Origin of the sequence: Cronobacter malonaticus LMG 23826 (genome assembly GCF_001277215.2) — a bacterium.
Taxonomy (GTDB): domain Bacteria; phylum Pseudomonadota; class Gammaproteobacteria; order Enterobacterales; family Enterobacteriaceae; genus Cronobacter; species Cronobacter malonaticus.
The window spans coordinates 2,618,541-2,733,883 of sequence record NZ_CP013940.1; the positions used below are offsets into that span (position 1 = coordinate 2,618,541).

99 protein-coding genes and 4 pseudogenes (2 of these 103 cut by a window edge) are annotated in these 115,343 nt (G+C 57.5%); 54 read left to right on the top strand and 49 right to left on the bottom strand.

Annotated elements, in window-relative coordinates; all coding sequences use genetic code 11:
* From serS to lrp, 5 genes are all read right to left on the bottom strand, one after another.
* Positions 1 to 1,116, bottom strand: the 5' portion of a protein-coding gene (gene serS, locus AFK66_RS12370; RefSeq protein ID WP_007782500.1) for a serine--tRNA ligase. Its footprint begins 177 nt before the window's first position; 1,116 of the gene's 1,293 nt are visible here — the first part of the coding sequence; the start codon lies at positions 1,114 to 1,116; its stop codon lies off the left edge, out of view.
* Between the two features lie 95 nt (positions 1,117 to 1,211).
* A complete protein-coding gene (gene rarA / locus AFK66_RS12375; RefSeq protein ID WP_023899058.1) occupies positions 1,212 to 2,555 on the bottom strand; it encodes a replication-associated recombination protein RarA in 1,344 nt (447 codons plus the stop codon).
* A 12-nt stretch (positions 2,556 to 2,567) separates the two neighbouring features.
* The gene (lolA, locus tag AFK66_RS12380; protein WP_004387365.1) at positions 2,568 to 3,182 is read right to left on the bottom strand and encodes an outer membrane lipoprotein periplasmic chaperone LolA; all 615 of its coding nucleotides are present in this window, start codon (positions 3,180 to 3,182) and stop codon (positions 2,568 to 2,570) included.
* 189 nt (positions 3,183 to 3,371) lie between these two features.
* On the bottom strand, positions 3,372 to 7,529 hold the full coding sequence (gene ftsK / locus AFK66_RS12385; protein ID WP_038882539.1) for a DNA translocase FtsK: 4,158 nt from the start codon (positions 7,527 to 7,529) through the stop codon (positions 3,372 to 3,374).
* A gap of 119 nt (positions 7,530 to 7,648) precedes the next feature.
* Positions 7,649 to 8,143 (bottom strand): leucine-responsive transcriptional regulator Lrp, encoded by a 495-nt coding sequence (gene lrp, locus AFK66_RS12390; protein ID WP_000228469.1) that lies wholly within the window; start codon positions 8,141 to 8,143, stop codon positions 7,649 to 7,651.
* A gap of 469 nt (positions 8,144 to 8,612) precedes the next feature.
* Between lrp and trxB the strand changes: the two genes are divergently transcribed.
* The 5 genes from trxB (at position 8,613) to infA (ending at position 14,433) form a co-directional block, all read left to right on the top strand.
* Positions 8,613 to 9,581 carry a thioredoxin-disulfide reductase gene (gene trxB, locus AFK66_RS12395; RefSeq protein WP_007782488.1) on the top strand — a complete coding sequence of 323 codons (969 nt, stop codon included), beginning with the start codon at positions 8,613 to 8,615 and terminating at the stop codon, positions 9,579 to 9,581.
* A 115-nt stretch (positions 9,582 to 9,696) separates the two neighbouring features.
* A complete protein-coding gene (gene cydD, locus AFK66_RS12400) occupies positions 9,697 to 11,463 on the top strand; it encodes a heme ABC transporter permease/ATP-binding protein CydD (protein ID WP_032982959.1) in 1,767 nt (588 codons plus the stop codon).
* The gene (gene cydC, locus AFK66_RS12405) at positions 11,464 to 13,197 is read left to right on the top strand and encodes a heme ABC transporter ATP-binding protein/permease CydC (RefSeq protein WP_007782483.1); all 1,734 of its coding nucleotides are present in this window, start codon (positions 11,464 to 11,466) and stop codon (positions 13,195 to 13,197) included. It begins immediately after the preceding gene.
* A gap of 37 nt (positions 13,198 to 13,234) precedes the next feature.
* Positions 13,235 to 13,939, top strand: coding sequence for a leucyl/phenylalanyl-tRNA--protein transferase (gene aat / locus AFK66_RS12410; protein WP_007782480.1), 705 nt, complete (start codon positions 13,235 to 13,237; stop codon positions 13,937 to 13,939).
* Between the two features lie 275 nt (positions 13,940 to 14,214).
* The gene (infA, locus tag AFK66_RS12415) at positions 14,215 to 14,433 is read left to right on the top strand and encodes a translation initiation factor IF-1 (protein ID WP_001040187.1); all 219 of its coding nucleotides are present in this window, start codon (positions 14,215 to 14,217) and stop codon (positions 14,431 to 14,433) included.
* 166 nt (positions 14,434 to 14,599) lie between these two features.
* Here the strand turns inward: infA and clpA are convergent, their stop codons facing one another.
* Both clpA and clpS read right to left on the bottom strand, forming a co-directional pair.
* Complete coding sequence (gene clpA / locus AFK66_RS12420) at positions 14,600 to 16,873, bottom strand: ATP-dependent Clp protease ATP-binding subunit ClpA (RefSeq protein WP_004387935.1); 2,274 nt, start codon at positions 16,871 to 16,873, stop codon at positions 14,600 to 14,602.
* A 28-nt stretch (positions 16,874 to 16,901) separates the two neighbouring features.
* Positions 16,902 to 17,222: an ATP-dependent Clp protease adapter ClpS gene (gene clpS / locus AFK66_RS12425; RefSeq protein WP_004387936.1), complete on the bottom strand. Its 321-nt coding sequence runs from the start codon at positions 17,220 to 17,222 to the stop codon at positions 16,902 to 16,904.
* 325 nt (positions 17,223 to 17,547) lie between these two features.
* Here clpS and cspD point away from each other — a divergent pair, with 325 nt between their 5' ends.
* Complete coding sequence (gene cspD / locus AFK66_RS12430; RefSeq protein WP_007782474.1) at positions 17,548 to 17,778, top strand: cold shock-like protein CspD; 231 nt, start codon at positions 17,548 to 17,550, stop codon at positions 17,776 to 17,778.
* Between the two features lie 64 nt (positions 17,779 to 17,842).
* On the opposite strand, the gene macB is transcribed toward cspD, so the two are convergent.
* A complete protein-coding gene (gene macB, locus AFK66_RS12435; protein WP_023899061.1) occupies positions 17,843 to 19,786 on the bottom strand; it encodes a macrolide ABC transporter ATP-binding protein/permease MacB in 1,944 nt (647 codons plus the stop codon).
* Positions 19,783 to 20,898, bottom strand: a complete 1,116-nt coding sequence (gene macA, locus AFK66_RS12440; RefSeq protein WP_007782468.1) for a macrolide transporter subunit MacA — start codon at positions 20,896 to 20,898, stop codon at positions 19,783 to 19,785. Before macA ends, macB begins: the two co-directional genes overlap by 4 nt.
* A gap of 160 nt (positions 20,899 to 21,058) precedes the next feature.
* On the opposite strand from macA, the gene AFK66_RS12445 reads away from it, so the two are divergent.
* Positions 21,059 to 22,012 carry a VirK/YbjX family protein gene (locus AFK66_RS12445; RefSeq protein ID WP_023899062.1) on the top strand — a complete coding sequence of 318 codons (954 nt, stop codon included), beginning with the start codon at positions 21,059 to 21,061 and terminating at the stop codon, positions 22,010 to 22,012.
* A gap of 102 nt (positions 22,013 to 22,114) precedes the next feature.
* Here the strand turns inward: AFK66_RS12445 and AFK66_RS12450 are convergent, their stop codons facing one another.
* On the bottom strand, positions 22,115 to 23,773 hold the full coding sequence (locus AFK66_RS12450) for an ATP-dependent nuclease (RefSeq protein ID WP_023899063.1): 1,659 nt from the start codon (positions 23,771 to 23,773) through the stop codon (positions 22,115 to 22,117).
* A 273-nt stretch (positions 23,774 to 24,046) separates the two neighbouring features.
* Here AFK66_RS12450 and AFK66_RS12455 point away from each other — a divergent pair, with 273 nt between their 5' ends.
* From AFK66_RS12455 to AFK66_RS12480, 6 genes are all read left to right on the top strand, one after another.
* Positions 24,047 to 24,946: a LysO family transporter gene (locus tag AFK66_RS12455; RefSeq protein ID WP_007782462.1), complete on the top strand. Its 900-nt coding sequence runs from the start codon at positions 24,047 to 24,049 to the stop codon at positions 24,944 to 24,946.
* Between the two features lie 140 nt (positions 24,947 to 25,086).
* Positions 25,087 to 26,739 (top strand): hydroxylamine reductase, encoded by a 1,653-nt coding sequence (hcp, locus tag AFK66_RS12460; protein ID WP_007782458.1) that lies wholly within the window; start codon positions 25,087 to 25,089, stop codon positions 26,737 to 26,739.
* 10 nt (positions 26,740 to 26,749) lie between these two features.
* Positions 26,750 to 27,718, top strand: a complete 969-nt coding sequence (gene hcr / locus AFK66_RS12465) for an NADH oxidoreductase (protein ID WP_007782457.1) — start codon at positions 26,750 to 26,752, stop codon at positions 27,716 to 27,718.
* A 296-nt stretch (positions 27,719 to 28,014) separates the two neighbouring features.
* Positions 28,015 to 29,733, top strand: coding sequence for a ubiquinone-dependent pyruvate dehydrogenase (gene poxB, locus AFK66_RS12470; RefSeq protein ID WP_007782455.1), 1,719 nt, complete (start codon positions 28,015 to 28,017; stop codon positions 29,731 to 29,733).
* A gap of 34 nt (positions 29,734 to 29,767) precedes the next feature.
* Positions 29,768 to 30,775 (top strand): low-specificity L-threonine aldolase, encoded by a 1,008-nt coding sequence (gene ltaE, locus AFK66_RS12475; protein ID WP_007782452.1) that lies wholly within the window; start codon positions 29,768 to 29,770, stop codon positions 30,773 to 30,775.
* Between the two features lie 129 nt (positions 30,776 to 30,904).
* Positions 30,905 to 31,921 carry an NAD-dependent epimerase/dehydratase family protein gene (locus tag AFK66_RS12480; RefSeq protein ID WP_007782450.1) on the top strand — a complete coding sequence of 339 codons (1,017 nt, stop codon included), beginning with the start codon at positions 30,905 to 30,907 and terminating at the stop codon, positions 31,919 to 31,921.
* A 63-nt stretch (positions 31,922 to 31,984) separates the two neighbouring features.
* Here AFK66_RS12480 and AFK66_RS12485 read toward each other — a convergent pair whose 3' ends face one another.
* Both AFK66_RS12485 and AFK66_RS12490 read right to left on the bottom strand, forming a co-directional pair.
* Positions 31,985 to 32,815 (bottom strand): N-acetylmuramoyl-L-alanine amidase, encoded by an 831-nt coding sequence (locus tag AFK66_RS12485; protein ID WP_023899068.1) that lies wholly within the window; start codon positions 32,813 to 32,815, stop codon positions 31,985 to 31,987.
* Complete coding sequence (locus tag AFK66_RS12490; protein WP_004386731.1) at positions 32,812 to 33,135, bottom strand: heavy metal-binding domain-containing protein; 324 nt, start codon at positions 33,133 to 33,135, stop codon at positions 32,812 to 32,814. The genes AFK66_RS12485 and AFK66_RS12490 overlap by 4 nt, the downstream gene beginning before the upstream one ends.
* 128 nt (positions 33,136 to 33,263) lie before the next feature.
* On the opposite strand from AFK66_RS12490, the gene AFK66_RS12495 reads away from it, so the two are divergent.
* The 6 genes from AFK66_RS12495 to artJ all read left to right on the top strand — a co-directional run bounded on the left by AFK66_RS12495 (position 33,264) and on the right by artJ (position 37,854).
* Complete coding sequence (locus AFK66_RS12495; protein ID WP_007792235.1) at positions 33,264 to 33,791, top strand: lipoprotein; 528 nt, start codon at positions 33,264 to 33,266, stop codon at positions 33,789 to 33,791.
* 201 nt (positions 33,792 to 33,992) lie between these two features.
* A complete protein-coding gene (artP, locus tag AFK66_RS12500) occupies positions 33,993 to 34,721 on the top strand; it encodes an arginine ABC transporter ATP-binding protein ArtP (RefSeq protein WP_004388042.1) in 729 nt (242 codons plus the stop codon).
* A gap of 20 nt (positions 34,722 to 34,741) precedes the next feature.
* On the top strand, positions 34,742 to 35,473 hold the full coding sequence (artI, locus tag AFK66_RS12505) for an arginine ABC transporter substrate-binding protein ArtI (protein ID WP_004388043.1): 732 nt from the start codon (positions 34,742 to 34,744) through the stop codon (positions 35,471 to 35,473).
* An 8-nt stretch (positions 35,474 to 35,481) separates the two neighbouring features.
* Positions 35,482 to 36,198 (top strand): arginine ABC transporter permease ArtQ, encoded by a 717-nt coding sequence (artQ, locus tag AFK66_RS12510; protein ID WP_007866396.1) that lies wholly within the window; start codon positions 35,482 to 35,484, stop codon positions 36,196 to 36,198.
* Positions 36,198 to 36,866 carry an arginine ABC transporter permease ArtM gene (gene artM, locus AFK66_RS12515; protein WP_007782434.1) on the top strand — a complete coding sequence of 223 codons (669 nt, stop codon included), beginning with the start codon at positions 36,198 to 36,200 and terminating at the stop codon, positions 36,864 to 36,866. Before artQ ends, artM begins: the two co-directional genes overlap by 1 nt.
* A gap of 256 nt (positions 36,867 to 37,122) precedes the next feature.
* Complete coding sequence (gene artJ / locus AFK66_RS12520) at positions 37,123 to 37,854, top strand: arginine ABC transporter substrate-binding protein ArtJ (protein ID WP_007707348.1); 732 nt, start codon at positions 37,123 to 37,125, stop codon at positions 37,852 to 37,854.
* A gap of 299 nt (positions 37,855 to 38,153) precedes the next feature.
* Here artJ and rlmC read toward each other — a convergent pair whose 3' ends face one another.
* The 10 genes from rlmC to ybjM all read right to left on the bottom strand — a co-directional run bounded on the left by rlmC (position 38,154) and on the right by ybjM (position 47,211).
* Positions 38,154 to 39,281 carry a 23S rRNA (uracil(747)-C(5))-methyltransferase RlmC gene (rlmC, locus tag AFK66_RS12525; protein WP_007782431.1) on the bottom strand — a complete coding sequence of 376 codons (1,128 nt, stop codon included), beginning with the start codon at positions 39,279 to 39,281 and terminating at the stop codon, positions 38,154 to 38,156.
* Positions 39,282 to 39,333: 52 nt separating this feature from the next.
* Complete coding sequence (locus tag AFK66_RS12530) at positions 39,334 to 39,768, bottom strand: YbjO family protein (RefSeq protein ID WP_023899071.1); 435 nt, start codon at positions 39,766 to 39,768, stop codon at positions 39,334 to 39,336.
* 113 nt (positions 39,769 to 39,881) lie between these two features.
* The gene (potI, locus tag AFK66_RS12535; protein ID WP_007782428.1) at positions 39,882 to 40,727 is read right to left on the bottom strand and encodes a putrescine ABC transporter permease PotI; all 846 of its coding nucleotides are present in this window, start codon (positions 40,725 to 40,727) and stop codon (positions 39,882 to 39,884) included.
* Positions 40,724 to 41,683 carry a putrescine ABC transporter permease PotH gene (gene potH, locus AFK66_RS12540; protein WP_007782426.1) on the bottom strand — a complete coding sequence of 320 codons (960 nt, stop codon included), beginning with the start codon at positions 41,681 to 41,683 and terminating at the stop codon, positions 40,724 to 40,726. Before potH ends, potI begins: the two co-directional genes overlap by 4 nt.
* A gap of 10 nt (positions 41,684 to 41,693) precedes the next feature.
* Positions 41,694 to 42,827 (bottom strand): putrescine ABC transporter ATP-binding subunit PotG, encoded by a 1,134-nt coding sequence (potG, locus tag AFK66_RS12545; RefSeq protein WP_007707338.1) that lies wholly within the window; start codon positions 42,825 to 42,827, stop codon positions 41,694 to 41,696.
* Between the two features lie 139 nt (positions 42,828 to 42,966).
* On the bottom strand, positions 42,967 to 44,079 hold the full coding sequence (gene potF / locus AFK66_RS12550) for a spermidine/putrescine ABC transporter substrate-binding protein PotF (protein ID WP_007782413.1): 1,113 nt from the start codon (positions 44,077 to 44,079) through the stop codon (positions 42,967 to 42,969).
* A gap of 358 nt (positions 44,080 to 44,437) precedes the next feature.
* Positions 44,438 to 44,917: a type III secretion system chaperone family protein gene (locus AFK66_RS12555; RefSeq protein WP_007782411.1), complete on the bottom strand. Its 480-nt coding sequence runs from the start codon at positions 44,915 to 44,917 to the stop codon at positions 44,438 to 44,440.
* Between the two features lie 82 nt (positions 44,918 to 44,999).
* Positions 45,000 to 45,902, bottom strand: coding sequence for a 30S ribosomal protein S6--L-glutamate ligase (gene rimK, locus AFK66_RS12560; protein WP_007901351.1), 903 nt, complete (start codon positions 45,900 to 45,902; stop codon positions 45,000 to 45,002).
* Between the two features lie 79 nt (positions 45,903 to 45,981).
* Positions 45,982 to 46,704, bottom strand: a complete 723-nt coding sequence (gene nfsA / locus AFK66_RS12565; protein ID WP_007782406.1) for an oxygen-insensitive NADPH nitroreductase — start codon at positions 46,702 to 46,704, stop codon at positions 45,982 to 45,984.
* Positions 46,705 to 46,833: 129 nt separating this feature from the next.
* Positions 46,834 to 47,211, bottom strand: coding sequence for an inner membrane protein YbjM (gene ybjM, locus AFK66_RS12570; RefSeq protein WP_007782404.1), 378 nt, complete (start codon positions 47,209 to 47,211; stop codon positions 46,834 to 46,836).
* A gap of 292 nt (positions 47,212 to 47,503) precedes the next feature.
* On the opposite strand from ybjM, the gene AFK66_RS12575 reads away from it, so the two are divergent.
* Together AFK66_RS12575 and AFK66_RS12580 are read left to right on the top strand one after the other, a co-directional pair.
* Positions 47,504 to 49,186, top strand: a complete 1,683-nt coding sequence (locus AFK66_RS12575; protein ID WP_007782403.1) for an aspartate:alanine antiporter — start codon at positions 47,504 to 47,506, stop codon at positions 49,184 to 49,186.
* Between the two features lie 214 nt (positions 49,187 to 49,400).
* Positions 49,401 to 49,971, top strand: a pseudogene (locus tag AFK66_RS12580) (phage portal protein); the annotation flags it as partial.
* A gap of 22 nt (positions 49,972 to 49,993) precedes the next feature.
* Here the strand turns inward: AFK66_RS12580 and AFK66_RS12585 are convergent.
* From AFK66_RS12585 to AFK66_RS21515, 4 genes and pseudogenes are all read right to left on the bottom strand, one after another.
* A complete protein-coding gene (locus tag AFK66_RS12585; RefSeq protein WP_032983090.1) occupies positions 49,994 to 50,860 on the bottom strand; it encodes an LPO_1073/Vpar_1526 family protein in 867 nt (288 codons plus the stop codon).
* A 1-nt stretch (position 50,861) separates the two neighbouring features.
* Positions 50,862 to 51,101, bottom strand: a complete 240-nt coding sequence (locus AFK66_RS12590; RefSeq protein WP_032968063.1) for a hypothetical protein — start codon at positions 51,099 to 51,101, stop codon at positions 50,862 to 50,864.
* The gene (locus AFK66_RS12595) at positions 51,098 to 51,304 is read right to left on the bottom strand and encodes a hypothetical protein (protein ID WP_032968060.1); all 207 of its coding nucleotides are present in this window, start codon (positions 51,302 to 51,304) and stop codon (positions 51,098 to 51,100) included. Before AFK66_RS12595 ends, AFK66_RS12590 begins: the two co-directional genes overlap by 4 nt.
* A 100-nt stretch (positions 51,305 to 51,404) precedes the next feature.
* A pseudogene (locus tag AFK66_RS21515) lies at positions 51,405 to 51,592 on the bottom strand (hypothetical protein).
* A 55-nt stretch (positions 51,593 to 51,647) separates the two neighbouring features.
* Here AFK66_RS21515 and AFK66_RS12600 point away from each other — a divergent pair.
* Entirely contained in the window at positions 51,648 to 51,956 is a 309-nt protein-coding gene (locus AFK66_RS12600) for a hypothetical protein (RefSeq protein ID WP_144083710.1), read from the top strand.
* Between the two features lie 18 nt (positions 51,957 to 51,974).
* Here the strand turns inward: AFK66_RS12600 and AFK66_RS12605 are convergent.
* The 3 genes and pseudogenes from AFK66_RS12605 to AFK66_RS12615 all read right to left on the bottom strand — a co-directional run.
* Positions 51,975 to 52,295 (bottom strand): annotated as a pseudogene (locus AFK66_RS12605) (replication endonuclease); the annotation flags it as partial.
* The gene (locus tag AFK66_RS12610; RefSeq protein ID WP_007782392.1) at positions 52,291 to 52,611 is read right to left on the bottom strand and encodes a DUF1493 family protein; all 321 of its coding nucleotides are present in this window, start codon (positions 52,609 to 52,611) and stop codon (positions 52,291 to 52,293) included. The gene AFK66_RS12610 and the pseudogene AFK66_RS12605, both read right to left, overlap by 5 nt.
* Before the next feature lie 114 nt (positions 52,612 to 52,725).
* Positions 52,726 to 53,280 carry a TetR/AcrR family transcriptional regulator gene (locus AFK66_RS12615; RefSeq protein WP_007782389.1) on the bottom strand — a complete coding sequence of 185 codons (555 nt, stop codon included), beginning with the start codon at positions 53,278 to 53,280 and terminating at the stop codon, positions 52,726 to 52,728.
* Positions 53,281 to 53,385: 105 nt separating this feature from the next.
* Between AFK66_RS12615 and AFK66_RS12620 the strand changes: the two genes are divergently transcribed.
* Positions 53,386 to 54,612, top strand: coding sequence for an MFS transporter (locus AFK66_RS12620; RefSeq protein WP_007782387.1), 1,227 nt, complete (start codon positions 53,386 to 53,388; stop codon positions 54,610 to 54,612).
* On the opposite strand, the gene AFK66_RS12625 is transcribed toward AFK66_RS12620, so the two are convergent.
* Positions 54,605 to 56,056 (bottom strand): flagellin N-terminal helical domain-containing protein, encoded by a 1,452-nt coding sequence (locus AFK66_RS12625; protein ID WP_023899078.1) that lies wholly within the window; start codon positions 56,054 to 56,056, stop codon positions 54,605 to 54,607. The two genes, AFK66_RS12620 and AFK66_RS12625, sit on opposite strands and share 8 nt — an antisense overlap.
* Before the next feature lie 180 nt (positions 56,057 to 56,236).
* On the opposite strand from AFK66_RS12625, the gene AFK66_RS12630 reads away from it, so the two are divergent.
* Entirely contained in the window at positions 56,237 to 57,049 is an 813-nt protein-coding gene (locus AFK66_RS12630) for a Cof-type HAD-IIB family hydrolase (protein WP_007782378.1), read from the top strand.
* Positions 57,050 to 57,082: 33 nt separating this feature from the next.
* Here AFK66_RS12630 and AFK66_RS12635 read toward each other — a convergent pair whose 3' ends face one another.
* Positions 57,083 to 58,315 carry an MFS transporter gene (locus AFK66_RS12635; protein WP_007782376.1) on the bottom strand — a complete coding sequence of 411 codons (1,233 nt, stop codon included), beginning with the start codon at positions 58,313 to 58,315 and terminating at the stop codon, positions 57,083 to 57,085.
* 167 nt (positions 58,316 to 58,482) lie between these two features.
* Here AFK66_RS12635 and AFK66_RS12640 point away from each other — a divergent pair, with 167 nt between their 5' ends.
* From AFK66_RS12640 to deoR, 3 genes are all read left to right on the top strand, one after another.
* The gene (locus AFK66_RS12640; protein WP_032968745.1) at positions 58,483 to 59,223 is read left to right on the top strand and encodes a phosphatase PAP2 family protein; all 741 of its coding nucleotides are present in this window, start codon (positions 58,483 to 58,485) and stop codon (positions 59,221 to 59,223) included.
* A complete protein-coding gene (gene ybjG, locus AFK66_RS12645; RefSeq protein WP_007792187.1) occupies positions 59,220 to 59,813 on the top strand; it encodes an undecaprenyl-diphosphate phosphatase in 594 nt (197 codons plus the stop codon). Before AFK66_RS12640 ends, ybjG begins: the two co-directional genes overlap by 4 nt.
* A 79-nt stretch (positions 59,814 to 59,892) precedes the next feature.
* A complete protein-coding gene (deoR, locus tag AFK66_RS12650; RefSeq protein ID WP_007782369.1) occupies positions 59,893 to 60,657 on the top strand; it encodes a DNA-binding transcriptional repressor DeoR in 765 nt (254 codons plus the stop codon).
* 27 nt (positions 60,658 to 60,684) lie between these two features.
* Here deoR and dacC read toward each other — a convergent pair whose 3' ends face one another.
* Positions 60,685 to 61,896, bottom strand: coding sequence for a serine-type D-Ala-D-Ala carboxypeptidase (gene dacC, locus AFK66_RS12655; protein ID WP_032983093.1), 1,212 nt, complete (start codon positions 61,894 to 61,896; stop codon positions 60,685 to 60,687).
* Between the two features lie 246 nt (positions 61,897 to 62,142).
* On the opposite strand from dacC, the gene AFK66_RS12660 reads away from it, so the two are divergent.
* Positions 62,143 to 62,769: a glutathione S-transferase family protein gene (locus tag AFK66_RS12660; RefSeq protein ID WP_004388117.1), complete on the top strand. Its 627-nt coding sequence runs from the start codon at positions 62,143 to 62,145 to the stop codon at positions 62,767 to 62,769.
* Here AFK66_RS12660 and AFK66_RS12665 read toward each other — a convergent pair whose 3' ends face one another.
* Entirely contained in the window at positions 62,770 to 63,882 is a 1,113-nt protein-coding gene (locus tag AFK66_RS12665) for a PQQ-dependent sugar dehydrogenase (RefSeq protein ID WP_007782363.1), read from the bottom strand.
* Positions 63,883 to 64,052: 170 nt separating this feature from the next.
* On the opposite strand from AFK66_RS12665, the gene rimO reads away from it, so the two are divergent.
* Entirely contained in the window at positions 64,053 to 65,378 is a 1,326-nt protein-coding gene (gene rimO / locus AFK66_RS12670) for a 30S ribosomal protein S12 methylthiotransferase RimO (protein ID WP_007782361.1), read from the top strand.
* Between the two features lie 409 nt (positions 65,379 to 65,787).
* On the opposite strand, the gene gsiD is transcribed toward rimO, so the two are convergent.
* The 4 genes from gsiD to gsiA form a co-directional block, all read right to left on the bottom strand.
* On the bottom strand, positions 65,788 to 66,699 hold the full coding sequence (gsiD, locus tag AFK66_RS12675; RefSeq protein ID WP_004388437.1) for a glutathione ABC transporter permease GsiD: 912 nt from the start codon (positions 66,697 to 66,699) through the stop codon (positions 65,788 to 65,790).
* 2 nt (positions 66,700 to 66,701) lie between these two features.
* Entirely contained in the window at positions 66,702 to 67,622 is a 921-nt protein-coding gene (gene gsiC, locus AFK66_RS12680) for a glutathione ABC transporter permease GsiC (protein ID WP_007782358.1), read from the bottom strand.
* A 227-nt stretch (positions 67,623 to 67,849) separates the two neighbouring features.
* Positions 67,850 to 69,388, bottom strand: coding sequence for a glutathione ABC transporter substrate-binding protein GsiB (gene gsiB / locus AFK66_RS12685; protein ID WP_023899084.1), 1,539 nt, complete (start codon positions 69,386 to 69,388; stop codon positions 67,850 to 67,852).
* 29 nt (positions 69,389 to 69,417) lie between these two features.
* A complete protein-coding gene (gene gsiA, locus AFK66_RS12690) occupies positions 69,418 to 71,292 on the bottom strand; it encodes a glutathione ABC transporter ATP-binding protein GsiA (RefSeq protein WP_007782351.1) in 1,875 nt (624 codons plus the stop codon).
* Between the two features lie 235 nt (positions 71,293 to 71,527).
* Between gsiA and moeA the strand changes: the two genes are divergently transcribed.
* Both moeA and moeB read left to right on the top strand, forming a co-directional pair.
* On the top strand, positions 71,528 to 72,757 hold the full coding sequence (gene moeA, locus AFK66_RS12695) for a molybdopterin molybdotransferase MoeA (RefSeq protein ID WP_023899086.1): 1,230 nt from the start codon (positions 71,528 to 71,530) through the stop codon (positions 72,755 to 72,757).
* A 1-nt stretch (position 72,758) separates the two neighbouring features.
* Positions 72,759 to 73,517: a molybdopterin-synthase adenylyltransferase MoeB gene (gene moeB, locus AFK66_RS12700; RefSeq protein ID WP_023899088.1), complete on the top strand. Its 759-nt coding sequence runs from the start codon at positions 72,759 to 72,761 to the stop codon at positions 73,515 to 73,517.
* Here the strand turns inward: moeB and AFK66_RS12705 are convergent.
* Entirely contained in the window at positions 73,514 to 74,584 is a 1,071-nt protein-coding gene (locus AFK66_RS12705; protein ID WP_032983439.1) for a LacI family DNA-binding transcriptional regulator, read from the bottom strand. The two genes, moeB and AFK66_RS12705, sit on opposite strands and share 4 nt — an antisense overlap.
* A gap of 305 nt (positions 74,585 to 74,889) precedes the next feature.
* Between AFK66_RS12705 and AFK66_RS12710 the strand changes: the two genes are divergently transcribed.
* The 3 genes from AFK66_RS12710 (at position 74,890) to AFK66_RS12720 (ending at position 81,446) form a co-directional block, all read left to right on the top strand.
* Positions 74,890 to 76,200: an MFS transporter gene (locus AFK66_RS12710; RefSeq protein WP_023899090.1), complete on the top strand. Its 1,311-nt coding sequence runs from the start codon at positions 74,890 to 74,892 to the stop codon at positions 76,198 to 76,200.
* Between the two features lie 10 nt (positions 76,201 to 76,210).
* Positions 76,211 to 78,574, top strand: coding sequence for a glycoside hydrolase family 31 protein (locus tag AFK66_RS12715; RefSeq protein WP_007782319.1), 2,364 nt, complete (start codon positions 76,211 to 76,213; stop codon positions 78,572 to 78,574).
* A 727-nt stretch (positions 78,575 to 79,301) separates the two neighbouring features.
* Positions 79,302 to 81,446 carry a filamentous hemagglutinin N-terminal domain-containing protein gene (locus tag AFK66_RS12720; protein WP_023899093.1) on the top strand — a complete coding sequence of 715 codons (2,145 nt, stop codon included), beginning with the start codon at positions 79,302 to 79,304 and terminating at the stop codon, positions 81,444 to 81,446.
* Between the two features lie 83 nt (positions 81,447 to 81,529).
* Here the strand turns inward: AFK66_RS12720 and AFK66_RS12725 are convergent, their stop codons facing one another.
* Entirely contained in the window at positions 81,530 to 83,122 is a 1,593-nt protein-coding gene (locus tag AFK66_RS12725; RefSeq protein WP_007782305.1) for an ABC-F family ATPase, read from the bottom strand.
* A gap of 219 nt (positions 83,123 to 83,341) precedes the next feature.
* Between AFK66_RS12725 and ldtB the strand changes: the two genes are divergently transcribed.
* Entirely contained in the window at positions 83,342 to 84,262 is a 921-nt protein-coding gene (gene ldtB / locus AFK66_RS12730; RefSeq protein ID WP_007782302.1) for a L,D-transpeptidase, read from the top strand.
* A gap of 71 nt (positions 84,263 to 84,333) precedes the next feature.
* Here the strand turns inward: ldtB and AFK66_RS12735 are convergent, their stop codons facing one another.
* The 5 genes from AFK66_RS12735 to mntR all read right to left on the bottom strand — a co-directional run bounded on the left by AFK66_RS12735 (position 84,334) and on the right by mntR (position 90,291).
* Positions 84,334 to 85,875, bottom strand: coding sequence for an efflux transporter outer membrane subunit (locus AFK66_RS12735; protein WP_007782300.1), 1,542 nt, complete (start codon positions 85,873 to 85,875; stop codon positions 84,334 to 84,336).
* Position 85,876: 1 nt separating this feature from the next.
* Positions 85,877 to 87,448 carry a DHA2 family efflux MFS transporter permease subunit gene (locus AFK66_RS12740; RefSeq protein WP_007792070.1) on the bottom strand — a complete coding sequence of 524 codons (1,572 nt, stop codon included), beginning with the start codon at positions 87,446 to 87,448 and terminating at the stop codon, positions 85,877 to 85,879.
* A complete protein-coding gene (locus tag AFK66_RS12745) occupies positions 87,445 to 88,602 on the bottom strand; it encodes an HlyD family secretion protein (protein ID WP_007782294.1) in 1,158 nt (385 codons plus the stop codon). The genes AFK66_RS12740 and AFK66_RS12745 overlap by 4 nt, the downstream gene beginning before the upstream one ends.
* Positions 88,603 to 88,702: 100 nt before the next feature.
* Entirely contained in the window at positions 88,703 to 89,821 is a 1,119-nt protein-coding gene (locus AFK66_RS12750; RefSeq protein WP_007782291.1) for an anion transporter, read from the bottom strand.
* A gap of 2 nt (positions 89,822 to 89,823) precedes the next feature.
* Positions 89,824 to 90,291, bottom strand: coding sequence for a manganese-binding transcriptional regulator MntR (gene mntR / locus AFK66_RS12755; protein ID WP_007707103.1), 468 nt, complete (start codon positions 90,289 to 90,291; stop codon positions 89,824 to 89,826).
* A gap of 183 nt (positions 90,292 to 90,474) precedes the next feature.
* Between mntR and mntS the strand changes: the two genes are divergently transcribed.
* Together mntS and AFK66_RS12760 are read left to right on the top strand one after the other, a co-directional pair.
* On the top strand, positions 90,475 to 90,609 hold the full coding sequence (gene mntS, locus AFK66_RS22405; RefSeq protein ID WP_007782285.1) for a manganase accumulation protein MntS: 135 nt from the start codon (positions 90,475 to 90,477) through the stop codon (positions 90,607 to 90,609).
* Positions 90,610 to 90,901: 292 nt separating this feature from the next.
* Positions 90,902 to 92,485 carry a phosphoethanolamine transferase gene (locus AFK66_RS12760; RefSeq protein ID WP_032983483.1) on the top strand — a complete coding sequence of 528 codons (1,584 nt, stop codon included), beginning with the start codon at positions 90,902 to 90,904 and terminating at the stop codon, positions 92,483 to 92,485.
* A gap of 79 nt (positions 92,486 to 92,564) precedes the next feature.
* Here AFK66_RS12760 and ompX read toward each other — a convergent pair whose 3' ends face one another.
* On the bottom strand, positions 92,565 to 93,077 hold the full coding sequence (gene ompX / locus AFK66_RS12765; protein ID WP_007782277.1) for an outer membrane protein OmpX: 513 nt from the start codon (positions 93,075 to 93,077) through the stop codon (positions 92,565 to 92,567).
* A 349-nt stretch (positions 93,078 to 93,426) separates the two neighbouring features.
* Between ompX and rhtA the strand changes: the two genes are divergently transcribed.
* On the top strand, positions 93,427 to 94,314 hold the full coding sequence (gene rhtA / locus AFK66_RS12770) for a threonine/homoserine exporter RhtA (protein WP_032983482.1): 888 nt from the start codon (positions 93,427 to 93,429) through the stop codon (positions 94,312 to 94,314).
* 315 nt (positions 94,315 to 94,629) lie between these two features.
* Positions 94,630 to 95,133, top strand: coding sequence for a DNA starvation/stationary phase protection protein Dps (dps, locus tag AFK66_RS12775; RefSeq protein WP_007782271.1), 504 nt, complete (start codon positions 94,630 to 94,632; stop codon positions 95,131 to 95,133).
* 135 nt (positions 95,134 to 95,268) lie between these two features.
* Here dps and AFK66_RS22630 read toward each other — a convergent pair whose 3' ends face one another.
* Positions 95,269 to 95,445, bottom strand: coding sequence for a hypothetical protein (locus AFK66_RS22630; RefSeq protein WP_155242694.1), 177 nt, complete (start codon positions 95,443 to 95,445; stop codon positions 95,269 to 95,271).
* Between the two features lie 64 nt (positions 95,446 to 95,509).
* On the opposite strand from AFK66_RS22630, the gene glnH reads away from it, so the two are divergent.
* The 4 genes from glnH to ybiO all read left to right on the top strand — a co-directional run bounded on the left by glnH (position 95,510) and on the right by ybiO (position 100,596).
* Positions 95,510 to 96,253: a glutamine ABC transporter substrate-binding protein GlnH gene (gene glnH, locus AFK66_RS12780; protein WP_007782268.1), complete on the top strand. Its 744-nt coding sequence runs from the start codon at positions 95,510 to 95,512 to the stop codon at positions 96,251 to 96,253.
* Positions 96,254 to 96,336: 83 nt separating this feature from the next.
* Positions 96,337 to 96,996 (top strand): glutamine ABC transporter permease GlnP, encoded by a 660-nt coding sequence (gene glnP / locus AFK66_RS12785; protein WP_004388457.1) that lies wholly within the window; start codon positions 96,337 to 96,339, stop codon positions 96,994 to 96,996.
* Complete coding sequence (gene glnQ, locus AFK66_RS12790) at positions 96,993 to 97,715, top strand: glutamine ABC transporter ATP-binding protein GlnQ (RefSeq protein WP_004388458.1); 723 nt, start codon at positions 96,993 to 96,995, stop codon at positions 97,713 to 97,715. The genes glnP and glnQ overlap by 4 nt, the downstream gene beginning before the upstream one ends.
* 622 nt (positions 97,716 to 98,337) lie before the next feature.
* Positions 98,338 to 100,596 carry a mechanosensitive channel protein gene (gene ybiO / locus AFK66_RS12795; RefSeq protein WP_032983481.1) on the top strand — a complete coding sequence of 753 codons (2,259 nt, stop codon included), beginning with the start codon at positions 98,338 to 98,340 and terminating at the stop codon, positions 100,594 to 100,596.
* Here ybiO and rlmF read toward each other — a convergent pair whose 3' ends face one another.
* The gene (gene rlmF / locus AFK66_RS12800) at positions 100,597 to 101,526 is read right to left on the bottom strand and encodes a 23S rRNA (adenine(1618)-N(6))-methyltransferase RlmF (RefSeq protein ID WP_023899100.1); all 930 of its coding nucleotides are present in this window, start codon (positions 101,524 to 101,526) and stop codon (positions 100,597 to 100,599) included.
* Positions 101,527 to 101,637: 111 nt separating this feature from the next.
* Between rlmF and AFK66_RS12805 the strand changes: the two genes are divergently transcribed.
* The 3 genes from AFK66_RS12805 to ybiJ all read left to right on the top strand — a co-directional run bounded on the left by AFK66_RS12805 (position 101,638) and on the right by ybiJ (position 103,134).
* Entirely contained in the window at positions 101,638 to 102,255 is a 618-nt protein-coding gene (locus tag AFK66_RS12805) for a flavin reductase family protein (RefSeq protein ID WP_007782261.1), read from the top strand.
* A gap of 91 nt (positions 102,256 to 102,346) precedes the next feature.
* Positions 102,347 to 102,613 carry a DksA/TraR family C4-type zinc finger protein gene (locus tag AFK66_RS12810; protein WP_004385894.1) on the top strand — a complete coding sequence of 89 codons (267 nt, stop codon included), beginning with the start codon at positions 102,347 to 102,349 and terminating at the stop codon, positions 102,611 to 102,613.
* A gap of 260 nt (positions 102,614 to 102,873) precedes the next feature.
* Entirely contained in the window at positions 102,874 to 103,134 is a 261-nt protein-coding gene (gene ybiJ / locus AFK66_RS12815) for a DUF1471 family protein YbiJ (RefSeq protein ID WP_007792040.1), read from the top strand.
* 89 nt (positions 103,135 to 103,223) lie between these two features.
* On the opposite strand, the gene ybiB is transcribed toward ybiJ, so the two are convergent.
* The gene (gene ybiB / locus AFK66_RS12820) at positions 103,224 to 104,192 is read right to left on the bottom strand and encodes a DNA-binding protein YbiB (protein ID WP_007782256.1); all 969 of its coding nucleotides are present in this window, start codon (positions 104,190 to 104,192) and stop codon (positions 103,224 to 103,226) included.
* A 328-nt stretch (positions 104,193 to 104,520) separates the two neighbouring features.
* Between ybiB and AFK66_RS12825 the strand changes: the two are divergent.
* The 5 genes and pseudogenes from AFK66_RS12825 (at position 104,521) to AFK66_RS22840 (ending at position 109,915) form a co-directional block, all read left to right on the top strand.
* Positions 104,521 to 105,056 (top strand): annotated as a pseudogene (locus tag AFK66_RS12825) (fimbrial protein).
* Positions 105,057 to 105,122: 66 nt separating this feature from the next.
* On the top strand, positions 105,123 to 105,794 hold the full coding sequence (locus AFK66_RS12830; RefSeq protein WP_007782250.1) for a fimbrial biogenesis chaperone: 672 nt from the start codon (positions 105,123 to 105,125) through the stop codon (positions 105,792 to 105,794).
* A gap of 41 nt (positions 105,795 to 105,835) precedes the next feature.
* On the top strand, positions 105,836 to 108,388 hold the full coding sequence (locus AFK66_RS12835; RefSeq protein WP_007782248.1) for a fimbria/pilus outer membrane usher protein: 2,553 nt from the start codon (positions 105,836 to 105,838) through the stop codon (positions 108,386 to 108,388).
* Positions 108,389 to 108,411: 23 nt separating this feature from the next.
* Positions 108,412 to 109,392 carry a fimbrial protein gene (locus AFK66_RS12840; RefSeq protein WP_032983196.1) on the top strand — a complete coding sequence of 327 codons (981 nt, stop codon included), beginning with the start codon at positions 108,412 to 108,414 and terminating at the stop codon, positions 109,390 to 109,392.
* Between the two features lie 13 nt (positions 109,393 to 109,405).
* Positions 109,406 to 109,915, top strand: coding sequence for a fimbrial protein (locus tag AFK66_RS22840; RefSeq protein WP_023899105.1), 510 nt, complete (start codon positions 109,406 to 109,408; stop codon positions 109,913 to 109,915).
* Here the strand turns inward: AFK66_RS22840 and dinG are convergent.
* Positions 109,906 to 112,086 carry an ATP-dependent DNA helicase DinG gene (dinG, locus tag AFK66_RS12850; protein WP_023899106.1) on the bottom strand — a complete coding sequence of 727 codons (2,181 nt, stop codon included), beginning with the start codon at positions 112,084 to 112,086 and terminating at the stop codon, positions 109,906 to 109,908. The two genes, AFK66_RS22840 and dinG, sit on opposite strands and share 10 nt — an antisense overlap.
* A 292-nt stretch (positions 112,087 to 112,378) precedes the next feature.
* Here dinG and licT point away from each other — a divergent pair, with 292 nt between their 5' ends.
* The 3 genes from licT to AFK66_RS12865 all read left to right on the top strand — a co-directional run.
* Positions 112,379 to 113,224, top strand: coding sequence for a BglG family transcription antiterminator LicT (gene licT / locus AFK66_RS12855; protein ID WP_032969685.1), 846 nt, complete (start codon positions 112,379 to 112,381; stop codon positions 113,222 to 113,224).
* Between the two features lie 107 nt (positions 113,225 to 113,331).
* The gene (locus AFK66_RS12860; protein WP_023899108.1) at positions 113,332 to 115,188 is read left to right on the top strand and encodes a beta-glucoside-specific PTS transporter subunit IIABC; all 1,857 of its coding nucleotides are present in this window, start codon (positions 113,332 to 113,334) and stop codon (positions 115,186 to 115,188) included.
* A gap of 11 nt (positions 115,189 to 115,199) precedes the next feature.
* Positions 115,200 to 115,343, top strand: partial view of a glycoside hydrolase family 1 protein gene (locus AFK66_RS12865; RefSeq protein WP_007782238.1) — the start only. Its footprint extends 1,329 nt past the window's final position; only the first 144 of its 1,473 coding nucleotides appear in the window; its start codon is at positions 115,200 to 115,202; its stop codon lies beyond the right edge, outside the window.

Sequence of the window (115,343 nt, forward strand, 5' to 3'; positions counted from 1 at the left end):
TGCCTGCATACGACGAGCCTGAAAATCCCACATGTTGGAGCAGGAAGAGATTTCGCGGTACGTATCCTGCGCCGGAAGCCAGACTTCCAGGTCATAGGTTTTACGCGCGCCGAAGCCCATATCGCCAGAGCACAGCAGCACTTTACGGTACGGAAGACCGAGCAATTGCAGCACTTTCTCCGCGTGGCCGGTCATTTCTTCCAGCGCCTGCATGGAATCTTCCGGGCGCACGACCTGCACCATTTCTACTTTATCGAACTGGTGCATACGAATAAGACCACGGGTGTCGCGGCCGTAAGAACCTGCTTCAGAACGGAAGCACGGCGTATGCGCGGTCATTTTGATCGGCAGCGACTCTTCGTCGATGATCTCATCGCGCACGAGGTTCGTCAGCGGCACTTCCGCAGTCGGGATCAGCGCATAATTGCTGCTGTCGGCTTCTTCTTCCAGCGGACGCGTGTGGAACAGATCGCCTGCGAATTTCGGCAGCTGACCCGTACCGTAGAGCGTGTCGTGGTTCACCAGATACGGCACATAGTTTTCGCTATAGCCATGCTCTTCGGTATGCAGATCCAGCATAAACTGGGCCAGCGCGCGGTGCAGGCGGGCAATCTGCCCTTTCATAACCACAAAACGCGAGCCGGTCAGCTTCACGGCGCTCGCAAAATCCAGCCCGCCCAGCGTTTCACCCAGCGTCACGTGGTCGCGGATTTCGAAATCGAATTTACGCGGCGTACCCCAACGGCTGACTTCCACGTTCTCGCTGTCATCTTTACCCAGCGGCACTTCATCATCCGGCAGGTTAGGCAGGGCCAGCGCGATATCACGGATTTCAGCGAGCAGCGCATCCAGCTCATTTTTCGCCGCATCAAGCTCTTCGCCGAGTTTATTCACTTCCAGACGAAGCGGCTCAATATCCTCCCCACGCGCTTTCGCCTGGCCGATGGATTTCGATCGCGAGTTACGTTCAGCCTGCAGATTTTCAGTTTTTACCTGCAGAACTTTACGACGCTCTTCAAGAGCGACCAGCTTATCTACATCCAGCTTAAAGCCCCGGCGTGCCAGTTTTTCTGCGACTGCGTCTGGCTCGGTACGCAGCAGATTGGGATCGAGCATGCTTATCCTGTGCTTATCGAAAAAGAAAAGGGAAAGGCGACCGCAGCCTGCGGACGCACTGATATTCAAAGATTAACCTTACCGCAACGATCGCGTTAGCGGTAGCGTTTTGTGGGGCTTTTCTGATCCTGCTCAGCAAGCCAGGCTAGCTTTTCGCCAATCTTGCCTTCAAGACCTCTGTTGGTGGGGTGATAGTAGCGCGTTTGTGCCATTTCCGCGGGGAAATAGTCTTCGCCAGCTGCGTAGGCGTTAGGTTCGTCATGCGCGTAGCGGTACTCCTGTCCGTAGCCCATTTCCTTCATGAGCTTCGTCGGGGCATTGCGCAGATGTTCCGGTACGTCGTAATCCGGGCGTTCACGGGCGTCTTTCATCGCCGCCTTGAAAGCGGTATAGACCGCGTTGCTCTTCGGCGCGCAAGCGAGATAGACAATCGCCTGCGCAATCGCCCTTTCGCCTTCCGCCGGGCCGACGCGCGTAAAGCAGTCCCACGCGGAAATGGCCACCTGCATAGCGCGCGGATCGGCGTTGCCGATATCTTCAGAGGCAATGGCCAGACAGCGCCGCGCAACATACAGCGGATCGCCGCCTGCGCTGATAATACGCGCATACCAGTAAAGCGCCGCATCCGGCGCTGAACCACGCACCGACTTATGCAGCGCAGAGATCAAATCGTAAAAACGGTCGCCTTTATTATCGAAGCGGGCGCTGCGCTCACCGGCGATTTCCGTCAGCAGTTCGGGTTTCAGTACTCGCTTACCGCTGTCGTCGGCTGGGGCCATATCGGCCATCATTTCCAGCGTATTGAGCGCGCGGCGCGCATCGCCATTGACCAACTGCGCAATGGCGAGCCGGGTTTCATCCGGTAAGACGATATCCTGGCCGCCGTAGCCGCGCTCACGGTCAGTCATCGCCTGCGTCAGCACCTGTTCGATATCTTCCACCGTCAGGGATTTCAGCAGGTAGACGCGCGCGCGTGAAAGCAGCGCCGAGTTCAGCTCAAACGACGGGTTTTCCGTTGTCGCGCCAATAAACGTAATGGTGCCGTCTTCGATATGCGGCAGGAAGGCGTCCTGCTGGCTTTTGTTAAAGCGATGCACTTCGTCGACGAATAAAATCGTGCGGCGGCCCGCGTTGCGGTTCTGGCGGGCGCGCTCGATGGCTTCACGAATCTCTTTCACGCCGGATGTTACTGCCGAAATGCGCTCCACATCAGCGTTCGCGTAGCGGCCAATCACTTCCGCGAGCGTGGTTTTCCCGGTGCCAGGCGGCCCCCAGAGGATCATGGAGTGAAGATGTCCGGCCTCAATGGCGCGGGGCAGCGGCTTACCAGGCGCCAGCAGATGCTGCTGCCCGATATACTGCGCCAGATTTTCTGGCCGCATACGCGCGGCCAGTGGCTGAAAGGTGTTATCGGAAAAATCGAGCGAAAGATTGCCCACCCGTACCTCTGCTTACTTATTACGCTGGTCGTCCACCGTTACGCCCTGCGGCGGCGTAAAGGTAAATTTGCTCATATCTACAGCGCCATTCTGCTGGGATTTCAGCTGATAGCTGCTGCGCTGGTCGTCCTGCTCGACGGCGCTGAACTGATTAATGGTGCCGTCGCGGCTTACATTAATGGTGAACTGCTTCAGGTTGCCGCTTGCTGATTTTGGCGTCAACACAAAATCGTCGCCGTTCTGTTTAATGTTGTACTGCTGCCAGTCACTGCTCTGGTTACGCGCAATCAGCATAAACGGCGTATTGCTGGTAGCGTCTTTCAGCCAGGTCGCGCTCGCCTGTTCAACAAACGGGTTATAGAACCACAGCGTTTTGCCATCGGAGATCAGCACGCTTTCATCCGGCTGCGTCATATGCCAGTTGAAAAGATTCGGACGTTTGACCCACAGATCGCCCTGGCCTTCCTGAACGGCGGCACCGCTGCCATCGGTCACTTTCTGGGTAAAGCTGGCGTGGAAGCTGCTGACTTTATCAAGGCGGCTCTTCAAATCGCCTGCGGCATCCGCCCAGACGGACGATACGGCAAACGCGGAAAGCAAAGCACAGGTAACGGCGATTTTTTTCATTGTTATCCCTCAGAATACGACCGACCCCGGTACGGGATCGCTTACTGTCCCTAACTGTAGCCATAAGGCTGACATTTTCGACAGAAGAAAAACCTGATTTTTTGGTAATTTACCCATCTTTTCAGAATCATGATGAGCGTGACGCCCTGCGCACGCTGCCAGATGACGCGCGCGCAGGGAAAAGAACGGTTACTCAAACGGTGGCGGCGCCAGCACTTCGCGGTTGCCGTTATGGCCCTGCTCACTGACGATACCCTGCATTTCCATCTGTTCGATAATGCGTGCCGCGCGGTTGTAGCCGATGCGGAACTGACGCTGTACGCCGGAAATCGACGCCTTACGTTTTTCCACCACGAACGAAACGGCCTGATCGAACAGCGGATCCAGCTCCTCACCACCGTCGAAGCCACCGCCGCCGCCCTCGCTTTCGCTGTCGGAAGTGATGCCGTCGACATACTGCGGACGACCGCGCGCTTTCCAGTCCTGCACGACGGCATGAACTTCTTCATCACGCACGAAGGCACCGTGAACGCGAACCGGCATGGAGGAGTTCGGGCCGGAGTAGAGCATATCCCCCATCCCCAGCAGCGATTCCGCGCCGCCCTGATCGAGAATGGTGCGGGAGTCGATTTTGCTGGACACGGTAAATGCGATACGCGTCGGAATGTTGGCTTTAATCAGACCGGTGATGACATCCACAGAAGGACGCTGCGTCGCCAGTACCAGGTGAATACCCGCCGCACGCGCCTTCTGCGCGAGACGCGCGATCAGCTCTTCGACTTTTTTACCGACCGTCATCATCAGATCGGCAAACTCATCGACCAGTACCACGATATACGGCAGTTTTTCCAGCAACGGATGGGTGGCGTCCATACTGTCGCCCGGTTTCCAGTACGGATCCGGGATCGGGCGGCCCATGCGCATCGCTTCGGCAATCTTCTCGTTGTAACCCGCAAGGTTACGCACGCCGAGCGCCGACATCAGCTTATAGCGACGCTCCATCTCATTCACGCTCCAGCGCAGCGCGTTAGCGGCGTCTTTCATGTCGGTAACCACTTCGGTCAGAAGATGCGGAATGCCTTCATACACCGACAGTTCCAGCATTTTCGGGTCGATCATGATAAAGCGTACATCTTCCGGCGTCGCTTTGTAGAGCATGCTCAGGATCATGGCGTTCACGCCCACCGATTTACCGGAACCGGTGGTACCGGCTACCAGCAGGTGCGGCATTTTCGCCAGATCCGCCACGACCGGATCGCCGGCGATATCTTTACCCAGCACCACGCTAAGCGGCGACGGGTTCTCACGGAATTTCGCGCAGTCGAGGACTTCACGCAGGTAGACGGTCTGGCGTTTTTTGTTCGGCAGCTCAAGGCCGACATACGGCTTGCCGGGGATGACTTCCACGACGCGCACCGCGACGGTCGAGAGCGAACGCGCCAGGTCCCGCGACAGGTTAGAGATACGCGCAGCCTTAACGCCCGGTGCCAGGTTCAGCTCGAAGCGGGTGATAACCGGGCCTGGCGAGTAGTTCACCACGTCGGCTTTAATACGGAAATCCGCGAGACGCGCTTCCACCAGACGCGCCATCTGCTCCAGGGCGAAGGTATCTACCGGCTCCACTTCCGCGGGCGGCGACGTAAGGAGATCCAGCGACGGCAACGGCGTGGACGGCTTATGCTTCGGCAACTCTTCACCGTTACGCATCAGCAGAGGATGGATCAGGCTGTCACGCGGCGGCGTTATCGGTGCCGCAGGCTGATGAGGCTGTCCATGCGCGGCGGAAGGCTCCGCCTGGTGCTGAACGGGTGCTGCAGGCGGCTGGTAGGCCGCCTCTGGCGCAGCGTACTGCGGCGGCTGCACCTGAGGCTGATGCGTGGCAGCAGGTTGTGCATAACCCTGCGGTGCATGCGGCTGCGGCGCATAGCCTTGCGGTTGCACATAGCTTTGCGCAGGCGCGGCGGGCTGCGGGGCAACAGGCGTATGCGGCTGTTGCGGCTGCTGATAGTGATTCTGCGGCGGTTGTGCCGCGCGATACGGCTCAGGCTCGACAGGCTCTGGCATAAACAGCGGCTCGCTCGGGCCGTCATTGACCAGCGCTTTCATCGGCGAAAGCGCAATATCATCCGGCATAAACGGTGTAGCACCAGACGGTTGCGACGCGGAGTAGCGCTGCTGCTGAGATGCGGCAAACTGACGCGCCAGCTCTGCCTGTTCAGCCGCCTCTTCCTCTTCCTGACTCATCTCAGTCTGATACGTCTCACCGTAACGCTGCTGTTGAGACGCGGCAAACTGGCGCGCCAGCTCGTCCTGATACATCGCATCCGCTTCTTCGTCAGAAACGCCCTGCTGCTGTTGCGACATACGACGCTCCGCTTCCTCACGGGCGCGCTCTTCCGCCATTCGCTGAGAAGGCAGCTTGATGCCATAGGAAGCAAGCTCACGACGCGTCGGCACGCGGACGCGGTTCGGGCGCGGCAGTTGCGGGCCAATGCCCTCTTTCACCTGCGGGCGCGGTGCTTCGCTTGCCGCTGGCGTAAAGGCGAGGCCCGCGGTTTGCGCCGCCGCAGATGACGCCTGCGATACAGCCTGAGCAGAAGCCGCCGCGGCGGTTGCCTGCGCGGCTACGTTCAGGCCTGCGGCCGCTGCGCCTGCAATACCGGAAGCCGAAGCAGCAGGCGCGGCAGGCGCAGGCTCTGGCGCCCGGACTGGCTCAGGCTTACGGGTAAGCTCTTCCGGCTCAGGAATCGGCTGATACCAGGCGGCCAGCTGTTCGCGCTCGCGGGCGCGCTGGGCTTCCACTTCTTCAAAATGATACAGCGGCGGACGCGCGGGTTTGACCTCTTCCGGCGGTACAACGGGTTCCGGCTCGTGCACCGGAGCTGCTTCCTGTGCCGGGACATACGGCTCTGGCGCAGCGTAAGGCGTCTGCGGTGCAGGATTATAAGGTTCAGAGACCGGCGCATAAGGTTCTGGCGCAGATGCATGCGGCTCGGGCGCATACTGTGCAGCGTGCGGCTGCGCATACGGATCGTGCGGTGGTTGCTGATACGCCCCGGGGTGCGGTTGCTGCGGCTGATGAGACTGTTGCGCAGGCTGATGATAAGCGGGCTCTACCGGCGCGCTGCGCTGCGCGGGCTGCCAGTACTCTTCTTCCTGCAGCGGCGCTTGCGCGACAGGCGGCTGCGCGTAGTAGTCCGGCTCCGGCGCGATACCCGGGTGCGACTGCGGGGCGGAAGGCGCGGAATGCCATTCTATTTCAGGCGCGACGTCCGGTGCCTGAACGCTTACCGCTTCAGACGGCATTGCCGTTTGCGCAGAGGCCCAGACCGGCGCAACCGGTGTAGCAGCCGCGGCAACGGCGGCCGGGTCGGCAATAGAATGGCCGTTCAGCAGCGGATCGTTCTCATCATAAAACGCATCCGGCTCAGTGACTTTATGGCCGGAGAACAGTACGTCATCGGCATCGGCCGGCGTGCCGCGCACGCTATATTGCACCTCGTCAGCGTCATCCATACGCTTGCCCGAAAAAAGCGCGGCGTCGGTTTTACGGGCAACGGGGTTGCTGAATTTGTCCGCCAGCCGCTGGCGACGGGCTAAAGCACCGCGAAGAATACGCGCACGACGGGATTCCCCTTTGGCCTTCTGCGGTTCCCGTTCATCTTCTTCATCATCGTCGTGCTCTTCATCGTCCTCGTAGTCGTCTTCATCCTGCCAGGTGTCGTCACGACGAGTCCGGTTGCTGGCAAACGTCAGAACGGTAAGCACGACGCTGCCGATTTTCTCTGCAATGCTGACCCACGACCAGCCGGTAAAGAGCGTCAGCCCTGCCGCCCAGACGCAGAGCAGCGCGATGGTACCGCCGCTGCTGTTAAGCATCGGCTGGAGCGCGGTGCTAAGCAAGCTGCCAATCACACCGCCGGACGCGAAATACCAGATATCGTCGGCGTTGATCGCCGCCAGCCCGCAGGAAGTCAGAATAAGCGCCAGCACGCCGATTAAGCGCAGTGCCACCGCGAAGTAGTCGATGTAGTCGTCGTTGCCGCGCTGACGCCAGGCAAACCAGCAGCCGCCCACCATAATCACGGGAATGGTGTAGGCCATCACGCCGAAAATAAAGAACAGCGTGTCCGCAAGCCAGGCCCCCGGCGCGCCGCCCAGATTATGGATAGGCTCATGCCAGGCCGTTTGCGACCAGCTCGGATCGGAAGGATTAAAGCTTAACAGGGCGGCCATCAGCCAGACGGCAAACAGCACCACGAGGATCAGCAGCGCTTCGAGCAGTCGTCGCCCGCTGCTTAATTTAGTGAGTGTGACTTCTTTGTCTTCGGTGTATTCCTGGCTCAAGACAGGCTCTCCAGGTCCATGAGGTAAAACGGACAGCAGTGGCGAGAAACCCCGCCACTGCTGCTGTATGGATTAACAGGAGTGTAATCAAACTACGCCCGGTTTGCACCTGTTCTGTGTTAGCGGGTTTTAATGACCAGACGATTACTCTGCTTCACTTCTTCCATGACGACGTAAGTACGGGTGTCATTCACGCCCGGCAGACGCAGCAGGGTTTCGCCCAACAGCTTACGGTACGCGGACATATCCGGTACGCGGGTTTTCAACAGGTAGTCGAAATCGCCCGAAACCAGATGACACTCCTGAATTTCTTCCAGTTTTTGTACTGCCGCGTTGAACTGCTCAAACACATCCGGCGCGCCACGATTCAGAGTAATCTCAACAAATACCAGAAGTGAGGCATCCAGATAGTGCGGGTTCAGCAGAGCCGTGTAGCCCTGAATGAAACCCTGTCGTTCCAGGCGACGAACGCGCTCAAGGCACGGCGTCGGTGAAAGACCCACTCGTTTTGAAAGCTCGACGTTAGAAATGCGCCCATCCTTTTGCAGCTCATTAAGAATGTTACGATCGATACGGTCGAGATCTTTGCCAGGGCGCTTTTTGCTATCTACCATTATTATTGTCTCTCTGTATTCCTTCCCTACACCTGCCATTACCCGTTGCACTTCACTGTTCAGGGCGTCAGTTAGAAGACCGTTGCCCGCTGGCAGCTATCGACATTACGTATGGCGTCTGTCCACGCCATGCGTGAATTTCAATAGCCCGGAAATTGGCACAAGCTTGCGCCAGAATGCGCGGCAACCAAAGCCAACCCTTTTTTCTTCCTCGAATGTTTTCGCAAAAGCGCAGGGGATTGTCAAAGTAAAACATCGATTTTTAGTAGAACGTGCCAGAGAGTGGTTGCGAGCGGCGATTATTCCTCATTTTACTGCCTTATATGCCGCGCTTTTTAATCAGTAAAAATAATGACGCTATCGGCCGCAGCTATTGCATGAATCGTTAACAAAATTGCCACACTCTTTTTTTAGCCCCGTAAATTCCCTACAATCCAGCCCATTGTCTGCCAACAACAATGAGGATCTCATGGGCACGGCTAAACACAGTAAGCTGTTAATTCTTGGCTCCGGCCCGGCGGGATACACCGCTGCGGTCTATGCCGCGCGCGCCAACCTGAAGCCGGTTCTGATTACCGGAATGGAAAAAGGCGGTCAGTTGACCACCACGACTGAAGTGGAAAACTGGCCGGGCGACCCGCACGATCTGACCGGTCCGCTGTTGATGGAACGCATGCACGAGCATGCCGCGAAGTTTGAAACAGAAATCCTGTTCGACCATATCAACAAGGTCGATCTGCAAAACCGTCCGTTCCGTCTTATCGGCGACAGCGGCGAATACACCTGCGATGCGCTGATCATCGCCACCGGCGCCTCCGCGCGTTATCTGGGTCTGCCGTCTGAAGAAGCCTATAAAGGCCGCGGCGTCTCCGCCTGCGCCACCTGTGACGGGTTCTTCTACCGTAACCAGAAAGTCGCGGTCATCGGCGGCGGTAACACGGCCGTCGAAGAAGCGCTGTATCTGGCGAATATCGCCTCTGAAGTGCACCTGATCCACCGCCGCGACACCTTCCGCGCCGAGAAGATCCTGGTGAAACGCCTGATGGATAAAGTGGAAAGCGGCAACATCGTGCTGCACACCCACCGCACGCTGGAAGAAGTGACCGGCGACCAGATGGGTGTGAGCGGCCTGCGTCTGCGCGACACCGTGAACCCGGAAAACGTCGAGACGCTGGACGTTGCAGGCCTGTTCGTCGCGATTGGCCACAGCCCGAACACCGCGATTTTTGACGGTCAGCTGGAGCTTGAGAACGGCTACATCAAAGTGCAGTCCGGTATTCATGGCAACGCGACCCAGACCAGCATTCCGGGCGTGTTCGCTGCGGGCGACGTCATGGACCACATCTACCGTCAGGCTATTACTTCTGCCGGTACCGGCTGTATGGCCGCGCTGGATGCTGAACGCTATCTTGACGGTCTTGCTGAAAAGCAGAGCTAATTCCGCACGTTAAACAAGGCGACGAATCAGTCGCCTTTCTTTTATCCCCGTTGTAACATTGCCTGCTCTCTCGCCTTGCGGCGAGCACTCTGGATTTTACTGCTCAGTGCATGCAATGAATAAAACCCGTCAACAAGAACTGACCCGCTGGCTTAAACAGCAAAGCGTTATCTCCCGCCGCTGGCTCAGCCTGTCGCGCCTTCTGGGCGTGGTGAGCGGTTTGCTTATCGTCGCGCAGGCGTGGCTGCTGGCCGATCTCCTTAACGATTTGATAATCAAAGGCATCCCGCGTGAGGCGCTGCTGCTGCCGTTTGTATTGTTGATTCTGGTCTTCGTGTTGCGGGCTTGGGTGGTGTGGCTGCGCGAAAAAGTCGGGTTTCACGCCGGGCAACATATCCGCGCCCGTATTCGTCAGCAGGTGATGAACCGCCTGCAGGAGGCCGGGCCGGCCTGGATTCAAGGGAAACCCGCCGGTAGCTGGGCGACGCTTATCCTTGAGCAGATTGACGATATGCACGATTTCTACGCCCGCTACCTGCCGCAAATGGCGCTGGCGGCGAGCGTGCCGCTGCTGATTGTGCTCGCTATTTTCCCTTATAACTGGGTGGCAGCGCTGATCCTGCTTGGCACCGCGCCGCTAATTCCGCTGTTTATGGCGATGGTCGGCATGGGCGCTGCCGACGCTAATCGCCGTAACTTCCAGGCGCTGGCGCGTCTTAGCGGCAACTTCCTTGACCGCCTGCGCGGTATGGAGACCCTGCGTCTTTTCAACCGCGGCGCAGCGGAAACGCACAATATTCAGGCCGCCTCGCAGGATTTTCGCCAGCGAACGATGGAAGTATTGCGCCTCGCGTTCCTCTCCTCCGGCGTGCTGGAGTTTTTCACCTCGCTTTCCATTGCGCTGGTGGCGGTCTATTTCGGCTTCTCTTATCTGGGTGAGCTGAATTTCGGCCATTACGGCACCGGCGTGACGTTGTTCGCCGGTTTCCTGGCGCTGATTCTGGCACCGGAATTTTTCCAGCCGCTACGCGATCTCGGCACCTTTTACCATGCCAAAGCGCAGGCTGTCGGTGCGGCGGATAGCCTGAAAACATTCCTTGAAGCCCCGATTCAGCATGCCGAGAAAGGCACGCTGGAACTTCCTGGCTGCGAGCCGATTTCGCTTGAGGCGCAGGGCCTGACCGTTCTTTCTCCGCAAGGGAAACGTCTCGCCGGACCGCTGAATTTCACGCTGCCTGCGGGCAAACGCGTGGCGGTGGTGGGGCAAAGCGGCGCGGGAAAAAGCTCGCTTTTAAACCTGCTGGCCGGTTTTTTGCCGTATGAAGGCTCGCTGCGCGTTAACGGTGTTGAACTGCGCGAGCTGGAGCCTGAGAACTGGCGGCGTCAGTTAAGCTGGGTGGGGCAAAACCCGCAGCTGCCTGCGGGGACGCTTAAGGATAACGTCTTACTGACCGATCCCGAGGCGAGCGACGCGCAGCTTCAGGCGGCGCTGGATAAAGCCTGGGTGAGCGAATTCTTACCGCTGCTGGCGCAGGGCGTTGACACGCCGATTGGCGATCAGTCCTCCGGCCTCTCTGTAGGCCAGGCGCAGCGCGTGGCGGTTGCCCGCGCGCTGTTAACGCCGTGCCGTTTGTTGCTGCTGGATGAGCCTTCCGCAAGCCTTGATGCCGGTAGCGAGCGCCGCGTAATGCAGGCGCTGGAGGCCGCGTCGCTGGCGCAGACCACATTGATGGTCACGCACCAGATTGATGACATCGCCGCCTGGGATGAAGTCTGGGTGATGCGCGACGGGCGTATCGTGGAGCGCGGCGACGTCGCCGCGCTTAGCGAGGCCGACGGTTATTTCGCGGCGCTGCTGGCGCACCGTCAGGAGGAGATTTAAATGCGCGCGTTACTTCCCTATCTGGCGCTCTACAAACGCCACAAATGGCTGCTGTCGCTCGGCGTCGTGCTGGCTATCGTGACGCTGCTCGCCAGCATCGGCCTGCTGACGCTCTCCGGCTGGTTCCTCTCCGCCTCTGCGGTCGTTGGCATGGCTGGCCTGTACAGCTTTAACTATATGCTGCCAGCGGCTGGCGTGCGCGGTGCCGCGATTATCCGTACCGCCGGGCGTTACTTTGAGCGTCTGGTGAGCCATGAAGGCACGTTCCGCGTGCTGGAGCACTTACGCGTTTATACCTTCAGCCGCCTGCTGCCGCTTTCTCCCTCCGGGCTGGCGCGCTTTCGTCAGGGCGAATTGCTTAACCGCCTTGTGGCGGATGTCGATACGCTGGATCACCTCTATCTGCGCGTGATTTCACCGCTTATCGGCGCGCTTGCGGTTATCGCGGTGGTGACGCTTGGCTTAAGCCTGCTGGATGTCACGCTGGCGCTGACGCTTGGCGGGATCATGCTGGCGACTCTGCTGCTGCTCCCTCCCCTCTTCTATCGCGCCGGTCTTCCGGTCGGCGAAGCGCTGACAATGCTTCGCGCCAGCTATCGTCAGCAACTGACCAGCTGGTTGCAGGGCCAGGCGGAACTGTCGATTTTCGGCGCAGCCGGGCGTTATCGCGAACAGCTTGATACGACCGAACAAATCTGGCATGAGGCGCAGCGCCGCCAGGCCGGGCTGACAGCGCTTTCGCAGGCGATGATGACGCTGATTAGCGGCATGACGGTGGTGCTGGTCCTCTGGATGGCCGCAGGCGGCGTTGGCGGCAACAGCGCGCCGGGTTCGCTCATCGCGCTGTTTGTCTTCTGCGCGCTGGCTGCCTTTGAAGCGCTCGCGCCGGTCGGCGGTGCGTTCCAGCATCTTGGACAGGTTATCGCCTCCGCGCGTCGCGTGAGTGAAGTCATTGACCAGCCTTCGGATATCACTTTTGCTGAGCAGGGCAATGATGCGCCGCGCGAGGCTTCGCTGTCGCTGCGTAACGTGAGCTTCAGTTACCCGGGCCAGCCGCAGCCTGCGCTGCACGATATTACGCTTGACGTAATACCAGGCGAGCATATCGCTATCCTCGGGCGCACCGGCTGTGGTAAATCGACGCTGTTGCAGCTTATCACCCGCGCCTGGGACCCGACTTCCGGCGACGTGATGCTTGATGGCGTCTCTCTCACTCGTTATCGCGAAGACGCGCTGCGCGCCACCATGAGCGTCGTGTCGCAGCGCGTGCATCTCTTCAGCGCCACGCTTCGCGACAACCTCCTCCTCGCCGCGCCGCAGGCCGATGACGCCGCGCTCGGTGCAGTACTCGCCCGCGTGGGGCTTGAAAAACTGCTGGACGATGAAGGGCTTAACGCCTGGCTTGGCGAAGGCGGACGCCAGCTCTCCGGCGGCGAGCTGCGCCGTCTCGGCATCGCCCGCGCGCTGCTGCACGACGCGCCGATGCTTTTACTGGATGAGCCGACGGAAGGACTTGATGCCGAAACCGAGCGTCAGATACTCGCTCTGGTAAAAGAAGTCGCCGCGCAGAAAACGCTGCTGATGGTAACCCATCGTCTGCAAGGGCTGACGGCGTTCGATCGCATCATTGTCATGGACAACGGGCAGATTACTGAGCAAGGTAGTCACAAGGAATTACTGGCGCAGCAGGGACGTTATTATCAGTTTCGCGCGCGTTCAGTACACTATCATTGATTGATATTTGACACTGTTGTCAGGGAGCGCCGTTGTGATGCGTCTGGTGCAGCTTTCTCGTCATTCGATTGCTTTTCCCTCGCCTGAAGGGGCGTTACGTGAACCTAACGGCTTACTGGCATTAGGCGGGGATCTCAGCCCCGCTCGCCTGATGATGGCTTACCAGCAGGGCATTTTCCCGTGGTTTTCACCAGGTGATCCGATTTTATGGTGGTCCCCGGATCCGCGCGCGGTGATCTGGCCTGAGCGACTACACATCAGCCGCAGCATGAAGCGCTTTCACCGCCGCTCGCCCTATCGCGTAACGCTGAATCACGCATTTAACGCCGTGATCCAGGGCTGCGCCAGCGACCGTGACGACGGCACGTGGATAACTAACGATGTGGTGATTGCCTGGCAGCGCCTGCATGAACTTGGGCATGCGCACTCTGTTGAAGTCTGGCTGGACGATACGCTCGTGGGCGGCATGTATGGCGTGGCGCAGGGCGCGCTTTTTTGCGGCGAATCGATGTTCAGCCGCCGTGAGAACGCCTCGAAAACCGCGCTGGTGGTGTTTTGCGACTACTTTGTTGCGCAGGGTGGCCGGCTGATTGATTGTCAGGTGCTTAACCCGCACACTGCGTCGCTGGGCGCGGTCGAGATCCCGCGCCGTGATTATTTACAACGCCTGGCGGAGCTTCGCCCGTTGCCGCTCGAAAAACGCTGCTGGGTGCCGCAAACTCTTTTTACGCCCGCAGGATAGCAGAATGTTTTCGGCACATTTTTTGTCAGAGTGTTATACTTACGCACGCAGAAAATGACTGCCATTACCCTGCCGCCGTTTTGGGACCCTCCGTTAACGCAACGCTTTGGATCTCACGCTCCCCGTTACGCTTGCGCTGCCCGCGCGGTTTTGTCGTGGGAGCGGGAAGGCGCAGCGGTACAACGGGCATTTCGCCCACAAAACTTTACTTAATGGGTGAACTTGGGCATTATCTTGCCGGTTCAAACTATGGTAGTGATACCCCAGAGGATTAGATGGCCAAAGAAGACAATATTGAAATGCAGGGTACCGTTCTTGAAACGTTACCTAACACTATGTTCCGCGTAGAACTGGAAAACGGTCACGTGGTAACTGCCCATATCTCCGGTAAAATGCGCAAAAACTACATCCGCATTCTGACGGGCGACAAAGTGACTGTTGAGCTGACCCCGTACGACCTGAGCAAAGGCCGCATTGTCTTCCGTAGTCGCTAAGTTTGTACAGGCTTCTTAAGCGAAGCCAGGCCGCGCCGCCGTGTGCCGCGCCAGCCTGAAAAAAAGCGCCCTTTCGAGGCGCTTTTTTTATGAGTGTTTTTCCTGAACAGACGATAAAAAAACGCCGGATATCGCTATCCGGCGTTGTGTTTTATACGCGTATCGCTTAGTGCGCGGCTTCAGGCTTATGCTTCTGCGCGCTCTGGAAGCTGTACGTCAGCTTATCGCCTTCTTTATCCAGCGCGACGGAGACCTGGCCACCATCCACCAGCGAACCAAAGAGCAGCTCGTTGGCCAGCGGTTTTTTCAGGTTGTCCTGAATCACGCGGGTCATCGGGCGTGCGCCCATCGCACGGTCGTAGCCTTTCTCCGCCAGCCAGTCACGCGCTTCCTGGCTAACTTCCAGGGAGACACCTTTCTGGTCAAGCTGCGCCTGCAGTTCGACGATGAACTTGTCGACAACCTGATGAATCACCTCGGTAGAGAGATGGTTGAACCAGATAATGTTGTCGAGACGGTTGCGGAATTCCGGCGTAAAGATCTTTTTGATCTCTTCCATCGCGTCAGTGCTGTTGTCCTGACGGATAAGCCCAATCGATTTACGCTCGGTTTCACGCACGCCGGCATTGGTAGTCATCACCAGAATCACGTTGCGGAAATCTGCTTTACGCCCGTTGTTATCGGTCAGCGTACCGTTATCCATCACCTGCAGCAGCAGGTTGAAGACATCCGGGTGCGCTTTTTCGATTTCATCAAGCAGCAGTACCGCATGCGGATGTTTAATGACCGCGTCGGTCAGCAGACCGCCCTGATCGAACCCAACATACCCTGGAGGCGCGCCAATCAGGCGGCTCACAGTGTGACGTTCCATATACTCGGACATATCGAAGCGCAGCAGTTCAATGCCCAGCGCTTTGGACAACTGCACCGTCACCTCGGTTTTCCCGACGCCGGTCGGGCCTGCGAAGAGGAAAGAGCCCACCGGTTTACGGTCATGCCCCAGCCCCGCGCGGCTCATTTTGATGGCTTCGGTTAAGGCCTCAATGGCTTTATCCTGACCAAACACCAGCATTTTCAGGCGATCGCCCAGATTTTTCAGCGTATCGCGATCGCTTTGCGACACACTTTTCTCCGGGATACGCGCGATGCGGGCCACCACGGTTTCGATATCCGCCACATTGACGGTTTTCTTACGCTTGCTGACCGGCATCAGACGCGCACGCGCGCCCGCTTCGTCGATAACGTCGATGGCTTTGTCCGGCAGATGGCGATCATTAATGTATTTAACCGCCAGCTCCACCGCCGCGCGTACCGCTTTCGCAGTGTAACGGACGTCGTGGTGCGCTTCATATTTCGGCTTCAGGCCGTTAATGATCTGTACGGTTTCCTCAACGCTCGGCTCGGTGATATCGATTTTCTGGAAACGACGCGCCAGCGCGCGGTCTTTTTCGAAAATATTGCTGAACTCCTGATAAGTCGTGGAGCCCATCACCCGGATTTTGCCGCTGGAGAGCAGCGGTTTAATCAGGTTAGCCGCATCGACCTGGCCGCCGGAGGCCGCGCCCGCGCCGATGATCGTATGGATTTCATCGATAAACAGGATGCTGTTGTTATCCTGCTCAAGCTGTTTAAGCAGCGCCTTGAAGCGTTTTTCAAAATCGCCGCGGTATTTAGTACCCGCCAGCAGCGAGCCGATATCCAGCGCGTAGATAGTGCAGTCGGCCATCACTTCCGGCACGTCGCCCTGTACGATACGCCAGGCGAGCCCTTCAGCGATCGCGGTTTTTCCGACGCCCGATTCACCCACCAGCAGCGGGTTGTTTTTCCGGCGACGGCAGAGCACCTGAATCGCGCGCTCCAGCTCTTTGTCACGGCCAATCAGCGGATCGATGCCGCCAACGCGGGCAAGCTGATTGAGATTGGTGGTGAAGTTTTCCATACGCTCCTCCCCGCCTGCCTGCTCTTCGTTGACCGGATTGTCATTGCCCGGCGCCTGGCCTGGCTCGTCTTTACGGGTACCATGGGAGATGAAATTCACCACATCGAGGCGACTGACTTCATGTTTACGCAACAGATAAGCCGCCTGAGACTCCTGTTCGCTGAAGATAGCCACTAAGACATTGGCGCCAGTCACTTCGCTACGGCCGGAGGACTGGACGTGGAACACGGCGCGCTGCAACACGCGCTGGAAGCTGAGCGTCGGCTGAGTGTCGCGCTCCTCTTCGCTCGCGGGCAGTACGGGTGTGGTTTGTTCAATGAAGGCTTCGAGTTCCTGACGCAGCGCCACCAGATCCACGGAGCAGGCTTCAAGCGCCTCCCGTGCCGATGGGTTACTGAGCAGAGCCAGTAACAGATGCTCGACGGTCATAAACTCATGTCGGTGCTCGCGCGCTCTGGCGAAAGCCATGTTTAAACTGAGTTCCAGTTCCTGGTTGAGCATAGGGCACCCCCTCAATAGTTTGCCTTAATCAGGCTTTTTCCAGCGTACACAACAACGGATGGTCGTTCTCCCTCGCATATTTGTTCACCAGCGCCACTTTGGTTTCCGCCACTTCCGCGGTGAAAACGCCACAGATGGCTTTCCCCTGATAGTGAACCGTGAGCATCAGTTGCGTTGCACGTTCTACATCATAAGAAAAGAACTTTTGTAGCACGTCAATAACAAATTCCATCGGCGTGTAATCGTCGTTCATTAATATAACTTTATACATAGATGGCGGCTTTAGCGCTTCGCGCAGGTCATCTTCCGCCAAATGGTCAAAATCCAGCCAACTTTTGTCTTTACTCATTGCCAGTCGTCATCATGGTTAAACAGTACAGCCAGCGTGTTTTCCGGCGCTCTGGTTGAGTGTAATACGCATCCTGAATCTACCCTAATGTTCAGCACGCAACCAGCTATCGCTGGTATTCGCGAGGTCTGTCACATTAATGAAAATAGCGTTAACTGCTTCAAAATTTTGACTCAATCCCACCTGCCAGACCCTGCTGAACGCTTGACGAAGAGTGCGATTTCTCTAAATTGTACAAGCGTGAGTTGGCGAGGTTTTGAACAGCCCCCCTCACCCACCGGTTCAATCCATCTTACTCAATAAGACTTATGAAGGATGTCGAAGCATGGAGACGGGTACTGTTAAATGGTTCAATAACGCCAAAGGGTTTGGGTTCATTTGCCCTGAAGGCGGCGGCGAAGATATCTTTGCGCACTACTCTACAATCCAGATGGACGGCTACAGAACGCTGAAAGCCGGACAAGTCGTGAGGTTCGATGTGCATCAGGGGCCTAAGGGCAACCATGCCAGCGTCATTGTTCCTCTTGAAGCAGAAGCCACATCCGCAGTTGCGTAACTCTTCTGTTTCATTGTGTACATCCTGCTCCTGAAATGCCAGTCCCGTGGACTGGCATTTTTATTTATTCACGGGCAAGCGCATCCACAGGATTGAGTCTGGCCGCGTTGCGGGCGGGCAGCCAGCCAAACAACACCCCCGTCGCGCTGGAGCACAAAAAGGCCGTCAGCAGCGCCACGGGCGAAAAGCCGATCTCCCAGCCGGGTAAAATCAGCTGTAGTGCAAGCGCGATCAGCAGTGAAAGCCCGATGCCGAGCGCGCCCCCCACCAGGCAAACCAGCACCGCCTCAATCAAAAACTGCTGTAACACATCGCTTTTGCGCGCGCCGACCGCCATACGAATGCCGATTTCCCGGGTGCGCTCGGTCACCGACACCAGCATGATATTCATCACCCCGATGCCCCCCACCACCAGCGAAATCACCGCCACCAGCGTCAGAAACAGTTGAAGAGTACGTGTGGTCTTTTCAGCGGTTTTCAACACGCTGTCCATATTCCAGGTGAAAAAATCTTTTTTTCCGTGGCGCAGCGTCAGGAGACGCGTGAGCTGCTGCTCCGCCTCGCCGCTGTCGTAACCCTCTTTAACCCGCACGGTAATAGAGTTCAGCCACGACTGGCCCATGATCCGCCCCGACATCGTGCTGTAAGGCATCCAAACGCGCAGAATTTTACTACTGCCGAACATCGACTGCTTCTCTCCCGCCACGCCGATGACGGTCGCGGGCATATTGCCGACCAGCACCACTTCACCCACCACGTTCGCCTTATTCGGGAAAAGCTGGCGGCGCGCGTTGCTGTCGATAACCACCACCTGCGCGCGGCCGCGCAGTTGCTCGTCGTTAAAAGTATTACCCTCGCTGAAGGTCATACCGTAGACGTTAAAATATTGCCCGCTCACGCCGTTAGCGCTGGCGGCGACATCCACATTGCCATAGCGCAGGCGCAGGTTCTGCGACACCGTCGGCGTGGCAGAACTCACCCACGGCTGGCGCTGTATCGCCTGCAGGTCGTCATACTGCAACGCCTGCTGGTATTGCGGATCGTCATCGCCAAAATCTTTACCCGGATAGACATCAATCGTGTTCGTACCGATAGAGCGAATATCCTCCAGCACCATCTGCTTGGCGGCGTCACCGACCACCACAATAGAGACCACCGATGCGATACCGATAATTATCCCGAGCATCGTCAGCAGCGTGCGCATCTTGTTGGCGGCCATCGCAAGCCAGGCCATCGTCAGCGCCTCACGGAAACTGTTGATAAACTGCCCGAAAGCCGGGGCGTCCTGCGGTTGCGCTGGCAGCCCTCCAGCATCGCGTTTCCCGACCGGCGGCGGATTGCTGATTATCTCCCCGTCCCGAATTTCGATGATGCGTTCCGCCTGTGCGGCGACATCAGGATCGTGAGTCACGATAATCACCGTATGCCCGCGATCGCGAAGCTGTTTTAAGGTCGCGATCACCTCTTCGCCGGAGTGGCTGTCGAGCGCGCCGGTCGGTTCGTCGGCCAGGATCACCTGCCCGCCGTTCATTAGTGCGCGGGCGATACTCACGCGCTGCTGCTGCCCGCCGGAAAGCTGCGAGGGCTGATAATCGACACGCGCTTCAAGACCAAGCCGCGCCAGTAATTCACGCGCCCGCGCCTGACGCGCGGCACGCCCGGTGCCGGCATAAATGGCGGGAACTTCGACATTCTGCGCGGCGGTCAGGTGTGAAAGCAGATGGTAGCGCTGAAAGATAAAACCGAAATGCTCACGCCGCAGGCGGGCAAGCGCGTCATCACTGAGCGTCGCCACATCCACATCCGCGACCTTATAACTGCCGCTGCTGGGCTTATCGAGACAGCCGAGAATATTCATCAGCGTCGATTTACCGGAGCCGGACGCGCCAACAATCGCCACCATTTCACCGGCATTAATTGTCAGCGTGACGCCTTTTAGCACTTCGACATCCGTTTCGCCCGACGGATAGCTACGACGAATATCGCGCAGCTCAAGCAGCGCCGTCATTGCTCATCGCCCCCGTTCGCGCGGCCAATTACCACTTCATCGCCCTCTTCGAGCCCCTTGACCACTTCTACCTGCGTGTCGTTACGCGCGCCAATAGTCACTTCGCGCTCGCGCGTTTCGCCGTTACGCAGCAGCGTGACGTTATAGCGGTTATCGCCAACCGGCTCGCCGAGCGCCGCCAGCGGAATGGTCAGCACATCGTCGACGCCGCCGAGCTGAATATGCACCTGCGCGGTCATATCGAGGCGCAGCACGCCCTGCGGGTTCGGCACCTCAAAACGCGCATAATAAAAAATGGCGTCGTTGATTTTCTCGGGGGTGGGAAGAATATCTTTCAGCCGCCCTTCGTAGCGGGTCAGCGGGTCGCCAAGCACCGTAAACCAGGCTTTCAGCCCCGGCTTGAGATGAATCACGTCGGCTTCAGAGACCTGCGCTTTTACCAGCATCGTGCTGAGATCGGCAAGCGTCAGAATATTAGGTGCCTGCTGCGCGGCAATGACCGTCTGGCCCTGCAGCGTGGTTATCTGCGTGACTTCACCGGCAATCGGCGCGGTGATTCGGGTATAATCGAGATTCGTTTTGGCGGTGCTCAGCGAGGCCTGGTTGCGCTTGATTTGCGCGTCTATCGTGCCAAGCTGCGCCTCTTTAACGGCAAGCTCGGTAGCAGCCGTATCAAGATCCTGACGCGACACTGCCTGCGTGCGGGCAAGCTGCTGCTGGCGGGAGAGCGTAACGCGGGCGAGTTTCATCTCCGCCTCAGCCTGGCGGCGCTGGGCACGTAACTCCATCAGCGTCGCTTCCACTTCTTTGATCTGGTTTTCAGCCTGTTCAGGATCGATTACCCCGAGCAGCTGATCTTTTTTGACTTTATCGCCGATATTGACCGACAGCGTTTTGAGCTGGCCACTGACCTGCGCGCCGACATCGACTTTACGCAGCGCGTCGAGCTTGCCGGTCGCAAGCACGCTCTGTTGCAAATCTCCTTTACGCACCAGCATGGTCTGATAACGGGGCAGCGGCGCATTCAGCATCTTCCAGAGCCAGACTGCACCGATGACGATAACCAGAGCCAGCGCCACATAGCGCTTCTTGATTCTTCCCTTAAGCTTCATATCTTTCCTGAGGTTTCGGACGAGTAAACAGAGTTTGCTCTCCTATTCTAAACGCAATCTCAACCAAACCCTATGCAGCCCGCAAATAAACTACAGCGTTGATATTGCGTTGAGTGATAGTTTGTTTCCATAACCCAAGACTTCACTACGAGACCGGGTTGTGTCCGCACTTGCCGAAATTTCTATCCAGCCGCCAGCCCACAACGCCTGGCAACTCTTTCGTCTGCTCGCGACAGGCCAAAAAATGCCGGGCCTTGCCTGGCAGAACCCGGCCTATCGCCGAAAATTTATGCTGCGCTCGCTGGCAACGCCCTTCGACACCCGACGCTGGCTTTCAGTACTCGCCCGTCAGCCGATGCTCGACACCTTGCTGCATGCCCAGCCGGGCCTGCCGTGCCGTCTTCACAGGCCGTGGCTGTCAGTCAATGTGTCACGTAAAGCGGCACTGGCCGCGCTGGAATACCATTACCAGCATATCGCGCATCTTTTACCCGATGCGCTGATGCAGGCGCATCTGACGCGCCAGGGGGCCACGCTTGCCACGCTTACCCGCAAAAATGACGCGCAGTATCGCCTTGACCTTGCCGCCGTCGCGGAGCTGGATAAAGAAGGCGAAACGACGGTGATTTTCCGCGATGCCGCAGGCGTTGTGCTTGCTGAAATGACATTCACCCTCTGCGAGGTTGACGGTCAGCGTACGCTGTTTATCGGCGGCTTACAGGGTGCCAAAGCCTGGGTTGAGCACGATCAGATCCAACTGGCAACCAAGGCCTGTCATGGTCTGTTTCCTAAACGCCTGCTGCTGGAAGCGGTATGTCTGCTGGCAAAGCGTTTTGCCGCAAGCCAGATAGTCGCCGTCAGCAACGAGACGCATATCTACCGTAGCTGGCGCTATGCGAAGAAGAAAAAAGACAAGCTGCATGCCGATTATGACAGCTTCTGGGAGTCGCTCGGCGGCTATAAAGACGTGCAGAGGATTTACCACATGCCTTTGCAGCTCGCCCGTAAGTCGCTCGACGAGATCGCCAGTAAAAAACGTGCGGAGTATCGTCGCCGTTATGAGTTGCTGGATAGCATGGCCGCGCAAATCGACGCATGGTTTGACGAAAGGTAATCTTCGGGCTGGCGGGTGCACGCCCTACAATTTTACCCGTCACTCTAACTGGCGGGTGCGCTTTGCTTACCCGCCCTACCTGGTGTACCCGTTGCTAAAAAGCTAATCTGCGCGTCCGCGGGCGAGCCACAGCACGCGCGAGAACATTTTGCGCAGCAGCGGCGGCACCGCGTCCATACCGCGGCGGGCGGCTTCCATCGCCACCTCAATCGCCAGATCGGGTTTCGACGAGCGGTGAATCGCTTTAACAATGACCCGCCGCATATTCATATGCACCGTTTCCGGTAGTTGCGCGACGCGGTAAAACACGGCGTCAAACCCTTCGCGATACATAAAATGTTCCATGTCCGGCGCGGGAAGCTCGGTCAGATGCTGGCGCACCTGTTCGCTATCATTATTCACGATGCTTTTTACCGTCGCCGCATATTTGCGCCCGGCGTCGTCACCATCCACCAGCACATGCCATTCAATACCCATCCGGCGGGCAAATTTAATCAGCGGTTTTAAGCCCGACTGGGCGAACTCAATGACTTTGATGCCTTCAGCCTCAAAATGATAACCACACTGGCGCGCCAGCTCGTTCATCATCCAGACTTCAGTCTCCCCTTCCACCAGCAGCCAGCAGCGCGCGAACAGTGCCGATGGCCGGTTAAAGCGGATATGAAACGCGATGCGGCGGCTGTCTTCGGCGTTCATGCCGCCTGGCCCCAGCCGCCACGCCGCCACCTTGCCCGACGCGCGCACCAGCCGACAGACATGCTCAACCGGGGTCATCGACAGCAGCTCGCCGGAGTTGGTGGTGGTCAGTTTTTGCAGCGGCAGCAGGTTCAGCAACTGCCAGGCCACAGAGAGCATAATGGGGTGCAGTCGTGTTTCGGGGTCTTCCACCAGCAGCAGCGGCCGGGCGTATTTATCAAGCCGCATGTTGCCTTTGGCCTGCAACAGCGTGGCGAACAGCCCCAGCAGAATAACCCGGTAGGCGCGCCCGCCGGGCTTATCAATCATGCGGTTGATGATATCGAGATAGCGCCAGCTGCGCTGTTCATCGTGCGAATGGCGACGCATCAGACGGTAGCGCGGGCCAGGCGCGCCCTGCTCGGAAAAATAGTGCTCCAGCAGCTGCACCATCGCCGACAGCCCCTGACGAATCTGTTCATCCGTCAGGTTTTGCGGGCGGGAAACCAGTTCGCGCGTCAGAAATTCCAGCTCGCGCGCGGTCACTTCCATCTGCGGCGTATGGGTGATGGCGCTGTCGTGCAGACGGCGCATAAAGCGGGCGTCGCGCAACCGCAGCACCGGGTTTAAGCGGATGAGCTGACGCACCTGCGCGTCAATATCCTCCAGCACAAGCGGTTCGCCCTCGGCGTTAAGAAAACTGCGCAGCGTCAGTACGCTGTTATCGTCATTCAGCTCGCCCTCCAGCCGGTAGAAAATCCGCTGAAAGCCATCGCTGCCAGGCGTCATTATTGCGCGCAAGCCGCGAAAACGACGGCGCTGAAAATCCCCCGCCTCCGTCTCGCGAAAAATCAAAATGACATGCAGATGACGTTCGCGCCCGTGAATATCCCCCGGCGGAAACCAGAAATCACTGCGCGTAAAGGAGTAGAGCGTCTCGCCAGGGTTTAGCAGCAGCGTGAGCGCATCTAACAGGCTTGATTTCCCCCACGCGTTTTCGCCAATCAGCACATTATTATGTTCAAGCGTTAACGATAAGCGGTTAATTCCGCGAAACCCGGCAATTTCCACGCGCTCAAGAAACATCTCTCCTCCGGCTGCATTTGCATAGCTGCGTGTCGGCAGTATAGCTATTCAATCAGAGCCTTAACAGAGAAAGGCGGAACGGAATCGTCGCGTTGCGAGGCGTCTCGAAATAATAAAAGCGTGATGGCAAAGCGAATAATAAATGACTTTTATCATGTGCTAAGGCAATGAAATAACGCTAATAACTGCAGCTTTACTCGCCTGGGTGAATTCTGTAGGGTGTGACGGCACGCTTATTTCCGCTCATTCCGTTATTCAGGGATCGCACGCCTCATGTTTTCAGGATTGTTAATTATCTTAGTACCGCTTATTCTCGGCTACCTTATTCCCCTGCGCAAAGCAGGCGCGCTGCGGCTTATCAATCAGCTGTTAAGCTGGCTTGTGTACATTATTCTGTTCTTTATGGGCATTAGCCTCGCCTTTCTCGATAATCTTTCGGCGAATCTGCTCGCTATTCTGCACTATTCTGCCGTTAGCATTACGGTCATCATGCTGTGTAATATCGCAGCTCTCCTGTGGCTTGAACGCGCCATTCCGTGGCGTCACCAGCACCGCCAGGAAAAGCTGCCGTCGCGCCTCGCGATGGCGCTGGAATCCCTTAAATTGTGCGGCGTGGTGGTGCTTGGTTTCCTGTTAGGGCTGACCGGCCTTGCGTTTCTTAAACACGCCACCGAAGCCAGCGAGTACTCCTTAATTTTTCTGCTGTTCCTGATTGGTATTCAGCTTCGCAACAACGGCATGACGCTAAAACAGATTGTGCTGAACCGCCGCGGCATGATGGTCGCGGTAGTGGTGCTTTGTAGCTCGCTTATCGCAGGTGCCGTGAATGCGCTGCTGCTTGATTTACCGCTGCGCGCAGGACTTGCGATGGCCTCCGGTTTTGGCTGGTATTCGCTCTCCGGCATTCTGATGACGGAATCCTTCGGTCCGGTGATTGGCAGCGCCGCGTTCTTTAACGATCTGGGCCGCGAGCTTATCGCGATTATGCTGATCCCGGGCCTGGTGCGCCGCAGCCGCTCTACCGCGCTCGGTATCTGCGGGGCGACGTCGATGGATTTCACGCTGCCGGTGCTGCAACGCAGCGGCGGTCTGGAACTGGTGCCTGCGGCTATCGTGCACGGGTTTATTCTGAGCCTGCTGGTGCCGTTGCTGATGGCGTTTTTCGCCGCCTGATACCCCGTTGGCGGTAGGCTCCTGCCGCCAAAATTGCGTTAAATCAATCTCTCTTCAGGTTCCTGAAAAATCGCTTTTCACCCTGCGCGCCGAAGCCTAACCTTAAACATGCATATTAAATATAACTTTAAGGTGTCATCATGTTTTGCGTGCAATGTGAACAAACGATTCGTACTCCGGCAGGTAACGGCTGCGCGTATGCGCAAGGGATGTGCGGGAAAACCGCTGAAACCTCTGACCTACAGGATCTGCTGATTGCGGCTTTGCAGGGGCTTTCCGCCTGGGCGGTGAAAGCACGCGAGCTTGGCATTATCGATCACCAGGTAGACAGCTTCGCGCCCCGCGCGTTCTTCTCTACCCTCACCAACGTTAACTTCGATTCACCGCGCATCGTGGGTTACGCCCGCGAGGCCATCGCCCTGCGCGAGGCGCTGAAAACCCAATGCCAGGCCGTTGATGAAAGCGCGCAGGTGGATAACCCGATGGCGTCGCTGACGCTGGCAAGCGATGATTTGGGCCATTTACAGCGTCAGGCCGCCGCGTTCGCGCCAAATATCGATAAAGCCGTGATTGGCGAAAATATTCTTGGCCTGCGCCTGCTGTGCCTCTACGGCCTGAAAGGCGCGGCGGCTTATATGGAGCACGCGCATGTGCTCGGGCAGTACGACAACGCCATTTATGGTCAGTATCACAGGATCATGGCGTGGCTCGGCACCTGGCCTGCGGACATGAACGCGCTGCTGGAATGCGCGATGGAAATCGGCCAGATGAACTTCAACGTCATGCGTATCCTGGACGCGGGCGAAACCAGCAAATATGGCCACCCGACGCCGACGCAGGTCAACGTCAAAGCCGTGGCGGGCAAATGCATCCTGATTTCCGGCCACGATCTGAGAGATCTTTATAACCTGCTGGAACAGACGGAAGGCACCGGCGTGAATGTTTACACCCACGGCGAAATGCTGCCTGCGCACGGCTACCCGGAGCTGCGTAAATTTAAGCATCTTGTCGGCAACTACGGCAGCGGCTGGCAGAACCAGCAGGTTGAATTCGCCCGCTTCCCAGGCCCCATTGTGATGACCTCCAACTGCATTATCGACCCGACCGTCGGCAGTTATGACGATCGCATCTGGACCCGCAGCATCGTCGGCTGGCCGGGCGTGAGCCACCTTGAAGGCGACGACTTCGGGCCGGTGATAGCCCAGGCGCAGCAGATGGCGGGCTTCCCGTATAGCGAAATCGAACACCTCATCACCGTTGGCTTCGGCCGTCAGACGCTGCTTGGCGCTGCCGACACGCTGATCGATCTGGTAAGCCGCGAAAAACTGCGCCACATCTTCCTGGTCGGTGGCTGCGACGGCGCGCGCGGTGAACGCAGTTATTTCACCGATTTTGCCACTCAGGTACCGCAGGACTGCCTTATCCTGACGCTCGCCTGCGGCAAATACCGCTTCAACAAGCTCGATTTCGGCGCGATCGAAGGGTTGCCGCGCCTGGTGGACGCTGGCCAGTGTAACGATGCCTACTCCGCCATTATTCTCGCCGTGACGCTTGCTGAAAAACTGGGCTGCGGCGTCAATGACCTGCCGCTGTCGCTGGTGCTGTCATGGTTTGAACAAAAAGCGATTGTGATCCTGCTGACACTGCTGTCGCTCGGCGTGACCAATATCGTCACCGGCCCGACCGCGCCAGGTTTCCTGACGCCGGATCTGCTGGCGGTGCTGAATGAGAAATTTGGTCTGCGCCAGGTGACCACCGTTGAGCAGGATATGCGCGCGCTGTTAGGCGCGTAAGGAGGAAAGAATGACAATGCCGACCCCACAATGTCCGTGGCGGATGCAGGTCCACCATATCCGGCAGGAGACGCCGGATGTCTGGACGCTCTCGCTGCTGTGCCACGATTTCTACCCGTATCAGGCCGGGCAGTATGCGCTGGTAAGCATTCGCAACAGCGCCGACACCCTGCGCGCGTATACGATTTCTTCAACGCCCGGCGTGAGCCCGTTGATTACGCTGACGGTGCGCCGCATCGACAATGGCGAGGGCTCCGGCTGGCTGACGCGCGAGGTTAAACGCGGCGATTATCTGTGGCTGTCTGACGCGCAGGGCGATTTTACCTGCGCCGACAAAACCGACGATCGCTTCCTGCTGCTGGCGGGCGGCTGCGGCGTAACGCCGATCATGTCGATGCGCCGCTGGCTTGCGGCATATCGCCCGCAGGCGGATGTTCAGGTGATTTATAACGTGCGGACGCCCCAGGATGTGATTTTCGCCGACGAGTGGCGCGATTACCCGGTGACGCTGGTGGCGGAAAGCGGCGACGCGCCGGGCTTTATTCACGGGCGCCTGACCCGCGAGATGCTGATGGCGGTGCCGGATCTCACCCGCCGTACCGTGATGGTATGCGGCCCGGCGCCGTATATGGATTTCGTGGAGCAGGAAGTGAAAGCGCTCGGCGTGACGCGCTTTTATAAAGAGCAGTTTTTCACGCCGGTGGCCGAGGCCGCGACCAGCGGGATTAAGTTTACGACGCTTACGCCCGCCCGTGAGTTTTACGGCGCGGTCGGCACCACGCTGCTGGCAGCGCTTGAAAGCAATCATGTGCCGGTGAATGCCGCGTGCCGCGCAGGCGTGTGCGGCTGCTGTAAAACCCGCGTGCTGTCTGGCGAGTACAGCGTGACAAGCACCATGACGCTGACGGAGCAGGAGATTGCCGACGGCTACGTGCTGGCGTGTTCGTGCCATCCGGCAGGCGATTTGGTTCTGGCGTGATGTGATTTTGGCGTGGTGGGTTTGTGATGTGTAATGGCGGGTGCGCGTTGCTTACCCGCCCTACGTAAAATCCCCCGAATGCCCCCCGTAGGGTGGGTAAGCGCAGCGCACCCACCATGCCTGCAAAACCAACCCAACGCCCCCGTAGGGTGGGTAAGCGAAGCGCACCCACCATGTCCATAACACCAACCCACCATGCCCGCAAAATCAACCCAACTCACGGCTACGTCCCTTCCTGCCTGCGATTTTGAACTACGCTTGTAACCGTTATCACTACTTTTCACTAAGGAGGGAGCATGAAACAGACCGTCGCGTCATATATCGCCAAAACCCTGGAGCAGGCTGGCGTAAAGCGCATCTGGGGCGTAACGGGTGATTCGCTCAATGGCCTCAGCGACAGCTTAAACCGCATGGGCACTATCGAGTGGATGTCCACCCGCCATGAAGAGGTCGCGGCGTTCGCGGCAGGCGCGGAAGCGCAACTGACCGGCGAGCTGGCGGTCTGCGCGGGCTCCTGCGGGCCTGGCAACCTGCACCTCATCAACGGCCTGTTTGACTGCCACCGCAACAACGTGCCGGTACTGGCCATCGCCGCGCATATTCCCTCCAGCGAAATCGGCAGCGGCTATTTCCAGGAGACGCACCCGCAGGAACTGTTTCGCGAATGCAGCCACTATTGCGAGCTGGTCTCAAGCCCGGAGCAGATCCCGCAGGTGCTGGCCATCGCGCTGCGTAAAGCGGTGCTGGAGCGCGGCGTCTCGGTGATTGTCCTGCCCGGCGACGTGGCGCTGAAACCCGCGCCGGAAGAGGCCAGCCCCGGCTGGTATCACGCCCCGCAGCCCGTTATCGTGCCGCCGCATGACGAACTGAAAAAGCTCGCCCAGCTACTGCGCTATTCCGATAACATCGCGCTGATGTGCGGCAGCGGCTGCGCGGGCGCGCATCAGGAGCTGCTGGAATTCGCCCGCACGCTGAAAGCGCCCATCGTCCACGCCCTGCGCGGCAAAGAGCATGTCGAGTACGATAACCCGTATGATGTGGGCATGACCGGGCTTATCGGCTTCTCGTCCGGCTATCACACCATGATGAACGCCGATACGCTGATCCTCCTCGGCACCCGCTTCCCCTACCGCGCGTTCTACCCGACACACGCCAAAATCATTCAGATTGATATCAACCCTGGCAGCATTGGCGCGCACAGCAAAGTGGACATGGCGCTGGTGGGCGATGTGAAAGCGACGCTTGCCGCCCTTCTGCCGCTGCTGGAAGAGAAAACCAACCGACACTTTCTGGATAAAGCGCTTGAAGATTACCGCGACGCCCGCAAAGGACTGGATGACCTGGCGCAGCCGAGCGAAAAAGCGCTGCATCCGCAATATCTGGCCCGCCAGATCAGCCATTTCGCCGCGCCGGACGCCATTTTCACCTGCGATGTCGGCACGCCGACGGTATGGGCCGCACGCTATCTGGAGATGAACGGCCAACGCCGTCTGCTCGGTTCGTTTAACCACGGCTCGATGGCGAACGCCATGCCGCAGGCGATAGGCGCTCAGGCGAGCGCGCCGGGGCGTCAGGTAGTGGCGATGTGCGGCGACGGCGGCTTCAGTATGTTGATGGGCGATCTGCTTTCGCTGGTGCAACTGAAGCTGCCGGTGAAAGTTATCGTCTTTAATAACAGCGTGCTGGGCTTTGTGGCGATGGAGATGAAAGCGGGCGGCTATCTGACCGATGGCACCGACCTGCACGACACCAACTATGCGCGCATCGCGGAAGCGTGCGGCATTCCGGGCATTCGCGTTGAGAAAGCGAGCGAACTGGACGATGCCCTTTCGCGCGCCTTCAGCACCGACGGCCCGGTGGTGGTGGATGTCACTGTCGCCAAAGAAGAGCTGGCGATGCCGCCGCAAATCAAGATGGAGCAGGCCAAAGGCTTCAGCCTCTATATGCTGCGCGCCATCATTAATGGCCGTGGGGATGAGGTTATCGATCTGGCGAAAACCAACTGGTTCCGGTAAAAGAGACTTTTCTATTCACTGAAAAGGATATGCCGTGATCGATTTACGCAGCGATACCGTCACGCGCCCGGGCAAAGCAATGCTGGAGCGCATGATGGCGGCCCCCACCGGGGATGATGTTTATGGCGACGACCCGACAGTCAACGCGCTTCAGGACTATGCCGCGCGTTTAAGCGGTAAAGAGGCGGCGTTGTTTCTGCCGACAGGCACCCAGGCCAACCTGGTGGCGCTGCTGAGCCATTGCGAACGCGGCGAGGAGTATATTGTCGGCCAGCTCGCGCATAATTATCTGTATGAAGCGGGCGGCGCGGCGGTGCTCGGCAGCATTCAGCCGCAGCCGATTGAGGCGGACGGTGACGGTACGCTGCCGCTGGATAAAGTGGCGGCGAAAATCAAACCCGACGATATTCACTTCGCCCGCACCCGTCTGCTGAGCCTGGAAAATACCCATAACGGCAAAGTGCTGCCGCGCGACTATCTCCAGCAGGCGTGGGATTTCACCCGCGAGCGCGGTCTGGCGCTGCACGTAGATGGCGCGCGCATTTTCAACGCGGTGGTGGCGTATGGCTGCGAGCTGAAAGAGATCGCGCAGTACTGCGACACCTTCACGATTTGCCTCTCTAAAGGGCTTGGCGCGCCGGTGGGCTCGCTGCTGGTCGGCAGCCATGACTATATTCAGCAGGCGAAACGCTGGCGGAAGATGACCGGCGGCGGTATGCGCCAGGCGGGTATTCTCGCCGCAGCCGGGCTCTATGCGCTGGAGCATAACGTCGAGCGACTGCAAGAGGACCACGACAACGCGGCCTGGCTTGCGGCGGCGCTGCGCGACGCGGGCGCAGAGGTGCGCCGTCACGACACCAATATGCTGTTTGTCAGCGTGCCGCAGGCGCAGGTCGCCGCGCTGGGCGCGTTTATGAAATCACGCGATGTGCTGATAAACGCCGCGCCGGTGACGCGTCTGGTGACGCACCTTGATGTCAACCGCGCGCAGCTTGAAACCGTCGTGGCGTACTGGCGGGAATTTTTACAGCAGGCGGCATAACGCCTTTACAGCGCTGCGGCGAGGGGAATATTCAGCTGCGCTAACGCGCATTGTTACGTTGTTCCCATTGCATCAGCGCTGATTTCACGGAAGAATGCGCGGCTAAACGTTACAGCACAGTGGATCGATATGAAGGTACTGGTCACGGGCGCCACCAGCGGTTTAGGCCGAAACGCGGTCGAATATTTACGTCATCAGGGCGTCCAGGTCAGAGCCACCGGGCGCAACGAAGCGATGGGCAGGCTGCTTGAGAAAATGGGCGCGGAGTTTATCCAGGCCGATTTAACCGAGCTGGTCTCGTCGCAGGCGAAAGCGATGCTGGCCGGTATCGATACGCTCTGGCACTGTTCCAGCTTTACCTCTCCCTGGGGCCCGCAGGAGGCGTTCGATCTCGCGAACGTGCGCGCCACCCGCCGTCTTGGCGAGTGGGCCGTCGCCTGGGGCGTGCGCAATTTCGTGCATATCTCCTCGCCCGCGCTCTATTTCGATTACCACCACCATCGCGATATCCGTGAAGATTTCCGCCCGCACCGGCTGGCTAACGCCTTTGCGCGCAGCAAAGCCGCCAGCGAAGAGGTCATTCAGCTGCTGGCGCAGGCCAACCCGCAGACGCGCTTTACCATTCTGCGTCCGCAAAGCCTGTTCGGGCCGCACGATAAAGTCTTTTTCCCGCGGCTGGTGCAGATGATGCGCCACTATGGCAGCGTACTGCTGCCGCGCGGCGGCGAGGCGATGGTCGATATGACCTATCACGAAAACGCGGTGCACGCGATGTGGCTTGCGAGCAGCAGCGCCTGCGACGCCCTGCCGTCAGGCCGCGCCTATAACATCACCAACGGCGAAGCGCGCCCGCTGAAAAGCATCGTGCAGAAGCTGATTGATGAACTGGGGATGTCGTGCCGCATCCGCTCGGTACCCTACCCGATGCTGGATATGATGGCGAGAAGCCTGGAGCGGCTCGGCAAACATTCGCATAAAGAGCCGGCGCTGACGCATTACGGCGTCTCCAAGCTGAATTTCGATTTCACGCTGGATATCAGCCGCGCTGAAAATGAGCTCGGCTATAAGCCGGTGGTATCGCTGGATGAAGGCATTGAGCGCACCGCGTACTGGCTGCGCGACCACGGTACGCTGCACCGCGGGTAACGCCTCTCACGGATAAAAACAACGCCGCATCGTGCGGCGTTTTTTATTTCTGGCTCTGGAATCTTACCCCTGACCATATTTCTCCAGCAGCGCCCTGGCGATGGCCTCGCTTTGCGCGTCCGGCAGGCCGTCGTAGCGCGCGGGGCGAAAGTGCATCTGGAACGCCTGAATCACGCGTTTGCGCTGCGCCTCGCTCATCTGCGGCGTCACTTCATAGCCGTAGCGCGCGAGCAGATCCAGCAGCGTCGCTTCATCCACCGGCGCGTAAGGGTTACGCCCGGCGAGATAAAACGCTACGCGCGATTCATCCGGCCATGCGCCGATGCCCTGCGCCGCCAGCGCCTGCCACGGGAACAGCGGCCCCGGATCGTCTTTGCGCTGCGGCGCGATATCCGCATGCGCCACGACGTTTTGCGGGGCAATCTGGTAGCGCTGAATGATGTCGCGCGCAAGCTTGCTCAGCACAGCTATCTGCGGCGGGCTGAACGGGAAGTACTGCTTCTGACCGTCGATTTTCCGGTAGCCGTAGTTTTCCAGCTCAATGCCCACGGAGGTGTCGTTCAGGCGAGTGGCCCCGCGCCAGAAACTGACGCCCGCATGCCACGCCAGCTCGCGCTCCGGCACCAGCTGCCAGATAACCGGTTTGCCGCCCTTTTGCGGCGGGTTCGCCGAGATCAGATAGTGCGAGCTGACGTGCCGGTCGGTCAGCGTGGCAAGCGAGGTGTCAAAATCATCGGCGGTGTAGTGGATAACCAGCACTTTGATGCGCGGATACGCCGCCTGCGCCGCGCGGCGCGTATCTACTCTATAGTCGCCGCGATCGACAATCCCTTTTTCGCCCGCGCAGCCCGCGAGCAGTGCCGCCAGTAACAGCGGCCAGTAACGCAGCTTCATCGACGGGTTTTCACCGCCGTGCCGGAAACGCTCACCATCAGCATGCTGCCGTCTTTACCGACGGTTTCATAATCGATATCGATCCCGACAACCGCATCGGCGCCCAGCGACGCCGCCTGGTCGCCCAGCTCGCGAAACGCGATTTCACGCGCCTTGCGCAGCTCTTTTTCATACGCGCCCGATCGGCCGCCGACGATATCGCGGATACCCGCGAAGAAATCGCGAAAGATATTCGCGCCGAGGATCGCCTCGCCGGTCACGACGCCGCAATACTCAACAATGACTTGTCCTTCCAGGGTTGGGGTGGTGGAAAACTGCATGGTTCTCTCCTTTTGGCTATCAATGCGTTAGCTGACGATACCAGACGCAATTCGGTCGCGATACGCTATGCTAAAAAAGTCCTGTGACAAGAAACGTAGTCCTGCTTACCGGAATAAGGAAATAAAAAATGCGCCATTCAGTTCTGACTCTGGTTCTTCCGTGCGCCCTGCTGCTGAGCGCCTGTACGACCGTGACGCCCGCCTTTAAGGATATCGGCTCGCGCAGCGGTCCATGTGTGGAAGGCGGCCCTGATACCGTGGCGGAACAGTTCTACCAGCATCGCATCGAACAGCGCAGCCAGGGGCTGACGAACCTGACCTCTCTGCGGCCTTATTTAAGCGATTCGCTCTATCAATTGCTGGATAAATCGAACCGTGAGAACCACGCCGATAACGGCTTCTTACGCACCGATCCGTTCTCCAGCCGCACCGAAACGCCTGACAGCGTACGCGTCGCCAGCGCCTCGCGTATTCCGAACACCGACGCGCGCAATATTCCGCTGCGCATCGAACAGCGCCGCGGCGACACCGTCTGGCTGGATGAAGTGCTGATGGTGCGCGAAGGCCAGTGCTGGACGGTGGACGATGTGCGCTATCTCGGCAGCACCGTACATGCGCCGGCGGGCACGCTGCGCCAGTCGCTGGAGCGTCGTTAAGCGCGCGGGATGGGCGTGCGATAAACCGTCTGGCTTAGCGCCATCTGGCCGACATTTATTCTTGCCCCACCCCCACCCCGCTATATCGTGCTGGTTTTGTACCGTAAATGTGGAGAATATTAAGTTTTAACGCACTAATATTGCATAACTATTCTGCCAACGGTACTATTCGCGGTCTCAATTGCTATTCAACTGCTACGCATGAGTATTCAACTAAACGGCATAAACTGCTTCTACGGCGCGCATCAGGCGCTGTTTGACATCACGCTCAGCTGCCCTGAGGGCGAAACGCTGGTGTTGCTTGGCCCAAGCGGCGCGGGTAAGAGCTCGCTGCTGCGGGTACTCAATTTGCTGGAGATGCCGCGTTCCGGGCAGCTCAGCATTGCGGGCAACCAGTTTGATTTCGCAAAGGCGCCGGGCGACAAAGCCATCCGCGAACTGCGCCGCAACGTCGGCATGGTGTTCCAGCAGTACAATCTGTGGCCGCACCTGACGGTGCTGGATAATCTTATCGAGGCGCCGTGCCGCGTGCTCGGACTCAGCAAAGAGGCCGCGCGCAAGCGTGCCGATAAACTGCTGGAGCGCCTGCGCCTGACGCCGTATGTGGATCGTTATCCGCTGCACCTTTCCGGTGGCCAGCAGCAGCGCGTGGCGATTGCGCGCGCGCTGATGATGGAGCCGCAGGTACTGCTGTTCGACGAACCGACGGCCGCGCTCGACCCTGAAATTACCGCGCAGATAGTCAGCATCATCCGCGAGCTGTCCCAGACCGGGATCACGCAGGTGATTGTGACGCATGAAGTGGAAGTGGCGCGTAAAACCGCCAGCCGGGTGGTCTATATGGAAAATGGACATATTATCGAGCAGGGCGACGCGAGCTGCTTTAGCGCCCCTGCGACCGAGGCGTTTAAAAACTATCTTTCCCACTGAAGATGACCGGAATAATGACAATGAAAAACGTATTGATTGCCGCGCTTCTCGCAAGCGTTAGCCTTTCCGCCGCCGCAGCACAAACTATTCGTTTCGCAACCGAAGCCTCTTACCCTCCGTTTGAGTCGATGGATGCAGGCAACAAAATCGTCGGTTTCGACGTCGATCTGGCCAACGCGCTGTGTAAAGAGATCGATGCGACCTGCACCTTCACCAACCAGGCGTTCGACAGCCTGATCCCGGCGCTGAAATTCAAGCGTGTGGACGCGGTCATGGCCGGCATGGATATCACGCCTGAGCGCGAAAAACAGGTGCTGTTCACTACGCCGTACTACGACAACTCCGCGCTGTTCGTGGGCTTGCAGGGTAAAAACAGCAGCATCGAACAGCTGAAAGGCAAGCGCGTGGGCGTGCAGAACGGCACCACTCACCAGAAATACATCACCGACAAACACCCCGAAATCACTACGGTGCCGTATGACAGCTACCAGACCGCGCGCCTGGATCTGCAAAACGGCCGTATCGACGCCGTGTTCGGCGACACTGCCGTCGTGACCGAGTGGCTGAAAACCAACCCGAAACTGGCCGCCGTCGGCGATAAAGTGACGGATAAAGATTACTTCGGCACCGGCCTTGGCATCGCAGTTCGTCAGGGCAACACCGAGCTTCAGCAGAAATTCAACACTGCGCTGGAGAAAGTGAAGAAAGACGGCACTTACAAAGCCATCTACGACAAATGGTTCCAGAAGTAATCGCCTGAATGAACGATATGTTACCTTTAGCAAGCGCCGCCGGGATGACCGTCGGCCTTGCCGTTTGCGCGCTTGGCCTGGGGCTGGTGCTGGCGATGCTCTTCGCCGTACTGGAATCGGCGAAATGGCGGCCGGTCGGCTGGCTTGCCACGGCGCTGGTCACCCTGCTGCGCGGCCTGCCGGAAATTCTGGTGGTGCTGTTTATCTATTTCGGCTCTTCGCAACTGCTGCTCACCCTTTCGGACGGCTTTACGATCCCGCTTGGTTTCACGTCCATTCCGGTGCAAATGCAGATCGATAATTTCGACGTCAGCCCGTTCCTGTGCGGTGTGATTGCCCTCGCCCTGCTCTATTCGGCGTATGCGTCGCAGACGCTGCGCGGCGCGCTGAAAGCGGTGCCACACGGCCAGTGGGAATCGGGCCAGGCGCTGGGCCTGTCGAAGTCGGCGATTTTCTTTCGCCTCGTGATGCCGCAGATGTGGCGTCACGCACTGCCGGGGCTTGGCAACCAGTGGCTGGTACTGCTGAAGGACACCGCGCTGGTGTCGCTGATTAGCGTGAACGATTTGATGCTGCAAACCAAGAGCATCGCCACCCGCACCCAGGAGCCCTTTACCTGGTACATTATCGCGGCGGCGATTTATCTGGTGATCACCCTGATAAGCCAGTACATCCTTAAGCGTATCGACCTGCGCGCCACGCGCTTTGAGCGGAGGCCGGGCTGATGCTGGATTACTTGCCGGAGCTGTTAAAAGGGCTGCATACCAGCCTGACGCTCACCGCGGCGTCGATCGCCGTAGCGCTGCTGCTGTCGGTGATCTTCACGATTATCCTGACGCTGAAAACGCCGGTGCTGGTCTGGATCGTACGCGGCTACATTACGCTGTTTACCGGTACGCCGCTGCTGGTGCAGATCTTCCTGATTTACTACGGGCCGGGGCAGTTCCCGTCACTGCAGAACTATCCGTGGCTGTGGCATGTGCTCTCTGAGCCGTGGCTGTGCGCGCTCGTGGCGCTATCGCTGAACTCAGCGGCGTATACCACGCAACTGTTTTACGGGGCTATCCGGGCGATTCCGGAGGGCCAGTGGCAGTCCTGCGGGGCGCTGGGCATGAGCCGTAAAGATACGCTGGCGATCCTGCTGCCGTATGCGTTTAAGCGCGCGCTGTCGTCCTATTCCAACGAAGTGGTGCTGGTGTTCAAGAGTACGTCGCTTGCCTACACCATTACGCTGATGGAAGTGATGGGTTACGGACAACTGCTGTATGGCCGCACCTATGATGTGATGGTGTTTGGCGCGGCGGGCGTGATTTATCTGATCGTCAACGGCCTGCTGACGCTCCTGATGCGTTTAATTGAGCGCCGCGCGCTGGCCTTTGAGCGCCGCAGTTAATGTGCTCCCCCTCTCCCTTTCGGGGAGAGGGGTTTTCTGTTTTATGGCGGGTGCGCTGCGCTTACCCGCCCTACCTGAATCGCGCTGATCTTCTTTTGTAGGGCGGGTAAGCGCAGCGCACCCGCCATCCCCCCACCCATAAACCAAATAAAATACTTATACGTTATTATTGAATATAAATTCACATCATGGCATGGTGTTAACACGCCGGGTAAACGGTGACATAAAACAAGATTGACAGACGGGAGCTTCACGCATGAAAAAAATCATTCTGGCCGCCATGCTTGCCGGGGCCGCATTCCACGCCGCGGCAGCGGATAAAATCAGCTTCGGTTCTTCGGCGACATACCCGCCTTTTGAGTCGCTCGACGCCAGCAACCAGATCGTCGGTTTCGACATCGATCTCGCCAAAGCGTTATGCAAACAAATGCAGGCGGAATGCACGTTCACCAACCATGCGTTCGACAGCCTCATCCCGGCGCTGAAATTTAAAAAATATGACGCCGTTATCTCCGGCATGGACATCACGCCGGAGCGCCAGAAACAGGTCGCGTTCACCACGCCGTACTACGCCAACTCCGCCATTGTGATCGCCAAAAAAGGCGCGTACAAATCCTTTGACGATCTCAAAGGCAAACGCATTGGTATGGAAAACGGCACCACGCATCAGAAATACCTCCAGGATAAACATCCGGAAGTGAAAACCGTGGCGTATGACAGCTACCAGAATGCGATTATCGACCTGAAAAACGGCCGCATCGACGGCGTCTTCGGCGATACCGCCGTGGTAAACGAATGGCTGAAGAACAATCCGCAGCTTGGCACCGCGACGGAAAAAGTGACCGACCCGCAATACTTCGGCACCGGCCTTGGCATCGCGGTACGCCCGGATAACGTCGCGCTGCTGAAAAAACTTAACGACGCGCTGGCGGCCATTAAAGCCGACGGCACTTATCAGAAAATCAGCGACCAGTGGTTCCCGCAGTAAACGCTGTCAGTTACCTTTCAAGGCCCGCCACGCGGGCCTTCATCTTTTATATGGCGCGTAAATGATGTGAAGATAAGTGGCGGGTGTTATGCAGGCCCAGGCGGCGGGTGCGCTTTGCTTACCCGCCCTACAACTCCAATAAGCCTGATCATCTTATGTAGGGTGTGTAAGCGTCAGCGCACCCACCTTTGCATTCTGGCGGGTGCGCTGCGCTTACCCGCCCTACAACCCTGAATGAGTCTTAGCATCTTGCGTAGGGTGGGTAAGCGTGAGCGCACCCACCACTAAAAAACCGGAAGTTACTCCCGCACCAGCAGCGTCAACACCTCGTAATGCGCTGTATGCGGGAACATATCGAACAACTGCACGCGGGCGATGCGATAGCCGGGCAACTGCTTAATGTCTTTCGCCATCGTCTGCGCGTTACAGCTTGAATAGATAATGTAGCGCGGGGCCATATGGCTCAGATACTCACACAACGCCTGCCCGATGCCGCGCCGCGGCGGGTTAACGAGAACCAGATCCGGCACCGCCTGCTGGCAGGTCGCGAAACCGGTCGAATCCAGCGCCTGAAAATGCACGTTGCGCAGCCCCAGTTCCTGCGCCGACGCGCGGGCGCTCGCGATGGCTTCCGGCGCGATTTCAATACCGGTCAGCGTCATCTCCGGCGTGGCGCAGTGCAGCCCGAAGCCGCCGACGCCGCAAAACAGATCCCACATATGATTCACCGGCAGCGCGCGCACCCAGTCGCGCGCCGTGGCGTACAGGGCACTCGCGACCGTCGGGTTGGTCTGGAAAAAGCTCTGCGGACGTATCCACAGCGGCACGCCGTTGAAGTTTTCCGCGAGCGCCTGCTGCTGCGTCAGCCAAATCTCCTCGTCGCCTTCCATAATCGCCATATGCACCGGCTGAATATTGGCGGTCACGACCTTAAGCTGCGGCAATTCCGCCAGCAGCGCAGGCAGCGCGGCGCGCAGTTGCTCAAGTTTCTCCTTCGAGCGCAGCACAAAACGCAGCATTAGCCCGCCGTCGAGCGTGCTCTGCGTCAGCAGCAGATATTTCAGCTCGCCGCGTTTACGCGCGACGTTGTACGGCGTCAGCCCCGCGCGGGCGATAAACGGCTTCAGCGCCGCAAACACGGCGTAAAACGACGTCGGATAGAGCGGGCATGCGGTCAAATCCACTGGCGTGCCGTCGCGATGCAGCATGCCGAGCAGCGGTTTTTCCACGCTCCCGCTCACCACCATTTTTGCTTTATTGCGAAACGCCCGCTCCGGCCCGCTTACCGGCGCGCCCCACTCGCCCACGGGCAGCCCTGCCAGCAGCGTTCCCAGGTCGGTCATTTTGGCGGCAAGTTGGGTGTCGAGGGGCTGTTCAATCCACTGACAGGAGCGGCAGCGCCCGGCGTCATAGAGTGCGCAGTGCATAGCTAAAAACCTTAAGAAAAACGCGGACCGGCGATTCTATCACGCCGCAGGGTTACTGTAGCCGGAAAAAGCGTCGGCTGCGGGCGGGAATAAACAGCAGCGCCAGCACCAGCAGATCCGGCAGCTTTTGCATCACCAGCGAATGGAAAATTTCACGCCGCGAGCCGCCCGCGATGCTGAACAGCTCCGGGTATCCCCAGCCAAGCGAGGCCGCCCACAGATAGCCGGTGGCGATAATCTGGGTAAGCAGAAAGACCCAGCGGCCCCAGGCGCGGCCCTTGAGGATCACAAAGGCACAGCGGAATTCGATGCAGAGTAAAACGAGGCTTGCGAAGAAAATCAGCGTGAGGCTCCAGGTCTGCACGCTGCGGTGGATAAAGTCCATCACGCCGCGCACGCCCAGCAGGTTGAATATCATCAGCAGATCCAGACAGCGCGTAGAAATAATGCCTATCGCCGCCACCTGTACCAGCGTAGGAGCGTTCATTCGGGCGTGTGATTGTCGCGCTTTGCTGAAAATGTCCAAATCTCGCCTTCCCTGTGAAACAGCGCCGCGTCATACGCGGCGCCGGGTGCACATGATTGCAGATTTTAGGCGGTTCAGCTACGCCTTGCACGCTGGACATCGCGCAGTCGCTGCTTTTCTGCCCGCGCCATAAAAAACCAGGCGATCAGACCGATAGCACCCACCACGCCGAGAATAATCGACGCCAGCGCGTTGATCTCCGGGTTGACGCCCATACGAACGCTGGAGAAGACCAGCATCGGCAGCGTCGTGGCCCCCGGGCCCGACACAAAGCTTGCGATAACAAGGTCATCGAGCGAGAGCGTAAAGGCGAGCAGCCAGCCGGAAACCACGGCAGGCATGATCATCGGCAGTGTTATCACGAAAAACACCTTCAGCGGCGCGGCGCCGAGATCCATCGCCGCCTCTTCTATCGAGCGGTCCAGTTCACGCAGGCGCGAGCTTATCACCACCGACACATACGCGGTACAGAACGTGACGTGCGCCAGCCAGATGGTGAGCATTCCGCGATCGGACGGCCAGCCAATCGCATGACCGAGCGCCACAAAGAGCAGCAGCAGCGACAGACCGGTTATCACATCCGGCATGACCAGCGGCGCGGTCAGCATAAACGCGAAACCGTTCGAGCCGCGAAAACGCCCGAAACGCACCATGACAACCGCTGCGATGGTGCCCAGCACCACCGCCATTGTCGCCGCACAGGCGGCAATCGTCAGGCTCAGCCCCACCGCGTTAATCATCGCCGAATCGTGAAACAGCTCGCCGTACCAGCGGGTCGACCAGCCCGCCCACACCGTCACCAGTTTCGAACTGTTAAACGAATAGATCACCAGCATCAGCATCGGCGCGTAGAGAAACGTAAAACCGATAATCAAAATCAGAATGCGCCACGGGGAGCGCACCACAGGCAGATTATTCATGCATGGTCTCCCGTCGTTTTGTTCTGGTATTTGTGGAACCACATGATGGGCACAATCAGCACCACCAGCATGGTGATCGCCACCGCTGAAGCCACCGGCCAGTCGCGGTTATTGAAGAACTCCTGCCAGAGCACGCGGCCAATCATGATGCTGTCCGGCCCGCCGAGCAGTTCCGGGATAACGAATTCCCCCACCGCCGGGATAAACACCAGCATCGAGCCTGCGATAATCCCGCCTTTTGTCAGCGGCACGATGATGCTGAAAAAGGTTTTCAGCGGACGCGCGCCCAGATCGAGCGACGCTTCGACCAGCGAGTAGTCGATGCGGGTCAGCGCCGTATAAATCGGCAGCACCATAAACGGTAGATACGCGTACACAATCCCGATGTAGACCGCGAGGTTGGTATGCAGAATGGCGAGCGGCTGATCGATTACGCCAAGCCACAGCAGCACGTTATTCAGCACGCCGTTCTCTTTGAGGATGCCCATCCAGGCGTAAACGCGGATAAGAAACGACGTCCACGATGGCAGGATCACCAGCAGCAGCAGGATGTTGCGCGTCGACGGCTTGCTGTGCGCCACCGCCCAGGCGAGCGGATAACCGAGCAGCAGACAGAACAGCGTCGAAATCGCCGCCACCTGCAACGACTGCAAATACGCTTCGAAATAGAGCGGATCGTCGGTCAGTTGCAGGAAGTTGCCAATATTCAGCGTCACCGACAACTGATCGTCCGCCCAGCTCACCAGATCGGTATAGGGCGGGATCGCCCGCGCCATCTCTGCAAGGCTTATCTTGAAGACGATTAAAAATGGCAGCATAAACAGCAGAATCAGCCACAGGTATGGCAGCGCGACCACAAGCTTACGGCCATGCGCCATTTGCAGGCGCGCGAGCCAGAGCCGGAAACCGCCGGGCGCGGCGGACGGCGGCTCGCTTTGACGTTCAATAGTGCTCATCTGTCGCTCCTTACACCGTCAGCACAACGCAGCTGTCCGCGTCCCAGCACAGGCGAACTTCGTCACCCCAGGTGGGCGCGCCTTTGCGGTAGCGGTGCGCGTTCTGCAACTGCGCGCTGATCATCTGCCCGCTGTGCAGCCGCACGTGGTAGATAGAGAGATCGCCGAGATAGGCGATATGCACCACTTCGCCCACGCCGAAGTTAAAACCATCGGCGGGCGGCTCGTCGCAGAGCATCACTTTCTCCGGGCGCAGCGCGACGTGAACCGGCACGCCGTCCACCACCGAGGCGTCCGGGTCCACTTTCAGCGGATGCACCAGCCCCGGCGCGTCGATGATTAATCCGTCCTCACGCCGCTCGCGCAGCAGCCCGTCGAAGACGTTCACCGAGCCGATAAACTCCGCGCTGTAGCGGGTGGTGGGATGCTCGTAAATCTCTTCCGGCTCGCCGATTTGCACAAACTTGCCGCGGTTCATGATGGCGATGCGGCCTGCCATCGTCATGGCCTCTTCCTGATCGTGCGTCACCATCACGCAGGTCACGCCGACGCGCTCAAGAATATCGACCACTTCGAGCTGCATGCGGTCGCGCAACTTTTTATCAAGCGCGCCCATCGGCTCGTCGAGCAGCAGCAGTTTCGGGCGTTTGGCGAGGCTGCGGGCCAGCGCCACGCGCTGACGCTGGCCGCCGGAAAGCTGATGCGGCTTACGCTTCGCGAACTCCTGCATATGCACAAGGCCGAGCATCTCTTCGACGCGGCTGGCTATCTCCGCCTTCGGCAGTTTGTCCTGCTTCAGGCCGAAAGCGATGTTTTGCTCAACCGTCATATGCGGAAAGAGCGCGTAAGACTGGAACATCATATTGATCGGGCGCTGGTACGGCGGCACGTGGGAGAGATCCACGCCGTCCAGCACAATTTGCCCGGCAGTGGGAATTTCAAAACCCGCGAGCATGCGCAGAAGCGTTGATTTTCCGCACCCGGAGGCGCCGAGCAACGCGAAAATTTCGCCTTTATAGATGGTCAGGCTGACGTCATCGACGGCGTGCTGGCCGTCGAACGATTTGGTCAGGTTACGAATTTCCAGCAGCGGGGTCAGCGCCTTGCGGGGTTTCGCCTGTGGGCGGGGAATAGCGTCGTTCACTACATTGCTCTCCGGCAAAAAGCAAAAGTACCTGTGCGGCCCGGTTGCCGCACAAATGGCAGAACAGAGGCGCGTGTCCTCTGTTCTGTTGTGGGGCAGTTGCACCGCCCCGATGCACACCGTTTACGGTAAAACGGCCTTATTTACCGCTTTTCACTTTGGTCCAGGCGCGCGTTCTGACGCGATCCAGCTTCGGCTCCTGCACTTTAAGCGTAAAGAGCTTGGCCATTACGTCCGGCGGCGGGTAGATACCCGGATTGTCGCGCACCTCTTTACTCACCAGCGGCGTGGAAGCTTTGTTGCCGCTCGCGTAGTAGACGTGATCGCTGATGTGCGCCATGACGTCCGGGCGCATCAGGTAGTTGAGGAACTGGTACGCTTCGTCTTTGTTTTTGGCGTCCGCAGGCATCGCGAAGACGTCAAAGAACGCCAGCGCGCCCTCTTTCGGAATGGTGTAGGAGATGTTGACGCCGTTCTTCGCTTCTTTCGCGCGGTTCGCCGCCTGCCACACGTCGCCCGCCCAGCCGATCGCCACACAGATGTCGCCGTTCGCCAGATCGTTGATGTACTGGGAGGAGTGGAAGTAACGGATATTCGGGCGCAGCTTCAGCAGCAGATCGGTCGCCGCGCCGCTGTAGTCGTCCGGTTTGCTGCTGTTCGGATCTTTGCCGAGGTAATTCAGCACGGTCGCGAAAATTTCTTCGGGGGCATCCAGGAAGGAGACGCCGCAGCTTTTCAGTTTTTCGAGGTTTTCCGGTTTCAGCACCAGATCCCAGCTGTTCAGCGGCGCATCGGTGCCGAGCGCGGCTTTCACTTTGTCTACGTTATAGCCGATGCCGGTGGTCGCCCACAGGTAAGGCATCGCGTATTTGTTATCAGGGTCGTGCTTCGCCACCAGCTTGAGGATTTCCGGATCGAGGTTTTTCCAGTTCGGCAGCTTGCTCTTATCCAGCGGCTGGAACACGCCCGCGGTGAGCTGGCGCTCAAGGAAGCTTGCAGATGGGACGACGAGGTCAAAACCGGTGCTGCCCGCCATCAGTTTGCCTTCCAGCACTTCGTTGGAATCGAACACGTCATAGACGACTTTAATGCCGGTCTCTTTGGTGAAGTTGGCAATCGTGTCCGGGGCAATATAGTCGGACCAGTTATACACATGCAGCGTTTTCTGTTCAGCCGCCAGGGTCGTCGCGGAAACGGCCATCAACGCACCGGCAACCACACCCGATAACCATTTTTTACTCTGGGTGGACATATCTGTTTTCCTTCTGAATAAAGGGTAAAAGTCCGCGTCGGTGCGGACTAAATTTACGCAATTAAACATATGCAAGATTCATGCATAGATGGTCATTCTGCACAGAAAAAAGAGCGCGGCTCTCCGGCAGACATTGCACGCTGTATGCAGCTTCGCAAGGATAACTGTAGCCTGACCCCGAGGCTATAGCCCGGAATAAAAAACGCCTTTTAACAATTTTTTAGTCAGATTTGGTCTACGTGATAAGCCAAAATAGCGCTGTGAGCGGTGATTTATGCTATCGCAACAGTTTATATACAGAATAAAAACGGGAAATACGCAGTCACCCTGGTGGCGACTGCGCTAAAAGCAGGCAGGTTCAGTGAAGAAAATGGTTATTCACTTCGGGCTCCCCTTTTTCATCCTCTTCGGGGGAGTAAATCAGGTGATGCGCGCGGGCTTCCATAATCACCATTGAGGTCTGCTGTTCGCTCTGGCGGTAAAAGGCCTCGAACTGTTCCACCGTCACGCCCACATCAATGAGCAGCGTCTGACACACCACCAGCTTCGGCAGGTTATCATCCTGGATATCGAGAAAGGCCTTTAAGGTCAACGAGCCGGCATTAATGGCCGAGAGATCGGCGGCGACCGTCAGCAGCGCCGAGGGCTTGATTTCCGCCATCGCGGAAAACATCACCACGTTATCCACCAGGTCTATCTTGGCGTCGAATACGCCTTCGAAATTCTGCATATGGGGAAGATGGAGTGCCTGGCAGGTATCACACTCGAAAAAGCTCACGCCGAGGTTATCGAGCCAGCGGCGCAGGGTGTCCAGCGTCGGGACGACGAGTGAATCCATAAAACCTGTAGCCTCTTTTAGTAAACAAACATGTCAATCGGATAGCTTACGCAAAAAACGGGCGTTATACCACGACGCCGGGTCAGCCACCGGTTTTGAGGCAGTAGTCTGGGCGCGCGTGACGCTCAATCCAGTTGATCATTTGCCCGGCGATATCCATACCGGTGGTTTTCTCGATGCCTTCCAGCCCCGGCGAGGCGTTCACTTCCATGACCAGCGGGCCGCGGTCGGCGCGCAGAATATCGACGCCTGCGACATCGAGCCCGAGCGTTGCGGCGGCTTTGATCGCGATGTCACGCTCACGCTCGCTAATCTCCGCGATACGCGCCACGCCGCCACGGTGCAGATTTGAGCGGAAATCGCCCTCTTTCGCCTGGCGTTCAATGGCAGCAACCACGCGGTCACCCACCACCAGACAGCGGATATCGCGCCCTCGGGCTTCTTTTATATATTCCTGCACGAGGATATGGGCGTTGAGCCCGCGAAAAGCGTCAATCACGCTTTCGGCCGCCTGGCGGGTTTCGGCCAGCACCACGCCGATGCCCTGAGTGCCTTCCACCAGTTTCACCACCAGCGGCGCGCCGCCCACCATATCAATGAGATCGCTGGTGTCGTCCGGTGAATGGGCGATGCCAGTGATGGGCAAATCGATGCCCTGACGCGCCAGCAGTTGCAGCGAGCGTAGCTTGTCGCGCGCGCGGGTAATGGCGACCGATTCATTCAGCGGATAACTGCCGAGCATTTCGAACTGGCGCAGCGCGGCAGTGCCGTAGAAGGTGATGGCAGACCCGATGCGCGGGATCACCGCATCGAAATGCGGCAGCTGACGGCCTTTGTAATGCACGCAGGACGCCGCAGGGTTGATGGTCATATAGCAGGAAAGCGGATCGAGAATTTCCACCTGGTGGCCGCGCCGCGTGGCGGCTTCGCGCAGGCGTTTACAAGAATAGAGCGTACCGTCCCGGGACAAAATGGCGATTTTCACCCTGCACCTCTCTGAACACGTCTTGTGAAAACCGGCCTATCATACACGCCCCCGCGCAGGCGGGGGAGTGTAAAAAGGCTTAGCGTGTCGCCCAGCCCTGCTTGTGCAGATAGTCGAGAATAAACGGACGATTCTCTTTGATGATGGTGCGGCGGATCTGATCGCTCCAGGTATCGCGGCGGGCGTTGCTGTCGCGATGCAGATAGTAGTCAGCTATCTCTTCGTCATATTCGGCGAGCAGTTCGCGGTCGACCGGCTGGTAGCGGTTTTCGTGCACCATCAGGCCCGCAGGCATACGCGGTTTCACCTGCGGATCGTCCGCCGGCCAGCCGAGGCAAAGGCCAAAGAGCGGCAGCACATGTTTCGGCAGGCCCAGCAGTTCTGTGACTGCTTCAATGCTGTTACGAATACCGCCGATATAGACGCCGCCGAGACCGAGCGATTCCGCCGCGACCAGCGCGTTTTGCCCGAGCATCGCAGTATCCACCACGCCGAGCAGCAGCTGTTCCGCAAGCCCCAGCTGCGCGTCCGGGCAGATTTGGAGATGGCGGTTGAAATCGGCGCAGAAGACCCAGAACTCGGCCGCTTTCGCGACGTGCGGCTGGCCGCCAGTCAGCGTCACCAGTTGCTCGCGCATCGCGCGGTCGGTTATGCGAATAATGGAGCTGCACTGCAGGAAACTGGAGCTTGAGGCGGACTGCGCCGCGTGGATAATCGCTTCACGCTGGGCGTCGCTGATAGGCTCATCGGTATAATGGCGAATGGAACGGTGCGAGCAAAGCAGCTCAATCGTTGGCGTCATCACGTTTTCCTTATTCCTGGTGTGTTGAAAAGCAAGCGAAAGCTTGCCCAAAACACATCAGTATAATCGTAATGCGCCGGATGGCGGTTAACGGAACGTTGCGTTAAGAAAGTAAAATGAAACCGGCCGTTACAGCCGGCGTCTGCCGTCCCCGCGATGGCGCAGCGTAAGCAGGAACAGCCAGCAGAGCGACCCGATAGAGCACCAGAACAGTGCGCTGAAAATCCATGCCAGCTCCTGCCAGAAGGAGCGCACTTCCCCGCCCCAAAGATGCAAAAGCACCAGACAGAGCGGCGCGGCCAGCAGCGCGCCAGCCAGCGGCTTAAGTTCACGACCACGTCTGGCGCAAACACCCGCCACAGCGCCGGGCAGCATGAAATATAAAATCCCCAAATCCATCGATCTGACGCCTGGCGTAAACGTACCCGGCACCATTTTTTGTGCCATGAATACCGCCAGAAACAGAATAAAACAGCAGGCGGTCGCAGCCCGGCTATGACGTCGCATCAACAGATATCCCCCTGATAGTGCCTGAATCAACCTGATCTCCTCTCCGCCGGTGCGGATATTTAGTCAGATAAAGCATGGCGGCAGTCCGTGCCTCATAATTAACTGCGGGTAATAGAATATTCTTGCTGGCCGATACTATTCATAACGATTAAACTAGCGGCGGCTAAAAGCTTATGCAGACGAAATAATGGCGCCGGAAAAAGCGCACTTCCGGCAAAACATAAGCAAAATCCTAGCCCAGAAGCCTCTCCTTTTCAACAACTTACTGGTAAACAAGAAGTTAGCCTCCGTGAATATAAACGTCGCAGATTTGTTAAACGGGAATTACATCCTGTTATTATTTGTGGTGCTGGCGCTCGGCCTGTGTCTTGGCAAATTACGCCTGGGTTCTGTGCAACTGGGTAATTCCATTGGCGTTTTAGTCGTTTCATTATTATTAGGCCAGCAGCATTTTTCGATTAACACCGACGCACTTAACCTCGGCTTTATGCTGTTTATTTTTTGCGTCGGTGTGGAAGCCGGCCCTAACTTTTTTTCTATTTTCTTTCGCGACGGTAAGAATTATCTGATGCTGGCACTGGTGATGGTCGGCAGCGCCCTGCTTATCGCGCTCGGTCTTGGGCGCGCGTTCGGCTGGGATATCGGCCTCACCGCCGGGATGCTCGCAGGCTCGATGACGTCAACCCCCGTGCTGGTGGGCGCAGGCGACACATTACGCCACGCCGGTATGGAAGGCGCGCAGCTTGCCCAGGCGCTGGATCACCTGAGCCTCGGCTATGCGCTGACGTACCTTATCGGGCTGGTGAGCCTGATTTTCGGGGCGCGCTACCTGCCGAAGCTCCAGCATCAGGATCTGCAAACCAGCGCTCAGCAGATTGCGCGCGAGCGCGGTCTCGACACCGACGCCAACCGCAAAGTCTATTTGCCGGTTATCCGCGCCTATCGCGTGGGGCCGGAGCTGGTCGCCTGGGCCGATGGCAAAAATCTGCGCGAGCTTGGCATTTACCGCCAGACCGGCTGTTATATCGAGCGCATCCGCCGCAACGGCATTCTCGCGAACCCGGACGGCGACGCGGTCTTGCAGATGGGCGATGAGATTGCGCTGGTAGGCTACCCGGACGCCCACGCGCGCCTCGACCCGAGCTTTCGCAACGGCAAAGAGGTGTTCGACCGCGATCTGCTCGATATGCGTATCGTCACCGAAGAGATTGTAGTGAAAAACCATAACGTGGTGGGCCGCCGTCTTGGCCAGCTTAAGCTCACTGACCACGGCTGCTTCTTAAACCGCGTCATCCGCAGCCAGATTGAGATGCCGATTGACGATAACATCGTTCTTAACAAAGGCGACGTCTTACAGGTGAGCGGCGACGCCCGGCGCGTGAAAACCATCGCCGACCGCATCGGGTTTATCTCCATCCACAGCCAGGTAACGGATCTTCTCGCCTTCTGCGCCTTCTTTATTGTTGGCCTGATGATCGGGATGATCACCTTCCAGTTCAGCTCGTTCAGCTTCGGCATCGGTAACGCCGCCGGTCTGCTGTTTGCCGGTATCATGCTCGGCTTTCTTCGCGCCAACCACCCGACATTCGGCTATATCCCGCAGGGCGCGCTGATGATGGTGAAAGAGTTTGGCCTGATGGTGTTTATGGCGGGCGTGGGCCTGAGCGCGGGCAGCGGCATCGGCCACGGCCTCGGTGCCGTGGGCGGCCAGATGCTGTTTGCGGGTTTGATAGTGAGCCTGCTGCCGGTGGTGATTTGCTTCCTGTTCGGCGCGTATGTGCTGCGCATGAACCGCGCGCTGCTGTTCGGCGCGATGATGGGCGCGCGCACCTGCGCACCGGCGATGGAGATCATCAGCGATACCGCGCGCAGCAACATCCCGGCGCTCGGCTACGCGGGCACCTATGCGATCGCCAACGTTCTGCTGACGCTCGCCGGTACGCTTATCGTCATCATCTGGCCCGGCACATAAAAAAACGAGAAATTTTGCAGATGGCGCGAACTTTTCGAAAAAGCGCCAGTCTCAATTAGTGCCACTGCTTTTCTTTGATGTCCCCATTTTGTGGAGCCCATCAACCCCGCCATCTTGGTTCAAGGTTGATGGGTTTTTTGTTGCCTGGGGTTTACGCTTTTAACATTTAATTAGTTACCAGACCGCTTTTGGACGGATGGCGACAAAGCTGCGGCAGCCCTATGCATTAACGCCGGCAAGCATTTTCCATCTTCTTGAGCCTGATATTAACCAGGAGATTTACCGGCTTCCCGGCTGCCTCTCAGCCATTCCTCCGTCCTGCTAAACGAGTCCGCCACGCTGTTCCGTCGTAAATATTACATTAACGGCAGTCATGCAGGCGTATTCATGTATATGACCGACGCCGCGCAGAACCAGGAAGATGTAAACAATCTCCGCAATGCGATGAAAAGTGCCAAAGGAGCGGGCAACTTCCGCAACCTGTTTATGTACTCGCCCAACGGCAAAAAGGACGGTATCCAGATCATCCCGCTGTCAGAAGTGGCGGCAAAGGATGAGTTTTGAACATCAAGAATGTGAGCCGCGATGACATGATGGCAGCGCATCGGGTGCCACTGCAGATGATGGGGATTATGCCGAGCAATGTTGGGGGGTTTGGGGATGTAGAGAGGGCAAGCCTCGTCTTTGTCCGCGATGAGCTGATGCCATTGCAGAGGCGTCTGCAGGAACTGAATAACTGGTTGAAGAAGGATGTAGTGAATTTTGCATCCTGTGATTTAAAGTGAAAATTCAAATAGTACTTATTTATTACTTCAACCACTGTGCATAATCAAAAGGAGCTATTTCCTTAAGAGTAGTGATAGCTATAGCTTGCCCTACGCCTGTCAAATTAACGCCACCGATTTGTGGGGCGTTAATTTTATTAATAAAACGAAATATTGCAGGAGCAATAAAACCCAATTTCTTCTTAGCTTTTTCAACGTTACTTGCACCAAAGTAAGCATATTTATGGAGATAACTATCAACCGTGTCACGCACCATAAAATCATTATAATTACATGCACCGGTATAGCTTAGGTGTTTTAAACTTGTAGGCGACAAATCAAATTTACTACCCAGATACTGTTCAAACTTTTGATGGAATGATTCTAACATATGAAGTATATTCCCCGCAGGAATCGCAGTCATTTGAACATCATTTAAGACAAAAATCACACAAATCAAAGAAATCTGAGGTTTAGTAAGTTTAGGGACAACACTAACTGCTTCATTCAGTATAATTTCCATCAAATCCGAATTACCCCCAGACACTTTTTCTACTATTAATTTAGACAACAAATCTGGATGAGATTTCTTACCCTTTCTTGCAGCAAAGGTCAATGCATCACTCAACAATGCCTGAATGTCTGGATCCTTAAACTTGTCTATAATTATTTTTTCTGAATTCTTGTGTAGTTCACTAATCACAAGCGTTTCCAGTTCCCTCCGATTGCTAATTGCCTGCTCTCTAGCAACCTCCTGAATCTTGGGGAATTGGTTTTGAAAAAGGACATCAAAAAGCTGAATCACGTCTGCAGCTGACAATCCTGTTGTAATTTTAATATCACCACCGGCCTGTAATGCAAACGAGCCATCACTTACAGATTGGTTAGCACCTTTACCAATAATTCCCATTTTATTCTTTCTCCTTTCCAGTAGAGATAGTGACATTCCCCCCAGCTTGTATCCCACATGAATTTCTTGAAACTTTTTGTCTCAAAGAATTAACATTTAATTTATCTGAGGCAAACAATCCTAATAACATAATCAATGCAGTAATGGCTGCAATTCCAGAGTCGAATCCAGGCTTTAACCAAAACCAAGCCCCTGAAGCAACTAGCAAAATTAGAGCCAGTATTTTAATCAAAAACTTCATATATATATGCTCCATTTTTTCTTTTTATATCTAAGATTAATTTTTTGTGCAACTACAACTTTACGGTATGCGCGCGCTCGTATCCCCGCCACGCCTGCCCGCTTTATGTGATGGTTTTCATACACCTGCATGACATAAGCAAAAGCCCGCCATTTCTGGCGGGCCTCAGCAAAAACGATCCTCAAACGATCATGCGTTTTCATACAGCATAGACATGCACAATAGCACTAACGCCTCGCATGGCTCGTTGTACAACCTTGCTGGCGTTAGAATCCAATCCTAACGCCAGCAACGTTCCTATATCTAACTGGGGAGATTCATTGAACGGTTGTACTCATGAGTACGGATTTTCGCCATCGATTCATCTGTCAGCTCCGAAACCCACTGGATAGCAAGCCGCTTCTCTTCATCATCGCACTCACTGGCCGCTACAAGCTTCACAAAAAATCAATGCGCTGGAGCTTCAACGACTCCAAAAAATAGTCCTGCATTTTCCCCTCCATTCAAAAAAACTGTATTTAAATACAGCATATAATTAACCATCAAATGTTAATTGTTTTTTCTATATTCAAACAGATGGATCAAGTGCGATGCTTTAAAGGAGACAACGGGATAAAGGATAAATCGATGCGTAAAGCATGTATTGAACTTATGGCGGGAACTAACGCAGCCTGCCTGGTTGCAGGCGAACCTGGCACTGGCCGCTGCCTTTACTTGGTTGTGGTAATGGAGGACATATTTGGTAAGCCTACAACAGAACAATGGCTAAAAGCCTTAAGGCTTTGCGAGGCCAAAGCGGCTGAACTTAAGTATGAAGTTGCCCGCATTCGCGGTAAGAGTCTGGCTGGATTGTAACGCTCCATCTAAGGTGCCTTAGTACCACTGCCGCCATTTGCCATCTTCTTGCAGACGGTGGTTGCGGTAAAAAATACGCAGCCCGGCACCTGACGGAATACTGCCGCCGCGCAGAAGTAGGTTAATCTTTGTCTCGTTGCCATCGAACCCTCTGGAACTCAGTTCTACCCCAAGCTGTAGGCGCTGCTGATCCGAAATACTCTGCTTGTATGCTTTTTTCCGCTTCGGTTTTACCAGTCTTAGCCGGGCAACCAATTCCCACCACTCTTTTTTTCCCATTCCATGCAGGTATTCTTGCAGCGTCTTTCCATCCATGGACCTAATATCCGGTACTTCACCCACTTGACCACCGTCCCGCCTTTACCGACGCCACAAACATCCTGATTGTCAATGGCGGTTTATCCTGTATCACTGGCTTGCGTGAAAACCATCCCGAGGTTTTCCACGGATAGTAGGCGGCCAGATCGAAGCAGCTGTGCTCTGTTCCGAAATGTCTAAAAAGCGCCTGCGCCATCTCGGCGATATCCTCGGCTTCAAACGTTTCCTGCAAAGGACTGTCGATATCAGGCGTTTGTATTTTAAGTGTAAAAGACGTCATCAGCGGCAATTCTTTTAAGATCATTGCCTGAATCTCTTTATCAGATACCGTCTCCATCCGCTCCCGTCCTTTTTGCGCACAAATATATTAAAGCGAAATGCCGTCGAGGGGATTTTGCATCATTTTAATTAGGCTTAATTGACCAGAAGTCTCTTTCTCGGTTTCGTGTATTCAGTTCCCCTCACCCTCCCCCACAATTCTCCCCACCATACTGCGGATGGTTTCGCGGTTCAGCGGCTCGCGGTCAACGACGTAGTGCAGCGTCATTCCTTCGACAAACGCATCGAGCGCGCGGGCGGTCGCCGGGTCGAACCAGGTTTCGAGCGTCTGCTGGCTGCGGCGCATCCAGTCCTGCATGATGATTTTGAGCTGTGGCTGGCGGCTCGCGTAGGCGTAAAGCTGATACATCAGCTCCATATTTTCAGGCGTCGTCACCTGCGCGCCGCAAATCAGTGCCGTTAACGCCTCGCAGGCCTCTTCGCGGCTCTGCGCCTGCGCCATCAGCGCCTGGTACTGGCGCGACATGCTCTCGGCGAAACGCGTAAACGCCTCGGCCAGCAGCGCCTCCAACGAGGTGAAATAATAAGTGACGGAGCCGAGCGGCACGCCGGCCTCAAGGGCGATTTTTCGGTGCGTAATATGATGAAAGCCGTGCGTGGCGATGCAGGCGAGTGTCGCTTCAAGAATGCGCTCGCGGCGCTGCGGGTCGTTTTGTCGTGTCGCCATGGGTGTCGAAATCTCAAGCGGAAAAGCATTTTCTGTATGTGTACAAATGTACACAACCTTGCTACGTTTTAAAGGTTTCTTTTTCACTCTCCAGGCGAATGGACTATGTCATCCGACGTGAATCACTCTTCCGCGCTGCGTCACCGGACGTGGGCGCTGTTTCTGTTTTTCTTTCTGCCGGGCCTGTTGATGGCCTCCTGGGCGACCCGCACGCCGTCCATTCGTGATGTGCTGGCGGTCTCCACCGCCGGGATGGGCATCGTGCTGTTCGGGCTTTCCGTTGGCTCCATGAGCGGTATTCTCTGCTCCGGCTGGCTGGTGAAGCGCCTCGGCACGCATACGGTTATCCGCAACGGCATGGCGCTTGGGGTTATCGGGATGCTGCTGATGGCGCTCGCGCTGTGGCTCGCCTCGCCGTTGCTGTTTGCCTGCGGGCTGGCGGTGCTGGGCGCGGGCATGGGGTCCGCCGAAGTGGCGCTGAATGTCGAAGGCGCGACGGTTGAGCAGCTACAGAACAAAACCGTGCTGCCGATGATGCACGGCTTTTACAGCCTCGGCACGCTGATTGGCGCAGGCATCGGCCTGAGCCTGACGGCGTTTCATTTTCGCGCCGATCTGCATCTCACCATCGCCACGCTGGTGACGGTCATCCCGATCATCGTCGGGCTGCGGGCTATTCCGCACGGCGTCGGTAAAGAGGCGAAAGAAGCGCGCCAGCAACGCCCTGCCGGTCATATCCCGTTCTGGAAAGATACCCAGTTGCTGCTGATTGGCCTGATTGTGCTGGCGATGGCGTTTGCCGAAGGCTCCGCCAACGACTGGCTGCCATTATTGATGGTGGACGGCCACGGTTTCAGCCCCACTTCTGGCTCGCTGATTTACGCGGGTTTCACGCTCGGCATGACGCTCGGACGCTTCTTTGGCGGCTGGTTTATCGACCGCTACAGCCGCGTGAATGTGGTTCGCGCCAGCGCCTTAATGGGCGCGCTCGGCATCGGGCTGATTATCTTTGTTGATAACCCGATTATCGCGAGCGTGTCGGTGCTGCTATGGGGGCTGGGCGCGTCGCTCGGCTTCCCGCTGACCATTTCGGCGGCGAGCGATACCGGGCCAGATGCGCCGGTGCGCGTTAGCGTGGTCGCCACGGCGGGCTATGTCGCCTTCCTGGTCGGCCCGCCGTTACTCGGCTTCCTGGGGGAACATTACGGATTACGCAGCGCGATGCTGGTGGTGTTGTCGCTGGTGGTGCTGGCGGCCCTGGTGGCCCGCGCGGTGGCGAAACCCGCCACGCCGGTTGAGTCAGCGTCCGGGCAGGCGCGTGACGTTATTTAAGGAGCGCGAGCACGCTCTGCGCCTGCTGGTTCGCCTGTGCCAGCACGGCGTCCCCGGCCTGTTGCAGGATCTGCGTGCGGCTGAGGTTGCTCGCCTCTTGCGCGAAATCCGCGTCTTCAATGCGGCTGCGCGCGGCGGTCGTGGCGACGGTCTTCTGGGCCATCGCCTCTTTCGCGGAGTCAAACGTGTTCACCAGGCTGCCGTAAGTGCCGCGATACGCGCTTACGGTATCGATCGCATGATCGATGGCGTCTATGGCCTGCGACGCGCTCTGCTGATTATCAAGCCGCGCGGTATCAAGGCCGAGCGTTTTGGTGTCCGAGGGCGTGCCGGGGATGGTTTTATACTGCACCGCCTCGCCGTAGTCGGCGCTCATCACAATATCCGTATTGGTGCTGACCGGCCCGTTATCCGGCGAATCGGTGGGCTTTGGCAGCTTACTCCAGGTCATATCGCCATAGAACGAGCCGTTGCCCACTACCATAATGATCACATCTTCTGTGACCTTATCAATGGAAAGCCGTTCCAGATAGTCACCTGGCGACACAGTACCGTTGTTGGCCCAGCCTGTCGCGGGTGTCTCGTAACGGTCGCCATCGCCGCTGTAGGTAATAGTCATGCCGTTGTACTGCTTCACCGCGCCGCCATTGACGTTGTAAGTGGGCGGCCCCTGCGTCAGGTTCGCGTCGCTATAGCTGGCACCCGGCAAAAAACCGTTATCGGTAGAGATAATTTTAGTATTCGCCATCGCTGTGCTGTTCACCCCGTTATTCGTCCAGGTGAAATCGCGCGTAGGGCCATTCACCGGTGTGCCGACGAGATGGCTGCCATCGCGGCTGAACAGCTGGATATCGTCATCCATCCAGCCCGAGTTAATGGTCAGCGTAATATTGGTCGCCCCAGCCGGAATATAGGCCAGCGGCACCAGCCCGGAGGTAAAGGTGTACTGCTGGCCGGGCACCGGAAAGCGCTGGTTAATAGATGGAATATTACCGAGCTGCGGCGCGGGCGGTGGCGGCGATGCCGCGGGCGCCAGCGGATATTTGCCAAAAATCGTCGTCCCTGTGGAAATGGCGTCCATCTGCGCTTTGATCTCGCTGAATTCAGCGGAAATCGCCGCGCGATCGCTCGTGTCCAGCGTGCCGGTCGCGGACTGGACGGCCAGCTCTTTTGCACGCGTCAGCAGATCGGTGACTTCAGAAAGTGCCCCCTCGGCCGTCTGCGAGAGGCTTATCCCGTCGTTCATGCTGCGCGAGGCCACGTCATTCGCCCTGAGCGTGGCCGACATACGGTTGGCAATAGCCTGCCCGGCGGCGTCATCCTTCGCGCTGTTAATGCGCATGCCGGATGAGAGGCGCTCGATGGACTGGCTTAAGCTAGCGGCCGTTTTTTGCTGCTGCTTCAGGACATTGCCTGACATCAGGTTGTTGAAGATAGTCGCCATAGGGTTGCCGTTTCGCACATCGGAGAGTCGTTAACAAGGCTACTATCGGCCCCCAGGCAGTTTAGCTTTAGGTGTAAATTTGAATTAAGTGAAAATTCTTTTAATAACCACAGCTTATGTTAACAGCCCATTATCCGCCCTTTTAGCGTATCAGGCCGGGTAAATCCTTAAGGAGCGTTTATGACAGTTAAGTTAATCGCCGTGGATATGGACGGCACCTTTTTACGCGATGACAAAACCTATCACCGCGAGCGTTTTCTTAAGCAGTACGCCGAAATGAAAGCGCGCGGCATCCGTTTTGTGGTGGCGAGCGGCAACCAGTATTACCAGCTGACGTCGTTCTTTCCGGACATCGCCAATGAAATTGCCTTCGTGGCGGAAAACGGCGCGTGGGTGGTCTGCGAAGGCGAAGATGTGTTTAACGGCGAATTGAGCGATGATGAGTATCGTCACGTCATTGACCACCTGATGACGCTTGACGATTTAGAGATTATCGCCTGCGGAAAAAACAGCGGCTACACGCTCAAGCGCTACGACGAGCGCTTCAAAAAAATGGCGGCGCGCTACTATCACCGCCTGGCGTTTGTCGATGATCTGCACGATATCCACGATATTTTCTTTAAATTCGCGCTCAACCTGCCGGATATCCAGCTGCTGAAAAGAATGGACGAACTGACCAAAGCGTTTGAAGGCATTGTGGTGCCGGTCTCAAGCGGCCACGGCTCTATCGATCTCATTATTCCGGGGCTTCACAAAGCCAACGGCATTCAGATGCTGCAACAGCGCTGGGGCATTGCAGACAGCGAGGTCGTGGCATTTGGCGACGGCGGCAATGACGTCGACATGCTGCGCCATGCGGGGTTTGGGTTTGCGATGGACAACGCGCCGGACGCGATACACAAAGTGGCGCGCTACCGTGCGCCGGCCAACCATCAGGATGGCGTGCTGGAGATTATCGACAAGGTGCTGAACGGCGAAGCCCCGTTCGCCTGAGACGACGGCCCAGGCGGGCCGTCGCGTTATGCGTTACGCTTCCGGGCGGGTGCCTACGGTTTTGTCCTTCAGGAAAATCACCATCAGGCCCAGCCACAGCAGGCCGCTTGCGAAGTTAAACAGGTTAAACAGCGCATTGCCGCCGCCAATCCAGGCGTGTTTGCTGACCTCAATACCCACCGTGAAAATGGTCATCTGTAACATGCCCATCGCCGCCGAGACGGTGCCTTTGCTGATATCGCTGGCAAAGAGCGTCAGGCGCACCAAGCCCGCGTTGGCAATGCCGATGCCGAAAGCGTAAATACTTAAGCCCGCCGTCATCCAGAGGTACGCGTGGGAGGAAATCACCGTGGCGAGCGCCGCCAGCGCCAGCCCGAACATCATCGGCCAGCCGCCCATGACAATCAGCGAGCGCACGGAGCGCCGGGCGGTGAGCTTCGCCAGCACCAGGTTGCCAATGATCAGCGCGCCGAAAATCGGCACCTGCAACAGGCCATATTCATAGGTGCTCATCTGCTCGCCGCTGATGATAATGACCGGCGACTGCGCAATCCACGCCAGCAGCGGCAGGCTGACAAAGCCTATCGCCAGCGCTCCGGACACAAAGCGCAGGTTTTTCAGCACCGCTTTATAGTCGCGGCCCAGCTCCCGCAGCGACAGCTTCTCGCCAAGCCGCGTGGCCGTCTCCGGCATGGCGCGCCACAGGCCAAAGAACGAGATGGCCGCCAGCACGGCGAAAAGCACAAACATCATCTCCCAGGGCGCGGCGTGCACCCAGGCAGCCCCGACGAGCGGCCCGAGCAGCGGCGCTATCAGCGCGACGTTCGCCATCAGCGCGGTGATTTTGATACACACCGCCTCTTCAAACGACTCCTGAATCGCGGCATAGCCCACCGCGCCGATAAAGCACAGGCTGATGCCCTGCAAAAAGCGCAGCACAGTGAACTGTTCAATGTTCTGAGCGAGCAGCGTGGCGAGGCAGGTGACGATAAACCACGCCACACCCGCCAGCATCACCGGGCGTCTGCCGATACGGTCAGAGAGCGGGCCGAGCAACCACTGTAAAAACATGCCGCCTGCGAGGTAGGCGGTCATGGAGGTGGGCACCCATTCGACGCCCGCCTGATACTGTTCCACGACCGCGAGCATGCCAGGCTGGATCATGTCGTTGCCGATATAAGTCGAGAATTCGTAGAGCACCAGGCAGAGCGGGAACAGCAGCGCCTGGCGTCCGAGACGTCCGGTTCGGTTTGCGTGAGTTTGCATGAGTCATCCATCTATAAAATCGCGCAAAGTGTAATGAATTGCCGCGCCGCGCGATAGTGAATTATGTGCGACAACCGTGGCGTGGCGCGCCTTTAGCTCTGCTGTTTAAGGTTTTCTTAAGTAAGCCGCTTTATGCTGGCCCTTTTCAGCTTCCGGATGACGCCGCGATGCGTACTTTATCTCCGCTTTTCTGGCCTGCCAGACCCCGGATAAATAAGACAATCTCCCTTTATTCCCTGCCCGTGCGCTTTTATGTTGGTCAGCTTGCGCTGCTAACGGCGCTGGGCGTGCTGTTCACCTGGCTGTCACGCACCGAAACGCTGGACCGCTGGCTGACGCAGATGTGGTTTGACGCCGCCGCAGGGAATTTTCCCTGGCAGGACAACTACTGGCTTGATCTGCTCAACCACCGGCTCGCCAAATATTGCGCTATCGCGGTCGCCGTCGGGAGCCTGCTGTATGGCGTGATTCGTCGCCATCCGCGCTGGATAATGGTCGCGGTGCTGATGGGCCTTGGCGCCGCCGTTGTCGGCATCCTGAAGGCCACCAGCCATCATAGCTGCCCGTGGGATCTCGTTGAGTATGGCGGAAAGGCGCTTTCTTATCCGCTTTTTGGCGCGGTACCGGACGGCAGCGGCCCTGGCCGTTGTTTCCCTGGCGGCCACGCCTCCAGCGGCTTTATGGTGATGGGCCTCTGGTTCGGCCTGCGGCGCGAGCATCCGGGGTACGCCCGGCTGGCGCTGGCGGCCGGCATTGCGCTCGGGCTCGCGATGGGCTTCGGCCAGGTGATGCGCGGTGCGCATTTCTTCACCCATAACCTGTGGGCAGGCTGGTGGGTGTGGCTCACGCAGGTGGTGACGTGGGGCGTGACCACCACATTGATGAATAAGGAACCCGCAACCCTATGATGGAAGCGTTGAATCAATTTCTGTTTTTGCACATTAACGCGACGCCCGCGTCGCCGGGCTGGCTTATCGCGCTGGCGACGTTTATCGCCCGCGATCTTATCTCGATTGTGCCGCTGCTGCCGGTGGTACTGTGGCTCTGGCGTCCGACCGAGCGCAGGCTGGTGGTGAAGTTCGCGCTGGCACTGCTCATTAGCCTCGCCGTCTCCTGGCTTGCGGGCCATCTGTTTCCCCATCCGCGCCCGTTTGTGGTCGGCCTCGGTCATCAGTTCCTGCCGCACGCGCCGGACGACTCCTATCCAAGCGATCACGGCACCGTGATTTTCACCTTCGCGCTGGCGTTTCTCTTCTGGCATCGCGTCTGGTCTGGCACGCTGTTAATGGCCGTCGCCTGCGCGATTGCCTGGTCGCGTATCTATCTCGGCGTCCACTGGCCGCTCGATATGGCGGGTGGTCTGCTGGTGGCGATGCTTGCCTGTCTGAGCGCGCAAATCCTCTGGGCACCGCTTGGCGAACCGCTCTACCGCACGCTGCGCCAGCTCTATCGTCTCTGCTTCGCGCTGCCTATCCGTAAAGGCTGGGTGCGTGACTAACCGCAGGTCCACAGGTAAGATTGCACGACTTTTCAGGTGCCGCGCGACGGGCGTGGCGCCGGGTTGAGCAAGAGGGACTATGGAAACGCGGCGTGACGAGCGACTGGCGCAACTGCTCCAGGCACTGAAGCGACAGGATAAAATGCATCTCAAAGAGGCGGCGGCGCTGCTTGGCGTCTCGGAGATGACGATTCGCCGCGACCTGCAGGGTAATGACGCGCCGGTCACGCTGCTTGGCGGTTACATTGTGCTGGAGCCGCGCGGCGTGGCGGTAAGCCGCTATCTGTTAAGCGATGAACAGACCCGGCTGGTGGAGGAGAAACGCCACGCGGCCGCGCTCGCGGCGTCGCTTGTCCACCCGCACCAGACGCTCTTTTTCGACTGCGGCACCACCACGCCGTGGATCATCGACGCGCTGGACGACGCCCTGCCTTTTACCGGCATCTGCTATTCGCTTAACACCTTTCTGGCGCTCCAGGAGAAACCGCACTGCCGCGTTATCCTCTGTGGCGGCGAATTCCACGCCAGCAACGCGATTTTCAAACCGCTGACCTTCCAGGAAACGCTGCGCAATCTCTGCCCTGATATCGCGTTTTTTTCGGCAGCGGGCGTGCATCCCCAGTATGGCGCGACCTGTTTTAATCTCGACGAACTGCCGGTGAAACACTGGGCGCTGGAGATGGCCCAGCGTCACGTGATCGTGGCCGATCACAGCAAATTTGGGCAGGTGCGGCCCGCCTGCATGGGGCCGCTTGAGGCATTCGATACTATCGCGACTGACCGCATGCCCGACGACGCGTTTATCGCCTGGGCGCAGGCGGCGAACGTCAGCGTGATGTGGTAAACGCTCCCTTAAGCCGGGAGCGCACGGTTACGAGAACCAGCTCCCGAACCACTGATGGAATTTCATTAGCACGAAATCCCACATCCGGCTGAAGAAACCGCCTTCATTTACCGCTTCCATGACCACCAGCGGGCGCTGCTCAATGCTCTTGCCGTTAAGCTGAAAATCGATAGTGCCCACTACCTGGCCCTGTTTCAGCGGCGCGGTAAGCTGCGGCGAATTGAGCGTATAGGTGGCTTTGAGGTTTTTCAGCTGGCCTTTGGGGATCGTCACCGAACCCGCCTCGCCCGCGCCGAGTTTCACTTCGCTGCTGTCGCCAAACCAGACGCGCTGGTTAACGAACGCGGCATCCGGCTTAATCGGCGTGACGGTTTCAAAGAAGCGGAAGCCCCATGTCAGCAGCTTTTCCGATTCACGAAAACGAATGCCGTCGGTTTTCGCGCCTAGCACAACCGAGATCAGGCGCATATCGCCCTGCGTCGCCGAGGCGACCAGGTTATAGCCCGCCCCCGCCGTGGTGCCAGTTTTCATTCCGTCGACGTTCATGCTGCTGCTCCACAACAGGCGGTTGCGGTTCGGCTGGCGGATCTTATTGAACGTAAACTCTTTCTCTTTATGGATGGCATACTCATCCGGCACGTCGTGGATCAGCGCCTTGCCGAGCAACGCCATATCGCGCGCGGTGCTGAACTGCCCTGGCGCATCGAGGCCGTGAACCGTTTTAAAGGTCGTGTTAGTCAGCCCCAGGCGTTTGGCGTAGCCGTTCATCAGGCTGACAAACGCGTCCTGGCTGCCCGCCACATAATCGGCGATAGCAATACTGGCGTCATTGCCGGACTGAATAATCACGCCTTTGTTGAGATCGGCCACCGACACCTGATCGCCGGGTTTTAAGAACATCAGCGACGAGCCGCGCAGCGCCGGGTTGCCGGTCGCCCAGGCGTCTTTGCCGACGGTCACTTTATCATCGAGATGAATTTTACCGGCCTTCAGCGCCTGACCGACCACATAGCTGGTCATCAGTTTGGTAAGGCTTGCCGGATCGAGTTTTTCATCCGCGTTGCCTTCAGCCAGCACTTTGCCGCTGTGGTAGTCCATCAGGATCCAGGCGCGGGCGTCGACGTCCGGCGCGGCGGGCGCCATCGGGTCGGCCGCGTGGGCGGTGGAGAGGGAAATCAATAGAAACGCGCCTGAGAGAGCCAGCACGCGACGAGCGCCGGAGCGTGAGAATGAGGTCATAAGAGCCACCTGAATATCCATTCCAGAAACTACTACAAATCAACCGTATCGGTGAAAAGATGAGTAATAACGCACAAACGCCATCAATGAAACAGCGCGGGGGTAAAGTTTTTAAAGTTTCACTTTCCGGTCACAAAGTGACACGGCATTTTCAGGCAGTTGCGAAAGCGCGGGGATTATTCCACCATGGAATATCTTCGTGGCGCGCCGTCGCCACGGCATCGTTCATCTGCAAAGGAGCAAGATATGATTACCGTATGGGGTCGAGAAAATTCCACTAACGTGAAGAAGGTGCTGTGGTGTCTGGAAGAGCTGGAGCTGCCGTATAACCGCATTCCGGCGGGCGGCAAATATGGCATTAACCACGACGCGGATTATCTGGAGATGAACCCGAACGGGCTGGTGCCATGCCTGCGTGACGATGAAACTGGGCTGGTGCTGTGGGAATCCAACACTATTGTGCGTTATCTGGCGGCGCAGTATGGACAGGGCCGTCTGTGGCTGGAAAGCCCCGTTGAGCGCGCCCGCGGCGAAAAGTGGATGGACTGGGCCATCAGCACGCTGCCTGCCCCGCACCGCGGCGTCGTCTTCAGCCTGGTGCGCACGCCGCCCGAGCAGCGCGATCCGGCGCTGATTGAAGAGAGCAAAAAGCAGTGCGACGCGCTGTTCGCCATTCTTGACGCCGAACTGGCGAAAACCCCGTGGCTCTCCGGCGACGCGTTCGGCATCGCCGATATGGCCCCTGCGCCACACATCTATAACCTCTTTAACGTCGGCATCGAGTGGACGCCGCGCCCGCACCTGGAGCGCTGGTATCAGCAGCTCACCGAACGCCCGGCGTTTCGCAATATCGTGATGATCCCGGTGAGCTGATCACGACGCCGGGCTGACTTTCAGTAGCTGACCGTCGGTTTCGTCGGTCAGCACATACAGGAAGCCGTCCGGCCCGACGCGCACGTCGCGAATGCGTTTATTCTCTTTCTCCAGCAGTCGGCCATCTTCCGTCACCTTTTTGCCGTTCACCGACAGCTGAATCAGGTTCTGCTCCTTGAGCGCGCCGATAAACAGCTTGTTTTTCCACTGCGGAAATTTATCAGCGTTATAAAACGCCATGCCGCTCACCGCGGGCGAGACTTTCCAGTAGAACAGCGGCTGTTCGGTGCCCGGCGCTTCGCCGCCTTTGGCCTCCGGAATAGGCTCGCCGCTGTAATTGATGCCCCAGGTGGCGAGCGGCCAGCCGTAGTTTTTGCCCGCTTCGGGAATATTGATTTCATCGCCGCCTTTCGGGCCGTGCTCGTTAAGCCATATCGTCTGGCTCCAGGGGTTGAGCGCCAGGCCCTGCGGGTTGCGAATGCCGTAAGACCAGATCTCCGGGCGCACGCCCTGTTTGCCGACAAACGGGTTATCCTTCGGCACGTCGCCATTTTCCGTAAGACGCACCACTTTGCCCTGAAGCTTATCGAGATCCTGCGCCGTCGGGCGCTGGTTATTCTCGCCGAGCGCAATGAACAGATGCCCTTTACCATCAAACGCCATACGCCCGCCAAAATGGTTGCCCACCGAGAGCTTCGGCTGCTGGCGGAACACGACCTTAAAATTTTCCAGCCGCTGCATATCGTCGCTAAGCCGCCCGTAACCCACCGCGGTGCCCGCTTTACCGTCGCTGCCGCCTTCGGCATAGCTCAGCCAGACGCGGCGACTCTCGTTAAAATCGGGCGCCAGCACCACGTCCAGCAGTCCGCCCTGCCCTTGATGCCAGACCGTCGGCACGCCGGAGATGGCGGCGGAAAGCCCTTTACCCGGCTGCCAGCGTTTCAGCTCGCCGCCGCGAAGCGTTATCAGCATGCCCTGGTTATCCGGCAGAAACGCCAGCGACCACGGGTTTTCGAGATTATCGGCAAGCACATCCACCTTTGCAGGCAGCGCGGCGGCGGAGGCGCTCACAACGAGCAGCAGAGCGAGTAAACGTGGCGAGCGTAGCGGCATAGCGTTCTCCTTATGGCAGTCCCGATTAAGGGTAGCCAGCCGCAGAACGGCCCGGCTGACTTTTACAAAATCTTTAACATCGCGCGGGCGCAAGATACCAGTACAAATTTCCCACCAACCTCTGTAAAATCCCCGCCCTGATAACTCCATAAATGATGAATTTTTGACCTATGAGCAATGTAATGCAGCAGCCAAAGATCGGCTTCGTTTCGCTGGGCTGCCCAAAAAACCTAGTGGACTCTGAGCGCATCCTGACAGAGCTTCGCACCGAGGGCTATGACGTGGTGCCACGCTATGACGACGCCGATATGGTTATCGTCAACACCTGCGGTTTTATCGACAGCGCGGTGCAGGAGTCGCTGGAGGCGATCGGCGAGGCGCTGAATGAAAACGGCAAGGTGATTGTCACCGGCTGTCTCGGCGCGAAAGAAGACCAGATCCGCGAAGTGCACCCGAAAGTGCTGGAGATCACCGGGCCGCACAGCTACGAGCAGGTGCTGCAACATGTTCATCACTATGTGCCGAAGCCGAAGCACAACCCGTTCCTGAGCCTCGTGCCGGAACAGGGGGTGAAGCTGACGCCGCGCCACTACGCCTACCTGAAAATTTCTGAAGGCTGTAACCATCGCTGCACCTTCTGCATTATCCCGTCGATGCGCGGCGATCTCGACAGCCGCCCGATTGGCGACGTGCTGGCCGAGGCCAAACGTCTGGTGGAAGCAGGCGTTAAAGAACTGCTGGTGATTTCGCAGGACACCTCCGCTTACGGCGTGGACGTGAAACACCGCACCGGCTTCTGGAACGGCTCCCCGGTTAAAACCAGCATGGTGAGCCTGTGCGAACAGCTCGCGAAGCTCGGCGTCTGGGTGCGTCTGCATTACGTCTACCCGTACCCGCACGTGGACGATGTGATTCCGCTGATGGCGGAAGGCAAAATCCTGCCGTACCTGGATATCCCGTTACAGCACGCCAGCCCGCGTATTCTGAAGCTGATGAAGCGTCCGGGTTCGGTAGACCGCCAGCTGGCGCGCATTAAGCAGTGGCGCGAGATCTGCCCGGAGCTGACCCTGCGCTCGACGTTTATTGTCGGCTTCCCTGGCGAAACCGAAGAAGATTTCCAGATGCTGCTCGATTTCCTGAAAGAGGCGCGTCTGGATCGCGTGGGCTGCTTTAAGTACAGCCCGGTTGAAGGCGCCACCGCCAACGATCTGCCGGATCAGGTGCCGGAAGAGGTGAAAGAAGAGCGCTGGAACCGCTTTATGGCGTTGCAGCAGCAGATTTCCGCCGAGCGCCTGCAGGAGAAAGTGGGCCGCGAGATCCTGGTCATCATAGATGAAGTGGACGAGGAAGGCGCGATTGGCCGCAGCATGGCGGATGCCCCGGAAATCGACGGCGCGGTGTACCTGAACGGTGAAACCAAACTGAAGCCAGGCGATGTGGTGCGCGTGAAGGTGGAGAACGCCGACGAGTATGATCTGTGGGGAAGCCTGGTATAAGGTTTCTGCGCTCAGTGAAAGTGAAAAGGCTGCCGGTGGCAGCCTTTTTTATGGCGAGTGCATTACATCGGCGGGTGCGCTGCGCTTACCCGCCCTACATACAACCAACCTGTCCCGTAGGGCGGGTAAGCGTGCGCACCCGCCATTCGCAACCAACCTGTCCCGTAGGGCGGGTAAGCGTGCGCACCCGCCATTCGCAACCAACCTGGCCGTAGGGCGGATAAGCGTGCGCACCCGCCATTCACAACCAGCCTGTCCGTAGGGCGGGTAAGCGTGCGCACCCGCCATTCACCACCAACCTGCCCGTAGGGCGGGTAAGCGTGCGCACCCGCCATTAACAATCAACCTGTCCGTAGAGCGGGTAAGCGTGCGCACCCGCCATCCCGATGCGCACCCACCACTTCCCGCCCTACCCCTTAATCTTCGGATCCAGCGCGTCGCGCAACCCGTCGCCCAACAGATTAAATGCCAGCACCGTCAGGAAAATCGCAAGGCTCGGGAAAATCGCCACGTGCGGGGCCATCACCATATCCGCACGGGCCTCGTTCAACATCGCCCCCCACTCCGGCGTCGGCGGCTGCGCGCCAAGCCCCAGAAACGACAGGCTGGCGGCGGAGATAATCGACGTGCCGATGCGCATGGTGAAATAGACCACAATCGACGACACCGTGCCCGGCAGGATATGCCGGAACAGAATGGTGGCATCAGACGCCCCGATACTACGCGCCGATTCGATAAAGGTCTGATGCTTCAGCACCAGCGTATTGCCGCGCACGAGGCGGGCAAAGGCCGGGATACTGAAAATCGCCACGGCGATAATAACGTTCGCCATCCCGCTGCCCATCACTGCCACCACGGCGATGGCGAGCAAAATGCCCGGGAAGGCGAACAGCACGTCGCAGATGCGCATGATCACGCGGTCCCACCAGCCTTCGTAAAAGCCCGCCAGCAGCCCCAGCACAGTACCGATAATCGCGCCTGTCAGCACCGCAAACACCCCGGCGGCGAGCGAAATCCGCGCGCCGACGATCACGCGGCTGAAAATATCGCGCCCCAGCGAATCGACGCCGAACCAGTGCACCATCGACGGCCCTTCATTCAGGCGGTCGTAATCGAAATAATTTTCGGCGTCGAACGGCGCAATCCACGGCGCGAACAGCGCCAGCGCGATGAGCAGCAACACAAAGCCGCCCGCCACCAGCGCGACCGGCTGGCGCTTCAGGCGATGCCAGAATTCGTGCCACGGCGTGCGCGTCTGCTGCGGGCGAACGGTGGGCAGGCCGTTTAAAATCGCCTGTCGGCGCCAGTTGAAAAGTCGCATCCTTACTTGTACCTGATAGCCGGGTTAATGGCGGCGTAGAGCACATCCACCACTAAGTTGATAAGAATAAATTCGAGCGAGAACAGCAGCACTTCGGCCTGAATGACCGGGTAGTCGCGCATCTCCACGGAATCGACCAGCAGACGCCCCAGCCCCGGCCAGTTAAAGACTTTCTCCACTACGATAGAGCCGCCCAGCAGAAAGCCGAACTGTAGCCCCATCATGGTGACGACCGGGATCATGGCGTTGCGCAGGCCATGTTTCAGGATAACCCACTTTTCGCTCACCCCTTTGGCGCGGGCGGTGCGCATATAGTCTTCGCCCAGCACATCCACGAAGGAGGCGCGGGTGAAACGCGCCATGACGGCCGCGACGGCCGCGCCCAGCGTCAGCGATGGTAGAATATAGTGCCGCCAGGTATCGGCGCCCACGGTGGGCAACCAGCCGAGCTGCACCGAGAAAATATGCATCAGCAGCATACCGAGCGCGAAGGCGGGGAATGAAATACCGGAGACCGCGAGCGTCATGCTCAGACGATCCGGCCAGCGGTTGCGCCAGACCGCCGCGACGATCCCGGCGGCGAGCCCGAACACCATCGCCCAGCTCATGCTGGCGAGCGTCAGCCAGAAAGTCGGCATAAAGCGGCTGGCTATCTCTTCCGAGACCGGACGGCGTGAGACCAGCGAGGTGCCGAAATCGCCGCGCACCACGTTGCTGATGTAGTGCCAGAACTGCTGCCAGAGCGGCTGATCAAGCCCGAGCTGGTGGCGCACCATGCCAATGACCTGGGCGTCGGCCTCAGGCCCGGCGACGAGGCGCGCCGGATCGCCCGGCAGCAGATGAACAAACAAAAACACCAGCACCGCCACGATGAGCAGCGTCGGGATAAGCCCCAGCAGGCGTTTTATGATGTAGCTAAACATGCGAAACCCTGTTTTCCTTCATGATCGCGTCTTCTGTTAGAGGATTGGCACTGTGCCGCTGGCGGGTGCGCTACGCTTACCCGCCCTACGGTTTACATCGCTAACCCTGGGCTGGCGGGTGCACTTCGCTTACCCGCCCTACCGCGGTTGGGAGGGTAAATGTAGGGTGGGTAAGCGTAAGCGCACCCACCTCCCGGCCATTTACGCCCCCCACCTTCCGGCGACGCTTATTTAATATCCGCGTCCTCAAAACTAAAGCCCGTATCCGGCATCATGTAAAACCCGGTCAGGGATTTGCTGTGCGCAGAGACCAGTTTTTCCACCACCAGCGGCACCCAGGGCGATTCCTTCCACAGCGTATCCTGCGCAGCTTTATAGAGCGCGGCCTTGCGGGTTTTATCGGTGGTTTTCAGCGCGTCGGCGAGATCTTTATCCACCGCCGGGTTGCTGTAAAACGCCGTGTTAAACAGCGTCGGCGGCCAGTTCTGCGAGGCGAAAAGCGGAGAAAGCGCCCAGTCGGCTTCGCCGGTCGACGCCGACCAGCCGGTGTAGAACATCCGCACGCCGCTCTCTTTCTGTCCTTTGCCTTCCACTTCCGAGGCGCGCTGGCCCGCGTCCATCGCCGTCACTTTCGCCTTAATGCCCACCTGCGCCAGCTGCTGCTGCGTAAACTGCAACACCTTCTGGGCGGTGCTGTGGTTATGCGACGACCAGAGCGTGGTGCTAAAGCCGTTCGGATAGCCCGCTTCTTTCAGCAACTCACGCGCTTTGGCCGGGTTGTATGGCCACGGCTGATACTGCTGCGCGAACTCAATCGTCGGCGGCACCACGCCGGTGGCAGGCGTCGCGTAACCCGCGAACGCTACTTTTACCAGCGCCTGACGGTTAATGGCGTAGTTAATCGCCTCACGCACTTTCGGGTTATCGAACGGCTTCTGGGTCACGTTCATGCTGATATAGCGCTGCATGATTGACGGCGTTGCCACCAGATCCAGTTTGCTGTTTTTCTCAAGCAGCGCGGCCTGCTCGTAAGGGATCGGGAAGGCGAACTGCGCTTCGCCGGTTTGGAGCATCGAGGCGCGCGTATTGTTGTCCACCACCGGGCGCCAGGTGATGGCGTCAAGCTTCGGCAGCCCCGGCTGCCAGTAGTGGGTATTTTTCTTCACCTTCACAAAATCGGTCGGGTTCCAGGTCACCAGTTCATATGGCCCGGTGCCGACCGGATGAAAACCGATATCTTTGCCATATTTCTCCAGCGCCGCCGGAGAGATCATCGCGGTCGCCGGGTGCGCCAGAATATTGATAAACGCCGAGAACGGCTGTTTCAGGGTGATTTTTACCGTCGTCGGGTCCACCGCCTCGGTGCTGGCGATGTTTTTATACAGGTTATAACGCTTCAGGTGGTTATCCGGATTGCTGGCGCGATCGAGGTTCACCTTTACCGCCGCGGCGTTAAAATCGGTGCCGTCCTGGAACTTAACGCCGCTGCGCAGCTTGATGGTATAGACCAGCCCGTCATCCGACACGCTGTAGCTTTCCGCCAGCACATTCTGCACTTTCATCGATTTATCGAGGCCAAACAGCCCCTGATAGAACGATTTGGCGACCTGCTGGGAGAGCGTGTCGTTGGCGTCATACGGATCGAGCGTGGTGAAACTGGAACCCACGGCCACGACAATCTCTTTCTGCGCAAAGGCGGGTGCGGCGGCCAGTACAGAAGCCAGCCCTGCCGCGACCAGCCAGCGGCGTGCGATGTGTTGTGTCATAGTCTTCTCCTGAAAGCCGTACCTGAAAATTAAAAATGGTGGTCCGTCGCCCCGACGGGATGACGCGCCACATAATGTCCCTGCCCCACCTGCACCAGCGGCGCGACAAACGGCGCGTCGCCTTTCGGGCGCGTGGCGCTTGGGATCTCATCGGAAAGGAGTACAGGCTGGCGGCGCGGATGACCAGGGTCGGCCACCGGTACAGCCGCCATCAGCTTGCGGGTGTAGGGGTGTTGTGGGTTTTCAAACACCGCGCGGCGCGGGCCTATCTCGACAATCTGCCCGAGATACATCACCGCCACGCGGTGGCTGATGCGCTCCACCACCGCCATATCGTGTGAGATAAACAGAAACGAAATACCGAAGTCGCGCTGTAAATCGAGTAACAAATTAATGATTTGCGCGCGAATTGAGACATCAAGCGCGGAGACCGACTCATCGGCGATCACCACTTTCGGGTTGAGCGCCAGCGCGCGCGCGATGCAGATACGCTGGCGCTGGCCGCCGGAAAACTCATGCGGGTAACGCGACGCGTGCTCGGGCTTCAGCCCCACGCGCTCCAGCAGCCACGCCACGCGCTTGCGCGCCGCCTCGCCGTCAAGCAGCCGGTGCACCAGCAGCGGCTCCATAATGGAATAGCCCACCGTCAGACGCGGATCGAGCGAGGCGTAAGGATCCTGAAAGATAAACTGCATATCGCGGCGCACCGCCTGCATCGCGCTGTCGGAGAGCGTATCGATGCGCCTGCCGCCAAAGGTAATCGAGCCGCCCTGCGTCTCAACAAGCCGCAGCAGCGAGCGCCCGGTGGTCGATTTACCGCAGCCCGATTCGCCCACCAGCGACAGCGTTTCGCCGGGCCAGAGGTCAAAACTCACTTTCTCTACCGCGTGAACTTCGCGCTTCACGCGGTTAAAGATGCCGCTGCGCACCGGAAAGCGCGTGACGAGATCGCGCACCTGGAGAATCGGCTCACTGTCCGGCACCACCGTATCCTGCTCGGCGTCGGGCGGATCCATATCAGAACGCGGCGCGTGGTTAAGCGGGAATTTACGCGGTAGATCGGTGCCGTTCATCGCGCCTAATCGCGGGACGGCGGCCAGCAGAGCGCGGGTATACGAGTGTGCCGGACGGCGGAAAATCTCCTCGACGCTGCCGGATTCCACGGCCTCGCCCTGATACATCACCAGCACCCGGTCAGCCATATTGGCGACCACGCCCATGTCGTGGGTGATAAAAATCACGCCCATCGACATCTCCTGCTGCAAAACGCGGATAAGCTGCAGGATTTGCGCCTGAATGGTGACGTCCAGCGCCGTGGTGGGTTCGTCGGCAATCAGCACCGCCGGGCGGCACGAGAGCGCCATCGCAATCATTACGCGCTGGCGCATTCCGCCGGAGAGCTGGTGCGGAAAGCGCGCCAGCATTGCTTCCGACTCCGGGATGCGCACTAAATCGAGCATCCGTTTGGCCTCGCGCATCGCTCTTTCGCGCCCGAACCCCTGGTGTAGGCGAATGGATTCGGCGATCTGCTCACCCACCGGAAAGACCGGGTTCAGAGAAGTCATCGGCTCCTGAAAAATCATCGCCATGTCAGCGCCGCGCACGTCGCGCATCTGTTTCTGGCTGAAGGTGCGCAGGTCAATCACCTGTTCGCTGCGTCGGCGCAGCAGCAGCGGCCCGCTCTCCATCTCACCGCCCGCCTGTTCAATCAGACGCATCAGCGAGAGCGCCGTGACCGATTTCCCCGAGCCGGATTCGCCGACAATCGCCAGCGTTTCGCCGCGCTTCAGGCTGAATGAGAGCTGCAGCACCGCGTCGGTGGTGCCGCTTTCGTCTTTAAAACGCACGCTCAGGCCAGAAACCGATAACACCTGCTCTTCAGGCAATACGTCAACTTTAGGCACTGCGGTTCCTCACTGGTGATGGTTCGGCGCGTAAGCATTTCGCAAAATGATTCTGGGGCGGCTGCGTTTTTTCTATAAATATCATTATTGTTGCCGCGCTTTCAGACGAATTTTGAATATAGAAAGAGGTAAATGTGATGTAAAGCCCGGCGGGTGCGGCTGCGGGCGAAACATACATCCCCACCGCCCTTTCTGTCATAATAGGCGCTTTGTGACTGTCGCGCTGGAGTGAAACATGGAACCGACCGCCGGACTGATGTCCCTGGAAACCGCCCTTGAGGAGATGCTCTCCCGCATCGTTCCCCTGAGTGAGACGCAAACGCTGCCGCTGTTAAAAAGCATGGGCCGGGTGACGGCGCGCGCCGTGACCTCGCCACTGGACGTACCGGGCTTTGATAACGCCGCGATGGATGGCTACGCCGTGCGTCTCGCCGATCTCGCGTCCGGCGAGTGGCTGCCGGTGGCGGGCAAAGCGTTCGCAGGCCAGCCGTTTAGCGGCGAATGGCCTGCGGGCACGGTTATCCGCATCATGACCGGCGCGCCGGTGCCACCGGGCTGTGAAGCCGTCATCATGCAGGAAGAGGCGCAGACCAGCGACGCGGGCGTGCGCTTTACCGCTGACGTGCGCGCGGGCCAGCACATCCGCCGTCGCGGCGAAGATATTCGCCAGGGCGCGGTGGTCATGGAAGCAGGCCAGAAACTGAGCGCCGCCGAACTGCCGCTGCTCGCCTCGCTCGGCATTGCGGAAGTGGACGTGGTGCGCAAGCCGCGCGTCGCGATTTTCTCCACCGGCGATGAACTCCAGCTCCCCGGCCAGCCGCTGGCGGAAGGCCAGATTTACGACACCAACCGTCTTGCGGTACACCTGATGCTCGACGCGCTCGGTTGTGACGTGGTGAACCTCGGCATTATTCGCGACGACCCGGACGCCCTGCGCGCCGCGTTCCTGGAAGCCGACCGCGAGGCCGACCTGGTGTTAAGCTCCGGCGGCGTCTCCGTCGGCGAAGCGGACTACACCAAAACGCTGCTGGAAGAGCTTGGCGAAATCGGCTTCTGGAAGCTCGCCATCAAGCCTGGTAAACCGTTCGCCTTTGGCCGCCTTTCCAGTAGCTGGTTCTGCGGTCTGCCGGGCAACCCCGTTTCCGCCGCCGTCACGTTCTATCAACTGGTGCGCCCGCTGCTTGCGAAACTGAGCGGCCAGAAAGATATTTTCGCGCCGCGCCTGCGCGTGCGGGCGGCGACGCGGCTGAAAAAATCCCCCGGACGGCTCGATTTCCAGCGCGGCGTGCTGCTCACCGGCGCAGATGGCATGCCAGAAGTGATGAGCACCGGTCATCAGGGCTCGCATATTTTCAGCTCCTTCACCCAGGGCAACTGCTTTATCGTGCTGGAGCGCGAGCGCGGCAACGTTGAGCCGGGCGAGTGGGTTGAGGTGGAGCTGTTTAATCACCTGTTCGGAGGCTGAGATGACCGAGGCGTTAAGCGATGCCGAGATGCTGCGCTATAACCGGCAAATTATCCTGCGGGATTTCGATTTTGACGGCCAGGAACGGCTGAAGGCCGCCAGCGTGCTGGTGGTGGGCCTCGGCGGTCTTGGCTGCGCGGCCGCGCCTTATTTAGCGGCGGCGGGCACCGGCAGGCTGACGCTGCTTGATTTCGATACCGTCGCGCTCTCCAATCTCCAGCGCCAGGTGTTGCACCGCGACGCCACTATCGGCCAGCCGAAGGTGGAATCGGCGCGTGAGGCGCTTGCTGCCATTAACCCGCACTGCGTTATCGAAACGGTAAACGCGCAACTGGATGACGCCGCGCTCGCGGCGCTTATCGCCCGCCATGACCTGGTGCTCGACTGCACCGATAACGTGGCGACGCGCAATCAGCTTAACGCCGCCTGTTTTCATCATAAGGTGCCGCTGGTCTCCGGCGCGGCTATCCGCATGGAGGGCCAGATCAGCGTCTTTACGTGGCAGCCCGGCGAGCCGTGCTACCGCTGCCTGAGCCGTCTTTTTGGCGAAAACGCGCTGACCTGCGTGGAAGCGGGCGTAATGGCCCCACTGGTGGGCGTAATTGGTTCGTTACAGGCGATGGAAGCCATCAAAGTGCTGGCGCGCTACGGCGAACCGTGCGCCGGAAAGCTGGTTATCTATGACGCGCTGCGCACGCAGTTTCGCGAAATGAAACTGGCGCGCAACCCGCGCTGCGAGGTCTGCGGCGACGGGCATTAATCGTACAGGCCGTCGCGCTGCACACTGGCGCTCCCCCGCCCCGGCCTGACGCGACGCACCGATTCACGTACGTCCAGCGTGCCGTTCAAAAGCAGCGTGCCGACCGCCGCCTGCGGGCGGATAAGCCGCTGTTGCAGCATGAACACCGCCTCTTCGCCGAGCGCGTCGCGCGGCACATGCACCGCCGTCAGCGGCACATCTTCAATCGCCGCCAGGTTAAAGGCGTCGATGCTCATTACGGAAATGTCCTGCGGCACCCGCAGCCCGGCGTTTTGTAACGCTTTTACCGCACCTGCCGCCATAAAATCGCCGCCCACCAGCAGCGCGCCGGGAAGCCGCGCCGCGGGCGTTTCCTCAAGAAACCGTGCGATCAGCGCCTCGCTGCCCCTGGCGCTGAAATCGGGCGCGGTCAGCAAATGGCGCGTCTCGTCAAACGCCAGATTCTGCGCCTCCCAGGCGTCGCGGATGCCCGCCAGACGCAGTTCCATCGTATAGCGGCGCAGGCACAGCACGTTCAGCACCTCGCGGTGGCCCATCTCAAAGAGATAGCGCGCCGCGTTTTCGCCAATCGCCCGGTGATCTGGCGCGACCGCCGGCAGGCGCATTTTGCGATCGCGGCAGTTGATCAGCACACACGGTTTGCCGACGTCACACGCCAGATCGTGAATGTGCGGATCGTCGATGCCGAGCAGCAGCGCCGCCTCGGTCTGCGGATCGTTCATCCGCGCGAGAAACAGGTTGGCGTCGGCGTCGTTTTCCTCCAGCGCGCAGTAACGCAGCCGCACTTCATGAGGCTCCAGCGCTTTGTTGATGCTCTGGATCACACGGTAATAAAAGATGTCGGACCGCTCATCAAACGCGCGGCGCGGCGCGAATACCACCAGGCTGTTCAGCAGCAGCCTGCCTGCCGCCATATCTTCCAGCACGCCCAGCGCTTTCGCGCACTCACGCACCCGGCGGCGCGCCTTTTCACTGGTGTTGGCTTTGCCCGCCAGTACGCGGGAAACGGTGCTGAGCGACAGCCCCGTTTGTTCGGCGATCCGGGCGACCTGGAGCTTTTTACTCATTTTGTGATCCATCTCCGGTTGTGAAATGAAAAATTTTTCACAGCTGGTTTTAAAGATATATCCGTTCCAGCAGGCCTTCTTTTAACACATCACTGCGATTGATGAAAATTCTTGCATAAAAGAGGCTACTACCATTCCAGTTGCTGCTCTACTCTCAGGTTGTCGTACAACTTTTATCGAAAACGTGTATGACAAACCCTACAAAAAGCATGTTAATTCAAATAAATAGCGGTCTCTGCTGTGGTTTCCGGCACGCCCGGAATGCGAGTTGTTATACCCGTCAGGCTAACCGTGGAGAAGAATCAATGAGTCAGAGCATTAATCAGGATGTCGGCGCGGTGAAAACCCGCACCCGCCGCGCCATCCGTCATCTGCGCTGGTGGGTGCTGGTGCTGTTTTTAATGGGCGTGACCGTCAACTACATCACCCGTAACTCCCTCGGCATTCTTGCGCCGGAGCTGAAAGAGAGCCTGGGCATCACCACTGAGCAATACTCTTATATCGTCGGCGCGTTCCAGCTCGCCTATACCCTTTTTCAGCCGCTGTGCGGCTGGCTGATTGACGTGATTGGCCTAAAGCTTGGCTTTCTGATTTGCGCCTCCATCTGGGCGCTGATGTGTATTTTCCACGCCGGTGCCGGCAGTTGGCTGCATCTGGCTATTTTGCGCTTCTTTATGGGCGCGGCGGAAGCGGCGGCCACACCCGCCAACGCCAAAACGCTCGGCGAATGGTTCCCGAAAAAAGAGCGTCCGGTCGCCGCAGGCTGGGCGGGCGTCGGGTTCTCCATCGGCGCGATGCTTGCACCGCCGATTATTTACTTCGCGCATATCTCCTTCGGCTGGCAGGGCGCGTTTCTCTTTACCGGCGTGCTGGCGCTGCTCTGGGTCGCGCTGTGGTGGCTCTTTTACCACAACCCGGAAAAACATCCGCGCCTGAGCCAGGAAGAGCTGGCGTTCATCCGCCAGGATAACGAGCCGCCGCCGGTGCGCCTGCCTTTCTTCACCGCGCTGAAAACCGTCGCCAAAAACAAACGCTTTTACGGCATCGCCATCCCGGCATTTATGGCCGAACCTGCCTGGGCGGTGATGAGCTTCTGGGTGCCGCTCTACCTCGCCAAAGAGCACGGCATGGATCTCAAGCAGATTGCCATGTTCGCCTGGCTGCCGTTTCTCGCCGCCGATTTAGGCTCTGTCGCGAGCGGCTATCTCACGAAGCTGTATGTGCGCGTCTTTGGCTGTACGCAGATCAACTCAGTAGTCGCAAGCTCGGTGACCGGCGCGTTCCTCATGGTGTCTCTCGCGATTGTCACCATTACCAAAGACCCGTACATCACCATCATTCTTATCTCCATCGGCGGCTTCGGGCATCAGATTATCTCCTGCATGCTGAGCGCGCTGGTGGTGGAATCGTTCGATCGCGGCCAGATGGCCACGGTGAACGGGATGCGCGGCTCCTGCGCCTGGATTGCGAGCTTTCTGTTCTCACTGATTATCGGGGTGACCGCTGACAAAATCGGCTTCAACCCGCTGTTTGTCGCCATGGGGTTCTTTGACCTGATTGGCGCTGTGTTCCTGGTTGCCTTTATTGCCGAGCGCCGCAACAAGCGCGCTTTATAGGGAGATGTTGATGAAAACCCTCAAACACTGGAGATACACCCATTCTGACGACCACCACGTCGAGCTGAACGTCGATGATGCCCATACGCTCTGCCTCTGGGTGCTGGAGCCGGGTCTGTTCCGCGTGGCGGTGAAACGCCGCGGCGCGTATGCGCTCAACCGCACGTGGAGCATTGCGCCTGGCAACGACACGCCGTGGGAAGGCCGCCCGCGCGACAGTCTCGACGGCTTTAGCCTGCCCGGTTTTACGCTTGACGAAACGCCGGAGCGCCTTGTCATCAGCAGCGATAAACTGCGTGTAACGGTGCATCAGCCGCTGTGGCTGGAGTGGCACTACCGTGACGATAGCGGCCAGTGGCAGTTTCTTACCAGCGACCGCCCCACCAGCGCTTATCTTATCAATGCGCATGGCGACGGCGTGGCGCACTATCAGCGCCGCCAGAAAGATGACCACTATTACGGGCTGGGCGAAAAAGCGGGCGACCTGGAGCGCACCGGCCGCCGCTTCGAGATGCGCAACCTGGACGCGATGGGCTATAACGCCGCCAGCACCGATCCGCTGTATAAACATATTCCGTTTACCATTACCCGCCGCGAGCAGGTGAGTTTTGGCCTGTTTTACGACAACCTGAGCAGTTGCTGGCTCGATCTCGGCAATGAGATAGACAACTATCACCTGCCCTACCGCCGCTGGCAGGCCGAGGCGGGCGATATCGATTACTACCTGTTCGTCGGCCCGCGCGTGCTGGATGTCACCAAAGCCTTTGTGCGCCTGACCGGTAAAACGCTGTTCGGCCCGAAATGGAGCCTCGGCTACAGCGGCTCAACGATGCATTACACCGACGCGCCGGATGCGCAGAACCAGTTGATGAACTTTATTCGCCTGTGTGAAGAACACGCGATCCCGTGCGACTCCTTCCAGCTCTCGTCGGGGTACACCTCCATCAATAACAAGCGCTACGTCTTTAACTGGAACTACGACAAAGTGCCGCAGCCGAAAGCGATGAGCGCGGCGTTCCATGACGCCGGGCTGAAGCTCGCCGCCAATATCAAGCCCTGTCTGTTGCAGGATCACCCGCGCTATCAGGAGGTCGCGCAGCAGGGGCTGTTTATCCGCGATTCCGAAACCGACGCGCCGGAACGCTCCAGCTTCTGGGATGACGAAGGCTCGCATCTCGATTTCACTAACCCGGCGACCATCGCCTGGTGGCAGAACGGCGTCACCACGCAGCTGCTGGAGATGGGCATCGATTCCACCTGGAACGACAATAACGAATATGAAGTCTGGGACGGCGAAGCGCGCTGCCACGGCTTCGGCGAGCCGGTGGCGATTAAACATATCCGCCCGGTGATGCCTTTATTAATGATGCGCGCCTCGATGGAGGCCCAGCAGACTTTCGCGCCAGAGAAACGCCCGTATCTGATCTCGCGCTCCGGCTGCGCCGGGATGCAGCGCTACGTCCAGACATGGAGCGGCGATAACCGCACCAGCTGGCAGACGCTGCGCTACAACATTCGGATGGGCCTCGGCATGAGCCTCTCGGGGCTGTATAACGTCGGTCACGACGTGGGCGGATTCTCCGGCGATAAACCGGACGCCGAGCTGTTTGTGCGCTGGGTACAGAACGGCGTGATGCATCCGCGTTTTACGATTCACTCTTGGAATGACGATCATACCGTTAACGAGCCGTGGATGTACCCGGCAGTGACGCCCGCCATTCGAAGCGCCATTGAGCTGCGCTACCGTCTGCTGCCTTATCTCTACACGCTGCTGTGGCAGGCGCATGCTGATGACGAGCCGATGCTACGCCCGACGTTCCTCGATCACGAACACGACCCGCAGACCTTTCGCGAGTGCGACGAGTTTATGCTGGGCCGCGACGTGCTGGTGGCGAGCGTGGTTGAGCCAGACGCGCGCAACCGTACGCTCTGGCTGCCCGCCAACCACCACGGCTGGTACGATTTCCACACCGGTCAGTGGTATTCAGGCGGCCAGTGGGTAACGCTGGACGCGCCGCTGGAACGACTGCCGCTGCTGGTGCGCGCAGGCGCCGGTCTGCCGCTTAGCGCACGCCTGCGTCATGTAGATGCGCAGCGCGACGACGCGCGCGAGCTCAGGCTCTACCCTGTGCCGGGCAACGGTGAGAGTTCGGGCCTGCTGTTTGAGGACGACGGTGAAAGCTGGGGCTACCGCGAGGGCAACGCGCTGTGGGTGAACTGGCAGATGCGATGCAGCGCCGGGGCTATTTATCTCACATTCTCGACGACCGGCGATTACCAGCCTGCGTGGGATGCCATTGACGTTACGCTCCCTGCCAATGAGCACCGCACGCTTTATATTAATGGCAAGCCGGGGCAGCGCTGGGCACGTTAATGCCTGAATAATACACTGCTATTAACACGCCGCCGCAATTTTGCTGCGGCGTTTTTTATCTGAATAATTCCATGATTACTTACCGAATAATAAATCTATTTTTGCAGCATAATTATTCGGGGAAATAATGACGAATAAAAAGTGTGTTATTGAGTCACATTTTATTTTAATCATCAGCAATAGTGATTCTTTATCATTATATATCATCCGGAATCGCACTTTCTTTCAGGGTTCACCTTAGCATCACGCCTTTTACTATTTATTTATTAATCAAGGCATTAACCACAAGAAAGTCAAAGCAAGTGATTCACACTAAAAATATAATAGTGTTTCGTATTGATTAATAAGTGAAAACACTTAACCACTACCAACCCATCGCTATTAACTATCTGACTTAATAAATCCTGTTTGTTAACGTCACCGCAAATACTTTTTTGGTACTTTTTCTGGGACATACGAGCACCCCCTGGTCACAGCTATACATGATTTTATGCCGGAAAATATTCCACATTTGATAACGTTATTCCGCACCGGATTGCATAACAGCGACACAAGGAGCCTGACGTGATACCCGTCTGCAAAAATCATATTGCACCTTATATTCGCGCTGGATAAACAGCGCGCCGTATCACTATTACCCTCAGATTTTCTCTTTATGAGAAAAAACCGGCCTGCCGGTAATAACGGCGGCAGGCTATTTTATTTTCTGTAAAATGAAGGACTATTTATGAAAATGCCAGTATTGTCACCGCAATATCGCATCAACGCCCTGTGCCTGAGCACCTGGCTCGCGCTTGGACTGGTCACACAGGCGCATGCCGCGATTGTTGTTGATCAACAAAAGTCCCCAACGACAACAGTTAATGTCGCCGGCAATGGCGCGACGGTGGTTGACATCAGCGCGCCGTCCGATGGCGGTGTCTCGCATAACTATTACAAACAGTTTGACGTTAACAGCGCGGGTGTGGTGCTCAATAACGGCGCAGGCAGTAGCAGCACGACGCTTGCTGGTAACGTCGATGGCAATACGAATATGTCTGGCGGTGGTGCCAGCGTGATTTTAAACGAAGTAGCATCATCTAACCCCAGCCAGTTAAACGGTATGGTGGAAGTGGCGGGTAAAGAAGCGGCCGTCATTATCGCCAACCCATCGGGCATTACCTGCGACGGTTGCGGTTTCATCAATACCAGTCGCTCAACGCTGGTCACCGGCAGCGTTGAGATGTCCAATGGCAAAGTCAGCGGTTTTAACGTTACTGATGGAAAAATCGTGATCACTGGCAAGGGAATGGACGATCATGCGACGGACTACACCGATATTATCTCCCGCTCGGCGGTCGTTAACGCACAGCTCACCGCGCGCGATCTGCGTGTCGTCACCGGCACCAATAAAGTGAATTACAAAACGCTGGATACGAAAGCGATCAAACCCGAAGCGTTCAGCGGCAAACCTGAGCTGGCGCTGGACGTCTCAAGCCTTGGCGGCATGTATGCCAATAAGATTGAGCTGATTGGCACGGAAGATGGCGTCGGCGTACGCAACAACGGCATTATCTCCACTGCGGCGGAAAGCCTGAGTATCAATATTAATGGCGAACTGGAAAACAATAATATCATTTCGGCTAATAAAGATTTGCTCATTGATACCAATCAGCATGCTGTAGATAACGACAACGGCACGCTTCAGGCCGAACGTGATTTAGCCATCGCCAGCAGTAAGCTTGATAATAATAAAAATGGGCTAATCACCGCTGACAATATTAATATCAATACACACGGCGAAACGCTGGATAATAATGGGCAGGGCATTATCGCGCATGACGATATCAGCGTCAGCGCGGGCGATATTGATAATGGCAGTCGCCTGAAGGGTGGTGGTCAGATGATTATCAATGCCGATGAGCTCAGCAACCGTGGTGAAATCAGCGCAGATACGCTGTCCATCTCAGCGCATAAGATCAATAACCAGAATGAAATTCAGGCGCAAAACGCGCTGACCATCACCAGCGACACGCTGGAAAATGAAAAAGATGGACTTATCAGCAGCGCAGGTGATATGGCGCTCAAAACCCATGATATTAGCAATCGTGGCAAAATCTATGCGCAAGGCGCGCTGGATGCGTATGCGTCACACGATCTGGATAATAAAAATGGCGAACTGGCAGCTGTCGGTAATATGACGATTGACACCAAAACGTTAACCAATACCGCAGGCGCGATTTTCAGCGCCAGACAGCTGGATATCGTCGCCGACAAAATCGATAACAGCGCGGATATGTGTGATAGCGGCGGCACCATCGCTGGTAATAATGTCAGCATGAGTAGCGGTTATTTGAATAACGATAAAGGAACGCTTAAAGGTAATACCGTCTACTTACAGGGTGATACGTTTGACGTGGGTAACGGTACGATCTCAGCAACCGGCAATATTACCGTGAATGCCGATGAAGATTTCTATGTGAATAACCACGGCTCCGTAGAATCACGTGGGGGTGATATTACTGTCAATGCCGCCGACAATTTCTCCAACGACGGCACAATTAAAGCGACCGGTGCGATTAACCTCAATAGCAGTACATTCTCTAACAAAGGCAGTATCTCCACCGGCGATGAAATCGCAATTTACGCAGCAAAATCGTTCGTGAATGAAAACGGCGGCTATATTAACGGCCGCGACGGGCTGTCGATCGAGGCGGTGAATACGCTGGATAACGAGGGTTCGCTCTATTCTTACGATACGATCACGCTGCGTTCCCATAAAGTTACTAACCATAGCGGCGCTAAAATCTCCAGCGACGATAATGAGATCTTCACCGATCGCTTTGTGAATCATGGCCGCATCGAAGGGTATTACGATCTGCATGACTACTGATCGACACAAGACCGTTTAAAGTAAGGCCATAAAAAAACGGGTAGTCATCTGACTACCCGTTGTTATTTTAATGTGGAGAAGCGTTATTCGATGCCTTTGCTGCGCAGATAATCTTCGTAACCGCCGGAGAAATCCACCACGCGTTCTGGGGTAATTTCAATCACGCGGGTCGCGAGAGAGCTGACAAACTCACGGTCGTGGGAGACGAAAATCAGCGTACCCTGGTACATTTCCAGCGCGGCGTTCAGCGATTCGATCGATTCCATATCCAGGTGGTTGGTCGGTTCGTCCATCACCAGAATGTTCGGTTTTTGCATCATCAGCTTGCCGAACAGCATACGGCCCTTTTCACCACCAGAGAGCACTTTAGCGGGCTTTTTGATGTCATCCTGGCTGAACAGCAGACGTCCGAGAATGCTGCGTACCGCCTGCTCGTCGTCGCCTTCCTGCTTCCACTGGCTCATCCAGTCGAAAACGGTCAGATCGTTTTCGAACTCATACTCGTGATCCTGCGCGTAGTAGCCAATCTGCGCATTCTCGGACCATTTTACGGTGCCGTTATCCGGTTGCAGTTCGCCCACCAGCGTTTTCAGCATGGTGGATTTACCCACGCCGTTCGCGCCGAGGATCGCCAGCTTCTCGCCCACTTCCAGCAGCAGGCCGACGTTTTTAAACAGCGGGCCGTTATCGAAGCCTTTGGTCATCGCTTCCACTTCCAGCGCGTTGCGGAACAGCTTTTTATCCTGCTCGAAGCGGATAAACGGGTTCTGGCGGCTGGAGGCTTTCACCTCTTCCAGTTTGATTTTATCAATCTGGCGGGCGCGGGAGGTCGCCTGACGGGATTTCGAGGCGTTGGCGCTAAAGCGGCTCACGAACGATTGCAGGTCGGCGATCTGGGCCTTTTTCTTGGCGTTGTCCGCCAGCAGGCGTTCGCGCGCCTGGGTCGCGGCGGTCATGTATTCGTCGTAGTTGCCCGGATAAACGCGCAGCTCGCCGTAGTCGAGATCCGCCATATGGGTGCAGACCATGTTCAGGAAGTGACGGTCGTGCGAAATGATAATCATGGTGCTGTCGCGATCGTTCAGCGTCTGCTCCAGCCAGCGAATGGTGTCGATGTCCAGGTTGTTCGTCGGTTCGTCGAGCAGCAGGATATCCGGGTTGGAGAACAGCGCCTGCGCCAGCAGGACACGCAGCTTCCAGCCAGGGGCAACTTCGCTCATCGGGCCGTAGTGCTGCTCCAGCGGAATACCGACGCCCAGCAGCAGCTCGCCCGCGCGGGACTCCGCGCTGTAGCCGTCCATTTCGCCATATTTCACTTCGAGATCGGCCACCTTATAGCCGTCTTCTTCGCTCATCTCCGGCAGGCTGTAGATGCGATCGCGTTCCTGCTTCACTTCCCACAGCTCGCTGTGACCCATAATTACGGTGTCCAGCACGGTATATTGTTCAAACGCGAACTGATCCTGACGCAGCTTACCGATGCGTTCGTTCGGATCGAGCGAGACGTTGCCCGCGCTCGGCTGTAGATCGCCGCCGAGGATTTTCATGAAAGTGGACTTGCCGCTCCCGTTGGCGCCAATCAGACCGTAACGGTTGCCGCCGCCAAACTTGACGGAAATGTTTTCAAACAGCGGCTTACTGCCGAACTGCATGGTGACGTTGCTGGTAACTAACACGCGTAATTCCTGGGTAAGATGTGTGATAAACAACGCATTATGCCATAACTCCGAATTTATTTCCCCCGCCAATGGACTGACTACACTGACTCAGGAATGGGAAAAAAATGTGAATAAACACACAACTCAATTCCCTGCTACGGAGAATGCACATATAATGCGCTCCCTGTATTGTTTCGTTCACTCTAACGGCCGGTCTGGCAACGATATTTGCATAACATGAAGATGAAATTACGCACGCTTTTAGTGGCAGCCTTCGCAGTCGTCGGGTTTTGTAAATCCGCCTCTGCGGTGACTTATCCTCTGCCGACCGACGGTAGCCGTCTGGTGGGTGAAAACCAGGTGGTGACGATCCCGGAAGGCAACAGCCTGCCGCTGGAAGATTTCGCCGCACAGTATCAGATGGGGCTTTCCAACATGCTGGAAGCCAACCCGGGCGTTGACCCGTATCTGCCGAAAGGCGGCACCATCCTCAACATTCCTCAGCAGCTGATCCTGCCGGATACGCCGCATGAAGGGATTGTGATTAACAGCGCCGAAATGCGTCTGTATTACTACCCGAAAGGCACCAACACCGTTATCGTGCTGCCGATCGGTATCGGTCAGCTCGGTAAAGACACCCCGATCAACTGGGTGACCAAAGTGGAGCGCAAGCGCGCGAACCCGACCTGGACGCCAACCGCCAAGATGCATGCGGAATACGCGGCCGCGGGCGAACCGCTGCCGCCGGTGGTACCGGCTGGCCCGGATAACCCGATGGGCCTCTACGCGCTCTACATCGGCCGCTTGTACGCTATCCACGGTACCAACGCCAACTTCGGTATCGGCCTGCGCGTGAGCCACGGCTGCGTGCGTCTGCGTAACGAAGACATTAAATTCCTGTTTGAGAACGTGCCGGTCGGCACCCGCGTACAGTTTGTCAACGAGCCGGTGAAAGCGACTACCGAGCCGGATGGCAGCCGTTACATCGAGGTACATAACCCGCTCTCTACCAGCGAAGATCAGATCAACAACAACGAACTGGTGCCGATTACGCTGACCAAGGCGGTAACCACCGTCACCAGTCAGAGCGATGTCGATCAGAACGTCGTTGAGCAGGCGGTACAGAACCGTTCCGGTATGCCGGTTCGTCTGAACTAATCTGCCGCAAGGCGATAAAAAAACCCCGCGCGCATCGCTGCCCGCGGGGTTTTTTATTGGCGGTGAATGCCCTAGCTGCGCGGTGCGGGGCCGAAAACGTCGTAATCCGGCAGGCGCACGTTCTGGTATGGCTCCCAGCCGCCGCCGAGCGCTTTGTAGAGCGCGACCAGATCGAGACTGCTCTGCACCCGCGCCTGCGCGCGCTGCTGCTCGGCCTGTGCCAGCTGGCGCTGGGCGTCGAGCACGTCGATAAACGTGGCGATGCCTTTACGGTAGCTGTCGCTCGCCAGATCGAACGAGGTTTGCAGCGCGTCCAGGGTTTTCTCAAGCCCCGCCTCGCGCTGCTGGTCGGTGCGATAACTCACCAGCGCATTTTCTACATCGCTCAACGCCGTCAGCACCGTCTGGCGATACTGCAACGCCGCCGCGCCCTGCTCCGCGCGGGCCAGTTTCACGCTGGAGACCAGCCGCCCGCCCTGGAAGATGGGAATCGAAACCTGCGGGCCAAAGCTGTAAAAATGGCTGCTCCAGTCGGTCAGATAATCGGTTTCGCTGTTACGCATCCCGAACTGGCCCGAGAGCGACAGGCTCGGGAAGAGCTGCGCCACGGATACGCCGATTTGCGCGGTCGCGGCGTGGAGCCGTGCTTCGGCTTCGCGCACGTCCGGGCGGCGGCGCGCGAGCGTTGAGGGAATGCCCACCGGCACGATTTCCGGCAGCTCCGGCAGCGGCTGTGCGGCCTGCAATTCGGCGTCGAGCGCGCCCGGCGGTTTGCCAAGCAGTACCGCCAGCCCGTTCATCGCCTGGCGCTCCTGCGCCTGATACTGCGGCAGCTGCGCCTGGAGCGTACCAAGCTGGGCGCGGGCGTTTTCCACATCCAGCTGCGGCGACAGCCCGCTTCGCTGGCGGCTTTCGGTCAGCTCCAGCGTCTGCTGCGCCGAGGCGATTTGCTGATTCATGGTGGCGAGAATGCTCTGCGCGCCGCGCAGTTGCAGCCAGGCACGCGCCACTTCAGCCTCCAGAGAAACCAGTGCGTCGTTGCGCTGCTCAATCGCCGCCTTCTGCTGCGCGTCTGCGGCTTCCACCTGACGGCGCACTTTGCCCCACAGGTCGATTTCCCACTGCGCGTCAAAGCTGCCCTGATAGAGGTTAATCGGCTGCGTCAGCGGCCCGAGCGCGGAGCTGATTTGCGGATCGACCGCATCAAGCTGGCCATAGACATCATGCGATTTTAGCTCGCCTTCCAGACCGAGCTGCTGGCGCGTGGCGCGCACATTGCCGTTGACCGCCGGAAAAAACGCGCCGCCCGCCTGGTTTATCTGTTCACGGGCACCCGCGATACGCAGTACGGTTTGCTGTAGCGATAAGTTACCGGCGATGGCGCGCTCGATCAGACTGTCGAGCTGCGGCGATTTAAACGTGCGCCACCAGCGCGGATCCGGCGCGGTACTACGCGCCTTCGATGCCACATCTGGCGCGTTCTGCCGGGCGGTTTCGCCGAAAGCACCCGGCGTGACGGGTTGCGGCCGTTGGTAATCGGGGCCAACCGCGCAGCCTGCCAGCAGCAGCGCCAGCGCCGTAAGTGTAAAGGGGAAGGTCACTCTCCCGGACATATTAATGTGCTCCTGCGGAGCCTTCGCTCTTAATGGGCGAAAGCAATAAACAAAACGGAATCAACAGGATCGCCACCACGCTCAGCATGGTGAACACGTCGACATACGCAAGGATGCGCGACTGGGCAATCATGGTTTTATAAAGCTGCCCGGTGGCGATGCCGGTCGGGTCGCCCAATTGTGCGGTGAAATTACGTACCGCCTCGGCGCCGCTGCGTATCGCCTGCTGGAACTGTTCGTCAAAAGGCGTCATGTGCGCGCTCAGATGGGCGCTCTGCACCTGCGAACGTTCGGTAATCGCGGCGGTGGAGAGCGAAATGCCTATCGAGCCTGCGACGTTGCGGAACATCGTAAACAGCGCCGCCGCGTCGGCGTTAAGCTTCTGCGGAATGGTGATAAACGCAATCGTGGTAAGCGGCACAAACAGAAAGCCAAGCCCGATTGACTGCGCGCTGCGCATCAGCACCAGCGTTTCGAAATCGACGTTCGGCACCAGGTTGCGCGACCAGAAAAACGACACGCCAAGGCAGAGGAAGCCGAACGCGATGATCCAGCGGGTCTGCACCAGCGGCATCAGCTTCAGCACAATCGGGATGGTAAATACAATCAGCACCGCGCCGGGCGAGAGTATTAGCCCCGACCAGGTGGCGGTATAACCGAGATCCTGCTGCGCGAGCTGCGGAATAACCACCGAGCTACCGTAGAGGATCAGCGCCATGCCCGCCATCAGCACGCTGGAGACGGCGAAGTTTTTATCCCGCACGCAATGCAGATCCACCACCGGACGGCGGGTGTAGATAAGCCAGTAAATCGCGCCGACAATCCCGATAAGCGTCAGCACCGCGAAGGTGCGGATAAAATCGGACGCGAACCAGTCTTCGTCTTCGCCGCGATCGAGCATCACCTGCAGGCAGCCGAGGCCCAGCGCAATCAGCCCGATGCCCGTCCAGTCTACCGGGATTTTCTCCTCGGACTTTTTCTCCCACGGCGGATCTTCCAGCAGCTGATAGACCGCCAGCACGCAGACGATGCCGACCGGGATATTAATGAAAAAGACCCAGCGCCAGGAGTAGTTATCGGTTATCCAGCCGCCGAGCGTGGGGCCAAGCACCGGTGCGACGATAATCGCAATGGAAGAAAGCCCGAACGCCTTGCCACGATCTTCCGGCTTGAAGTAATCGAGCAGCACCGACTGCTGCGTCGGCTGGAGGCCACCGCCGAAAAAGCCCTGCAGAATACGAAACAGAATAATTTGCCAGAGCTCAGTGGCGATGCCGCACAGAAACGAGCAGACGGTAAACATCACGATGCAAATCAGGAAAAACTGTTTGCGCCCGAACAGCCGGCTGAAAAACGCCGACAGCGGCAGCACGATACCGTTCGCCACCAGATACGAGGTCAGGACCCACGTCGATTCGGAATAGCTCGACGACAGCGACCCGGCGATGTGCGGCAGCGCCACGTTAACGATGGTGGTGTCGAGAATTTCCATGAACACCGCGATCGTCACGACGATCGCGACGGACCACGGATTGCTGGCCGGACGCCAGCCGCTGTGGGCCTGCTCGCTCATTCCACCGTCACCTCAGGCTCGACGGACAGCCCCAGCGGCAGCGGCTGGTTCCAGTTCTCAAGCCCTTTGTCGATAACGATTTTCACCGGCACGCGCTGGACGATTTTAACAAAGTTGCCGGTGGCGTTTTCCGCCGGGAACGCCGAGAAACGCGAGCCGCTGCCCTGCTGAATGCTCTCGACATGGCCCTCAAGCTCCAGATCGGGGAACGCGTCTACGGAGATCTCAACTTTATTCCCCGGCCGCATCCGCTCAAGCTGCGACTCTTTAAAGTTCGCCACTATCCAGATATCCGGCGAGACTATCGAAAAGAGCGCGCTGCCCGCCTGCACCAGCGTGCCGTTCTGGACGTTACGCTTAGTGACATAGCCGTCGAACGGCGCGCGCACTTCGGTATAAGAGAGATTCAGCTCAGCCGTTTGCAGCTGCGCGCGGGCCTGTTCCACCTGGCTCTGACGCGCTTCAACGTTGGTTTCTTGCTGACGAATTTGCAGTTGCACCTGTTCGGCCACTTCCAGCTGCGCCTGCGCATTGGCAAGCCCCGCTTCGGCGCTGCGTAACTGAGCGCTGGCGGCGTCGATGTTTTGTTTCGAGGTGGCGCGCGGGTCAACGCCGCGCTGACGCTGGTATTCGGCGCGGGCGTTGGCAAGCTCCGCCTGGGCGCGCAGCACCTGCGCTTTCGCCTGATCGCGCTGGGCCGGGTATTGCACCTTCGCGAGCGCCAGTTGCGCCTGCGCCTGGTGGAGCTGCGACTCGGCAAGCGACAGCTGCGCCTGCGCCTGATCGCGCTGTGCGGTGGCGTCGCGCGGGTCGATAACCACCAGCAGATCGCCTTTTTTCACCCGCTGGTTATCTTTCACGCGCAGTTCCGTGACATACCCCGCCACTTTCGGCGCGACGGTCACGGCATCGCCTTCGATAAAGGCGTCGTCGGTGGTTTCAAGGTTTCGGGTCATAAACCACCAGATGATGGCACCGATAACCATAATAATGACAACAATACCGAGGATAATCAGCGGCTTTTTACCGGGGCGCTTGCGGGTTTCCCCCTCGCCTTTCCCGTTGCCTTTGCCGTTATCCTCGTTTTTGCTGTTATCGTCTTGTGGGTCCTGACGTTTCTCTTCGTCAGCGTTGTTATTGTGGTTTTCCGCCATAGTTCAGCAACAGTCCTGTAAGTTAACACCATCACAAAATACCGTTTACTAAACTTAGGAGCAGTCTATACATTTGCCAGGAAAAACTGACAAATTAGCATTATCTGAGAAATAGCCCCCACAGCAGCGCATATCCCACCAGCGCCGACCAGATTAGCAGCGGCAGCGAGTAGAGGTGAAAGCGCCACCAGATGCGGCGGTCAGCGGCCATACGCAGCGCAATCAGGTTCGCGAGCGAGCCGGGCAACAGCCCGAATCCGCCGATGTTGACCGCCCAAGCGAGCAGCGTCGTCGGCGGCACATAATTGAGCAGCAAAATGGTGGACGGCACGTTGCTGATAAACTGCGACAGGCCGATGCCCAGCGCGTACAGCCCCACGGGCGGCAGTTGTGAGACATGATGCAGGCTGGTGGTCAGCGCAGGCAGTTTGGTCAACAGATGCACATCGATAAACATCGCCACGAAAACCAGCAGCAGGCTCCAGTCGATGCTAATAAGCACCCGGCGCGCCACCAGCAGGAACCCCACCGCCACCAGCGCCAGTCCCCACAGCGCGACATTCAGCTCCAGCGCGGTTAAAAACACGATATAGAACGCAAGGCAGCTCCAGACCAGGCGCGGTTGCCAGTCGTGCTGTTTATCGTACGCCTGGTAATGCAGCGCCTTACCCGGAAAGCAAAACCAGCAGAGCAGCAGCAGACTCGCCATCAGCGCCAGCGCCAGCGGCGCCATGTGCAGAATAAATTCACCAAACGCCAGGCCGGAGCGGCCCCATAAAAGAATATTTTGCGGGTTGCCGATGGGCGTCAGCAGCGAACCGGCGTTTACCGCCAGCGCTTCAAAAATAATGAGGCGATTAACCGGAATGGCGCACAGTTTTTTCAGCGTCAGCGTCAGCGGCACCACGATAAACAGCGCCACGTCGTTGGTTAAGAAGGTGGAGAGCAATGCGGCCGCGCAGACCAGAAAAAGCGCCAGACTGCGCTCTGTCGCAAAGCGTCGCACCAGACGGCGGCCGAGCACGTCGAAATAGCCGCTCAGTTCAACGCCTTTGGTGAGCATCATCAGCCCGGCAAGCGTAATGATGGTGCGCCAGTCCACCGCCTGCGGCCACTCGCGCGGCGCGAAAGGCACAAAAAAGGAGAGTATCACGCCGGTAATCAGTAAAAGCTGGAAAAACCGGTCATGCAGAAAAGGACGCGCGAGGCGAAGTAACATGATTATTCGAACCCGTTTTGCTGGCTGAAACGGCGAAAGACCTCAAGCGTCTCTTCGCTGACATGGTGCTCCATCCCTTCGGCGTCGCGGCGTGCGGTATCCGGGTTAACGCCGAGTGCCAGCAGGAAGTTCTCGACGATCTGATGGCGCTCGCGGCTCTGCTGCGCCAGCTTCTCGCCTTCCGGCGTCAGAAACACGCCGCGCCACGGGATCTGCTCAATCAATCCAACGGTAGCAAGACGCTTGAGCATTTTCGCGACCGTCGGCTGCGATACGCCAAGGCGCGCCGCCATATCCACCTGCCGCGCCTCGCCCACCTCCCGAATGAGATCGGAAATTAGCTCAACGTAATCGTCGATAAGCTCACGGCGGTGGGCTTCACGCACCTGGCGAAAGCCCTCCACATGTTCTTCGACATTGACCAGTTGCGTCACTTTCATGCTGCTCTGCTTACCTGCCCGACGGCTCATTGATGCTTCCTCATTACGGTGGCGCGATACGGTTAACGCTCTTTGCGGGCCATTGTAAACCACAGATTCACGAGCACAAAAAATTAACGCGTTAGCCATAGCTATATAACATAGCCTGTGCTATATCTGTATGTAATGCGAACAGCCATGAGATTTTCCGGCTGTGAGACGCGGAGGTGTGGTATGAACGAATTAATGAGGTGTCTGAACGTGTTTACTCATTCCCCCTTTCAGGTGCGGCTGCGGCTGCTGAATATGCTGTGCGATATGTTTAATCCAAAACCCCAGCCGGGCGAGGACGATAACGGGCAACCATAACCTGTCGCCCTTCCCCGGTTTTTTGCCATTTTTTCTTCATCTTTCTGCGTTATCCTGAGCCCTGGCGCTCCTCACGTTGGCTTTAACCTCTCTTTTGGCGAAATTTGCAGCCTTTCTCGCAAACTAGTTGGTTTCACCCCGTTGCTATTCTTTTCGTGCGGCTCTATCTTCTTGCAGCCCTGCTCTTACGACGATACCGAATGCGGATCTCCCTCCCTTCTGGTCCAGCATTCTGGCGGGCGAATACCTTTGACGCCAGGGTTTGCGCATGGCGTTTCGTTGAATCCGTACTATGAATCTAACGCTAAAAAATACTCTTGCTGCACGCGGCATCGCTCTCGATCCGTGGATTGGCTTCTATTTTCTGCAATCGTTATTAATTAATTTCGCTCTGGGTTATGAATTCAGCCTGCTGTACGCCGTCGCGTTTTGCTGCGTGCTGCTGCTGCTGTGGAAAACCGCGCCGCGCGCGCAGAAAGCCCTTTTAGCCGTCTGCTCCGTGGTGGCAGGGCTCTATTTCCCTTTCGGACAGACCTACGGCGCGCCGAACTTCAACACGCTGCTGGCCCTGCACGCCACCAATATGGAAGAGTCCACGGAGCTGCTGACGATTTTCCCGTGGTACAGCTATCTGGTGTCGCTGTTTATTTTTACGCTCGGCATTATCGCGGTGCGCCGCACGTCATCCGCGCCGTCCCGCTGGCAGCCGTTCGACAGCCTCTGCCTTGCGATAAGCGTGGTGAGTTTTTTCGTCACGCCGGTGCAGAATCAGCTCTATGGCGGTGTTTTCGCGCTGAAAGACAGCGGCTATCCGGTGTTTCGCTTTGTGAAAGATGTGGTCGTGAATAACCACGAAGTGCTGGAAGAGCAGCAACGCATGGAGGCACTTTCAAAAATTAAAGATTCCTGGAATGTGCTGGCGGTCGCGCCGAAATATCACACTTATGTAGTGGTCATCGGCGAAAGCGTGCGCCGCGATGCGGTCGGTGCGTTTGGCGGCCAGTGGGATAACAGTCCGTTTGCGAGCCACGTTAACGGTTATCTGTTTACCGATTACATCGCCGCCAGCGGGTCGACGCAGAAATCGCTTGGGCTGACGCTTAACCGCGTCGTCGATAATAAGCCGCAGTATCAGGATAACTTCGTCACGCTCGCTAACCGCGCCGGTTTTCAGACCTGGTGGTTCTCCAACCAGGGGCAAATTGGCGAATATGACACCGCTATCGCCAGTATCGCTAAGCGCGCCGATGAAGTGCATTTCTTAAAAAGCGGCGATTTCGAGGCGGATAAAAACACGCGTGATGAGGCGCTGCTGAAGATGACGGCTCAGGTGCTGGCGACGCAACGTCCGCAGCCGCAGCTTATCGTACTGCACCTGATGGGCTCGCACCCGCAGGCCTGCGACCGCACCCAGGGCAAGTACGAGACGTTTGTGCAGTCGAAAGAGACCTCCTGCTATCTCTACAGCATTCGCCAGACCGACGATTTGTTAAGCCAGCTTTACCAGCAGTTGCAAAACAGCGGACAGAGCTTCTCGATGGTCTACTTTTCCGATCACGGGCTGGCCGTTAAAGAGCGCGGCAAAGCGGTGCAGTACCTGGCGCACGATGATAAATTCCAGCAGAATTTCCAGGTGCCGTTTATGGTACTGTCGAGCGACGACAAAGCGCACAGGATTATCAAAGCACGGCGCTCCGCCAATGATTTCCTGAGCTTTTTTTCGCAGTGGACGGGGATAAAAGTCAAAGAAATCGCGCCGAAATATAAATTTATTTCCGGGCAAAAGGCGGGACCAGTGTTTGTGACTAACTTTAAACTCAACAAGGTGAGCTATGATCACCTCGGCACGGATCTGTTGGACGCACGTACCCGTTGATGCAGTAGCCGCGATGCGCGGCGCGATGTACAGATAAAAAAAATCCGCCCGTGGGCGGATTTTTTCATCACCGAAGTGATTAGAAGCGGTAACCTACGCCTGCGATCCAGGTGCCGATGTCGGTGTTACGCACACGGCTCTGCTCGTAGGAGAAGTCCAGGGCTACGTCCTGAACCGGGTTAAACTGCAGGCCTGCGCCGTAGGAGAAGCCGTAGTCGCTGGTGTCTGCTTTATCAACGCCGTTGGTAGCCTGAGCTTTATCGTAACCAACACCCACTACGCCGTAGATGCTTGCCCAGTCATTGATACGGTAAGCCGGACCCGCGGTGATGCCGTAGTACTGGTTTTTACCATATACGCCATCTTCAGAGCGGTCTTTTTCGGTGTAGGTGAAAGAACCGATTACGCCCAGCGGGTTGGTGTCGTCGAACTCATAACGGTATTTCAGGTTGAAACCGTTCATTTTGTTCATCACGCCCTGCGCGTCGCTCTGTGCGTAGCCACCGGTAACGGTAGCGGTGCCAGCAACAGCAGAACCTGCGGAAACGGCCAGAACACAAGCCAGTGCTGAAAGACATGCAATTTTTTTCATAACCACCTCAAATGTGCTTCAAGTAAGTCCTAAGATTTAAATATATCAAAACCCAGCAGGAAACTCTTTGTTGTTCGCGTTGTCTAATGCGCTCTTTCCTGTAACAGAACGTTTCCGCCCGCGTCTATCCTGCTAAAAACACTGGATTTTACCAGGCGGCAATCATTATCGTTCCAGGGAAGACATTGCTGCATCCAGATTATTCCTAAACGCGATTGCGCGTTTTTTGCGCTAACGTGAGTATGTTACCGGTTAATCCCGCCGGGTTTTTCAATGATTGCTCAACCACACGAAAGTTAAATACAGTAAGCTATCGCGTTTACTTATCTTTAACTTTCAGGTGCGCAGGATGCCGACTTTATCCCGTAAAACCCCGATCTGGTTGCCCGTTGTGGTGCTCCTCGTTGCAATGGCGTCAATTCAGAGCGGCGCTTCGCTTGCTAAATCCCTGTTCCCGCTGGTGGGCGCGCCCGGCGTTACCGCGCTGCGTCTGGCGCTTGGCACGCTGATTCTGGTTATCGTATTTAAACCCTGGCGGCTGCGCTTTACCCGCAGCCAGCGTATGCCATTGCTGGTCTATGGTCTGGCGCTGGGCGCAATGAACTATCTCTTTTATCTGTCGATCCGCACCGTACCGCTCGGCATCGCCGTCGCGCTGGAGTTTACCGGTCCGCTGGCGGTGGCGCTGTTTGGCTCACGCCGTCCGGTGGATTTTCTCTGGGTGGCGCTTGCAGTGCTTGGTTTGTGGTTCCTGTTACCGCTCGGTCAGGACGTCACGCATGTCGATCTGCTCGGCGCCGCCTGCGCGCTGGGCGCGGGCGTATGCTGGGCCATCTATATTATCGCCGGTCAGAAAGCGGGCGCGGAGCACGGCCCTGCGACCGTCGCCATCGGGTCGCTGATTGCGGCTATCGTTTTCGTGCCTATCGGCGCGGCGGCGGCGGGCGAAGCGCTCTGGCACTGGTCGGTGCTGCCCGTCGGGCTTGGGATAGCCATCCTTTCTACCGCGCTCCCCTATTCGCTGGAGATGACGGCGCTGACGCGTCTGCCCACGCGTACATTCGGGACGCTAATGAGTATGGAGCCGGCGCTGGCGGCGTTTACGGGCATGATTTTCCTGGGTGAAACGCTGACACTGGTGCAATGGCTGGCGCTGCTGTCGATTATTATCGCTTCTGTTGGTTCGACGCTGACGCTCAGACGTGAAACGCAGATAAAAAGCCTCGACATTGATTAAAAAAAATAATTATTTCCCGGCACGGTTGATGCTGCGCCGGAATAACTTTTTATGACACTTTTAAGATATTTCTGCGTTGCGACTCATTCGCTTTTAAAATATCCCCGCGCGCGCTTCGTCTTTAATAATGCGCAGGCATAAGCACTATAAAAATACTTACAAAATTAGACAAGCTGCTGTTTATAAAGAACAAATAATGCAAGCATACCCTCGCTATTTATTTGATAGGCACAGCCTCGCCAGCAAACTCAAAACCCGGTGCTATACTTAATTCCGTAATTTCCTGGGACACAATCATCAAGAGGATATGAAATTATGGGTACCGCTAAACTGGTTAAAACAAAGGCTTCCGACCTGCTCTACACGCGTAACAATGTAGCAGACAGCGACAAAAAGGCCACCATCGAGCTGCTGAACCGCCAGGTGGTTAATTTCATTGACTTGTCGCTGATTACCAAACAGGCGCACTGGAACATGCGCGGCGCTAACTTCATTGGCGTACATGAAATGCTGGATGGCTTCCGTACCGCGCTGACCGGTCATATGGATACCATCGCTGAACGTGCCGTACAGCTGGGCGGCGTGGCGCTGGGCACCACGCAGGTGATTAACAGCAAGACCCCGCTGAAAAGCTATCCGCTGGACATTCACAGCGTTCAGGATCACCTGAAAGAGCTTGCGGATCGTTACGCTATCGTCGCGAACGACGTGCGTAAAGCCATCAGCGAAGCGCAGGATGAAGATACGGCCGATATTTTCACCGCCGCGTCCCGCGACCTAGATAAATTCCTGTGGTTTATCGAATCCAACATCGAATAATTCGATAACGCTTCAGACGCTTTACTTATCAAGCCCTCTCCTTCGTGGAGGGGGCTTTTGCACTATAAAGGGGCACCTCTTTTCACTTTCCCACCGCAAACGTTATCTATTTGTAATAATCCCCTCACACAATCGTTAACCAGAGATTGTTTTATCACCGTTTTTAAGGCAAAAAAGGCTGCTCACCCGACTGGCCGCCGTAACGCACTGTTTTGGTGCGCCATCGTGGTGCATCGCTGTGGTAAAAGCGCGCAAATTGTGCAAACGGACTTTTGTCTTGCCTTTCAAAACAGCGGGTTGTAAAACTGGCATGATTTTTTCATGCAGCGCTACGTTCTTATCGGGGATCGCCCCGCGGATAAATAAAGGAAATGCTATGAAGTCTGTTTTTAAAGTTTCCCTGGCAGCCCTGACTCTGGCCTTTGCGGTCTCTTCTCAGGCGGCGGATAAGCTGGTTGTAGCAACCGACACCGCGTTTGTTCCCTTCGAATTTAAACAAGGCGATAAGTATGTCGGCTTTGACGTTGACCTGTGGGCCGCTATCGCCAAAGAGCTGAAGCTCGACTACACCTTAAAACCGATGGATTTCAGCGGCATCATTCCGGCGCTGCAAACCAAAAACGTTGACCTGGCGCTGGCCGGCATCACCATCACGGATGAACGTAAAAAAGCGATCGACTTCTCTGACGGCTACTACAACAGCGGCCTGCTGGTGATGGTGAAAGCGAATAACAACGACGTGAAAAGCGTGAAAGATCTCGACGGTAAAGTGGTGGCCGTGAAGAGCGGCACCGGCTCGGTGGATTACGCGAAAGCCAACATTAAAACCAAAGATCTGCGCCAGTTCCCGAACATCGACAACGCGTACATGGAGCTTGGCACCAACCGTGCTGACGCCGTGCTGCACGACACGCCGAACATTCTTTACTTCATCAAAACCGCTGGCAACGGCCAGTTCAAAGCGGTAGGTGATTCTCTGGCGGGCCAGCAGTATGGCATCGCGTTCCCGAAAGGCAGCGACGAGCTGCGCACCAAAGTCAACGGCGCGCTGAAAACGCTGAAAGAGAACGGTACCTATAACGAAATCTACAAAAAATGGTTCGGCACCGAACCAAAATAATAATACTTATTACGCAGTGAATCTCAGTCAGGGGCGGCCTTCGCCCCTGCTATTTTTGAACCACGGTAACACAGGAAATCATCATGCAGTTTGACTGGAGTGCCATCTGGCCTGCCATTCCCCTCTTGCTTGAAGGCGCCAAAATGACCTTGTGGATTTCGGTCCTCGGTCTGGTTGGCGGTCTGATAATCGGTCTGGTGGCCGGTTTCGCCCGCTCGTTTGGCGGCTGGATAGCGAATCATATCGCACTGGTCTTTATCGAAATCATCCGCGGCACCCCGATTGTGGTGCAGGTGATGTTTATCTACTTCGCCCTGCCGATGGCGTTTAATGATCTGCGCATCGACCCGTTCACCGCGGCAGTGGTCACTATCATGATCAACTCCGGCGCGTATATCGCGGAAATCACCCGCGGTGCGGTGCTCTCCATCCATAAAGGCTTTCGCGAAGCGGGCCTGGCGCTGGGGCTGTCGAAGCGCGAAACCATTCGTCACGTGATCCTGCCGCTGGCGCTGCGTCGTATGCTGCCGCCGCTTGGCAACCAGTGGATCATCAGCATCAAAGACACCTCGCTGTTTATCGTTATCGGCGTCGCCGAGCTGACCCGTCAGGGCCAGGAGATCATCGCGGGCAACTTCCGTGCGCTTGAGATCTGGAGCGCCGTTGCGGTGATTTACCTGATCATAACCCTCGTTCTGAGCTTTGTTCTGCGTCGTCTGGAAAGAAGGATGAAAATCCTGTGATTGAATTTAAAAATGTCTCCAAGCACTTTGGTCAAACCCAGGTGCTGCACAATATCGATTTAAAAATTAACCAGGGTGAAGTGGTGGTGATTATCGGGCCGTCCGGCTCCGGCAAATCCACGCTGCTGCGCTGCATTAACAAGCTCGAAGAGATTACCAGCGGCGATCTGATTGTCGATGGTCTGAAGGTCAACGACCCGAAAGTCGATGAGCGTCTGATCCGCCAGGAAGCGGGCATGGTGTTTCAGCAGTTCTATCTGTTCCCGCACCTGACGGCGCTGGAGAATGTGATGTTCGGGCCTATTCGCGTGCGCGGCGCCAGTAAAGCGGAAGCCGAGAAGCTGGCGAAAGAGCTGCTTGCGAAAGTGGGCCTTGCCGAGCGCGGTCATCATTACCCATCCGAGCTCTCCGGCGGCCAGCAGCAGCGTGTGGCGATCGCCCGCGCGCTGGCGGTGAAGCCGAAAATGATGCTGTTTGATGAGCCAACTTCCGCGCTCGACCCGGAACTGCGCCACGAAGTGCTGAAAGTGATGCAGGATCTGGCCGAAGAAGGCATGACGATGGTGATCGTGACCCACGAAATCGGCTTTGCCGAAAAAGTGGCCTCACGCCTGATCTTTATCGATAAAGGCCGCATCGCCGAAGACGGCAATCCGCAGGCGCTTATCGAGAACCCGCCAAGCCCGCGCCTGCAGGAGTTTTTGCAGCACGTGTCGTAAGGTTTGCGTTTTAACGAACCCTCTCTCCGGAGAGGGTCTTTTTATGGGTTTGCGGTGGGTATGACGCTTTTGGCGGGTGCGCAAGCTTACCCGCCCTACATTGCTGTCCTCAGCGCTTTTGTAGGGTGGGTAAGCGCAAGGGCACCCACCTTCACCGCCCGGCGGGTGCCCAAGTTTACCCGCCCTACATTGCTGTCCTCAGTGCTTTTGTAGGGTGGGTAAGCGCAAGCGCACCCACCTTCATCACCCGGCGGGTGCCCAAGTTTACCCGCCCTACATTGCTGTCCTCAGTGCTTTTGTAGGGTGGGTAAGCGCAAGCGCACCCACCTTCACCGCCCGGCGGGTGCGCAAGTTTACCCGCCCTACATTGCTGTCCTCAGCGCTTTTGTAGGGTGGGTAAGCGCAAGCGCACCCACCTTCATCACCCGGCGGGTGCGCTTGCTTACCCGCCCTATGATCCCTCAAGCTGGTTTGTCTGTTGTAGGGCGCACCCACCTTTACCGTCAGGCACTGTATCCAACGGTTACATTAAACCCGCTGCGGAATACTCCTCTTTTCCGGGCTTCGCTTATCCGGGCACTATACTTACCTCTTTGTGTCACTTTCTCAGCCGGAGGAGAGCGTGCCGTGGATTTTGCTGCTGCTTGTCAGCCTGTTTAGCGTCTCAGCCAATGCCGTAAGCCTGCCCGCTGCGGTGGTGGGCGCGTCAACCACGCAGAAAAGCGAGGCACCGCCCGCCGAGCCCGATGCCGATAAAAAGAAAGCCGCTTACGCAGCGCTCGCGGACGTGCTCGAAAACGACGCCTCCCGCAAAGCGCTTATCGAGCAACTGCGCCAGGCGGCGGCGACGCCCGCAGACCAGCCAACGCCGGTCATCAAGCCGCCGGTTAATGATGAAGAAGATAAAACGGTGCTGGAGAACGTCACCGAGGTCACTCGTCATTACGGCGGCGAACTCGCCGGGCGCTTCGAGCAGTTACATCGCAATATCACCAACGCGCCGCATAAGGCTTTCAACGAAAAAACGTTTTTAAACGCGCTGACCCATTTCAGCCTGCTCGCGGTCTCGGTATTCCTCTTTTACTTCGCGGTGCGCGCCTGCGCCATTCCGCTGTACCGCAAAATGGGCCAGTGGGGACGGCGCAAAAACATCCACCGGGCGAGCTGGGTTCAGCTACCACTGATGATTATCCTCGCGTTTCTTATCGATCTCGCGCTGCTGGCGCTGACGCTGTTCGTCGGCCAGCTCGCTATAGAGATGATGAACGCCGGCAGCCGCACCATCGCCCGCCAGCAGGGACTGTTCCTCAACGCTTTCGCGCTTATCGAGTTTTTCAAAGCGATTTTACGCCTCATGTTCTCCCCGCGTTTCCCGTCGCTACGCCCGTTTGTTATCAGCGACGCCAGCGCGCGTTACTGGCACCTGCGCTTAAGCGGGCTGAGCAGCCTGATTGGCTACGGCCTGCTGGTAGCGGTGCCGATTATCTCGGCCCAAATCAACGTGCAAATCGGCGCGCTGGCGAATGTTGTCATCATGCTGACGATGACCGCCTGGGCGCTTTATCTCATCTTTCATAACAAGCGCGCCATCACCGCCGGGCTGACGCGTCTCGCGGACCGCTCGCTCGCCTTTTTCAGCCTGTTTATCCGCGCGTTTGCGCTGGTCTGGCACTGGCTCGCCAGCGCCTATTTCATCGTGCTCTTTTTCTTTTCGCTCTTCGATCCGGGCAACAGCCTGAAAACGATGATGGGCGCGTCGCTGAAAACGCTGGCGATTGTGAGCGTCGCGGCGTTTATCTGCGGCGTATTCACCCGCTGGCTCAGCAAAACCATTACGCTCTCGCCGCCGGTGCAGCGCAACTACCCGGAGCTGCAAAAGCGCCTCAACGGCTGGCTGTCGGTCTCGCTGAAGCTCGCGCGCTTCCTTACCGTCTGCGTGGCGGTGATGCTGCTGCTCAATGCCTGGGGACTGTTTGATTTCTGGACGTGGCTCACCGTCGGCGCGGGCGAGAAAGCCGTCGATATTTTAATTCGCATTTCGCTTATCGTGTTCTTCTCCGCCGTCGGCTGGACGCTGCTGGCGAGCCTTATCGAGAGCCGCCTCGCCTCCGATATTCACGGCCGCCCGATGCCGAGCGCCCGCACCCGCACGCTGCTGACGCTGTTTCGAAACGCGCTGGCGGTGGTCATCAGCACCATTACCATCATGATTGTGCTTTCGGAGATTGGCGTGAATATCGCACCGCTGCTGGCGGGCGCAGGCGCCCTGGGCCTCGCCGTGTCGTTCGGCTCCCAGACGCTGGTGAAAGATATTATTACCGGCATCTTTATTCAGTTTGAAAATGGCATGAACACCGGCGATCTGGTGACGATCGGCCCGCTTACGGGGACGGTTGAGCGTATGTCGATCCGCTCGGTAGGCGTGCGCCAGGATACCGGCGCGTACCACATCATTCCATGGTCATCGATCACTACCTTCGCGAACTTCGTGCGCGGTATCGGCTCGTTTGTCGCGAACTATGATGTCGACAGGTTTGAAGATACTGAAAAAGCCAACCGCGCCCTGCGCGCGGCAGTAGATGAGCTGATGGAGCAAGAAGATATCCGTATGCTGGTGATAGGCGAGCCAAACGTAGTGGGCATCGTCGGGCTGACCAATACCGCCTTTACGATCCGCGTGACGTTCACCACCCAGCCGCTCAAGCAGTGGACGGTGCGCTTCGCGCTCGACGGAATGGTGAAAAAACACTTCGATCTGGCCGGCATTCGCCCGCCGGTACAGACGGTGCAGGTAATGCAGCCGATGCCGGATGCCGCGGCGGCGGCCGAAGCACAGGCAGCGGCAGGCGGCGCGCTGCCGCCCGCCAACCCGACGGTATAATTACCGCAGGCGGTTTTGTGCCCAGCGTTCGCGCTGGGCCGTATCGAGAAAGCTCCAGGCGATAAAACGGCTCTGCTTCTGCCCCTGCGCCATCTCTTTTTTAACTACTTTCACCGCCCCGGCCTGTTCCAGCGCGCGGTAGAGCAGCGGCAGGTTATCGCCTTTCGACACCAGCGTGGTAAACCACAGCACCTGACGGGCGAACAGCTTGCTCTCGGCGATCATCTGCGTGATAAACCCGACCTCGCCGCCCTCGCACCACAGCTCCTGCTGCTGGCCGCCGAAATTCAGCCCTGAATCCGCCGCAAGCCCCAGGTTGCGGCGCTTGCGCGCGTTGCCCGCCTCCGCCGCGTCGGCGGAGTCATGGAACGGCGGATTGCACAGCGTGGCGTCGTAGCTCTCATTCTTGTGAATGATGCCGTTGAAAATCGCGCCGGGGGTTTTCTGGCGGCGCAGGCGGATCGCGCGGTTCAGCCCCGGATTGGCATCGATAATCGCGCTCGCGCTGCGGATCGCCTCATCGCTGGTATCGGTGCCGGTAAAGCGCCAGCCATATTCATGCTGCCCGATGAGCGGATAAATACAGTTCGCGCCAACGCCGATATCCAGCACGCTCGCCTGCGCGGGCATCGCCCCGCCGTTGCCTTCGGCAAGCAGATCGGCGAGGTGGTGAATATAATCCGCGCGGCCAGGCACTGGCGGGCAGAGGAACCCTTCAGGAATATCCCACTCCCGCACGCCGTAAAAGTGCGCCAGCAGCGCCTGGTTCAGGGTTTTCACCGCCTGCGGATCGGCGAAATCAATTGTCGGCTCGCCTGCGGGCGACGGGCGGACAAAAGCGCCAAGCGCCGGACAGCTCTTTGTCAGCGCGTCGAAATCATAGCGGCTGTGGTGGCGGTTACGTGGGTGCAGGCCCGGTTTGCGGTTCATCGGCTTCCTCCTGTGTGGGCGCGTACAATACCCGCTGACCCGCCCCTGGTAAATAAGCGCGGCAAAATTTAGCGGGGCGGCTATGATAGTTTTTTTGCCCAGGGGAATACTATGAGCTACTACTACGAACCGGCACGCGGCCACGGTTTGCCACACGATCCGCTGAACGCCATCATCGGCCCGCGCCCGATTGGCTGGATAGCCTCACAGGACGGCGCAGGCCACCGCAACCTTGCCCCATATAGCTTCTTCAACTGCTTTAACTATCGTCCGCCGATTATTGGCTTCTCCAGCAACGGCTGGAAAGACAGCGTGAAAAATATCGCCGAAACCAAAGAGTTCGTCTGGAATCTCGCGACGCGCGACCTGGCGGTGGCGATGAACGAAACCTCCGCCTCGCTGCCCCACGGCGAAGACGAGTTTGTGCGGGCGGGCCTGACCGCCGCGCCTTCGCGCCTGGTGCGCGCGCCGCGCGTCGCCGAAAGCCCGGTGAATTTTGAGTGCCGCTTAAGCCAGTGCATTCAGCTCACTTCCGCGAGCGGCGAGCCTATCGACACCTGGCTGGTGCTGGGCGAAGTGGTGGCAGTGCATATCGCCGACACGCTGCTCGAAGACGGCATCTACCAGACGTCGAAAGCGCAGCCGATCCTGCGCGCGGGCGGCCCGAGCGCTTATTACGGTATCGATGACGCTCAGCGCTTCGATCTCGTTCGCCCTGACGCCCGTTAACCGCTGCCACGCCCGCCACGGCGGGCCATTCCCGGCAGAACACCCCGTTTTTGCTATAATAACTACTGTGTTTAACCACAGAGGAGGTCTTATGGCTTCAGGTTGGGCAAATGACGGCGCGGTGCAGGATCAAATCGACAGCACCGTGGAAGATGCCGTGGCGCGCGCGCGACGCGACCTGCCACGCGGCGAAAGTCTTGAATTTTGTGAGATGTGCGACGAGCCCATCCCCGAAGCGCGCCGCAAGGCGATTCCGGGTGTGCGTCTGTGCGTTAACTGTCAGCAAAAAGAGGACGAGCACCGCCAGCGCTACTCCCTCTATAACCGCCGTGGTTCGAAAGACAGCCAGCTTCGCTAGGTGCTTTCGGCTGTCCATATACACCCTTTTACCGTTTCGATGTGTCCATTTGTGCCCTTATGCAGCGGGACGGTAAGGGCGTGTAAAGAAGCGTGGCAGAAAGGGGATATTTCTAAGTGATTCAACTGGTTATATTACATTCAAATTTTTAGAATAAGGCTGTCAATTCTCTTCGGTTTTATATTCTGCTCGTGAATGTGACAATCATCACATCAACGGAACAACCCGTTATTTACAGAACAAACTGCGAGAGAACACCTATGAAAGCCATCAAATATGCTGTAGCCGCACTTACCCTTTCCGCCTTTACCTTTGCTGCCGGCGCCGCCGAGCAGGTGAGCCCTGCACAGGCGCAGAACCTGAACAAAATCGGCGTCGTCTCCGCACAGGGCGCACGCACCCTTGATGAACTGAACGATACGCTGGCGGCCAAAGCCGAAGCGGCGGGCGCGAAGGCGTACAGCATCACCTCTGCCCGCACCAACGATCTGGCAAGCGGCACCGCGGTTATTTACAACTGATTGCCACGCGCTGACTGATACCTTCATTACCCTTAATTGACCCTTTGTTACCCTTTTTGCCCGCGGCGGATGCTGCGGGCTTTTTTTCGTCAAAACGTCTGTGCGATACGCGCCAGCGCCGACGGGATATCCTGCGCCTCGCCGCTTGCCACCAGCACGCACGCCATCTGCGTTTTTAACGATTCCGGTACTGGCTCCAGCCCGGATAAGCAGCGCTCGGTCCAGCGGGCTGTCACTTCGGGGTCTTTCGCCTCCGGCAGCGCCACGGGGCTTGCCGCAGCCTCACTCTGGCGCTCCAGCAGAATACGCATCGCCTGATTCTCAATCAGCGCGATCTGCGGGCAGCGCTGCGGGTTGGCATACACTTCGCCTTCCGTGCCGTGCATCAGCAGGCCGCGTCCGCCGATATCGATAAAGAACTGCCCCACTTTATTCACATACTCCGGGTGCGAGACGCTGGAGAGGCGCAGCGCCTCAGATTCGCCAAACGGTGTGGCGAGCTTCGCCAGCGTATGGGCGCTATTGCGCACCCCAAGCCGCCAGCGCATACCCAGCTGTTTTTCGAGCGGCGGGCAGAGCGCCCCAACGGGAATAAAGACCGGATCGCGCCCATCCAGTTTCGCCTGCGCCTGGCCTGCATGCAGCGTCGGCGCGATGCCCATCAGCGTAAAAATCGTCTCAGTCAGCACGCGCGTCGGGTCGTCGCTGACACCATGTACAACAACCGGAAAGCCGAGACGGCTCAGTAATAGCGCCAGCAGCGGCGTCAGGTTAGCCTGCTTACGCGCGCCGTTATAGCTGGGGATGACCACCGGCATCGGTTTTGCCATCGGCGGCGACAGACGCAGCGTGTGCTGCTGCATCGCGTCGTAAAAGCCGTGCATCTCCTGCTCGCCCTCGCCTTTGATACGCAGCGCGATCAGAATCGCGCCCATCTCCAGATCCGGCACATCGCCATCCAGCATATGGTTGTAGAGCGCTCTGGCCGTTTCGCGGTCCAGCGAGCGGGCGTGGTTTTTGCCCCGGCCTATCTCTTTAATAATGTCGCGATAATCCATCTTATCCTCCCTCTGCTCCCCTTAATCATAGCCCTGATGAATATTTCTCTGCGATGCGTTGCCGTATCCTCACCGCAGACGACGCCCCGCCATTTTGCACAATACAAGTTAACCGTCTGATATGCCAAATATCCTGCAAAAACGTCGCATAACCTACGCTGCCTTTCAGGCACGATAATTTCCCGGAATTTAAATTGTATTTATTTACTAAAAGAATCGTTAAGTGTTCATAACTGGAGCCTGAGCTTAATCAGAAGCATATTTTTCATCGAAATTATTCACGTCTTAATGATTTAAGACTTTGTTCTCTCCTGACTCAGGATCCATGATGAAAAAGATATTGCTTACCACCACGCTGGCCGCGCTGGCCTGCTCTTCTTCCCTTACCTGGGCGGCAGCAAGCGGTGAAGGCCAGGTAAACTTTACCGGCGAAATCCTTGATGCCGCCTGTGAAGTCGTTAACAGCCAGAGCAGTCCACTGGCCGTAGACCTCGGGAAAGTCTCTAAAACCGCGTTTACCGGCGTTGGCTCGACAACCAACATCACCAGTTTTTTCCTGCAATTAAAAAATTGTCCGGCAAGGTGACCACAGCCTCCATCAAATTCGGTGGCGATGCGGACAGCAATAATGCAAGTGTTCTGGCTCTGACGGGCGATACAGGTAAGGCCAGCGGTGTTGGCATTCAACTGGTAGATGCCGATGGCACACCGCTGGATCTCTATACCGCCTCAGCGGATTACGCGCTGCAAACCGGTACGGCGACCAATAATCTGGAATTTGGTGCCCGTTATATTCAGACCGGCGCGGCGGTTACCGCCGGTACCGCCAATGGCTCTTCCACCTTTACCGTAACGTACAACTGATTCCCGATGGGCTATTAGCCGATTCTCATGGCCGTTAATAGCCCTTATTTAAAGAGACTTTTTATTATGCGCAAATTACTCGTTATTTCAGCATTATTGATGGCGACAACGGCGGCCCAGGCAGGCGTTATTGTTGGCGGAACCCGTGTGGTCTATTCTGGCGATAAAAAAGAAGCGTCTGTGCCTGTGACGAATAATGATGACATTAACTATTTAATTCAGTCGTGGGTGGATACCGACACGCCTGACACGGCTAAAGCACCGTTTATGGTGACACCGCCGCTGTTTCGACTGGATGCCCATCAGGATAATACGTTGCGCGTAGTACGTACCGGCGGCAATCTGCCGGAGGATCGTGAATCGCTGTACTGGTTAAATATCAAATCTATTCCTTCAGCAGCGAAAATCGAAGGCGTGAACCGACTGCAAATTGCTATTAAAACGCGTATCAAATTGATGTATCGGCCAGCGTCAGTCAGTGGTAAACCGGAAGATGTCGCCAGCGCGCTCAAGTGGCACACCGAAGGAAATACGCTGGTGGTGGAAAACCCGACACCTTTTTATATGAATTTTAACAACATTACGATTAACGGAAATAAAGTAGGCGATATCAATTTCGCCGTTCCAAAAGGTGAAAGCCGTTATCCCTTAACCAAAGGTGTAAAACACGGTTCAATTTCATGGAACATCATTAATGATTTCGGCGCCATCAGTAAAAACTGGTCGCAGAATATCTAACACCACGCCGTTTCCATTATTTTACTAATACGGTAATTATCATGCTTCTCAATAAAGCCAGACGGCCAGGCGTTTTTCGCACCCGTCATTTAGCGCTGCTAATAGCCTGTATTTGTACAGGCCTGCCGCTGGCACCTGCGAGGGCGGATGATTATTTTAATCCGGCACTACTGGATATTGATAACCCGAATCAGGAAAAAACCGACCTTACCCTTTATGAAAAAGGGCCGGGCCTGGCGCCGGGAAAATATCGTGTGGATATTTACGTGAATAATAACCGTATCGATACCCGTGACGTCACGTTTACGCTGGCGACCGCCACCGATGGCAGTCGCGTTTTACAGCCCTGTTTGACGGCAGAGGATTTAAAAAGCTTCGGCGTAAAAACTGACGCTTTCGACGCGTTGCAGGCACCTGCACAGTGTGCCGACCTCTCGGTTATTCCTTCCGCCAGCGCGCATTTCAACGTGAGCCGCCAGCAACTTCAGCTCAGCATACCGCAGAGCGCGCTGGGGCAAGTGCCGCGCGGGTATATTCCCCCGGAGGAGTTTAACGAAGGTATCAATGCGCTCTTGCTGAACTACAGCCTGAATGGATCAAGCCAGAAATCGCTGACGCCTGGCACCCAGGACAGTCGCGATCTTTACGCCAACCTGCGCCCAGGCATTAATCTTGGCCCGTGGCGACTGCGTAACTATTCGACGTGGCGCCAAAGCGACGACAACCAGGAAACCGAAAAGGCGTTTTCGTCCGTCTATACCTACGCACAACGCGATATTGTCAGCCTGAAGGGCGCGCTGACGCTTGGGCAGAGCAGTTCACCGGCGGATGTTTTTGACAGCATTCCGTTTACCGGCGCACAGCTCGCCTCTGATGATGACATGCTGCCGGACGGGCTGCGCGGTTATGCGCCGGTGGTACATGGTATTGCGCGCAGTAACGCGCAGGTCATCATTCGCCAGAACGGTTACGTGATTTCCCAGAATAACGTCGCTCCCGGCGCGTTTGAGATTAACGATCTCTATCCCAGCGGCGGCAGCGGCGATCTGAACGTTACCGTGAAAGAGAGTGACGGCAGCGAACAGCATTTCGTGGTGCCTTACGCTTCTGTCCCGGTTCTGCAACGTGAAGGACGGCTGAAATACAGCCTTACCGGCGGGCGCTATCGTTCTTATGACGATAAGGTGTTACCGACACCCTTTATTCAGGGCTCGGCAATTTATGGGCTGCCGCACGGATTCACGCTTTACGGCGGTATTCAGGCAAGCCAGCCTTACCATGCGCTGGCTTTAGGCGTCGGTGAAAATCTGGGCAAGTTTGGCGCGCTGTCGCTGGATATGACAGAGGCTACTTCCACACTCGCACTGGGAGATAAGCATACGGGGCGCTCATGGCGCGTCCGCTACAGTAAGGATCTCGCACTGACCGGTGCCACGCTCTCGGTCGCGGGCTACCGCTTTAGTAGCGAAAATTATTACGGGATGCAGGAGGTGTTTGACGCCCTGCGCTCCGATAACCAGTGGGATAATCCGCTGCGCCGCAGGCAGCGTACCGAGCTTACTCTTGAGCAACCGCTGGGTGACTCGCTGGGTTCCTTAAACGTCAGCCTGCTTAAAGAAAATTACTGGAACAGCCGCCAGGCAATGGCGTCGCTCAGCCTCGGTTACAACAATAGCTGGCATGGCATCAGCTACGGGCTCAATTACAGCCTGAACCGTAATACCGCGAGCACGACAGGCGATAACGCCATTCGACAAAATGATCGCGTATTGTCCTTTACCCTCTCCGTACCGCTCGAACGCTGGCTGCCTGATACCTGGGCGAGCTATAGCCTGAATAACAGTCAGCAGGGAACCACGCAAAATATCGGTATGAACGGAACAGCACTGGCCGGTGACAAGCTGAACTGGAATATCCAGCAAAGCCATGACAGCCAGGATCTTGCGAATAACACCTCGCTGAATGCGGATTATAAAGGTGCTTATGGCGAAGCCAGCGCCGGTTACGGTCAGGACAGCCACCAGCGTCAAATCCACTACGGCTTCCAGGGCGGCATTATTGCCCATTCACACGGGATTACGTTCGGCCAGCAGATGGGGGAAACCGTCGCGCTGGTGGAAGCGCCTGGTGCAAATAACACCGCTATCGCTAACCAGACCGGCATTGCGACAGACGGCCGCGGCTACACCATCGTACCTTTCGTCAGCCCTTATCGTCGCAACGCCATAGCACTCGACACCGAAACGCTGCCCGCCGACGCCGATGTCACGCAGGCCGTACAGACCGTAACGCCAACACGCGGCGCGGTAGTGCGCGCCCACTTTGATACCCGTACCGGCGCACGCGCATTGATGACGTTACGGCGTGCAGATGGTGCTCCTGTGCCGTTTGGTGCGACCGCGACGGCACAGGGTGTCGAAGAAGCGTTTATCGTTGGTGAAGACGGTCAGGTCTATCTGACCGGCCTGCAACCGCAGGGCACGTTGCAGGTGAGCTGGGGAAAAGACGCCAGCCAGCACTGCGCGGCCACCTGGCATCTGCCCTCACAAAATAGCAGCACTCCCTTTATCACGTTTTCCGCGCAGTGTGTGTAATGCGCGTTATCAGGAAACTTTATATGCGAATCCTAAAACTGTTCAGCGCGCTGCTGGTGCTTGCAGGCAGCTTTCTGTTTATGCCCCATGCTAAAGCGGCATCCTGCACTGCGCCGATGATGCCTTACACTATCTCCGTCGCCTCCATCGCGGTTTCCAGTACTCTGCCGGTGGGCTCTGTCATACCTGGTAGTGACGAAACCGTGAATATCCACGGCTCATGCACGGCTTACTCCGGTCAGGTGATCATTAGCTGTTATTACGGTAGCGGCAGCGAAATTTCGGGCATGCCGGGTGTTTATAGTACGGGCGTGAGTGGTATCGGGATTACCTTAATTAACGATCGCGGCCAGCGCATTGTTGGCGGTGGCATCAGTTGCGATACCCGTAATACCCCACTGGGGTATGTCTCCAGCGATGGTAATAATACTTTTAACTTTAACGTGACGCTGGCGCTGGTAAAAACCTCGGACAGTATCGCCTCCGGCTCGCTCCAGCAGTCGCAGACGGTATTTGGCGTGGGTGTTTATAACCAGGCCCCGATCGGCACACCGAACAATATCTCCTACGCAGGCAATATTACCTATAAATCGGTCACCTGCTCCGTGGATCCGAAAAGCCTCACCATTCCCCTTGGTAATGTTCCTGCCTCTGTGTTTAAAGGTATCGGGAGTGGCTCTGGCTGGTACAATTTCGATGTCAGCGCCACCTGTAATAACCCGGTCAGCGTGGGCATAAAAGTCTCCAGCGCCAACGGTTATGCCTCCACACAGCCTTCCGTCATTAATCTGACTCCGGAGGCAGGGAACGCGACAGGTATTGGCGTCCAGATCCTCACCGATGCGCAGAATACCGATTTTGACCATTACGTAATGGTCGGTGATATTCCTGCCGCGAATACGACGCTCAGAATTCCGTTCTCTCTCCAGTACTACCAGACCGCCGCTACCGTAACGCCGGGCTCGGCTAACGCCGTCGCCACGATTACGGTCGCTTACCGCTAGGGGAGCCTGGGCGATGAAACAAATACTGATACTGATGATCCTTACCATCACCGCTGCGCAGGCACTGGCCGACGATATTCATCTGCAAATTAACGGTGCCATTATGGCAGCGTCCTGTGAAGTGGAAGGTGGCAGTAAAAACAAAACGGTAGAAATGGGTGAGGCGCTGGCCAGCGACTTTTCACAACCCCACGACTGGGGGCCGAGAGTGCCTTTTGAACTGAGCGTGATCAACTGCCCTGCAACGATCACAGCCGTTGAGGCTGCCTTTAGCGGAGTAAGAGATCCGCATGAAAATAACGCTTATTTAAATAATGGTACAGGACGCGGGCTGGCGTTACAGATTATTGAAAGCAACAGCGGAATGTATATGTTGCCAGACGGTGAACCCGCCACTGCGCCCGTCGACCCCACGACGCACAGCGCCACCTGGGACTTTAGCGCACGGTACATCCGCACCACCGACGCTTTCGCACCAGGCTCATTCGATACGGCGGTCCAGGTGACGTTTACTTACCGGTGAGCGTTGCGTCGCCGGGCAGGCGCGCCCTTGCGGCCTGTTGCCGGGCGTTTTGCTGGGGCTTTTTTGATTAACGCCTCCGGCGCTTCGGGCTGCTCAATCGCGAACACCGGCAGCGCGTCCAGCAGCCGCTTGCCGTAGGATTTGGTGAGCAGGCGGCGGTCATAAATCACCACTTCGCCCCAGCAGCTGTGGCTGCGGATAAGCCGCCCCACCTGCTGAATGAGGTTGAACGACGCCGCGGGCAGGCTTTGCACTTCAAACGGGTAGCGGTTGAGGCTTTTCAGCCATTCGCCCTCCGTGACCACCACCGGGCTGTCCACCGGCGGAAAGGCGATTTTATGGATATGCACCTGGCTTAGCAGTTCGCCCTTAAGATCAAGCCCCTCAGCAAACGACTGCAACCCCACCAGCACGCTCGCCTCGCCCTGCTCTATTTTTTTGCGGTGTAGCTCCACCAGCCGATAGCGCGGCTGATCGCCCTGCACCAGCAGGCCGAGGCGCAGATCGGGCACAAAGGACAAAAAGGTCTGCATCGCGCGGTTACTGGCGAACAGCACCAGCATCCCTTTATGCTCGCCCTTTTTATATTCCGCGCGGAAATAGGCCGCCATCTCGGCGAGGTGCGCCTCTTCATGCTCCATCAGCGGCTCATGGCGCAGACGCGGGATCACAATTTTGCCCTGCTCGATATGATTAAACGGCGAATCGAGCGTCACGAAGCGGTCGCCCGCTTTATCGCGCAGGCCGCTCATCTCCTGTAACCGCGCGAAGCTGTTCAGCGAGCGCAGCGTGGCGGAGGTCACCACCACGTGCGGCACCTGCCGCCAGATGAGCTTTTCCAGCTGATCGCTGACGCGAATGCCCACGCAGTGGAAGAAAATATGCGGCTGCCCTTCGCGGGTCTCGCGCGTCACCCATTTCGAGACCGGCGCGCCGGAGGCGTGCGCCAGCGAGGCGAGCCGCCAGAGCTTGCTCTGCGCTTCAAAGTGGCCGAGCGCGCGGTTCATCTGCAACAGCACCCGGTGCAGACGCACGATGTCATGGCTGCCGGTTTTTTCGCTGAGATCGTTTAAGAAAAGCTCCGCCAGCCCGCGCAGGTTTTCGGTGAGCTTCGCCAGCCGCTCGCAGATTTCCATGACCTCCTGCGGCAGCTCGCCCATCGGGAAGCGAAACTCGCTCTCCTCGCCCGGCGGCAGCAGCAGCCCGACGATACGGTTCATGCTGGCGACCAGCTCGTAGACTTCTTCGCAGTGATTGTTCAGCCGCTCCGGTGTGGAGAGCGGCGGCACGGTTTTGGGTCGGAACTGCTCAAGGCAGGTGGCGACAAGCTTACAAAAGAGATCGAGCTGCAACCGCGTCCAGGGCGCGCTGATGTCGGCGCTCATCTCCAGCGCGTCACGGGCGACGTCCGGCAGATGGTGGCCTTCATCAAGCACCAGCAGTAGATGTTTTGGCTCCGGCAGAACAGATTCGCTTTCCAGCGCCGCCATCACTAGCGCATGGTTGGCGACCACCACTTCCGCCTCCTGAATCTCACGGCGCGCCACAAAGAACGGGCATTCACGATAGTAATGGCAGTTGCGGTTAAGGCAGCTCGCTTTATCGGTGCTGAGCCGCGACCAGAGGTTATCGTCAATCGCCTGGTCGGTATGATCGCGAAGGCCGTCCCACTTGTAGCTGTCGAGATCGGCTTTGAGCTTCGCGCAGCGCTGTTGTTCTTCTTTGCTGTTGGGCGTCAGCTCGTCGTCAAGAAACGCCAGCAAGTCGCCCTGCGAGGCGCTGTCGGTGGAGAGCGCCGCGAGGTTGCGCGGACAGACATAACGCCCGCGCCCGAAGGCGGCGGTAAAGCGCAGTTCAGGGATGATTTTGCGCAGCAACGGCAGATCTTTACTGAAGATCTGATCCTGCAACGCCACGTTGGCGGTGCTCACCACCAGCGTTTTTTGCTCTTCGCGGGCGATGGCGATACCGGGGATCAGGTAAGAAAGCGTTTTGCCAACGCCGGTCGGCGCCTCGATAGCCAGATGCCGCCCTTCATCGCCGCCGAGGGTTTTCGCCACTTCCGCAATCATCTGCCGCTGCGGAGCGCGGGGAATGAAGTCCGGAATTTGCTGCTGAAGCGCCTTATACCAGGCGGCGATTTGCGATTTCTGCGCGGCGGTTAATGCCATCTGAAGCCCTGAAATACTGTATAAACAGCCACTATTGTGGCACTTTTCCACCGCCAGCTGAACCTTTTTTTACCCGCGCGGCGCGGCCCGATTCGCAAGGCGGATCACAAATTATCGTCACGCTAATCATAAATCGCGGGTCATTCATTGACCGAATACCAGGCGGGTGTTAGGTTTTTTAACATTGCATTGTGCTTGTTACCGTTCGGCGGGCAAAACCTGAATGCAGCCCCGGGGAATTCCCTGGTGCCTGTATTTATGTTTTGCCCGTTTTTGCTTTCAGGAGTCGGCGATGATCATTAAGCAAATCCTTAATAATAATGTCGTCAGCGCCGTCGACGAACGCGGCCAGGAAGTCATTGTCACCGGCCGGGGGCTTGGATTTAACGCACGCGTGGGCGAAACGGTCAATAGCAGCCATATTGAGAAAACATTTCGTCTGCATGACGATACGGTCTCGGCGCGTTTTAAAGTGTTGCTGGATGAAATACCGGTAGAAATCGTTCAGCTCACCGACGATATTGTGGCGCTGGCGCGCCAGACGCCCGGCATAAAATTAAGCGAAGGCATTTATGTCACGCTCGCCGATCATCTTTTTTACGCCATTGAGCGCCGCCAGAAAGGCATTGAAATCGCCAACCCGTTACAGTGGGAAGTGCGACATTTTTATCAGGAAGAATACGCCATCGGACGTCAGGCGCTGGCGCTGATTGCCGCGCGCACCGGCGTGCTGATGCCGGACAGCGAGGCGTGCAGCATCGCGCTGCATATTGTGAACGCCGGGCTTAACGATCCGAAAGGCAAGATCAACGACATTATCCGGCTGATTTATCAGATCCAGAATATTGTAAAATACTGGTTCGCCGTCGGCCCCGATGAACAGTCGCTCAATTACCAGCGCTTTATTACCCACGTGAAGTTTTTCGCCCAGCGGGTAATAGAGGGCCAGCGGCTGGAAAACGACGACAGCGAATTATTCGCGATGGTACAGCAGCGGTATAAAAATACCGTGGCGTGCGTGGAAGCCATTAGCGAATTTGTGGAAAAGAATTATCGCCACGCGATGACGCATTCGGAAAAGCTCTATTTAACGGTGCATATCGATAACGTCGTACACCGTTTAGCGCATTCCCTTTAGGCTTGTTACTGTTTATTCAGGCAAACCCCAGAGGCAGCAACGTGCCGGTCATCATACCGGCGACTGTTTAATGAAACCGCAGGGTTTCATTCTGGAGAGGAATAGCCATGCACTACCCGCATACTGCGCGCCAGATAATTACCCATCTCGGCGGCGAGGCGAATATTCTTTCGCTCTATCACTGTATTACCCGCCTGCGTTTTTCGCTGGTCTCGCTTGAAAAGGTGGACCGCGCGGCGCTTGAACATCTCGACGGCGTTATGGGCGTTAATCTTTCAGGCGATCAGTTCCAGGTGATTATCGGTAGCGAAGTCGCGCCGCTCTGCCAGGCGATCCTCGCGCAGTTGCCGGGGCTTGAGGCTAAAAAAGCGGCCGCGCCGCCGAAGCGCCGCAACCCGGTTTCCGTGGTGCTGGAGGGGCTCGCGGGGATCTTTTCGCCGATTATTCCGGCCATCGCCGGCGCGGGGATTCTCAAAGGCGTGCTGTCGCTCTGCCTCGCGCTGGGCTGGGTGCAGGCCAGCAACCAGACGTATCAAATTTTGATGGCGATAAGCGACGGCGTTTTTTTCTTTATGCCGCTGGTGCTCGCCTTCAGCGCCGGGAATAAATTCGGTGCAAACCCCTATGTGGCGGTGGCGCTCGCCGCCACGCTGTTTCACCCAACGCTCACCACCCTGCTGAAATCCGGCGCGCCTGTCGCGTTTCTCGGTCTGCCGGTCTCCAGCGTCTCTTACGCCTCGTCGGTCATTCCTATTCTGCTGGCGGTGCTGCTGCTCAGTTACGTCGAGCGGTTTATCGACCGCCTGATGCCCGCTGTGCTGAAAACGATGTTTGTGCCGCTGCTAAGCCTGGTGATTGTCGCGCCGGTTACGCTTATCGCCATTGGCCCGGCCGGTATTCTGCTTGGCAATGCGCTCTCCGGCGGCATTATCTGGCTGGTGGCGAACATGGGCTGGCTGGCGGGGGTTATCGTCGGCGGCACGCTGTCGCTGATGATTATTACCGGTATGCACTACGTGCTGGTGCCGATTGTTATCAACAATATAAGCAAGCTCGGCTACGACCCGTTCAAAATCCTCTTTTACGTCGCCAATATGGGCCAGGCAGGCGCGGCGTTCGGCGTCTTCCTGCGCGCCCGCAATAAAAAAATCAAAACGCTGGCGCTCTCCACGAGCTTTAGCGCCGCGATGGGCATCACCGAGCCTGCGATGTATGGCATTAACATTCGCTTTAAGCGCCCTTTCGCTGCGGCGCTTATTGGCGGTGCCTGCGGCGGCGCGTTTGCAATGGCGCTTGGCGTGAAAACGTACGCCTTCGCCTTAAGCGGTATTCCGGGCATTCCGGCGCTCGTCGGCCCCACGTTCCTGTGGGCGCTGGCGAGTCTGGCGATTGCCTTTTGTGCCGCGGCGCTTATTACCATCCTGCTGGGCTTTGAGGAGCCCGCTGAAGCGTCGGCAGAGCCGGAAGTAGTGGCGGGAATCAGCCCCATGGCGCTCGCCCGCGAGGAGCAACTCTTCGCGCCGGTGAGCGGCCGTCTCACGCCCCTTTCCTCACTCAGCGACCCGGTTTTCGCCGATGAAATCTTCGGCAAAGGCATCGCCATCGTGCCCGAGAACGGCGAGCTGCTCTCGCCAGTGAACGGGCGCATCGAATCGGTTTTCGACAGCAACCATGCGCTGACGCTCAGAAGCGACTGCGGCGCAGAGGTTTTAATTCATATCGGCATCGACACCGTGAAACTCGGCGGCCAGCACTTTACCCGCCATGTAGAGAACGGAGCGTTCGTCGAGGCCGGACAACCGTTAATCAGCTTCGATCTGGCGGCGCTCAACGCGCTCAACATCGACCCGAGCGTCATTGTTATCGTCACCAATACCGACTGCTACGGCGAGATAAGCCCGTTAAAACAGGGCGACGTGGCACCCCGTGAAGCCTTTCTGAAACTGACCGCCGCGGCGGCTTAAGGGAGAACAGCATGGCCTTTTCCAGAGCATTTCCTGAGGATTTTTTGTGGGGCGGCGCGACCGCCGCTAACCAGCTTGAAGGCGCGTGGAACGTCGACGGCAAGGGGCTGTCGGTCTCTGATGTCTACACCTTTGACGTCAGCACGCCCAAAGAA

Coding starts and splice junctions, on each gene's coding strand:
- lolA (WP_004387365.1), bottom strand. CDS start 3,182: ATGAAAAAAATCGCCGTTACCTGTGCTTTGCTTTCCGCGTTTGCCGTA.
- lrp (WP_000228469.1), bottom strand. CDS start 8,143: ATGGTAGATAGCAAAAAGCGCCCTGGCAAAGATCTCGACCGTATCGAT.
- trxB (WP_007782488.1), top strand. CDS start 8,613: ATGGGCACGGCTAAACACAGTAAGCTGTTAATTCTTGGCTCCGGCCCG.
- cydD (WP_032982959.1), top strand. CDS start 9,697: ATGAATAAAACCCGTCAACAAGAACTGACCCGCTGGCTTAAACAGCAA.
- cydC (WP_007782483.1), top strand. CDS start 11,464: ATGCGCGCGTTACTTCCCTATCTGGCGCTCTACAAACGCCACAAATGG.
- aat (WP_007782480.1), top strand. CDS start 13,235: ATGCGTCTGGTGCAGCTTTCTCGTCATTCGATTGCTTTTCCCTCGCCT.
- infA (WP_001040187.1), top strand. CDS start 14,215: ATGGCCAAAGAAGACAATATTGAAATGCAGGGTACCGTTCTTGAAACG.
- clpA (WP_004387935.1), bottom strand. CDS start 16,873: ATGCTCAACCAGGAACTGGAACTCAGTTTAAACATGGCTTTCGCCAGA.
- clpS (WP_004387936.1), bottom strand. CDS start 17,222: ATGAGTAAAGACAAAAGTTGGCTGGATTTTGACCATTTGGCGGAAGAT.
- cspD (WP_007782474.1), top strand. CDS start 17,548: ATGGAGACGGGTACTGTTAAATGGTTCAATAACGCCAAAGGGTTTGGG.
- macB (WP_023899061.1), bottom strand. CDS start 19,786: ATGACGGCGCTGCTTGAGCTGCGCGATATTCGTCGTAGCTATCCGTCG.
- macA (WP_007782468.1), bottom strand. CDS start 20,898: ATGAAGCTTAAGGGAAGAATCAAGAAGCGCTATGTGGCGCTGGCTCTG.
- AFK66_RS12450 (WP_023899063.1), bottom strand. CDS start 23,773: ATGTTTCTTGAGCGCGTGGAAATTGCCGGGTTTCGCGGAATTAACCGC.
- AFK66_RS12455 (WP_007782462.1), top strand. CDS start 24,047: ATGTTTTCAGGATTGTTAATTATCTTAGTACCGCTTATTCTCGGCTAC.
- hcp (WP_007782458.1), top strand. CDS start 25,087: ATGTTTTGCGTGCAATGTGAACAAACGATTCGTACTCCGGCAGGTAAC.
- hcr (WP_007782457.1), top strand. CDS start 26,750: ATGACAATGCCGACCCCACAATGTCCGTGGCGGATGCAGGTCCACCAT.
- poxB (WP_007782455.1), top strand. CDS start 28,015: ATGAAACAGACCGTCGCGTCATATATCGCCAAAACCCTGGAGCAGGCT.
- AFK66_RS12480 (WP_007782450.1), top strand. CDS start 30,905: ATGAAGGTACTGGTCACGGGCGCCACCAGCGGTTTAGGCCGAAACGCG.
- AFK66_RS12485 (WP_023899068.1), bottom strand. CDS start 32,815: ATGAAGCTGCGTTACTGGCCGCTGTTACTGGCGGCACTGCTCGCGGGC.
- AFK66_RS12490 (WP_004386731.1), bottom strand. CDS start 33,135: ATGCAGTTTTCCACCACCCCAACCCTGGAAGGACAAGTCATTGTTGAG.
- AFK66_RS12495 (WP_007792235.1), top strand. CDS start 33,264: ATGCGCCATTCAGTTCTGACTCTGGTTCTTCCGTGCGCCCTGCTGCTG.
- artP (WP_004388042.1), top strand. CDS start 33,993: ATGAGTATTCAACTAAACGGCATAAACTGCTTCTACGGCGCGCATCAG.
- artI (WP_004388043.1), top strand. CDS start 34,742: ATGAAAAACGTATTGATTGCCGCGCTTCTCGCAAGCGTTAGCCTTTCC.
- artQ (WP_007866396.1), top strand. CDS start 35,482: ATGAACGATATGTTACCTTTAGCAAGCGCCGCCGGGATGACCGTCGGC.
- artM (WP_007782434.1), top strand. CDS start 36,198: ATGCTGGATTACTTGCCGGAGCTGTTAAAAGGGCTGCATACCAGCCTG.
- artJ (WP_007707348.1), top strand. CDS start 37,123: ATGAAAAAAATCATTCTGGCCGCCATGCTTGCCGGGGCCGCATTCCAC.
- rlmC (WP_007782431.1), bottom strand. CDS start 39,281: ATGCACTGCGCACTCTATGACGCCGGGCGCTGCCGCTCCTGTCAGTGG.
- AFK66_RS12530 (WP_023899071.1), bottom strand. CDS start 39,768: ATGAACGCTCCTACGCTGGTACAGGTGGCGGCGATAGGCATTATTTCT.
- potI (WP_007782428.1), bottom strand. CDS start 40,727: ATGAATAATCTGCCTGTGGTGCGCTCCCCGTGGCGCATTCTGATTTTG.
- potH (WP_007782426.1), bottom strand. CDS start 41,683: ATGAGCACTATTGAACGTCAAAGCGAGCCGCCGTCCGCCGCGCCCGGC.
- potF (WP_007782413.1), bottom strand. CDS start 44,079: ATGTCCACCCAGAGTAAAAAATGGTTATCGGGTGTGGTTGCCGGTGCG.
- AFK66_RS12555 (WP_007782411.1), bottom strand. CDS start 44,917: ATGGATTCACTCGTCGTCCCGACGCTGGACACCCTGCGCCGCTGGCTC.
- nfsA (WP_007782406.1), bottom strand. CDS start 46,704: ATGACGCCAACGATTGAGCTGCTTTGCTCGCACCGTTCCATTCGCCAT.
- ybjM (WP_007782404.1), bottom strand. CDS start 47,211: ATGCGACGTCATAGCCGGGCTGCGACCGCCTGCTGTTTTATTCTGTTT.
- AFK66_RS12585 (WP_032983090.1), bottom strand. CDS start 50,860: ATGGGAATTATTGGTAAAGGTGCTAACCAATCTGTAAGTGATGGCTCG.
- AFK66_RS12590 (WP_032968063.1), bottom strand. CDS start 51,101: ATGAAGTTTTTGATTAAAATACTGGCTCTAATTTTGCTAGTTGCTTCA.
- AFK66_RS12595 (WP_032968060.1), bottom strand. CDS start 51,304: ATGAAAACGCATGATCGTTTGAGGATCGTTTTTGCTGAGGCCCGCCAG.
- AFK66_RS12600 (WP_144083710.1), top strand. CDS start 51,648: ATGTTAATTGTTTTTTCTATATTCAAACAGATGGATCAAGTGCGATGC.
- AFK66_RS12610 (WP_007782392.1), bottom strand. CDS start 52,611: ATGGAGACGGTATCTGATAAAGAGATTCAGGCAATGATCTTAAAAGAA.
- AFK66_RS12615 (WP_007782389.1), bottom strand. CDS start 53,280: ATGGCGACACGACAAAACGACCCGCAGCGCCGCGAGCGCATTCTTGAA.
- AFK66_RS12620 (WP_007782387.1), top strand. CDS start 53,386: ATGTCATCCGACGTGAATCACTCTTCCGCGCTGCGTCACCGGACGTGG.
- AFK66_RS12625 (WP_023899078.1), bottom strand. CDS start 56,056: ATGGCGACTATCTTCAACAACCTGATGTCAGGCAATGTCCTGAAGCAG.
- AFK66_RS12630 (WP_007782378.1), top strand. CDS start 56,237: ATGACAGTTAAGTTAATCGCCGTGGATATGGACGGCACCTTTTTACGC.
- AFK66_RS12635 (WP_007782376.1), bottom strand. CDS start 58,315: ATGCAAACTCACGCAAACCGAACCGGACGTCTCGGACGCCAGGCGCTG.
- AFK66_RS12640 (WP_032968745.1), top strand. CDS start 58,483: ATGCGTACTTTATCTCCGCTTTTCTGGCCTGCCAGACCCCGGATAAAT.
- ybjG (WP_007792187.1), top strand. CDS start 59,220: ATGATGGAAGCGTTGAATCAATTTCTGTTTTTGCACATTAACGCGACG.
- deoR (WP_007782369.1), top strand. CDS start 59,893: ATGGAAACGCGGCGTGACGAGCGACTGGCGCAACTGCTCCAGGCACTG.
- dacC (WP_032983093.1), bottom strand. CDS start 61,896: ATGACCTCATTCTCACGCTCCGGCGCTCGTCGCGTGCTGGCTCTCTCA.
- AFK66_RS12660 (WP_004388117.1), top strand. CDS start 62,143: ATGATTACCGTATGGGGTCGAGAAAATTCCACTAACGTGAAGAAGGTG.
- AFK66_RS12665 (WP_007782363.1), bottom strand. CDS start 63,882: ATGCCGCTACGCTCGCCACGTTTACTCGCTCTGCTGCTCGTTGTGAGC.
- rimO (WP_007782361.1), top strand. CDS start 64,053: ATGAGCAATGTAATGCAGCAGCCAAAGATCGGCTTCGTTTCGCTGGGC.
- gsiD (WP_004388437.1), bottom strand. CDS start 66,699: ATGCGACTTTTCAACTGGCGCCGACAGGCGATTTTAAACGGCCTGCCC.
- gsiC (WP_007782358.1), bottom strand. CDS start 67,622: ATGTTTAGCTACATCATAAAACGCCTGCTGGGGCTTATCCCGACGCTG.
- gsiB (WP_023899084.1), bottom strand. CDS start 69,388: ATGACACAACACATCGCACGCCGCTGGCTGGTCGCGGCAGGGCTGGCT.
- moeA (WP_023899086.1), top strand. CDS start 71,528: ATGGAACCGACCGCCGGACTGATGTCCCTGGAAACCGCCCTTGAGGAG.
- moeB (WP_023899088.1), top strand. CDS start 72,759: ATGACCGAGGCGTTAAGCGATGCCGAGATGCTGCGCTATAACCGGCAA.
- AFK66_RS12705 (WP_032983439.1), bottom strand. CDS start 74,584: ATGAGTAAAAAGCTCCAGGTCGCCCGGATCGCCGAACAAACGGGGCTG.
- AFK66_RS12710 (WP_023899090.1), top strand. CDS start 74,890: ATGAGTCAGAGCATTAATCAGGATGTCGGCGCGGTGAAAACCCGCACC.
- AFK66_RS12715 (WP_007782319.1), top strand. CDS start 76,211: ATGAAAACCCTCAAACACTGGAGATACACCCATTCTGACGACCACCAC.
- AFK66_RS12720 (WP_023899093.1), top strand. CDS start 79,302: ATGAAAATGCCAGTATTGTCACCGCAATATCGCATCAACGCCCTGTGC.
- ldtB (WP_007782302.1), top strand. CDS start 83,342: ATGAAGATGAAATTACGCACGCTTTTAGTGGCAGCCTTCGCAGTCGTC.
- AFK66_RS12735 (WP_007782300.1), bottom strand. CDS start 85,875: ATGTCCGGGAGAGTGACCTTCCCCTTTACACTTACGGCGCTGGCGCTG.
- AFK66_RS12740 (WP_007792070.1), bottom strand. CDS start 87,448: ATGAGCGAGCAGGCCCACAGCGGCTGGCGTCCGGCCAGCAATCCGTGG.
- AFK66_RS12745 (WP_007782294.1), bottom strand. CDS start 88,602: ATGGCGGAAAACCACAATAACAACGCTGACGAAGAGAAACGTCAGGAC.
- AFK66_RS12750 (WP_007782291.1), bottom strand. CDS start 89,821: ATGTTACTTCGCCTCGCGCGTCCTTTTCTGCATGACCGGTTTTTCCAG.
- mntR (WP_007707103.1), bottom strand. CDS start 90,291: ATGAGCCGTCGGGCAGGTAAGCAGAGCAGCATGAAAGTGACGCAACTG.
- mntS (WP_007782285.1), top strand. CDS start 90,475: ATGAACGAATTAATGAGGTGTCTGAACGTGTTTACTCATTCCCCCTTT.
- AFK66_RS12760 (WP_032983483.1), top strand. CDS start 90,902: ATGAATCTAACGCTAAAAAATACTCTTGCTGCACGCGGCATCGCTCTC.
- ompX (WP_007782277.1), bottom strand. CDS start 93,077: ATGAAAAAAATTGCATGTCTTTCAGCACTGGCTTGTGTTCTGGCCGTT.
- rhtA (WP_032983482.1), top strand. CDS start 93,427: ATGCCGACTTTATCCCGTAAAACCCCGATCTGGTTGCCCGTTGTGGTG.
- dps (WP_007782271.1), top strand. CDS start 94,630: ATGGGTACCGCTAAACTGGTTAAAACAAAGGCTTCCGACCTGCTCTAC.
- AFK66_RS22630 (WP_155242694.1), bottom strand. CDS start 95,445: ATGCCAGTTTTACAACCCGCTGTTTTGAAAGGCAAGACAAAAGTCCGT.
- glnH (WP_007782268.1), top strand. CDS start 95,510: ATGAAGTCTGTTTTTAAAGTTTCCCTGGCAGCCCTGACTCTGGCCTTT.
- glnP (WP_004388457.1), top strand. CDS start 96,337: ATGCAGTTTGACTGGAGTGCCATCTGGCCTGCCATTCCCCTCTTGCTT.
- rlmF (WP_023899100.1), bottom strand. CDS start 101,526: ATGAACCGCAAACCGGGCCTGCACCCACGTAACCGCCACCACAGCCGC.
- AFK66_RS12805 (WP_007782261.1), top strand. CDS start 101,638: ATGAGCTACTACTACGAACCGGCACGCGGCCACGGTTTGCCACACGAT.
- AFK66_RS12810 (WP_004385894.1), top strand. CDS start 102,347: ATGGCTTCAGGTTGGGCAAATGACGGCGCGGTGCAGGATCAAATCGAC.
- ybiJ (WP_007792040.1), top strand. CDS start 102,874: ATGAAAGCCATCAAATATGCTGTAGCCGCACTTACCCTTTCCGCCTTT.
- ybiB (WP_007782256.1), bottom strand. CDS start 104,192: ATGGATTATCGCGACATTATTAAAGAGATAGGCCGGGGCAAAAACCAC.
- AFK66_RS12830 (WP_007782250.1), top strand. CDS start 105,123: ATGCGCAAATTACTCGTTATTTCAGCATTATTGATGGCGACAACGGCG.
- AFK66_RS12835 (WP_007782248.1), top strand. CDS start 105,836: ATGCTTCTCAATAAAGCCAGACGGCCAGGCGTTTTTCGCACCCGTCAT.
- AFK66_RS12840 (WP_032983196.1), top strand. CDS start 108,412: ATGCGAATCCTAAAACTGTTCAGCGCGCTGCTGGTGCTTGCAGGCAGC.
- AFK66_RS22840 (WP_023899105.1), top strand. CDS start 109,406: ATGAAACAAATACTGATACTGATGATCCTTACCATCACCGCTGCGCAG.
- dinG (WP_023899106.1), bottom strand. CDS start 112,086: ATGGCATTAACCGCCGCGCAGAAATCGCAAATCGCCGCCTGGTATAAG.
- licT (WP_032969685.1), top strand. CDS start 112,379: ATGATCATTAAGCAAATCCTTAATAATAATGTCGTCAGCGCCGTCGAC.
- AFK66_RS12860 (WP_023899108.1), top strand. CDS start 113,332: ATGCACTACCCGCATACTGCGCGCCAGATAATTACCCATCTCGGCGGC.